The sequence below is a fragment of the Wolbachia endosymbiont of Ostrinia scapulalis genome (genome assembly GCF_023559145.1).
Taxonomy (GTDB): Bacteria; Pseudomonadota; Alphaproteobacteria; order Rickettsiales; family Anaplasmataceae; genus Wolbachia.
The window spans coordinates 1211103-1320340 of record NZ_CP096926.1 but is presented as its reverse complement, the minus strand read 5'-3'; the positions used below and the strand labels follow the sequence as shown (position 1 = coordinate 1320340).

Genomic DNA, 109238 nt, shown 5'->3' with positions numbered 1-109238 from the left:
TTGAATAAGAAAAGAACTTTAGTAGAAAAAATAGCATACAGAATTTTTCTCTTTCTCTTCAACAAAACTTCTGTGTTAAAAAAATGTGCGACTGAGGCATTGATGGGTGATCTGTCAGGTCTTGACATACTTAATAGTCTATTAAAATTCCGTGATTGTAGTATCATGGATATAATGACTCCATGTAAGGAGATATGTGCAGTAGACATTGAATCGAGTAAGGATGAGGTAATAAAGAAGGTGAAAAACACTTACCATGCTAAGATACCAACTTATAAGAATAACTTTGACAACGTAATAGGCTTTTTTTACGTAAAAGATATCATTTTCAATAAGAATAAAGATTTTAATCTGAGAAATATTATACAAAATGTAATATTTGTCCCAGCCTCAATGAAAGCAACAAATCTTTTTGTTAGAATGAAATCTTCCAAGTCATATTTAGCTATTGTACTGGATGAATATGGTGGAACTGATGGTTTAATTTCGATAAATGATCTTATAGAAGAATTGATACCAAATATTGATAACGAGAATGAGGTAAATTCAGAACACACCATTACTAAATTATCTCAAAATAAGTTTGAAATATCGGCAAGGGCCCTTATAAAGGATATAGAGGAAAATCTAAAAATAGAGTTGTGTGACTCTGAAGAGCATTATGCCACACTTAGTGGTTTGGTTCTTTCAATTGCTGGTAAGGTACCTTCTGTAGATGAAGTTATAAGATATAAAAATGGTATAAAATTTATCATCAAGGATGCAAATGAACGATACATTAACAAAATAATACTAGACTTAAGTGATTACAAAAATTAAATTCAATATTTTTTAGTGAAAGGTACTTTATCTTGGAAGTAGGGGACATAGTAGCCAGATATGCAATTTAAACAATTTCTTAATATACAAAAGTTTGTAGTTCTATACGTTACTGTTTGATAATTAAGGTGGGAATAGTTTTATTGGTACAAAGTTATAAAAATTAGTTGTTTAAATATTTTTAGCGATCTGTAACTTTCAAAAAGGGAGTGTTCTATAAACCATACGCGTCAAGTTAAGGGAAAATGAGCAAATTTAGTGCACTCAAAGTTGATATTCTTGTTTTTCTATATTTGTCTTTTAAGGAGAATTTTGACCAGGTTGAGACGAGTTTTTTGAGGAAAATTTGTACCTTACTGACTACACAATTTAATGTTAAGAATAGCTCTCTAACTCGCCTTTTAAGCTCAATAAATGCCTTTGTTAGACTAAGTTCTGTACCCTTTTTTAGTTCTGTACAACCAACTATTCCATGAAATATAAGAATTGCGCACAATTTAGCGTATAGTTCACATAATACTCTGTATGGTTTTCCTTTAAGTTCGTCAAGCCTGATGTGATTCTTATACAATTTAAATAATAATTCAATCTGCCATCTTACTCAGTAAATTATTAATACCTGCTCAGCACTAATTTTATTTTCTGGAACGTTAGTTATGAATATCGACCAATCCAGCAATTTTTGATTCTTTTGAGAAGATGTATATCCATGTGATTTTGCTAACCTATTAGCCCTTCTTCTTCTAATTATAGACTGTTCTTCAGTTAATTTTTGACATATAATTCTCACTTTAATTTTTGTTTCTTTTCCTAACAGCACCCATTTTCTAGAAACAATTTATCCTCTAAACATTCTAATAACTCTATTTTTTGATTTGTTTCTATACCATATATGTTGGTATCAGATTTATAACGACTTATAAAATAAGCTCCGGCTTCATTGATTTGTTTAAAAGAACTTGGCACAAAATAACCCAAATCAGATATTAGTAAATCATTGCTCGATATATTGCTTAAATGTCTTCTATACCCCTGATCTGACCTTATTCCCTCAGTTATATTAAGCTGCTCTAATGTCTGGGTTAGGTAGTCAAAAACTAATTGTAACTTTATTTCAGACTTAGTATTGCTTTCATAACCACTGTAGCTAGTACCATAACCTTCATATATATTTTCCATACCATTAGGTAGGCTGATATAGCTACTATCCAATAGCTTAACACTTCTAAATTGCTTCAAAATTCTGCAATCAACCTTTAAGCTATTTTTAAATAAAACTAAAGACTCATTATACATTCTTTTCATAAATTCTACTGCTTCCTTGGTAAATCTAAAGTCCAGACCTTGTTTTGTTATATTTATCGAGTCTTCATTCAATAATTGACAAATTGTCTCTATACTACAATTATCAACCCCTATATTACCCAAGACTATGGCTTTTACAAACGATGAGCCTTTTAGCTTCCTCTTTCTTTTTATGAATCCTGTTGTAGCTGAGATTTTATCTGCTTTTCCATTAAAAAATTCTTTGAGCTTTTTTGAGATGCAAACTATTCTTTTCATTGTATAAGTTCTCCATTTTGTTTGTTAAATTTAGGAGAACTTATATCTTCTTTTTCTTTTCTTTACACCAACTTTACCTCACTTCTTCTTAACTTGACGCGTATGGTTAAATAAACTGTGTCAAACCGCATTTTTAATTCAACTCAATTTTTAACCTACAAGAAAAAAAGATATCAAGTTGAGACATAGTCAAAGCCCAATCATGTATAGGCATAGCCCATTTTTCTCCTACCTTTTTTATAGCACAATATACCTGTTCATACAAGGCATTTGTGCTAGTAAATGAGCCCTTAGTTTTAGTAAATTTTCTGATCTGTCTATGTAACCCTTAAATAGGATTTGTGGTATAAATTAATTTTCTTACAGGGCCGGAATATTTAAAATAACTAGACAGATTTTCTCAATTATTCTCCCAAAACTAAAGTATATTTTTCTCCCCATTTTTCCTCTAGCTTAAGCAAATAATTTTCGGTAATTTCTCTACTTGCAGCACGGTATATTTTTTTCAAATCATTCATGAAAATTTTCACATCTTTGCTCGATGCATATTTTAGTGAATTTCTTATCTGATGTACAATACATAGTTGTATTTCTGCTTTAGGAAATACACTGTTTATTGTTTTAGGAAAGCTTTTTAGCCCATCTACACATACAATCAGGATATCTTCTTGTATCTTGTCAAAAGCATCTGATGTTTTAAGCTTAAGCATTAGGTGGAGAAGGGAAGAACTTTGAATATCTCCTTAGATATAAAATCTGTGTGGTAGACAAGAGTTCCCTTCTCAAAAGTATAGGCTGAACGGTATCGTAGAAAGACCTAAATGGTTATAATTCTGTATCCACAAGGTTAGCCTTACTTTTCATTTTAATAGTAACGTATGGAGTTATATATGATCAACAACTTTTTGGGTATAGACATATCAAAAGATCGCTTTGATGTTTCTCTTTCATTCATAAGCAACAAAGGAAAACGTGAAACCAGGAAAAGGAGTTTCAAGAATAATGATCATGGGTTTCAAGGTTTACTGAGCTTTCTACAAAAGCATAATGTAGAACAAGTAAAAGCCTGCATGGAAGCTACTGGTTGTTATAGTGAAGCCTTAGCTGAATTTCTACACAATACTGGACATTTTGTGAGTGTTGTTAATCCAGCTTGTATAAGATTTTATGCAAAAAGTAAGCTTATACGACAAAAGAATGATCAGACTGATGCAGAGATAATTGCCGATTATTGCCAAAGACAGGAACCTATTCGTTGGGCACCACCTTCTCCTGAGTTAAAGAAATTAAAGCATCTTTATCGTTGCTCGGCTGCGTTAAAAGATGAATTGACATTAGTAAATAACCACTTAGAAAAAAAAGAGAGACTGCCTAAAGAAGTTGCAAATGCTTGGGAAGACCTTGCAATGAACATAAAACAAAAAATAGAAAGAATAAAAAACTCCTTACGTGAACTATTAAATAAACACAAAGAATTGTTGGAAAATTTTCAACTTCTATTGACCATTCCAGGAATAGGAGAAGAATCAGCAGTAGCTATTTTGGCTGAAGTTCCTAACATAAAAGCTTTCAAGGATGCCAGGCAATTGGCAGCATATGCTGGAGCTATACCACGAAATATAACGTCAGGTACGTCTGTACATGCCAAGCCCAGATTAAGTAAATCCGGTTCACGAACATTATGTAAGGCAATGTACTTTCCTGCCATAGTAGCTAAGAATCATAATCCTACTATTATGACTTTTTGCAAAAGGTTAAAAGAGAAAGGCAAGCATAACATGGCCATTGTGGGAGCTGCAATGCGTAAGTTACTCCATATTGTTTTTGGTGTTTTAAGGTCAAAGAAGGCTTTTGATCCAGATCATATCAAAAACTACAGAGCTAGGAGTTTGGCTGAAAGTTTAGTGCTTTAAAATCAAAAAACGCTCCAATTATGTAAAATAGTATCTTACACAAATTTTGTAACTGGTTAGTGAATATGTTGATAAGTAAATTAATTTTATACGTACAAAAAAGCGGAAATTTACTTATCAACATATTCACTAACTATAATCTGTGTACCGTTACACAAAATGTGAATTGGAAGTATTTTTTAATTTTATGATACAGCTTGAACAATTTTTGTAATTTTTTTGTTGACTTGCAAGACGGTATCTACTCCTTTCTCTTTTAAGTCATTTAACATCCCTAGCCAAAAGTTAGCTCCCTCACTTTCTGCTATATAAAAGCCTAAAACTTCTTTCCTTTCATTCTGCTAATATATTCTACATATATTTACTTACGCAATGCCCGTCTTCTTTGACCTTAAAAAACCATAAACACTATTGGATACACTGATTGCAGTGGACGACTAAGCCACTCATTGATTACAGGCAATAATTTATCAGTAATACTTGACATCTCTGCTACAGATATTTTATATCTCTTCTACATGCGACGCTATATCTCTATATACCATGCCACTGGCATATGTACTTAAAACCTTTGCTTCAAGTTCGGTTGTTTGCCTTTTTCTGACTACTTGTGGCTCAAAGCTTCCTTCCCTATCTCTTGGTGTCAATAACTCAAATGAACCTACACTTGTCCGTAAAGTATTTGAATTTCTTCAATTTCTTCGGTTATTTTCTTCGCTTTTAAGCCGACAAGTGATTTTTTATTTCACCTTCCAGAATCGCTTCCAGTAGCCTTTTTACAAACGGTGTTAATGCACCATCTCTTTCCGTCAATAGTCTTCCTTCTCGTATAGACGATAAGATATTTGTTTCTAATTCTTTATAGTCTACCAAACCGGTAGTTCTGTTTGCTTGACTCATTGTCAAACCTCCATTTTTTGTTTCTATTTTATTGTTGCTTCTCGGTTTGATACAGTTTATTTAACACTTCCCTAAGTACGTAAAAAAAAACACTCCTATACTGAAAGTACAAGCATTTATTGAGATTATTAGGAATGTAAAACCTAGCAGAAATCTTGATAATTCAAACGCTGAACAACTTCAAGCTATTGATAGAAAAATCCCTTAATTGTACATAGGCCAAGTTGGCTTATGTGTTCTTATTCTCACTTTGTAAACATGCCAATAATTTTATCCACTATTCCACCCATATTTGCTCCAGCTTGAGTATGTGCTATTTTACCACCGTGTGAAATTAATTTAGGATCTGCACCAGGTGATATATTAACAAATTTACTACCAACAACCCCACTGCTAGCGATTAGAGCTGAGCTATCAATTGGCAACTTTATGTCTCTGCTTATGCACATATCGATTCGTGCTATGTAGGTAGCTTTGTCGAGCGATACACCAGTTATGCTTCCGATTTCTACACCAGAGATCTTGACACTATCACCAACCCCTACACCGTTAGCATCAGTAAAAAGGCCATGTATTTTATAGCAATCCTTATAGTTTCTCTTTATGTAAGATAGCTTATTAATAGCGAAGAAGACAAGAAAAATAGTGAAAATTAATACAAATGATCCAGCAATTATTTCAAGTATATTTGACCTTCGCATCTTTAATTATTAGGATTCCAGCTTTCATAGTAGTTTTTCACCTTTTGATTTGGGTAGTATGCATCTTTTGTACCCGTTAAATTAGGAGTTTTTCTTGTATTATTATTAATTGGTACTGCATTATCAGTATAATGCAGCCATATATGCCATGCTGGAGGAATTGTTGTAGGCTCAGAAACATTACCATATATTACCCATCTTTTCCCTTTACTTGACTCATAGTAAGAATTTCCGTTTTCATCCCTACCTATAAGTTTACCTTTTCTCCTTAATAAGTTTGTTACTGAATTATAAATTTTAGATAACATAAAGGTATTAAAACAAAAAGTATTATATATACTAATACTTTAACGATGTATTAACAACAGTTTAATGCAATTACCAATTCTACAAGTTATTATACCAATAATTGCATCAATGTTCTGCTTTCTTACCAGGAAACATAGGGTGTCCTGGTTTATCTCTTTTTTTACAACGGCAGCTACTTTCTTTATTTCATTAATGTTGCTAGTGAAAACATACAATGGTGAAATTATAACTTATTATCTTGGAGATTGGGCTCCTCCATACGGAATAGAGTTGAGAATCGACATATTGAACTCCTTGATTCTAACTTTGGTGAATTTTATAGCGCTTATTAGCGTGCTTTATAGCTTTTATATTAACGAAAAAGAAATTAGCAAAAACAAGATCACTGGTTTTTATTCTCTATTTCTACTGTGCTTAAGCGGACTACTCGGGATTCTAGTAACAAACGACATATTCAATCTTTATGTTTTTTTGGAAATTTCATCTCTTTCTTCTTATGTTTTAGTTTCAATGGGAAGGGATAAGAAAGCTTTAGTTGCAGCATTTGAATACCTCATTAGTGGTACTGTAGGAGCAACATTTTACTTGTTTGGCATCGGCCTTTTATACTCTATGACTGGAACGCTCAACATGTCTGACATGGCTGAAAGAATAGTACCATTATACGATAATAACATCATAAGACTTGGTACATTATTCATTTTTGTTGGTCTCTCAATCAAAATGGCACTGTTTCCACTCAGTAAATGGCTAGTTAATGCGTATAGTGAAGCACCAAGCTTCATTAGCGTATTCTTTTCAGGTACAGTAACCAAAGTGATGATATATGTTTTTATCAGAATCTTTTACAATGTTTTTCAGCAAAATTTTTTCTTACCACTGCATAATGTGATAATTATCCTCGCACTTTGCGCTATTGTATTTGGATCAATATCTGCAATAATCGAAAAAGATATAAAAAGACTGTTTGCTCACTCCAGTATCAGTCAGATTGGCTATATACTTTTAATGCTGGGTTTAAATTCAAAATCAGGTTTGTTTTCAGCAGTTCTTCACATAGTAAATCATAGCATGATAAAAACGTCTTTATTCATGGTTGCAGGGTGTATTTCTTATAAATTTGGTATGACAAAGATAGAAAATTTGTCAGGACTAAAAAAGTCAATGCTCTATACAACACTCGCATTTACTCTACTTAGTTTAGCATTAATCGGTGTACCCTTGACAAATGGCTTTGTAAGTAAGTGGTATATGATGCAAGCAATTCTTGAATCTCATGCATGGATTTCCCTTGCAGTTTTTGCTGCTGGCTCTTTTCTTGCACTAATATATATGTGGAGGGTGGTAGAGAAAATGTATTTTGAAAATAGCGCAGCATCAAACACTGAAATGACACTTAATGAGGTACCATTACTTATGCTCTTTTGTCTATTATTTATGGCAATTTTAACGATAATAACTGGGATATATAGTAGTCCAATTCGTTTGGTAATTAATAAATTTGCTTTTTGATTTTCTTATGTTTTATTGTATCTAAAAGTCTGTAAAGTTTTCGCTGTGGATAAGCTGAAGAAGATTCACTTATTATTAGTCATGAACGTAATAGCTCTGTTTTGCGTTGGCATTGTTGTTCAATATTCTTCTGCTGGAGGAAAGTGGGCTCCATTTGCAATTCACCAATTGGTCATATTCTCTTTCTTCCTTTTGCTTGCTATAGCTATATCATTTATAGAGCTAGATTTTTATTTGAAGCACGCTTATTTTTTTTACATAGCAGCAGTAATTGCGCTGTTAGCAGTAAATTTTTTTGGCTCGCATATAATGGGTGCAACGAGATGGATAAGAATTGGGTCAATTAGTTTACAACCATCAGAATTTGTAAAAGTGGGCTTAATACTTGCACTTGCTCGTTATTTTAATAAACAAAGTGTGTATAAAATGATGAAATTTCAAAGTTTATTTAAGCCACTTATAATTATTTTCTTACCTGTATTCCTTGTATTGAAGCAACCTAATTTAGGAACAGCTGTAATAATATTGTTTATAGGAGCATCAATTATATTCACAGCAATAATGGAAAGACCTCATTTAATAATTTTTGGAACGCTTGGCATTTTTGCAATACCAGCTATTTGGCCTTTTTTGCGCCCTTATCACAAGCAAAGGATATTATCATTTTTGGATTCATCAGTAGATCCACTTGGAATAGGTTATAATGCGCAGCAATCTCAAATAGCTATTGGTTCAGGAGGTTTGTTTGGTAAGGGGTTTGTTAATGGGAGTCAAACTCAACTTGGATTTTTGCCAGAGAAACGCACAGATTTTGCTTTTGCGGTACTTAGTGAGGAATGGGGGTTCTTAGGCAGCATGGCTTTGATTTTACTCTATACCACATTGCTTGCTATAATATTCTCCATTGCTTACAGGTCAAAAAATTACTTTTCTAAGTTAATATCTATCGGGGTTTTCGCCTTTTTTGGTGCTCATTTCTTTATAAACATTGGAATGACAACAGGCCTATTACCTATAATAGGTGACCCACTTCCATTTCTATCCTATGGTGGAAGCACAACTGCTGCGAGCTTAATATGTATAGGATTGCTACTTAGTTCCGTGACATCTACAAAGGACTTAAAGCTAAGTTTCCGATTTCACCCATAGAAAGAGCTTAGACAACCATCACTCTGCTAATGGTTAACGTCTTATTCTTCAATGAGAGTCCCATTTTACGGTGCTTAAATCTATTCCCTCTTGTACCATTTCCAAAAGTGGGCTCATCTCTCTTAGCCGTCCAACATTTTTAGTAACAAGATCTGCTGCGTATAGAACTTCATCTTTAGTTGTAAATCGGCCAAGGCCAAATCTAATTGATGAATGCTCAAGATCGTGGCCATTGTTTAGTGATCTTATGACATAAGAAGGTTCAAGAGATGCGGATGTGCATGCAGAACCAGAGCTTACTGCTAAATCCTTGATTGCCATGATAAGAGACTCACCCTCAACATAAGGAAAACTTAAGTTAAGGTTACCTGGAATCCTATTTTCGTAGTCACCATTTAAAACAACATCAGGAAATGCCTCTTTTATTTTGTTGTACAAAATATCTCTCAACTCTTCTAATTTGCTTGCTTCTATTTCCATTTCTTCTTTAGCGATACGTGCCGCTTCACCAAAACCAACTGCAAGGGGAGTAGGAACTGTTCCAGAGCGCATGCCTCTCTCCTGTCCACCACCACTAATTAGTGGCGTCAACCTAACACGAGGATTTTTTCTACGGACATATAATGCACCTATTCCCATAGGTCCATAAATTTTATGGCTAGAAAGGCTCATAAGATCAATGTTCATTTCATTTACGTCTATTGGAACTTTTCCAAAGCTTTGGGCAGCGTCTGTATGAAAAAATATATTATGCTTTCTACACATTGCACCAATTTCTTTGACAGGTTGCATTACTCCGATTTCATTATTTGCCATCATCACTGAAATCAGAATTGTTTTATCAGTGATTGCCTCCTCAAGTTTCAATAAATCTATAATTCCGTTTTGCTTAACGGACAAATATGTAACTTTAAAGCCTTCATTTTCCAGATGTCGACAAGAATCTAAAACGCACTTATGCTCTGTGCAGACAGTTATTATATGATTTCCCTTATTCTTATAAAAATGAGCAACACCTTTGATAGCCATGTTATTTGATTCGGTTGCACCCGAGGTAAAGACGATTTCTTTGCTGTCTGCATTCACTAAATCAGCAATGTACTTCCTTGCTTTTTCTACTGCTTCCTCAGCTGTCCAACCAAATGAATGGCTACGAGAGTGTGCATTACTAAACTCACCAAAATAAGGTATCATCACCTCCAAAACACGAGGATCTACTTTAGTAGTAGATTGATAATCGAGAAATATTGGTAATTTTATTTTAGTATCATGTATTTTCTTACTTTCAACATTCATAAAGCTACCAAAGAGACAAAATTTACAACTATTTAATAGCACTAAAGCTTAATTTTTTCAAGATATAATCTTGCCTAAACGAAAGTTGTCAGCGCTCTCTCCTACGTTATTCCAGTGTCCCTGTAATGTCATTTTCTATGATCAGTGTTTATGCAGCTAGGTCGAATACGCGCTAGGTAACCCTACTAACCCCAGTTATGGATTAGAAAACAGATAAAAGTAGAATTAATAAAGAGGGAAATAGGGTAAACTCAAGTATTTTAGCAATAATTTAAGAGGTTACCCATGAAGAAAGATATTACAGAACTTTACTGCTGCGTCGAGGATTTTTGTCGTGTAGTAGATGAAAATTTTGCAAATAAGTTCTTATCAAATGGCAAAAAACCAACCAGAGTACCAGAAATAGCGCACTCAGAAATGCTAACCATAATCCTGTTATACCACCAATCGCCATGTAAAAACTTCAAGGCTTTTTATCTTTGTTACCTTAAGTTACTCTATAGATCAGAATTTTCAAAGATGCCTTCATATCACAGATTTATTGCCTTAAAGCCGAGAGTTTTACGGTATTTAGCATTACTTCTTCAATGGTTCTGCGAACAAGCGAAAATGACAGGTACTTCCTACATTGACACTTCTACGATTGCCATTTGCCACAAGAAAAGGATCTCTAGGAACAAAGTTTTTGATGGTTTAGCAGAAATTGGTAAGAGCACGTATGGTTGGTTTTTTGGCTTTAAATTGCACTTGGTGATTAACGAAATTGGAGAAATTCAATCACTTACTCTAACCAAAGGTAACGTTGATGACAGAAAACCTGTGCCAACTATAACTAAAAGACTGACAGGACTTTTGTTCGGAGATAAAGGCTATATCAAGAAGGAGCTCTTTGAGGAACTCTTCGATAGAGGTTTAAAGCTTGTCACTAAAGTGAAAAAAGGCATGAAAAACGCACTAATCTCACTAAAAGAGAAGGCTTTATTGAGAAAAAGGTCGATTATTGAGACAGTCTTTGGTTGTTTAAAAAATAAATTTGAGCTTGAAAATACACGGCACAGATCGCCAATAAATTTTCTGGTACATATTTTTCTACATTAATTTCATATTCCATGCAGTCAAAAAAGCCTTCTATTTCTAAGCCTTACTGTGTTGGTTAATCCATAACTGGGGTTAGTAGTGCTAGCAGCTTCTTGACGCCCATCCATTAAGACTGCTACTCCATCAACTTTAGTACTGGGCTTTAACATCATATATGTAGCACCACCAACTGCTAGTCCTGTTGCTATAACTGCAACCACTGCTATTGGTGTAGAGGGTTTTGACTCACTGTAACTATTCCAGTTGCAGAAAGTGCTTTCGCTATTAAAACACCTGATAATGCAGTTGTACTACCGGCAAAAAAACCTTTCGCAATTGCTGATGTAAGTTGTTTTTCCTCTTTAGCTAAATTCCTAGAAGCAGTTCTAGCATGATTTTTCACATTAACATAGGAGCCTTCACGTTTTTTTGGCGGAGTAAATACATAATCTCTTCGAATAGCCAAAGATAAAGGTGTCACTCCATAGTCATCTTTTATATTAATATTCGCACCGTTTCTTACGAGAGATTCTACCACGTCTGCATGGCCATTCATAAGAGCTAAATGTAAATGTGTCCATCCCTCCTTATCTTCTTGTTCATTAATCCTGATTTCATCTTTTTCCAACAGAGCATCTACTACCTCTTTATAACCATTTTCAGCAGCTAAATGTAAAGGTGTCTTTTTATTTTTATCTTTTATATTAACATCTATCCCTTTTGTTACTATTAAAGCCTTTGTCAAGCTCGTATAGCCTAACTTAGCAGTTAAATGTAATAATGTGAATTCATTATCTCCAACTTCAAATTTATAATTTACATAAAAATTACTCTCTTCCCACTGTTTAAATACCTCTTCATTGCTTGCCTTTAGCTCTTCTTTTACTTTTTCAATTACGTTCCTTTTATCTAATTTATTATCACTATTAACCGTACTTAATATTTCCCGCCACTGCTGATAATTTATTGTCATAATTTTTACCCTAATCTTAAATAATTTATTTTAATTTTTAAATAATTAAAATAAGAAATCAATATTTATTTTAAATGAGCTTATAATCGAAATTGTGGGTAGCAAATTATTACCTCTTGGATCACAATGTTCGTATAGCTGCAACCCTGAAGCTACTATCTCTCATCCACTGAAGGTATTGCACAGCGCTATCTACTTGATCGTCGTGGCGGATTTCTGGAAACATTAAAATCTCATACTCAAAATCGCTGAGCCATCTGCTTGGTGTGGCAGAAAAACCTTGCCAGATTCTATTATCGGAACAATCTGGTGGAATCGAGCAAGTTTGCCACCGTGTGGCACTGTCCCGATAATAGGTATTGCCTTGAGCTCTTGAATCAATTGCTGACCGCTTGTTTTTGCTTCGATTAAAATTGCGTGTGGCTTCCATCTTGCAGCTAGTGATAGAACTTGTTCTTTAAGTTTTGGATACTCAAGCTTTGCACGGTACACATCGAGTAAATAAAACTTATTATTCACCTTTGTCCAAGTGGTGCAGACACTAAAGCCGCTAGAATCGTTTGTTGAAACAGCAGTGTCCCAGCTCTGAGTTATATGTGAGAGATTGTCAGGAAAATTTCTATAGCGTTTCAACCATTCTTGCTTAATTATACCACTTGAAAGTGGCAGAGGATTTTGTTGATATTGAGCAGCAAAAGCGTAACTCCCAAGTTCAGCCTTTATCATTTCAATTTCTCCTACATCTAGGGGATATAGCAGCTGAACTTCCTTTTTTAAGTATAAAATCCTTGAAGATGTAGCGCCTGTTGAGCTTTTGCACTCATTTGTAGTTACTTGAATAATAGGAACAGGAGAAGGGAGAATTGATCTTTTGATTGAATAGATAATTTCCTTATTTTCAGAAATCATTGGCAAACAAACATGATGCCATATATTTTTCGGCTTGGAGAGAAGATGACCAGTTAAATCTTCCTGATGTAGTCTGTGCATTACAACAACGATAACTCCTTTTTTCCTGTCATTGAGCCTAGTTACTAAAGTCTGATCAAACCAATTTGTAGCACGTTTTCTAAACGTTTCACTCAAGGCTTGAGAGGAGCTCAGTGGATCATCTACGACGATAAAATCTCCACCTTCACCAGTCAGTGTTCCACCAACAGATGTTGCAATCCTACATCCTCTCTGCACTGTTTGAAATTTATATTTAGTGTTCTGGTCTTGACATAGTTCTATCTCTGGAAATAGCGCTCTATACCAACTAGACTGCATTACGCACCTGGTGTCAAGCGAATGCTTTTCGCTAAGCCGCTGAGAATAGCTTGCAACTATTATTCTTGCGGTTGGCTGATTTTCTAGTATCCATGCGGGCCACGCAACACTCACGCACATAGATTTCATTGAGCGCGGAGGCATATTGAATATTATTCGCTTCACTGTGCCAGTACCTGCTGCTTCAAGCCTATCTGCTATAACTTTTATATACTGATAATTGTTATACTCACACCCCGGCATTACCGTTTGAAAGCATAGTTCGATAAATTTTAAAAAATTCATGTTAGTCTCCTATAGTGTTAGTGGAATTTACTTTATGGTGGTGTCAGCCTCTTTGGTGTCATATCAGCGTCCTTTTTCTTGTCATCCAAGTAGCCCTTTCCTTGTCATTCCAGTGCTTGACACTGGAATCTAGTTTCACCTTATGATGGTTTTATTCAAGTAGCCTCTATCCAAGTGCCCCTTTGGTGTCATCCGAGTAGCTGACACTGGTTTCTTACCAACAAAAACCTAGCATAACTTTTGTGCTCAAAAGATTTCTGGATTCCAGCATCAAGTGCTGGCCTGAAGCTTTAGTTACAAGTATTAAGAAATTTACCAAATAAAAAAAAGGCAAAAGAATCCCCGTGTAACGAGTTTTAATAATGTAAATTGATAATGTGCTAACAAGCGTGTTTTGGCTGAAGTAGAAAAAATTTAAAAAACATGCAGCCGCTATAATTTTATGTAATTTGCCAATAAATATCTGAGTTTTTTACTGAATTTTGTCGTTGAGCCCAAAAACAAGGATGAATACTCTTGTTGTCATGATAAGGGAGTTGGGGAAATTTGTAAAGTAATCTTTTTCGTTTGTATTCCCTTATGCTTGAGATAACTCCATGTAGGTTCATGGATCTCCTGACTCTTTAATTTCCATGAATTCCCTTTGAAGTTGAATATTGAAAATTAACTGGAGAATTGTGAATTACTTTGTATATGTGATAACAAGCCATGGCGCTCTCAGCAAAGCCATTTAGTATCAATTTTAGTTTGCCTGGATAAGTAGCTATATCTCCGATTGCATATATTCTATCTCTACTGGTTCTAAGTGTAGCTGGGTCGACAGTTATGCGGCTATGTTCTAACTCTATACCCCAACTGTTTATTGGCCCAAGATTCATTGACAATCCAAAAAATGGCAGCAAAAAATCAGCGGATATTTCTTTTTCTTCCTTAGAGGCAATGTTTTTTACTATCACTGCGCTCAATTGCCCATTACCTCCTGCTAGTTCGTGTAATTGATATGGCACTACCAGTTCTATCTTTCCATTATTTTCAAGTGATTCTAATTTATTTCTAGTTTCAGGAGTGCAGCGAAATTCCTTTCTCCTATGTATCACATAAATTTTCTTTGCAACTTTAGAAAGTTCTACAGTCCAATCAGCCGCAGAATCCCCCCCCCCTGCAATGACTATAGTTTTGTCCTGAAAATCAGAAATTTTATTTACATTATAAAATACAGATTTATTTTCATATTCTAATATACCACTTAAGGGTGGACGGTTAGGTTCAAACATTCCGTTACCTGCAGCAATGATAACGGCTTTGCATTTTACCTCTGTACCTATGTTCGTTATGATAGTAAAGTTTTCACCTTCGTTATTTGAAATCTTTTCCACTTTTTGACTTAAATGGTAAACAGGCTCAAACGGTGAAGCTTGCTCCATTAGTCGCTCAATTAATTTTTGGGCAGTAATTACAGGATAACCAGGTATATCATATATTGGCTTTTCTGAGTAAAGAGCTATGCATTGTCCTCCTGCTTGATCCAAAACATCTATTACATGACATCTCATATCAAGCATTCCCGCTTGAAAAGCAGTGAATATTCCAACAGGCCCTGCACCTATTATTACGATATCGGTTTCCATATTCAGATGGTGATCTATTTATAGATATTAGCTTTCTTTGCTAACAAGGTCAATTTACAAAGGGATGTATTTTTAAAAGATGTGGCTAGATTAGATAAGATTTCCAGCGTTATGAACCACATAGTCCAAATAAGCTCTAAAAATCAGCTATCATAGCGAGATGGTGCAACCTGAAAGTCTTCGGTCATATTGTTTAAAAGGAGAGGAATTCATTCAGAAAGAAACTGAAAGGATTCTAAAACTTATTAAACCAGATGTTTTGCCATCTGAGTCTACGCATCAGTGCGAATCGGGCAACCGGTTGGTGCCAAGCGATGCGGACAATGAACCTCCTTCTTGAAAAAGAAGATGCTCAATCGTGAGAGGGGCATAAACTGCAAGCATCATGTGGTTGGAGGGCTAGGCTTAGTGGTATGGTGAACGTAAGTGAAGCTTTATAAGTACCGATACGATGAAAGAGCTAAAGATGCTGATAAGCTCTGACCAAAAGGTAATGTGGATAAGTTACATTTTTCATTTCTAGATGTACGCAAATAATAACTCCACCGGTATAGAGAAGCAACCTAACCCACTGTTGTATGATAGAAGGAACAGGGTAAGCCTGTATTTTCGCCTACATGGCAAGCAAACCGCAAGGAATGCTGATGGAAGTGCAGGTAAAGGAGAATGGAGAAAGCGAATGCCATTTTGTAACGAAATGGATAGAATTTGTAACATTAATTCGCGTGAAAACGAGAAGACTTCCATTTGGTCCCTCGTGACAAGAAACTTTGTTAACCACTTAAGGGAGGAAAGCAGATGATTACAGATAAAACTGTAAGTGCACCTACCGACAACTCCGAAGCATGGAAGCAATTGCCATGGAAGAAATGCCAGAAAGTTATTGTGAGGCTACAAAGACGTATTGTTAAGGCTGTCCAAGAAGGAAGATGGGGTAAGGTAAAAGCTTTACAACATCTTCTCACACGCTCTTTTAGCGGAAAAGCTTTGGCTGTTAAGAGAGTAACTGAAAACCAAGGAAAAAACACAGCGGGTGTAGATCGTCAACTATGGTCAACTTGCAATGCTAAATTTCAAGGAATAAAGCAGTTAAAGCAAAGAGGATATAAACCTTCTCCGCTAAAACGGATTTATATCAGTAAATCTAATGGCAAAAGAAGACCTCTTGGAATACCAACGATAAAAGATAGAGCCATGCAAGCATTATATCTGTTTGCCCTGGAGCCAGTATCTGAAACCATACGCGTCAAGTTAAGAGATTGTGAGCAAATTTAGAGAGGTTAAAGTGGATACTCTAGTCCTTCTACGTTTGTCTTTTAATGAAAATAGCGACCAAGTTATAGTGAGTTTTTTAAGAAATGCTTTTAAACTATTAATTTTGGTTAATACTAAAAATAACTCTCTAACCCGCCTTTTTAGCTCAATAAATGCCTTTGTTAAGCTAAGTTCTGTATTCTTTTTCACTTCTGTGCAACCAACTATGCCGTGAAATATAAGAATTGCGCACAATTTAGCATATAGTTCACATAATACTCTGCATGGCTTTCCTTTTAGCTTATCAAGCCTGATATGGCTTTTATACAATTTAAATAATAACTCAATTTGCCACCTTACTCTGTAAATCGTTAATACTTGCTCAGCACTAATTTTATTTTCTGGAACATTAGTTATAAATATTGACCAGTTCAACAATTTTTGATTTCTTTTAGAGGATGTATATCCCTGCGATCTTGCTAATCTATTAGCTTTCCTTCTTCTGGCCATAGACTGTTCTTCAGTTAGTTTCTGACATATAATTCTTACTCTAATTTTTGCTTCTTTTCCTAACAATACCTCGTTTTCTAAAAATAACTTATCCTCTAAACATTCTAATAACTCCATTTTTTGATTTGTTTCTACATCATATATGTTGGTATCAGATTTATAACGACTTATGAAATAAGCTCCTATTTCATTGATTTGTTTAAAAGAACTTGGCACAAAATAACCGAGATCAGATATTAGCAAATCATTGCTTAATATATTACTTAAATGTTTCCTATATCCCTGGTCTGATCTTACCCCCTCCGTTAAATTAAGTTGGTCTATTATCTGATTCATGTAGTCGAAAACTAATTGTAACTTTATTCCAGACTTAGTATTGCTTTCATAGCCACTGTAGCTAGTACCATAACCTTTATACATCTCTTCCATACTGTTAGGTAGAGTAATATAGCTACTGTCCAATAATTTAACACTATTAAATTGCTGTAAGATTTTGCAATCAACTTGCAAGATATTTTTAAAGAGAATCACAGATTCATTATACATCCTTTTCATAAATTCCACTGCTTCTTCAGTAAATCTAAAATCCAAACCTTGTTTTGTTATATCTATCGAGTCCTCGTTTAGTAATTGACACATTGTTTCTACGCTACAATTATCAACTCCTATATTACCCAAGACCATGGCTTTTACGAATGATGAACCTTTTAGCTTTCTCTTTCTTTTTATAAACCTTGTTGTAATTGAGATTTTCTCTGCTTTTTCATTAAAAAATTCTTTGAGCTTTTTTGATAAGCAAGTTATTTTATTCATTGGTTCTCTCACTAAAAGTATATCTGGGAGAACTTATACCTTATTATTCTATCTCTTTCATACCTTTATTTCCTTAACTTGACGCGTATGGTATCTGAAACGATCAGCGACCATCACTCCTATGGCTTTAGACCTAAAAGATCCTGCGCAGACGCTACTGTGGCTTGCCACTTATTACTGGCAAGTCGTAATCAACTACAATGGATACTCGAAGGTGATATCAAAGGTTGTTTTGATAACATTAACCATGAATGGCTCATGAAGCATATTCCTATGGAGAAGAAAATTCTTCATAGATGGTTAAAAGCTGGTTTCCTAGAATCGAAAACTCTGTATCCCACAACTGCTGGCACTCCGCAAGGAAGTATAATTTCTCCAATACTAGCTAACTTTACCTTAGATGGTCTTGAACAGTTATTAGAAAGTCGCTTTGGTAAATTAGGTAGCAAAAGAAGAGGAAAAATCAGAAGTGGAGTGAATGTAATCAGGTACGCAGACGACTTTATTATTTCAGGTTTCACACATGAAGTACTGGAAAATGAAGTTAAGCCTTTAGTATCATCTTTCCTTCATGAGAGAGGTTTAATTCTTTCAGAAGAGAAGACAAAGATTACATCTATCACAACAGGGTTTGACTTTCTTGGTTGTAATGTACGTAGATATAATAAGAAGTTAATTATTAAACCTTCGAAAGAAAGTATTAAAAAACTTCTTAATCAAGCACGTACATTGATAAAAGCAAATATAGCGAACACTCAGGCTATAGTAATTAAGTCACTCAACTCTCTACTGAGAGGATGGGGAAATTACTATCACCATGTGTGTGCTAAAAAAGCGTTTAGAAAGATCGACAATGAAATTTGGCATAGTTTATGGAAATGGGCAAAGAAAAGACATCCTCGTAAAGGATTACGTTGGATAAAGAATCGTTACTTCAAAGTAATGGGTCAACGCCAATGGGTTTTTGCTGCACCCATATGCAAGAACAAACCAAAAGAGATACGGTATTTAAGACTGCTTAAGCTGATTGATATACCTATCAGACGACATGTTACAATCAGAGCGGATGCAAATCCCCTTGACTTAAAATGGAAAAAGTATTTTGATGAGAGAGTAAAACGAACAAGAATGTTGGCAAGCTCCTTTTCAAGAGAAGGTTCTCTACTATTAGTGTCACCACTAAAGTTGATGTATTCTGAGGATTTATGAAAGACAAGCCGGTTCGACAAAAGAAGAACTTAGATAAGGGGCTCAAGCGTAGTGTGGGGAAACCTGCATGCTGCGTTTCTAAGGGAGGGAGTAGTAGTAATACTGCTTCCTTACCTGACCTGTGCGGACGGAATGGGATTCGAACCCATGGTACGCTCATCACGTACGTCAGTTTTCAAGACTGGTGCCTTAAACCGCTCGGCCATCCGTCCATTTCTTTTCTATCACAATATTTGATTTTAAGCAATCTATAAAAGCTTTACTTGCCCACGCAAAAGTTGCTAAATATACTGTCCAATATTTCCTCAACATTAATAATTCCAATCACTGCACCAAGTTCAAATGTAGCAAGCCTCAAGTCTTCAGATATCAACTCAATTGGATTATAGATATTAAAACGCTGTAAATGTTCCAGTGCTTTCTGCATGTGATTCCTATGTCTTTGCCGAGTAATCACAGGAGTGTCTCTATCATGCCCAAATTTTTCCTTTGCCTTCTCTTTTATGAGAGAGATCAATTTGTTTGTACCTATTCCCTTTAGAATAGAAATGGGTAAAAGATCTATGCCATTAATTTTTATATTGTAATTATTGATAACATCGTCAGCTTTGCTCAATACATAAATAGTATCGCTATTTACAACGTTGCAATTGATATTATGACGCTGTTCAAAAGGAAATAGTTCTATTCTTAAATCAGCTTCAAAAGACCTTTTTTTCGCTCGACTAATACCTTCTGATTCTATTGGATCTGAACTCTCACGAATTCCAGCAGTATCAGAGAGAATGATTGGGTATCCACCAATGTCAATATGAGCTTCAAGTATATCTCTTGTTGTGCCTGCATATTCAGAAACAATAGCAATATCACGCTTGGCTAAGAAATTAAACAGAGTTGATTTACCGACATTTGGTTCACCAGTTATTACAATATGTAAACCCTCACGCAACCTTTCGCCCCGTCTATTATCATTTAAATGCTCTTGTATCAACTGCACGAGAGATTGCACTTCATTATTAATTTTTTCCAATTCACTTTTTTCTGCCCAAATATCCTCTGGAAAGTCTATATATGCTTCGATTTTGGATTGTATCGTTATTAATCTTTGCCTCCAATTGCTGTATAGTCTCTCCAATTCTCCTGATATCTGCTTAATCGCTTGTTTAGCTTGCATTTTCGTCTCAGCATCAATTAAGTCTGCAATCCCTTCTATTTGCGTTAAGTCAAATTTACCATTTAGAAAAGCCCTAAGTGAGAATTCTCCAGGCCTGGACATAACGAAAATTTTTGATAATTCCTCCAAGATGATTTTTATGACGGCCTTGCTTCCATGCACTTGTAACTCTATAACATCCTCGCCAGTGAAACTGTTTGGAGCAGGGAAATAGATGATTATTCCATTATCTATCAATTGACTGGAATCATCATATAGATCAACTAAAGTAGCAAATCTTGGTTTAATTTCTTTCTTAATATGAAAATGATTTAAAGCTTTAAGCGCGTAGTTGCCTGAAATTCTGATTACTGCAACTCCTGACTTACCAAATACGGTCGATAAAGCGAAAATAGTTTCATTTGTGTTTGTCATTATTGATATGAACTACTTAGCAATATTATACTTAAGAAACCAAAATACCTAAAAAGTCACCCAGGTGAAAATATTTATTTTGAAAACTGATAATATGATTTATAATGACTGACACAAGTTTTAAATATTTTATGCTCAAGAAATTAGCTTGGTACTGGTCTTTTGTAGAGTTAATTAAAGGGTTTGTTATTACATTAAAATATATGTTTAAACCAAAGGTTACTTTGAGGTATCCTATAGAGAAGGGCCCTTTAAGTCCAAGGTTTCGTGGTGAGCATGCGTTGCGTAGGTATCCAAATGGTGAAGAACGATGCATAGCTTGTAAGTTATGCGAAGTTATCTGCCCTGCTCAAGCAATAGTTATTGAAGCAGAGGAAAGAGAAGACGGTAGTCGCCGCACCACACGCTATGATATTGACATGACAAAATGCATATATTGCGGACTTTGCCAAGAAGCATGTCCAGTTGATGCAATTGTGGAGGGTCCTAACTTTGAATTTGCTACTGAAACAAGAGAGGAGCTAATGTACAATAAAGAAAAGCTATTGCGTAATGGTGAAGTTTGGGAAGAAGCAATTGCACTCAGGTTAGAAAAGAACAGGCCGTATTATTAACTAGGTATGTCAACAATTAAAATTTCTTACAGCAAGTATGTAATAGATCTCTTGTACAACTGTTATTTAACTGAAAGATCAGTAGCTCACCTTTTGGTGTCATTCCAGCGCGTGACGCTGGAATCTAGAAAAGAAAGAAACATGGATCCCAGTGTCAAGCACTGGGATGACAAAAGGTCTAATGAATGATAAAAGTTACCTTTTTAGCCGAACAAAAAGTAAAAGAATACAGTGGTAGAGTCACTGGCTTTGATATATTACAACCGGATGCTTTGAGAGAAGCAATTGCCTTTAAGGTAAATGGTGAGTTGTATGATCTCTCACGTGAAATTGAATCTGATACAGAGATAGAGGTAATACAACTGAGTGACGAAGCGGGTTTAGATATAGTAAGGCATGATGCTGCTCATATAATGGCACAGGCAGTAAAAGAGCTCTTTCCTAATACTCAGATTACTATCGGGCCAACAATTCAAGATGGTTTCTACTATGATTTTGCTACAGATCGTGCCTTTACCACGGACGATCTTACTGCAATAGAAAAAAAAATGAAGGAAATTATAAAAAGTAACCACAGATTCGTCCGAGAAGTTTGGACTCGTAAGCAGGCAATTGATTTCTTTAGTGATATAGGTGAAAGATACAAGGTTGATATTGTCTCATCAATACCAGAAAACGAAAACCTAACTGTTTATAAACAAGGCAACTTTGTAGACCTATGTCGTGGTCCGCACTCACCATCAACTGGCAGAGTTAAAGCGTTTAAACTTATGAAAGTAGCAGGTGCATACTGGCGTGGCGATTCTAAGGGCCCAATGTTGCAAAGAATATATGGCACCGCGTGGAGAAATAAGGATGAATTAAATACTTATCTTAAACGTTTGGAGGAAGCAGAAAAACGCGACCACCGCAAAATTGCTAAGGATATGGACTTATTTCACATTCAAGAGGAAGCTGTTGGGCAGATTTTTTGGCATGAACAGGGATATACTTTATATAATGTTCTTGAGTCTTACATCAGAAAAAAGTTAATGAACAATGGCTACTTTGAGGTAAAAACCCCTATTTTAGTAAGCAAAGAGCTGTGGGAAAAATCGGGACATTGGGATAAGTTTCGTGAAAATATGTTCATTATTGATGAATCTGAAAGTAAAAAACTAGCAATAAAACCCATGAATTGCCCTTGTCATGTGCAGATTTTTAATTCTCACACCAGAAGCTATCGTGATTTACCGATACGTATGGCAGAGTTTGGCACATGCCATAGAAATGAAAGCTCAGGCTCATTGCATGGACTGATGCGAGTGCGTGGTTTTACGCAAGACGATGCACATATTTTTTGTATGGAAAAACAAGTGAATTCTGAAACTGTAAAGTTTTGTGACCTTTTAAAAGAAGTATATTCAGAACTTGGGTTCAATGAAATTTCTGTGAAATTTTCAGACCGTCCAGATACTAGATCAGGTAATGATGAAGTGTGGGATAGAGCTGAAAGAGCACTGCTTGAAGCAGTTAAAGAAGCAGGGCTTAGTTATGAACTTAATCCTGGTGAAGGTGCATTTTATGGTCCAAAGTTAGAGTTTGTTTTGAAAGATGCAATAGGTAGAAATTGGCAATGTGGAACGTTGCAAGTTGATTTTATTTTACCGGAGCGGCTTGGAGCTTTTTATATAGGAGCAGACGGGCACAAGCATCACCCTGTCATGTTACATAGGGCAATTCTTGGAACTTTTGAGCGTTTTATTGGAATTTTAATAGAAAATTATGCAGGAAAATTTCCAGTTTGGCTTGCTCCAACACAGCTTGCTATTCTGACCATTACAAATGAGGCTGACGGTTATGCTACAGAAATCAGCAACGTTTTAAAAGAACAAGGTGTGAGAATCAAAACTGATTTGACCAATGAAAAAATTAGCTATAAGATACGTTTGCATAGTTCAAGTAAGGTACCTATATTATGGATCATGGGCAAAAATGAAGTTACAAATAAAACTGTGTCAGTGAGAAATTTAGGATCGGAAAAACAGGAGTCTTTTTCTTTGGAGAATGCTACTGAATTGCTGTTAAAAATTATTAATTTGAATTAATGGAGCTAAAATTTGCAAGTCAAAAAGAACAATAAAAACAGAATTAATGAACTCATCACAGCTAAGGAGGTACGCTTAGTTGATCATAGTGGTGAAATGGTCGGAATTGTTCCAATAGAACAAGCTTTGGAAGTTGCACAAAGTGTTAATTTAGACTTGGTAGAAATCGCACCTGATTCAACTCCTCCAGTATGTAAGATTCTGGACTATAGCAAACAAAAGTATGATATAAAAAAGAAGGCAAGTGAAGCAAAAAAGAAACAAAAAACATTAACTATAAAAGAAATTAAACTGGGTCCTAATATTGGTGATCACGACTACGAAACAAAATTGCGTCAAGCAAGGGATTTTCTTGTGCATGGACATAGAATTAAAGTCACAATGAGATTTAGAGGGAGAGAGCTTATAAACACTGAAGTTGGGCTGGAAAAATTAGAACGGCTAATTAGAGACGCTGAAGATATTGCAAAAGTAGAATTAGCACCTAAAAGGGAAGGAAATCAATATTCTTTAACTTTAGCTGCTAAGTAGTAAAATCATTTAAAAGTATAAGTTAAGTTACTATCCTCTCTTCAATTATATGACGAAAATGTCTGATTAATCCTTGAACTGGCCAAGCTGCAGCATCGCCAAGTGCACAAATTGTATGCCCTTCTATTTGAGTTGTAAGGTCAAGTAGCTTATCTACTTCACCAGGTTTAATATTTCCTGCTACCATTCTTCTCATAATTCTCCACATCCATCCAGTGCCTTCACGGCATGGTGTACATTGTCCGCAGGACTCATGCATATAGAAATGTGATAATCTTTCTATTGCAGCTATTATGTCAGTTGATTTATCCATCACTATTACAGCAGCAGTACCAAGCCCTGATTGTGCAGCCCTTAATGAATCAAAATCCATTTCAATAGTATCACATATAGATTTTGGAATTAATGGGACTGAAGACCCACCAGGTATTACAGCAAGTAAATTATCCCAACCTCCTCTCACTCCACCTGCGTATTTTTCAATTAATTCACGCAGTGAAATTCCGAGCTCTTCTTCAACATTACATGGATTATTTACATGCCCTGAAATGCAAAAGACCTTAGTGCCAGTATTATTTGGTTTACCCAGAGATGCAAACCACTCTCCTCCGCGATTTAGAATATCTGGAACCATGGCTATAGTTTCAACGTTGTTTATTGTGGTTGGGTAGCCAAAAAGTCCAACACCCGCAGGGAATGGAGGTTTCATGCGAGGAAAGCCTTTTTTTCCTTCAATTGATTCAAGTTGACCTGTTTCTTCTCCACATATATAAGCTCCTGCACCTCTGTGAATGAATACATCAAGATCATAACCTGATTTGCAGGCATTTTTTCCAATTAAATTTTCTTTATAGGCTTCCTCAAGTGCCTTTTTTAGAACTAAATATTCATTATAAAATTCACCCCTGATATAAATATATGCAACTGATGCGCTGATCGCTCTGCCAGCTAGAAGAATTCCCTCAAGTAACTTATGTGGCTCATATCGTAATATATCTCTATCTTTACACGTACCAGGTTCTGACTCATCTGCATTGACTACTAAATACGCTTTTGAAGTATTTTTAGGCATAAAGCTCCACTTAAGGCCAGTAGAAAATCCTGCACCCCCTCGACCTCTCAAGCCAGATTTCTTTACTTCCTCAATGATTTTTTCTGATCCTAAATCCAGTAATTCCTTTGTTTTTTGCCAACTACCACGTTTTTTTGCACCCTCAAGTAGTGGTGTTTCTTTACCATTTAAGTTTGTGAATATTTTGTCCTGTTCTTTTAGCATGCTTTTAAGATTCTAAGTGATCCCGACGCGATTCGAACGCGTGACCCACTGATTAAAAGTCAGTTGCTCTACCGGCTGAGCTACGGGATCATTTTATTTTTCAGATATACTAAACAGTAATATAGTTTTTATCTGTTTTAATCAAACTAAAATTTTCATGCGTGGTTAAATAAATTATATAATATACTGCGTTAGTGATAATTTAATTGAAAATTTTTGAAGGAAAATTTCTTGTTAATTAACAGATTTATTTGGCAAAGCTGAGATACAACTCTAAAAAGATGGAGAATTTTACATAACTGCAGAGTTTGCGCACTATTGAGTAATAGCATAACAGATAAATATTTCTTGCATTTCAGCGTGAGTGATTTATGCTTTAAGCAAGAATTGGGGGCATAGCTCAGCTGGTAGAGCATCTGTTTTGCACGCAGAAGGTCAGCGGTTCGATCCCGCTTGCCTCCACCAATCTATATTATCCCTAGGATACTATAAATCCTATCAAAACAGCTTATTTTAATCTATTTTCCCAAAAATCCCTACTTCTTCTTATAACTTTTCCTAACACAAGTGATGTTTGTTATTATAATTCTAATGCATGCCAACTTAGTAATAAATTAATCAATAAATGTTAGAATAGCTATAATTAAATTGGTTTGGTAATACCTATGAGTGGAAAAAACATGTTTTTAAAATGGTGCCTGGGAGTGAATTTGACAAGATTGAAACTTATAGTATAGAGTTAAAAAATATTACTAGAAGGACTGAAAAGATTTCTAGAGTTGAACTTCAACCATTAGATAGTGAAGATACTATAAAACCAATATTGAAGGTAACAACGTGTACAATATCGCATACAATGTCACTTATATGCCTGATTGATAACGGAAAAGATCTTGTTCAAATAAGTGATAATTCATTGGACAATTGCTACTCTTTTGTATATTATGATGGTAAATTAATGCAAGCAAACTTCGTTCTTCATAATGATCCTGAATACTCAGTCCCGATCCTTTTTTTGAGACCAGTAGAATATCAATATCTAACATGGGAAGAGTTGGATGATCACAGCCACAAATGTTATTTTCAGATGAGCAGGGAAATGCTATTGATTCACAGCATTCTGAAACACTAGAACGGGCAATATTATCTCAGAAACAAATGGAAATAAATTATATTATATCATCTCACAAGGAGATAATACTATCAGATGAGTTTGCTAGAACTTTCATCAAAGATCTTACAGAAAATCAATTAAAGACTTTTGCCAATTCTCTTAGTAACAAGCAACTGCAGGTTCTTGCACAGAATTTAACAGATGGGCAACTACAAAAAATCGTTCCTAAGTTGAGCTCAAACCAGTTGCAGGCTTTAGCAGAGAACTTAACAGACAACCAATTCCTAGCTTTAGTGGATCATCTAACCAATCATCAATTACAAGCCCTTACTCACACATTGGATTCAAAAAAGTTAGGAATAATAGTCCCCTTATTAAATAAGGATCAGGTTGCAAACTTAGTAAAAGACTTTAACCTAGATCAAGTAAAAGAAATTTTCCCTCACTTGAAAATGGATCAGTTTCAGGAAGTTATTAATACAATGAGCAATGATCAGTTTGTAGAATTAATAAAAGATGCAGATGAGAAAGCTTTCAACACTCTTCTACATGAAGCATTAAAAGATCGACTTTCAACTCTAGTAAAAATGTTAGAAGGAGATAAATTACATAATTTAATTAATAAGCTAGACCATGAGAAACTTGCAATAGTAGCTCGAGAGTTAACTGATGATTCTGATAAGATTCAGATGGTTGTTAAGTCTTTAGCTAACAACCCAGAAAAAAACTTAAAGCTTTTGCTCATAGTATGTCTCATGAGCAGTTTAAAGAACTTTTGGATAACGTAGATGTAAAAGATCTTAAAGATATTATTCACAAACTGCCTCATGAGAAAGTCATATCTGTGATTGGTGATCTTGGCAGTAAAGATCAGTCTAGTGCTATTATTGATGCATTGAAGGAGAAATTTAATGAGCAAAATGAAAAAATGAAAGACCTTATGAGTAAGGTTGAACGAATGCTTCCTGAGGAGAGTGAAGCAAATTGGAATGATGCACATCCATCAACTTACGTTCTTCAAGATGTTAATGCTGAGTTTGCAGTAACAGATCATTTATTGTGAACTTGGATATTGATAAATCAACAGTGTGCATGTGAAACTAAAAAATAATTTAAACTTTAATAATTTATGGAGGTAATTTATATGAGTGAGAACTCGCAAAACCTTTTACAAAGTGCTAATAATGAAGAACAACTTATAAGCGCTCTTGGTCTTATTAAACTTAAGACAGGTAGTGGTAAGGATATACAGGACTTTAAGAAAGCGGTTAGTGGTGATACTGTTAAAAAAGTATTTGATGAATTAGCTAATAATATTAATGAACAACTTATTAATAGGTTGAATAGTATGTTAAAAGAAGAGCAAGATAAAGTTGCAAGTTTGCAAGATATTATAGGCAACAAAAGTAAAGGATTACAAAAAGATCTAGCAGATTTAACAGCTCAAGTAAATAATATGTTACCTGAGGAGGCACCACCCTATCATGACATGTTGTAAGGTGTAAAAAAGTAACAGCTTGCTAGCAGGCTGTACATACCATTTCAATATAACTGGGTTGATTTTAAAATTTTATGGAGCTAATATGAGTAACAACAGTAAACAAGAAAGCGAAAATAACTTTGAAGCAATAAACCAAATGAGCGATTTCAACTTTGAAGAAATAGACAATATAGAAGTTAAAGTTAAGCCCACAAACTTTGAGGACATTGAAGATAAAATTGCAACAATTCATTACGTCTATCAAGTTATGGATAAGTTAATCTACGATTTAAATGAGAAGTTTGTTTCTAATTTGAATGTCTCACTTATGAAAAACATAGTACAACTTCGAAAAGAGTCTCTTGATACAAACCAACGCTTGGCCAAAGGTTTATCTCATTTGAATGAGTTAATTCAACAGGATGGATTTATTGATAATAATAAAAACTATAGAACATGGGCAGAAGAACTTGATCACCTAGGGGAGAAGTTGAAGGATTAAAAGCAGCAATAATTGACCATAATAACGTAGAATGGGAAGCACCAACTCACTCTGATATATTATAGTAGGGGGGGGTGTGTGATTCATAGAGGTTATTGCAACTAATTTGTCAGATCAAGTCTGAACTTGAAATACCTGTTAAGAGGTTTTGTATTTTTGAAGTGACTTTAACTCTTGGTCATGTTTGTAATTTTGCATGACAAACGTTTCTTTTGATGAAATATAATTTTTTTGTATTTCACTTAGACAAGGAATTGTTTTTTCCAGTTCTTTATATTTTTCCCAAGGAGTCTTTCCCTGAAGAGAGCTATGAGGACGTTGTTTATTATAATATTCTTCCCAATCCCTAAGCTTGACTTGCAGTTCATGATCCTTAATGTTAACGCTACTATAAAATTCATCTAAATCTGTACGCTGCGCTCTTTCTACTTTACCATTTAAATGTGGTGAAAACGGCTTAATTGGACGGAATTTTATTTTCCATTCTTTTAGACACTCTTGCACTTCGTAAGCAAAAAATTCTTGTCCTCTATCGGTTTGAATCCTTTGACAATGAAATGGAGCCCTTTCCCTTAATTGTTTTAAGAAATCCAGAGTATTTTTTGAAGTACGCCTTGAGTATAATGCGATAACTTTATAACGCGTACAATCATCTATAGCAGTATATTGATAAAGCCCCGAGGATATTTTGCAAACATCCATTTGTACACGCTCTCCTGGCACTTTGCAGTTATAACGCTTAATCTGCTTGCGATAGTGGCGTTTAATACGTAAAAGACTTACATCGTGTTTCTTCAAAACTTTGTGTATAGTAGCCAATGCAAAAGAGATATCATGTAAACGCTTCAATTGTTATCTAAGTGAGGAAAGTCACCTCTCCCCACTCGACTTCAAAACCGGACTTGATAGTTTCCCATCATCCGGCTTCTCTCTAATTTGGCGCTTTTCATGCATACTCCCATGTAATTCGTCGTGACAATGCCCATGCAACAAGGATAAATTTTTGCTCATATTATTACGTCTATTCCGGTCTTTATGGTGTATCTCTAGGATATCATCATTTTTGAACCAAAGTTGACATTGATCACATTTACCTTGTTGCAACTTCATTAATTTTATTACTCGTGGTGATTTTCCTGGAACTTTACTTAAGCGATTTGCCCAATATAACCAATCTCCGTCATATAAAGATCTAGATCCTTTCACTTTGATATGCCTTCTTATGGCATGATCTACGTGCCTAACAAGCAGTAAATTGTTATTCGTCATAAATCTCCAATTATCGTTATCTTTCTTTCGAAAGTATTTTCTCTTAATCCAATGCTTCCCTTTGTTACAGTGTCTAAAGACTGCCCATTTCCAAAGCTTTCCATGCATATCATGATCTAAAGAACTAAATACTTTATGTGACACTACCGAAGAGTAATACTGACTCCATCCTCTAATAACTGGATTAAGGTTTTTAATTACTGCTTCTTGAGGTGCTGCACGCATTTCTTTAAGTTTTTGCTTAATGATTTTAGCATGTTGTTTTATAGAGAGGCGACTTGGTTTAATTAATAATTTATAACCTTTCTTACTTTGTTTTGTTAAGTATTGTCGTATTGTGAACCCAAGAAAATCAAAACCTGGTATTTGTCCTCCATAAGTTTTTAACGTATGAGATATTTTTGTCTTTGATGGCTTTAACTCTAATCCAATGGTATTTAACCATCTTTCCGTTAGATTTTTTGCCTTAAAAACAATTTCCTCATTTTCATGGAGAATCACACAATCATCTGCATAAGTAATCACACTTAGTGATTGACCAGCATGTTTATGTGAAGCTTTACCATATTTTTTCTTTTGATAATCAAATAGTTCCTTTCTCAATGCCATTTTTAGGTAATATTCTAACCCATGTAGAGCTATACTTGCTAACAAAGGTGAAATAGTTCCGCCTTGTACTGTACCACTCTTTGTGGGTCTAAACGCTTTACCTTCCATAACTCCTGCTTTTAGCCACCTTTTTATAACTTTAGTTAATGTTGGTGTGGTGTTAAGCTTTTTTTGTAATGCATTATGGTTGATGTTATCAAAGCACCCTGAAATATCTGCATCCAGTAAAAATGCTGTTTTCTGTTTTAGTGCTATGAATATAGCTTCAATGGCATCATGACACGACCTACCAGACCTAAAACCATATGTGTTTGGCTCAAATTTTGCTTCCCACTCCGGTTCTATCACCATTTTTACAAGTGTTTGTTTTGCTCGATCTGATATTGTAGGAATACCAAGCGGGCGATACTCCGATGGCTTACCAGGTTTTGGAATCCAAACTCGTCTCGATGGTTTTGCTTTTTCTCTTATATCCAAAGAATATACTAATTGTAACCTTTCTTTTTGATTAAGATTCGCTTTTCCATCTATACCTGCAGTCTTTTTTCCTCTGTTATCCTGAGTTACCTTTCTAACAGCGAGCGTTCTTGCACTTGTTGATCTGAGTAACAATCTCTGAAGATTATGCATCTTTTTGATATCATTACATTGTGAAGCTCGGTAAATTCGTTTTTGTAGCTTAAATGAAGATTTCTCCAGCTTGCGCCAAGGAATTTCATTCCATTCATACCTAACATTTTGTTGGCTCATAACATATTCACTACTATTCACAACTTTACCTTCCAAACTACAGTGTCTACGTTTGCATATCCTAAACATTACCTTAGGCATTAGCTTCTTAGACAATCCCTCTACATAGGAGCATTCGGCTGGCTACCTTCTTAGTTATCCTTTTGAAAATAAAGAATAATAAGAGCTTCTATGTAGTTACTCCGTTCCATAAAATCGTTTCTCGTTAAACTTAGGCTCTTACTATCTGCCGGAAGATTGGAAGCATCTTAATCAGGAAAAGCCGATCCTAATTACCCGTTTCTTCATACCTTTTGGTATATGCGTATTCAACCTTATTTCGCATATTCGAATTAACGACAGTTCAAACATAAGTTTCTTTTCGTAGCCATATCTAACTCTTCTCGAGAGGATTTATCATAAGGTTTGATATTACTCCCTTTTGATCCATGCTTACACCATGAGAATTTGCCACTTTCTTAAGGTGTGGATCATGATTTTACCCAGATGCTATGGGAGATGGAATTTAACCATCACGACATTTATGACCTTCGGGCCGCACCAGCTTGAATACGTCTTGCTCCTAATTTTCTAGCTTTTCTCAGATGAAGAATGAGCTGCTCATTTGACTCGTTGATTTTTTGTAAGGGTAAAGTTTTAGGCCTGCTACTAAGGTTTGACAATCCCTGTGCACCTAGCTTTTCATAACGTTTGTACCATTTTCGTAAGGTAAAGCGTGAAATGTTATAGTGTTGACACACTTTGCCTGCATGACCTAATTTTTTGTATAATTCTATCCAATTCAAACGCAACTTAACTTTGGTATCCATTTACTGATTGCCTCTTGTTGATGAATTTATTCATATTATTGTAATAAGGTATTTAAACTATCACAAGTCAAAGTTTTTATTTTATCTTACATTTTTGCTGTAATAACCTCTATGAATCACACAACTTATATCACTTGGATAACTTTTTTGCATAGATATATACCTCTTTCTTAAATCTATGCCTATTTTAACTCATATTTCCAAGATTCTTAACAGGTTCTAAGGAAAGTTAACGCAGCCAAAACAAGTGTAACAGATATTTCCAAGTAAGACATTTTTAAACAACTTATATTGGTTGCAAATTTTACTTTAAGTGTTATAGTAAGGTATTTAACGAGGCAAAATGGAAGATAGACACATTCCTTTTCTTTCATCCTTAGCTATTTTGCTATGGTATGGTATTAATAAAGCAGATAGATATGGATATACTCCTTTACACTTAGCTGTTCAATCAGGTAATCTTGAGATAGTAAATGCTTTAGTAGGAAGAGGTGCTGATGTTGATAAAGCAGATAGATATGAACGTACTCCTTTACACTTAGCTGTTCAATCAGGTAATCTTGAGATAATAAATGCTTTAGTAGGAAGAGGTGCTGATGTTAATAAAGCAGATAAGTATGGATCTACTCCTTTAAATTTTGCTGCTCAAATAGGTAATGCTGAGATAATAAATGCTCTAGTAGCACATGAAGTGGGTGATGATATATGTACACCTTTACATTTAGCTGTTCTAAGGAACGATATGGAGTTAGTAAATAGTCTAATAAAACAAGGGGCTAATGTTTGTCAAGAGAGTAGGGGCAGATATATACCTTTACATTTAGCTGCTCGAGCAGGTAATGTTGAGATGATAAATGCTCTAATAGAACAAGGTGCCAAGATTAATCAAATGAATAATGATAGATTTACTCCTTTACATTTTGCTGTACAAGTAGGTGATGTTGATGTAGTAAATGCTTTATTAGCAAGAAGTGCTAATGTTAATGAAGTAGGTAAGTATGGATTTACTCCTTTGCATCTTGCTACTCAAGTAAGCAATGCAGAGGTGATAAGAGCTCTGATAGAAAGAGGGGCTGATGTTAATAAAGCAGATAAATATGGATATACTCCTTTACACTTAGCTGTTCAATCAGGTAATCTTGAGATAATAAATGCTTTAGTAGGAAGAGGTGCTGATATTAATAAAGCAGATAAATATGAACGTGCTCCTTTACACTTAGCTGTACAAGTAGGTGATGTTAATGTAGTAAATGCTTTATTAGCAAGAAGTGCTAATGTTAATAAAGTAGATAGATATGGACATACTCCTTTACACTTAGCTGTTCAATCAGGTAATCTTGAGATAATAAATGCTTTAGTAGGAAGAGGTGCTGATATTAATAAAGCAGATAAATATGAACGTGCTCCTTTACACTTAGCTGTACAAGTAGGTGATGTTAATGTAGTAAATGCTTTATTAGCAAGAAGTGCTAATGTTAATAAAGTAGATAGATATGGACATACTCCTTTACACTTAGCTGTTCAATCAGGTAATCTTGAGATAATAAATGCTTTAGTAGGAAGAGGTGCTGATATTAATAAAGCAGATAAATATGAACGTGCTCCTTTACACTTAGCTGTACAAGTAGGTGATGTTAATGTAGTAAATGCTTTATTAGCAAGAAGTGCTAATGTTAATAAAGTAGATAGATATGGACATACTCCTTTACACTTAGCTGTTCAATCAGGTAATCTTGAGATAATAAATGCTTTAGTAGGAAGAGGTGCTGATATTAATAAAGCAGATAAATATGAACGTGCTCCTTTACACTTAGCTGTACAAGTAGGTGATGTTAATGTAGTAAATGCTTTAGTAGGAAGAGGTGCTGATATTAATAAAGCAGATAAATATGAACGTGCTCCTTTACACTTAGCTGTACAAGTAGGTGATGTTAATGTAGTAAATGCTTTATTAGCAAGAAGTGCTAATGTTAATAAAGTAGATAGATATGGACATACTCCTTTACACTTAGCTGTTCAATCAGGTAATCTTGAGATAATAAATGCTTTAGTAGGAAGAGGTGCTGATGTTAATAAAGCAGATAAGTATGGATCTACTCCTTTAAATTTTGCTGCTCAAATAGGTAATGCTGAGATAATAAATGCTCTAGTAGCACATGAAGTGGGTGATGATATATGTACACCTTTACATTTAGCTGTTCTAAGGAACGATATGGAGTTAGTAAATAGTCTAATAAAACAAGGGGCTAATGTTTGTCAAGAGAGTAGGGGCAGATATATACCTTTACATTTAGCTGCTCGAGCAGGTAATGTTGAGATGATAAATGCTCTAATAGAACAAGGTGCCAAGATTAATCAAATGAATAATGATGGATTTACTCCTTTACATTTTGCTGTACAAGTAGGTGATGTTGATGTAGTAAATGCTTTATTAGCAAGAAGTGCTAATGTTAATGAAGTAGGTAAGTATGGATTTACTCCTTTGCATTTTGCTGCTCAAGTAAGCAATGCAGAGGTGATAAGAGCTCTGATAGAAAGAGGGGCTGGCGTTAATCAAATGAATAGTGACGAATCTGTTTTCGGAAGTAGTGACAGATATGCTTACGGAAGCACTCCTTTACATTTAGCTATTGAGAAAGGCAATTTCGAGGCAGTGAATTGTTTATTAGAAGAAGGTGCTGATATTAATCAAACGGATGGATATGGACGTACTCCTTTACATTTAGCTATTGAGGAAGGCAATTTCGAGGCAGTGAATGCTTTAGTAGGAAGAGGTGCTGATGTTAATAAAGCAGATAGATATGAACGTACTCCTTTATACTTAGCTGTTCAACTAGGTAATCTTGAGATGGTAAATGCTTTAGTAGGAAGAGGTGCTGATATTAATAAAGCAGATAAATATGAACGTACTCCTTTAAACTTAGCTGTTCAATTAGGTAATGCTGAGATAATAAATGCTCTAATAGCACATGAAGTGGGTGATGATATATGTACACCTTTACATTTAGCTGTTCTAAGAAACGATATGGAGTTAGTAAATAGTCTAATAGAACGAGGGGTTGATGTTAATAAAGCAAATGAGTATGGATTTACTCCTTTACATTTTGCTATTGAGAGAGGCAATTTCGATGCAGTGAATGCTCTAATATCACATCAAGTGGGTGATGATGATAGATACACACCTTTACATTTAGCTGTTCTAAGGAAGAACGATATAGGGTTAGTAAATAGTCTAATAGAACAAGGGGCTGATGTTGATGAAGTAAGCAGAGATAGATACACTCCTTTACATTTAGCTGTTAGAAGCAACAATATACAGATGGTAGATACTCTAATAAAACGAGGTGCTAATGTTAATCGGATAAATAGGGATGGGTATACTCCTTTGCACTTAGCTGTTCAAGTAGGTAATGTTGAGCTGATCAATGCTCTAATAAAAGGAAGTGCCAATATTAATAAGGTGGATAGACATGGGCATACTGTTTTGCATTTGGCTATTAAAAGCAACAATATACAGGTAGTAAATGCCCTAATAGAACGGGGGGTTGATGTTAATAAAGCAAATAGGTATGGATTTACTCCTTTACATTTTGCTGTTAGAAGCAACAATATACAGATGGTAGATACTCTAATAAAACGAGGTGCTAATGTTAATCGGATAAATAGGGATGGGTATACTCCTTTGCACTTAGCTGTTCAAGTAGGTAATGTTGAGCTGATCAATGCTCTAATAAAAGGAAGTGCCAATATTAATAAGGTGGATAGACATGGGCATACTGTTTTGCATTTGGCTATTAAAAGCAACAATATACAGGTAGTAAATGCCCTAACAGAACGGGGGGCTGATGTTAATAAAGCAGATAGGTATGGATTTACTCCTTTACATTTTGCTGTTGAAAGAGGCAATTTTGAGGTAGTAGATACTCTAATAAAACGAGGGGCTGATGTTAATAGGGTGGGTAGACGTGGACATACTGCTTTACATTGGGCTATCAGGGAGAACAATATACAGGTAGTAAATGCTCTAATAGAACGAGGGGCTGATGTTAATAGGGTGGGTAGACGTGGACATACTGCTTTACATTGGGCTATCAGGGAGAACAATATACAGGTAGTAAATGCTCTAATAGAACGAGGGGCTGATGTTAATAGGGTGAGTAGAAGTGGACATACTGTCTTACATTGGGCTGTTAAAAGTAATAATATACAGGCAGTAAATACCCTAATAGAACAAGGAGCTGAAATTAAGGATGTTGACTATCCTTTAGATTGGGCTGTAGGTTATGAGTTTCAAGATATAGCAAAGCTTTTAATGGAACATGAAGTTAAGTTAAAGGGTTGCAATGTAAGAAAGCCACGAGATATCGTGCAACATAATCCCGATCTTGAAATAGAAGCGTCAGAATATATTGATAGATGTGTGAATGAAATAGAAGGGATAAAAAAAGAAATAATTAATGGTAATGTTACATTTTACGATCTTTTGACAAGCAAAGGTGATAAATTAGCATCTTTGATGCTTAATAAAGATATAGTAACAGTATTGGAGAAAGGTGAATATAAAAGTAAATTTCCTACGTATTCCAAGATAATGGAAAGTCAATATGAAATAGGAAAGGAGAATTTACACCTATTCAATCGAGCTTTGGAAGCAATCTTCAATCTTTTTGTAGTGAAAAATTTACCTCTAGAAATAGGTGAAATGATAGTAAAATATCTACCAAGTAGTTTCGATAGAAAATCCTTAATTAAGTTGGTAGAGGTGAAAGGGCTACCTAATGAGAAAGTGATAGAGAGAAGGTCTTCATTAGAGCATAAAACTATACCTACTACTCAAACTGTGCAAGACATATTAACACAAATAAGAGGGATTCTTGATAACCAACAGATAGAAGTAAATGATCTGCTTACACTGGAATTTGCAACAAGTGCTGGCTATTATGATTACTGGCTTCAACAAATTGATATAGCCCGTGCTGCAAGATTGCTATATCAGTTTTGTACTAAAGGTAATCACACTTTTGAAGTAGCTAATTTGGAGGGGAATGACGGTAACGAGCCCATTGTTGGAGTATTAAATCAATTTAGGGAAAATGAAGAACAACAGCGTTTAACCTTAATCATTACTTTAAATAATGCTCATTGGGTTACACTAGTGATTGAACGTCAAAATGGGAACTATGTTGGATACTATGCTGATTCAACTGCTACTGCTGTTCCAGGTGATATTACTGATATCATTCAAAATAACTTAGGAAATAATATCAGGATTAATAATGTTTCTGTTAGTCAGCAAACAGATGGCTGGAATTGTGGTTTATGGGCATTAGAAAATGCTAATAGTATTAATCGAGTTCTAAACGAAAATCCTGTTGGGAAAGTGCAGAATATCATAAATATAATACGCGATTTTCTTGAAAGAGGTCACCCAAAAAGAGATAGAAATTACTTTCAGAACATAAGAGTGGGCATTTCACAATTATTCAGGAATGATCCGGGATTTCAAGATGTGCAATTGCAAGCATACATTCAAAATAGAGAACAAATTGATCCATTACTACGTACTTATCTAGAATTAGGATATCACAGAGTAGGAGGAGGGTATGGATTAGTAGAAGCACCTATATCGCTTGGTGTTAGTGATCCCAGTAATTTTGGTGACCTGCTACAGTCTAGTTTAGAAGGTCCTGAAGCTAGTCGTGTTTCTGACCTTAGCAAAGGTAAAGGCGGTAGGTAGAGCTAATCGGTAGATGAAAGGAGTGTAATAAAAACCTTATGCATCAAGTAGAGATGTGAGCAATTTTGAAGAAGTTAAGGTGGGTAACCTGTTTTTTTCTACTTGCAGCAATGTTTCAAAAAGTATATGTGTCGAGTTGGGTAAAGTTGAAGGAGGTTCTGAAATGAGCAGTTATTAATTTGGTAGTGTATAACATTAATAAATTTAAATGATGCAACCATTTCCAGCAACAAAAATCAGCTAGCGTGAGAAGATTTTTTCTTGGAATCGCGTGGTCTACCATATGTACCATACGAACTTTTTAATATAACAATTTAACTATACGCTAAAACTAGCTACATTAGCCCATTTCATCCATATCTACATACGAACTGTTTTGCCTAAGCTTATTGAAATAATTTAAATCTTCTATTTTTATAACCTTATTTTTACGCGGCTTGTTCTCACAAATATACGACCTTTTTTGCAATCTTAGGAAGAGTCAATAATTCAATTCTTTATAACACTAGCTAGCATGGTATCTTCACTAAAATATTTTTTAAAAAGTTAGTTGACTTATAAATAATTCTCTACTAATACTGGCATGTGTTTGTTTATTCTGCTGAAGTGGCTCCGCAGGTTACTGTATAAGCTTCAGCAGTTTTTGCACTCCTTTAAAGCATCATATTCCTATATATTAAATATCGCTAGTGCTTCTCAAATTTGTTGATCTATAGTAAAACTGGCTAAAACTTGGAGTCATAAACAACTTTTAACCTAGTAGTAGTACTCACCATAAAAACTTAACAAAAATATGAGCAGTAAAAATATTACGTTGAAATTAGCTTGACCAATATTATATATTATACATAATACATCCTATATTTAGAATTAGGGGGTAGCTATGGTTGAGACTAAAGAATTTGTAGAACATATTATAAAACTTACCAATCGGCAAAGTGATCAAACAAATGAGCAGGAACCGAAATGGAAACCAAGCACTGGGCAAAGATGGCCAAGCACAGATGACCAGGAATTAGAAATAACTCAATTACCAACAAGTAGTAAAGATGACTACTACGAACTCATTAAACAAAGTTTATTTTGGATTAATATGAACTTAATGGATAATACAAGTAATTGGAGCTTATTAGAAAAAGAATGGGTTATTAAAGCGCATAGATCAGAATTAACAAAGAATCAGGAGAAGTTAATTCAAAAGTTATTTCATATTATCAATAGTCGTGATACTTCAACACTCCAACAATTTTTACAGAAAACTAAGAGTAATCCAGATCTAAAAACTGTTCTCGATCTTAAAGTAGGGGCGTCAGAGTTAACATTGTTACATATACTTCCAACAATCCTAAATTCATTTGATAGTTGTACTTTAGTGGATTGTCTCTTAAAAGCAGGAGCTGAACCAAATATACAAGATTATAAGGGAAAAACACCTCTACATTACTATGCTGCTACTTATCCTGTTGAAAAGAAATATGTGGATTCTCTTGTAAGCTATGGAGCTGATTTGAATATAAAGGACAATAATGGAAAAACTCCTCTACAAATTGCAATTGATAAAGGTACTTTGGATGTTGCAGAGTGCTTCTTTAATTTAGAGCAAAAGAAATTGTATGAAGAATTAAACAAGCTAATTGAAGGTACATCTAAACTTGAGAATGGTTCTTCCAAATATAACGTTCAAGGTGTTGAGGACCTGAAAAAGTTCTTAGATAAAAATAAAAACAATGAAGATTTAAAGATGATTTTGAGTATTAGGGATGAAGAAAATAATTTAGAAATACTTAAAGATTATATGTATACTGAAGTGATAAATTTACTCTCGGCAACTCAATCACAATTAATGGTAACTGAGCAAGAGACAGAGGAAACTTATGTACCACATCAATGTTTATTGGACATTTGTTTAACAGATCAACTACGGCAACTAAATCAGTTTGTAAGTGAAATACCAAAAGCTGCAAACATAGCTGAATTACAGAAAGTTGTCGATAAGGCTATCATGTCTGGAGTGGGATTGAATCTTACTAAAGATGGAGGTCAGTGTTTCACAGATTACATACTAGAAAGAATTGACCAACTAGAAAAAAACCATGAAGTTGCTAGCAATATAGTATGTACATTAATATCAAAAGGAGCAAGGTTAAGTAACTGGAATAGTTTAAACGTTATTGATGAAATAGAACTGGAGTTTAAAGAGCACAAAGCTAATATGATAAAAGCTCATGAACAGTGTGTTGATCGTACTCATAAATTTCTGAAAATCGCAAAAAATGCGACCAACGGCAAGTTAAATTGTGCAAAAATGGATAACGCTACTTTTTACTTAGAATATTCAGAAGACAGTATAATAGATGTTGCGCAGATTACAGATGGAACAAGGGATTTAGGACTAACCCATGGAGATGTAAAGTGTGGAAGAAATATAGTAAAGATCGGCAATAGTGAAGTAGAAATTAAAACTGAAGATGGCAAAAGGAATTACACAGACCTTACAGAAGGCAGCGGTATAGTATTAACTTTTTATACTAGTTTAGGAGAATTAGAAGTTAGATTATATCCTGATGAGAACAATAAAAAATTGATAAGAGTAGAAGTGAGCGATGAAGATCTATTTGAAGAAATAGCAAGTCATGAAGAAATAGGGCAAAATTGCTTATTGGGAGGTTTATCGGTTATTGAAGCTATAGATCAAGGTGTTTTTGCTAGATCTGGTGGATTAATGCGTCCTGAAGTAATAAGCGAGTCTAACAACAAATGGACAGGACGTGAAGAGTTAAGAAGAACTTATGATTCTAGGGCTAGGTAGATTAATTTGCCATAAAGGTTAAAGATTATTATTTAAATATAAACTACTATAATTTATAGATTTTGGATCATTTTCTACCATTGTTGCATCCAGTATGCTAAAATCTTCATTATTTATATTGATATTTTTCGCATAATTGATTCTGTAACATTGACTTACTTTTCTATATCAATTTCAGCATCTTTTTGTGTGGCCCTTTGCAGTAGCTCCTTTTGTAATAACCTTTTTTAATTTTCTGGCACATACTTTTTTCGATGTTTTTTCATATTGTTACTTTTATAAACGTTACATTGCTAATCCATAAAATTTCTCCAATTGCTCACTCCACAGCATCGGTATTTCTCTCAAATCAACTAATTTCAAATCTCTTGGCTGTCTCCCATTTACTATGTCTTCTTTAATCTTTGGTGCTAAATAGTTCAACCTCAAAATTTGCTGTATACGTCTTGTACCTATATTAATTTTGGCACTCAGCTCTTTTATATTTGCGTATTTTCCTTCCTCTAGTTGCCGTTTCCACAGGTAGGCTCTTACCACTGCTTTGAGTAGCGCATTATTTGTTTTTCCTTCTGGTTCTACTACCGTGCATTTGTTTCCTTTCTTTTTTATTGGTATAAATTTTTCCTCTGATTCAGAGTGCACCTCTATTCCATCCCTTTTTACCATTACTCCCTTTATTAACTTTTTCACTACTTCTTTTTGCTTTCCAAAACTTAAATTTTTCCACTCTTCCGCTTTTTCTCCCCATTTTTCATATAGGTGTTCAGCTTTCTTCATCACTTCTTTTTCCACTTCTCCAGCAACTATTGTTCGGTTCACTGATCCACAATCCTTCCCCCTTAAATGGTTATTGCACACATAATATCGGTACCTTTTATTTTCTTTTTTTGAGTATGTCAGCGTCATATTTACATCACAGCTCTTGCACTTAATTATTCCCTTTAATAGCGCTTCCTCATATTTTGCTTTTCTATATGGCTGGTTCTTTATCAATTCTTGTGCTTTTTGCCACTTTTCCTCTTCTATTATTGCTTCATGCTTTCCCTCATACTCTTTCTCATAATGTCTGATTTTTCCCACATATATTGGATTTGTTATTATTCTTCTCACCGTTGCCTTTTTAAAGATATCTGATTTTGTTCTGTAACCTTGGCTATTTAACTCCCTTGCTAGTTCTGCCATTGACTTCAGCTCCAAATATCTTTCAAATATGTGCCCTACTATTTTCGCTTCTTTCTCATTTATTATTAATTCTTTATCTTTTATATCATACCCTAGCGGCAAAGTTCCACCCATCCATAGCCCTTGTTCTTTTGATGTTGCTATTTTATTTTTTACTCTCTCTACTATCATCTCTCTTTCTAATTGTGCTGCTCCTGATAACACTGTTTGTACGAACCATACGCGTCAAGTTAAGAGATTGTGAGCAAATTTAGAGAGGTTAAAGTGGATACTCTAGCCCTTCTACGTTTGTCTTTTAATGAAAATAGCGACCAAGTTATAGTGAGTTTTTTAAGAAATGCTTTTAAACTATTAATTTTGGTTAATACTAAAAATAACTCTCTAACCCGCCTTTTTAGCTCAATAAATGCCTTTGTTAAGCTAAGTTCTGTATTCTTTTTCACTTCTGTGCAACCAACTATGCCGTGAAATATAAGAATTGCGCACAATTTAGCATATAGTTCACATAATACTCTGCATGGCTTTCCTTTTAGCTTATCAAGCCTGATATGGCTTTTATACAATTTAAATAATAACTCAATTTGCCACCTTACTCTGTAAATCGTTAATACTTGCTCAGCACTAATTTTATTTTCTGGAACATTAGTTATAAATATTGACCAGTTCAACAATTTTTGATTTCTTTTAGAGGATGTATATCCCTGCGATCTTGCTAATCTATTAGCTTTCCTTCTTCTGGCCATAGACTGTTCTTCAGTTAGTTTCTGACATATAATTCTTACTCTAATTTTTGCTTCTTTTCCTAACAATACCTCGTTTTCTAAAAATAACTTATCCTCTAAACATTCTAATAACTCCATTTTTTGATTTGTTTCTACATCATATATGTTGGTATCAGATTTATAACGACTTATGAAATAAGCTCCTATTTCATTGATTTGTTTAAAAGAACTTGGCACAAAATAACCGAGATCAGATATTAGCAAATCATTGCTTAATATATTACTTAAATGTTTCCTATATCCCTGGTCTGATCTTACCCCCTCCGTTAAATTAAGTTGGTCTATTATCTGATTCATGTAGTCGAAAACTAATTGTAACTTTATTCCAGACTTAGTATTGCTTTCATAGCCACTGTAGCTAGTACCATAACCTTTATACATCTCTTCCATACTGTTAGGTAGAGTAATATAGCTACTGTCCAATAATTTAACACTATTAAATTGCTGTAAGATTTTGCAATCAACTTGCAAGATATTTTTAAAGAGAATCACAGATTCATTATACATCCTTTTCATAAATTCCACTGCTTCTTCAGTAAATCTAAAATCCAAACCTTGTTTTGTTATATCTATCGAGTCCTCGTTTAGTAATTGACACATTGTTTCTACGCTACAATTATCAACTCCTATATTACCCAAGACCATGGCTTTTACGAATGATGAACCTTTTAGCTTTCTCTTTCTTTTTATAAACCTTGTTGTAATTGAGATTTTCTCTGCTTTTTCATTAAAAAATTCTTTGAGCTTTTTTGATAAGCAAGTTATTTTATTCATTGGTTCTCTCACTAAAAGTATATCTGGGAGAACTTATACCTTATTATTCTATCTCTTTCATACCTTTATTTCCTTAACTTGACGCGTATGATTGGCAAAACAGGCTTGGCTCACTACTTTGAACACTTAATGTTTGAAACTACAGGAAAATTTAAAGACATATAATCCACTTTGGGCAGCATTGGGGCCCAATTTAATGCTTTTACCACTAAAGAATACACCTGCTACTACGAATTAGTTCTCAAAAAAGATTTACCACTAGCAATGGAAATTGAAGCAGATAGAATGGGCAATTTTGATGTTACTCAAGACAAAATAGATAGAGAAAAAAATATCGTATTAGAAGAAAGAAAGATGAGATTTGATAATAATCCTGAAGCTTTACTATGGGAGGAAATGAACAGTGCATTTTATCGTAATGGCTATGGTAGGTCTGTTATTGGTTGGGAGAGCGATATTAAAACTTACAATAAAGATGACATAACAAGGTTTCATGATAACTATTATCATCCAGGTAATGCTATACTGCTCGTTGTTGGTGATGTAGAATTTGAAGAAGTAGCAGGATTAGCAAAGGAAAAATATGGTGCAATTAAAGCTGAGCCTTTAGTTAAGCATTATCCGAACCAAGATTCAATACATAATGCAGATATATCGGTAATTTTAGAAAGCACTGAAGTAAAAGAGCCAGTTTTATACTTTCGCTATAGTGTTCCTTTATTTGAGCAAATAAGTGAAACTTTTCCTGTTGATTTGGCAGTTGATGTTTTGGGGCATGGCAAGTCTAGTAAGCTATATAAAGATTTAGTTCTAGATAAGAATGTAGCAGTAGAAGTGTTTGCTTATTATAATAGCTTAGCTTTTAGTAATGGTTACATTGAGATTCGGGTAACTCCAAAAAGCGGGGTGAATTTGGATGCTGTTGCAAGAGAGTTAGAAAATTCTATTAATCACTTTACCTCTGAAGAAATAACAAGTGAAGAGTTGCAAAGCACAAAGTCTAAATACAAAGCAGCACAGTTTGATAATCCATACGCGTCAAGTTAAGGAAATAAAGGTATGAAAGAGATAGAATAATAAGGTATAAGTTCTCCCAGATATACTTTTAGTGAGAGAACCAATGAATAAAATAACTTGCTTATCAAAAAAGCTCAAAGAATTTTTTAATGAAAAAGCAGAGAAAATCTCAATTACAACAAGGTTTATAAAAAGAAAGAGAAAGCTAAAAGGTTCATCATTCGTAAAAGCCATGGTCTTGGGTAATATAGGAGTTGATAATTGTAGCGTAGAAACAATGTGTCAATTACTAAACGAGGACTCGATAGATATAACAAAACAAGGTTTGGATTTTAGATTTACTGAAGAAGCAGTGGAATTTATGAAAAGGATGTATAATGAATCTGTGATTCTCTTTAAAAATATCTTGCAAGTTGATTGCAAAATCTTACAGCAATTTAATAGTGTTAAATTATTGGACAGTAGCTATATTACTCTACCTAACAGTATGGAAGAGATGTATAAAGGTTATGGTACTAGCTACAGTGGCTATGAAAGCAATACTAAGTCTGGAATAAAGTTACAATTAGTTTTCGACTACATGAATCAGATAATAGACCAACTTAATTTAACGGAGGGGGTAAGATCAGACCAGGGATATAGGAAACATTTAAGTAATATATTAAGCAATGATTTGCTAATATCTGATCTCGGTTATTTTGTGCCAAGTTCTTTTAAACAAATCAATGAAATAGGAGCTTATTTCATAAGTCGTTATAAATCTGATACCAACATATATGATGTAGAAACAAATCAAAAAATGGAGTTATTAGAATGTTTAGAGGATAAGTTATTTTTAGAAAACGAGGTATTGTTAGGAAAAGAAGCAAAAATTAGAGTAAGAATTATATGTCAGAAACTAACTGAAGAACAGTCTATGGCCAGAAGAAGGAAAGCTAATAGATTAGCAAGATCGCAGGGATATACATCCTCTAAAAGAAATCAAAAATTGTTGAACTGGTCAATATTTATAACTAATGTTCCAGAAAATAAAATTAGTGCTGAGCAAGTATTAACGATTTACAGAGTAAGGTGGCAAATTGAGTTATTATTTAAATTGTATAAAAGCCATATCAGGCTTGATAAGCTAAAAGGAAAGCCATGCAGAGTATTATGTGAACTATATGCTAAATTGTGCGCAATTCTTATATTTCACGGCATAGTTGGTTGCACAGAAGTGAAAAAGAATACAGAACTTAGCTTAACAAAGGCATTTATTGAGCTAAAAAGGCGGGTTAGAGAGTTATTTTTAGTATTAACCAAAATTAATAGTTTAAAAGCATTTCTTAAAAAACTCACTATAACTTGGTCGCTATTTTCATTAAAAGACAAACGTAGAAGGGCTAGAGTATCCACTTTAACCTCTCTAAATTTGCTCACAATCTCTTAACTTGACGCGTATGATCTAGTCCTCTCGGTTGGAAAGATTTAAGTTATAATAAATTTCTTGCTAATCACATACCACTTAGCATAGTTATTTTCTTAACACTTGGTTTATGCACTTACCTTGCAATTGACAAAATTAGACAAAACAAACAGAGAATCTGAGAGCCAACTCTGAACCTAATACATGTGTTTATACTGCTTCAATAAATGATGTTCTAGAAGAACAAAATCAATTATAGAGATATTGGTTCTAGGCTTGTTTTTTATCTTTCACTGACCTTTTCATTTAGGTGCTTGTGATTAGCAACCATCCAGTTTACACTGTACCTAAGTATAGTTTAAATTTATGCTAAACAAGCTCACAGTTAAATCTCTTTCAGTATTGCTAATTTCTTTGTTATCTTTATATATAATACTGCCAAACTTCTTTGATAATAAGTTTCTCACCTCAAAAAAGAGGATAAATCTAGGGCTCGACCTGAAAGGTGGATCATCTATACTCCTGAACGTAGACTTAGATTTTTACTTCAAAGAGAAACTAAGCATGCTAACCGATGAAATAAAAGAAGGTCTGTTAACACAAAAGATTGAATTTAGCGCAAAAAACGATAAACAAGTGGTTGTAACTTTAAATAATATTGATGATTACAAAAAAGTTTCAACGTTAATACATAAAATAAACCCAAATTTAGAATTGAGTAGAAAAAATACTGCAATTTTCATTTCATATAAACCGCATTATAAGAATTCATTAATCAATGAAGTAGTTTCAGAGTCAATAGTTAATGTTCAAAGACGCTTAGATAAGCTTGGTACTAAGGAAGTAAGTGTGCAAAAACAAGGACAAAATAAGATATTAGTCCAAGTTCCTGGAGTAGAAGACACTCAGCAGATAAAATCTCTGCTTGGCAAAACAGCCAAGCTGGCCTTCCATTTGGCAAACACCAATGTAGCTAAAATGCAAGATATCGATCATGACACTACGATTATGCTCAAGGATTCTTTGGGTAATTCCTACCCGATATTCCGCAAAACTGAAATAGGCGGTGATTCATTAGTTAACGCATCAGTTAGATTTGGCAATTTAGGTAAACCAACAGTACATTTCAAATTCGATAGCATAGCAAGCAAAAAATTTGCAAAAATTACTAAAGAAAATGTAGGAAAGCCTTTTGCAATTGTTTTAGATAACACAGTCTTAACTGTACCAACAATACGTGAACCTATTCTAAATGGAGAGGGAGAAATTAGCGGTAATTTCACTGAAAAACAAGCGAGTGAACTTGCAATACTTTTAAAATCAGGTGCACTACCTGCACCACTTAAAATAATTGAAGAAAAAAACATTGGTCCAAGCCTTGGAGAAGAGTCAATAAAAGCAGGAGAAATTGCAGCAATAATTTCTATCATAGCCGTTGGTTTATCTATAATCATTACTTACGGCAAATTAGGCTTGTTAGCGTCTGTTGCACTCGTTTTTAATGTAATCTCTATACTACTCATTCTTACCTTACTTGAAGCAACTCTTACTCTCCCTGGAATTGCTGGAATTGCACTAACTGTTGGCATGTCGGTGGATGCAAATGTTTTAATATTTGAACGCATCCGCGAAGAAATAAGAGCAGGAAAAAGAACAGCTCGTGCCATTGAAGAAGGGTTTAAAAATGCAATAAAAACAATTCTTGATTCAAATCTCACTACACTGATTGCTGCAGGAATAATGTTCATTATTGGTAGCGGAGCAATTAGAGGGTTTTCTGTCACTTTATCGATAGGAGCTTTATGCTCGATGTTTTCTGCAATTATAGTCACAAAACTTCTGATAGAATTGTGCATCAACCCACAAAAGCTAGTACTTTAGTATCTGTTCAGCAGAGTGACAAAATAAGATAGACGAGAAAAGACAACTAAATGGTTGTCATGCAAGTAGCTATCCAGTCTTTTCGTCGTCAAAAACTTTGTAACATGCTTACCAATTTAGTGAGCATAAAACCAATATATTTGTGGAGGAAAAGGAAAAAAGAAACAGAAACCATCTTCAGGCTATCACAAAGGATATGGCCATAAGATTAAAGATATGGATAGATTTATCAAATTTCTGAATGGAAATCAGGATATTAGAATTGAAAAGATAATTGAAGAATTTGGTAATATGTGTAGAAGCACAGTATATAACTACCTTAGCAAAGTAAACTATACATATAAAAAAAACTTTTCTTTATCGAGAAAGAGATAAAGAGAAACGCAAAGAGTTCATAAAAAAAGTAGAAGAAATAAATAAAGAAAACTTGATATACATAGATGAGTCTGGAATAGAGGACAATGAATTTTATGAATATGGGTGGTCTCAAAGAGGCAAGAGGTTATTTGCCTAGGGTTCAAAAGAAAGAAGGTAAGCATGATTGGAGCACTGAATGAAGGAAAAGTTAAAGCACCATGGATAATTGATGGCTACTGCAACAGCGAGATTTTTGATGCTTATGTAGAAAATGTACTTGTCCCTGTATTTAAACCTGGACAGACTATTGTTCTCGACAATGCGAGTTTTTATAAATCTGCAAGGACGAAAAATTTGATAGAAAATATTGAGTGTAAAATTTTGTTCTTGTCTCCATACTCGCCAGATTTAAATCCAATTGAGAAGTTCTGATCAAGCACTCCATAAGAAAGGCTCTACAAACCTTTTGGCCCAATATTAATTCGGCTATTGATTTTGTCTTTCAGTGCTCGAGCAGATCTTACTTCGGTTAGCTATATCACTAAAATCTCGTATTCTACATTTGACTTTAATAGCTCTTTATCTTCCTGAAATCTGAATGTTTTATCAATGCATCTTCTATTCAGCCGTTAGCAATACTTTCACTTATTCCATAGCTTTGCGCTATATGGAAATATGTACGGTATTTACGCAAATATTCTAGTGCTATTAACAAACATGCATTGTTTATTTGGTTTTCCTCCTCTTGCCTTTTTCTTGGCCTCTTCCTCTATTAAAATTTCTATTATTTTTCCAATGTTTTTCTTTTTACTCCTCTTAGTCTTCGAAGCTTCTCTTCATCAAGTTTACTTACCTGCTCAAAATTTATACCTTCCCTAATATTGCTTCTACTACTTGTTTCTTAAGTTATCCAAGAAGTCTAATGGCAAGAAAAGAAGCACTGACCACTTTTGCTTCAGATGCCCTTGAACAGATATTATTACTAAAAATTAAACATCAAACCAACTTCAATATTATGAGTGGATATATCATCTGCAATAGGTATTGGGATACTAAAGTAACGATAGCCGAAAAAGGTTTTAACTTCTGGGATTATTGAGTAGTCAACACCAAGCTTTATTTGATAAGCAAACCAAGGAACATTCAGTGGCATTGAATTTTCTAGTGATCCATTAATCTTTTTTAATCTAAAAACTGTTGGCCCTATACCAAGACCAATATACGGAGCAAATTGTGTATCTCGAATGCTGGAGTTATAATAGAAGTTTAATAAAAATGCAAACACCCTTGCTGATTTCTCAAATACCGGAGGAGAATTACTATCTTCAATATTGGCTGTAGAATACATAGCTTCAAAATCAACTCGGCCATTTTCCCCAGCATAGTAACCTAAAGATACGCTCCTAAGCCACTGGAAATCAATTTTGCCGTTAAATTTCTCTATACTCTGAATTTCATCCACTAATCCCGCTTTGATAAACAATGATACTACTTTTTCTTGCAAAGAAAGATTAGGATTAGCTGTATTGATTAAATTAATAAACCTTTCTCCTATTGCCTTTATACCCTTTACAAATGTTTCTGAATTATCATGGCATATCTTACCACCGTTAGCACTAACATAGAAATCAAGTTTTTTTGATTTTTCCTTTGTAGGCTCAGCTTGATCTGCAATACTTGGCCACATATTTTTCTGATTAGCTACTTGGAAAACAGAAGGTGAACTACTTTTAAGTTCTTGATATTTTATTGGTATTTCTTTTTCAGCAACCTCTTCAGAACGTATTACACTTTCATTATTATCTGTTTCTAATTTTAACGGTTGTACTTGCTCAATGTGTGTATTGTTACTGATATAAGTAATAAAAAAATAGACACACGGAATGAAGATAAAAAATAAAGCAATAGATACTCTAATTATCATAAATGAATTATCACTTATAGTATAACTACTATATCATATATTCCTTTAATGTACAAAAATTAAGAAATAATATTTCCAATTAAACAATTATTTTCTATTCCTTTAACATGAGCTTTCACAATACTTTTAGCTTGAACTCTTGATGTAAGTTTTGTTAATGCAAAATTTTCTGTTCTACCAATATTATTCTGCTCAACCAAAACGCTTTGCTCAGTGCCGAGCAAAGATTGATAAAAACTGCTCATCATTTCTTTATTTATTTCTCTTAGATGCTTTACTCGTTCTTTACGTACATTCTCTGGTATTTGTGGCATCCGTGCAGCAGGTGTGTTTTTCCGCTCTGAATATGGAAAAGCATGTAGATAAACTACATTTATTTTTTTCAGTAAATCAACTGTATCCTGAAACATTTCATCAGTTTCTGTTGGAAATCCAGCAATAATATCAGCGCCAAATGCTATATTAGGTCTTAAGCTCTTCATTTTATGACAAAATTCTATCACTTGTTCTCTGTTGTGACGACGTTTCATTCTCTTTAGTATTAAATTATTACCAGACTGTAGACTCAAGTGTAAGTGAGGCATAAGTCTTGACTCATTAGCTATTAAATCCATTAGTTCATCATCAACTTCAGCAACATCAATAGAGGAAAGTCTTAGTCTCTTTAACTGTGGTATATCCTTTAAAACTCTTCTAATCATTGAACTGAGTGATTGCTTACCAAACAAATCTGTACCAAAGTCAGTAATATCAACACCTGTAAACACCACTTCTTGATACCCATTTTCTATAAAAATCTTAATTTGCCCTATAATATTGTTTACTGGCACAGATCGATTATTTCCTCTTGCCTCAGTAATTGAGCAAAATGTACAACTATGATTACAACCATTTTGAATTTCAATAAATGCCCTTGATTTATCTTCAAATCCATTAATGAGAATAGGTTCTACTTGGTTATCACTGACTAAGATTTCATCATTATTTAGTAGATAATTTTCAGCTCTTAGCTTGTCTTGATTACCTAGCACTTTACTTACACCAGGAATATCACTATATGATTTAGGATCTAATTGAACAGCGCAGCCAACTACGATAATTTCTTTACTTGGGTCGTTTTTATAGATCTTACGTATTTTTTGCTTCACTTGGCGTTCTGCTTCGTTTGTCACTGCACAGCTATGCACTACAACAACATTTTCTCTCTTTGCTTTTTTTAATGCTTCTTTGATTAACTCGCTCTCGTAAAAGTTTAGACGACAACCAAACGTTATCACTTCATTCATGCTTTTGCTTTAATAGATCTAAATTATATCAAATATCCAAGCAAAATGACTATTTTTTGGTGGATAAATGTATAACTAGTGCAAAAATACCATCAATCTCACTTTCTTCTTTTTAAATATAAAGATCTTTACACCAAGAAACATCATTGTGGCCAACCCTTTGATTATCGATCTTTTCTCCCTGGGCGAGATACTCACCACCATTTTCAATAAAGTTAACATCATATGATTGAGCCATATCTCTTAATTCACGGATAAAAGCAAGCTGAGCAATGTTTTGCTCAAAAAAATACGACTTTTCAGGTTTAGAATAAAGTATTGCACACATTATATCTTTTTCAGGCTTAGCTTGGAGTATCTCTTCAATTCTCTCTTTTCCTAGCTTTTCTTCAAATTTTGTCTTTATTCTATCTTGGCTAAGTATATTTTGTTTATAGAGAGTGATATTAGTTTTTCTGTCAGATTAAGTTGCGTCTAGTACAACTGACTATGCAAATAAGCTAACAGAACTTGAGATATTTTAATTATTATCAAGGTGAAGTTTCACGTTTTTTATTAAGAGGATCCACATCTGGATCTTCTATATAGTTTTGAGGTTGTTCTTGAAACACAAGACGTGCTCCCTCAAAGTTATACTCCTAACCTTCATATAAAGAATCTTCTTCTTCAAAATTGTGTTCTATTTCTACTTCAAACTTGAATCCTAACTTCTCGCAGAATTTGTAGAAATATTCTTTAATGGTATCAAATAAACTTCTGCCATCAATTTTGTAGTCTCTCAATTTTCGGGGCACAGTAAGTGACAATTTGCCATCTTTATATATCACATCATCTTTCCCATCTTGAGATTCAAGTGCGAATTCTAGTGAGCTGTTCAATTTACATAATTCTTCATTTGGCTTTACAAGTATGGTGGCAGAGATTAGCTCTTTAACTGTGACTTCTACACGTTCTGAATTACTGCAATTAATATATGTTGTATGACTGGAGCTGAAAGTTAATTCATGTATTTTAGTTACATGAAAAAGAGGACTATCCTCATTATATAATGCACCTACATAAGCAGCTTGGTTACAGTTAGTAACTAGTTCCTTTAAGATAGAATCGCTTGGAACTTGAGCTTCAGCATATTTGAACATTGCCTTGAAAACTTCTTTTCCAAACGCACGATAACTTTTATTTTCATCTCCTTCTTTTGGTAATAGATGAGCGTACCCTTTACCTAGATTATAAAACTTTTCAAACTCCTCTTTAATATTGGTCGGTTTTTTTATTGCCAGGTATCCCTTGATTTTTATAATACCTATCCCAAACTTCATCAAAATTGTATTGCTTAGCTCCGTCTATCAATGCACCAATTAAACTTTCGTCTAGATTTTTGCTGTTAATAACAAATCTCATTCTTCGAAAATCTTCATACATCTGCTCACCAGTGTTTGCTGACTCATTGGTTTTATCAGCCCTTAACCTGCTAAAATCAAACTTTTCCGCTTGAGCCTTTAGCGTAACTACTGGATTTCCCTTTTTTTCCTGTATAGAGTTGTTCATTGTTAATACTTTGATATGAATTGCTGATAGTATAATAATACATAAAAATAGTTAATATGTCAATAATATACTTAACATAGACAGTCATAATAGGGTGACAGGATTTTAGTAAGGCTCTATTATGAATAAACGGTTTTATACAGTATGAATGTTGATGAGCAGTCAAGTGTGCTGACTTTTCTAAATAGTAAAATTGAGAATATACCAAGGTTTTATTCCGCAATATTGCCTAAACTTTGCGGTGGAGAAAGAGTAATGAACTTGCTGTTTTATAGGCCGCTCAGCTATGTGGATAGAAGTAAATCACTACCTGATGCTCAAGTGGGAGAATTTACAACTTTTGTGGCAAAAGTGTATGAGCACCAGCGCCCCACTGTTAGAGGTAGGCCATATAAAATAATCGTTGAAAGTGAAAGTCAGTATTTATTTATAGTTTTTTTTAATTACTCAGTTAAATATTTGTATAAATTATTTCCAGTTGGAACAGATATAGTAATTAGTGGTAAACTTGAAAAGTTTGCCGAACATTGGCAAATTACTCACCCAGATTACATGTTGTCTGATATCAATCTATTTAAAGAAATAGCCTGCATAGAGCCAGTTTACCAATTATGTCGCGGTATTACTAACAAGAGCATTAGAAACATAATAAGTTCTAATCTAAAAGATTTGCCTGATTTGCCAGAGTGGATAGATGAAACATTAATCAAGCAAAAGAAATGGCTGAATTGGAAAGAAAGCATCATAAGATTGCACAGACCGAGCTCACTCGCAGAAGCAGAAGTTTGCAGAGAAAGACTTGCTTATGATGAGCTATTTGCGTACCAGTTGGCACTAAAGCTTGCAAGGGAAAATCATGTAAAAAAAGAGGGAAAAGAATTTATAATATTGAGTAAATACAAAGAGCAGGTCTTAAATGAATTACCGTTCCAATTAACAAATGATCAAATTCGAGCGATAGATGAAATCTCAGAAAGACAAAAATCCAGATACCGCATGGTAAGTCTGCTGCAAGGTGACGTTGGGAGTGGCAAAACTGTAGTTGCACTCTTTGCGATGCTGAATGTGGTAGAAAATAACATGCAAGCAGCTCTAATGGCACCAACTACTATCTTGGCTGAGCAACATTATAATTGGATCGAAGAAGCTCTATCTTGTACTGATATAAAAGTTGCTCTGCTTACTGGTAAAACTGCGCGCAAGGAAAGAAAGACTATCATGAACGAACTTGCAAATGGTATTCTAAATATAGTAATTGGTACTCATGCATTATTTCAAGCCAACGTTACATTTAAAAATTTAGGACTCGCAGTCATAGACGAACAACAGCGATTTGGAGTGATACAGAGGAATCGGTTGGTAGGAAAAGGAGAAAATACCGATATACTTTTTGTTACTGCAACTCCCATTCCAAGAACCTTGCAGCAAGCTATGTATGGTGATGTTGAATGTTCTATTTTAAGAGAAAAACCAAAATCTAGATTGCCAATAAAAACCGTTATTATGAACGTTAAAAAAGTATCAGATATTATTCAAAGACTGAAAGATGCTATAAATAGAGGCGAAAAAGCATATTGGATTTGTCCATATATAGAAGAAAACGAAGAACTCAATATTGCCGCAGCAGAAATGCGCTTTCAGGAACTACAAAAGACATTTTTTGATAGAGTTGGAATAATACACGGAAAACTAACTCAAGAGCAGAAAGATCAAGTGATGTTTTCCTTCAAGAGGAATGAGTTTTCTCTGCTTGTTGCAACCACTGTGATAGAAGTTGGTATAGATGTACCAGATGCAACTATTATGATTATAGAGAATGCAGAGCAGTTCGGGTTATCGCAATTACATCAGTTAAGAGGTAGAGTAGGACGAGGAAATAAACCGTCTTTTTGTGTACTGTTATATGACAATCTCAGTAAAAGTTCGTATTCAAAGTTAAAGATTATGTGTGAGTCACAAGATGGATTTTATATTGCTGAAAAGGATATGATGCTGAGGGGTAGCGGAGATATTCTAGGCACAAAACAATCAGGGTGCATGGAGTTTAAATTTGCTGATTTATATGAGGACAGAGAATTGCTCAACCTTGCATATAATAGTGCAAAAGGTACAATAGCTAATTTTGAATTACTGCTTGATATATTTGAATATAGAAGTAGACTACATTTTTCAAAATTTCAGTAATCTTCCAAGCCATAACCTTCATGAGTAGAAATTCCTTGACAGACGGGAGTATTTAACAAACCATATGCGTCAAGTTAAGGAAAAATAAGAGTGAAGAAGAAGTTTTTACCATAAGAATAAATTGTGCAGAGTTAATAGCAGGCCCTGTAAACAAAATGTTAGCAGGTCAAATTAATCAAGGGCAGGAAGTATAAAAATGGAAAAAAAGCAGTAACTTAGCCTAATGACAATAAATATATATATAGAAGGTACCGTTTTAAAGAGCACAAAAGGAATACACAGTAAAAGCGAGAAGAAGTTGAGAATATGTATGGAAGCAGTGTGGAGAAGTGGCTGCCAATGATCAAAAATTTACCACAATTACAGAAGTATACACAAGAGGTTTAAAAGGTGATGCAAAAAGGGAATTTTGGCAAAATGACTTAAGTATGCACAACAAGATCCAGATTTGCATAATTGATGATCAGATGTCATTCATGCTGAGCCTATATATAGAAAAAATTCTCAAGCTCAAGAGGGCTTAGGGTGGAACTAAAATTCATGGACTTGTTGACGCACGTAATTAATTTCTTTTTTTTAAGTTAATTAATGTTAACAAGCCACGTCTGCCTGTAATCATGTTAATACCAAAATATAATGTAAGAGAAGAAATGGGCAGTGCTATGGTTAAATACAACAATTTTTGTTTCTTTCTAACCATGCTTCCATATGAAAAACATATGACATAAAAAGGAAAACAAAAAGCTAAGAACCTTGACGCGCTTTACATCTTGGCTTTACCTTATTTATAATATAAACCTTACCACCCCTTTTCACAACTTTACAATTTTTATCTCTGTTACGATGAGATTTTAGTGACCCTTTAACTTTCATATCTACAGTAAGAATAGAATTACCTTACATTATGATCACTGACAGAGAGTTAGTCAATTGATAAATTTTTCACATTTTATTAAAATACTGTATAATTGTTGCTGATACTTCTTCGATTGACCTTTGCGTGACATCAATAATTGGCCAGTTATTTTGCTTAAAGAACTCCTCTGCTTCTTTAATTTCCTTTTCTACTTTTCTAGGGTCAGCATATATATTATTACCTTCATTATTAATTGAAGTCAGTCTATTTTTGCGTATTTCTATTAGCCTTCTTACGTCTATTGTTACTCCTATAGTCAGTTTATTTTTTAATTTTGCTAAGTCGACGTAAAAGGGTATCTCGCTAACAAAAGGAACATTTGCAACTTTATAGCCTCGGTAAGCTAAATACATACTGGTGGGAGATTTTGATGTGCGTGAAACTCCAACCAAAATTATATCGGCTTTATCAATATCTTGAATATTTTGTCCATCATCATGATTAATGGTATAGTTTATTGCCTCAATGCGCTGAAAATATTCGTTATTTATCTCAGCATGTAAGTCAAGTTTTTCGTCTTTTTCAATTTCAAGATAGGATGAGATTTCCCTAATAATGTGTGATAATATCGCTCTGTAGGGAATTTTTAGCTTTATACAATTATTTTTTAGATATTTTCTTAGCTCATCATTAGTAATAGTGCATATAACAAAATTATGCTCATCACTTTTTCTATTAATTTCCTCTAAAATTTTGTCAATCTGCTCTTCTCCTTTTACGAAAGACCAAACATATTCGATCGTTTCTACAGAACGAAAGTGTTTCAGAGCTGATTTTGCAACTGATATAACAGTTTCACCACTTGAATCTGACACTAAGTGTAGGTTAAGCTTTTTAAGGATCATCAACGTTATACTAAAAATAATAGCAAGCAATCTGGTACTGAAATTGTGCTAATTTATTATACTACGTAAATATAGAAAAACTATCTTGTTGATAAAACTCAAACTAATTGATAAATTCTTAACACAATTATTCTCAAAACGAATGTTTTTATTAAAGCCTACAAATTTCACTTCTTTTACTAAAAAAGCTCTACCTTGGCTTGGGGTTATTTGTTTCGCATGTTTTTTAATTGGAATGTTCTTGGCATTATTCTTCTCCCCAGGAGATTATAAACAAGGAGAAATCGTACGAATTATGTATCTTCATGTGCCTTCTGCATGGCTTGCTCTTGGAATATACGGACTCATTGCATCACTCAGTTTCATTTCATTGGTGTGGAACAATAGCGTTGCTAGTGTTTTGGCACATGCTGCTGCTCCTGCAGGGACAGTCTTTTCGGCAATATGTTTAATCACAGGTAGCATCTGGGGAAAAGGAACATGGGGTACTTGGTGGGTATGGGATGCAAGGCTTACTTCAATGCTGATTTTGTTTTTTCTGTATGTTGGTTATCTTTCATTGTGGAGCGCTTTTGATAATCAAGCAAGAGCAGAGAAATCATCAGCAGTATTTGCCATTTTTAGTGCTATAAATATTCCCATAGTAAAATTTTCTGTGAATTTATGGTCTACTCTTCATCAGCCAGCAAGTATTTTTAGAAAAGGTGGAGTAGCAATAGAAGGTTCTTTACTGCTGCCACTCATTGCAATGTTTATATTTTGTGCAACATTCTTTTTAGTAGTGTGGATACTTAATGCCCTTCATTTAATTAATTTGCAGAAGATAAAGAGAGAAATCAGTATGCGATATTAGGTATGCAGTTCCAGAGTGTAATGTTGTGAACAGCGACAGAGATTAAAATGTAGAGCAATCATCCATTAGCAAGTTCCAGAACTAATTACGTACAAACCACACTTCAAGATTATAGTGATTAATCACATGAAAGTAGAAGAATCATGACTCTCTAAGGTGAACTGTATGCAAAATTAGCAAAGATACGTTAGAAATTGAAAGAAAATTTTTATTGATAGATATGCTATATTTATAATGCAAGTTATTAAATTTTTAATTACTTTAGCTTATAATAGCTCCTAAGTTACCATGAAGTTTCTTGAAATGTGGTTTCTTTTACTCACATTAAATTTGTAGTTTTTTTATTTTAATACAATTTCAATTTTGACTGTAGAGGAGGTACCGATGTCAAAAAACACCTATAGTAACCAAATTAATAATAGTTATTTATATAACAACAAACTTTTTTATGGTGAAGAGGATATAGATGAGATCACTGAGGGTGAAACTACGACTGAGAAGGAATTTACAAATAGTTCCGTAGTAAAAGAGGATTTTGAACTAGTAGAAAAGAAGCTTACGAAATGTGAAGAGGAGGTTAAGCGAGCAAAAGCAGAGACTGAGTGGTATAAAAAAATAGCTGAAGAATGTAAAAAAGGAAGTGGTACGGGCGAACCTGTTAACGATGAAGGAGAAAATGAAAATGGAGAAATTACATCTCGAAAAGTAACCTCAGATTGTTCCAAGTATGAAAATTGTGGGCCGTATTCTCATTTTTATAAAGTTGATAATAAGATAGGTTGTCAAGGTTTTAGTGCATCTGATTTACTAAAGGAATTATATCCTGAGATGTACAGTAATCCTAAGATTGCAAAATATATAGAAGAGGGAGCAAATGGTAATTATGGTGCAGTAAATTTTAAATTTGCCTTTACAGAGGATCTTAATTCAATATCCTGGCTTGGTAATATAGAATGTGAAAAATGTGTGGATGATCAAATAGAGTTAGCGTGTCGAGAAGAAGAGATTAAGAGTTTCTGTTACCCGAACGTTTACCGTAGTAATCCAGAATTCAACAAGAGCTTTTTTTCTAGAGGATCATGCCCTAATCTCTTTAGAGAGTCCAGTGAAACAAGTGTTGTAAAAGCAAAACAAGTTGCACCATTGATACTTGTTAATACCTTAGGACAAATGGTAGATAAAGAGGGTAATAACACTAAAGTATACTATGATGCATTGAAGCGTTATCTAAATGATGATGGTAAAATCAAGGATTGTGGAGATAATCAAAAGTGTAAGGATTATATTCCAATTATGGAGAAAGTTGCATGGAATAGTGATAAGGAAGTACTATTAAAAACTGCTGTTAATAATACGCAAGAGGCAAATCCTTACTATTATGGAAATGAGGATAATTCTACTTCCGTTGAATTTGGTTCTATATAACGCTGAATTTGTCTAATTTTTTCTACACTAGACACAATTTAGTCGTATCTGAACAAATACATAATCTATATAAAGAGGACGTAGGTACCATCTGTCCTTTTAAGGCATTTATGTCAATGATATGCGTAATCCATGATTTTAAACATGATGACCCTCCTAAGTAATACAAAAAAACTCAGAAAAATGTATATAGCTATGATAGAAGTTATCTATACATAAGTACAATATACTTTAACTAGAGATTATAAATTAATGAAGTTGAAAAGTCTGCAGACGAAGATAGATTTCGAGCTCTAGAATATCTTCACTATCAAAATAACAAAGCTGTCAAAATTTGTCAAGTAATTTTTATCGCAACTGTACAAACATTGCACAGGACAAATTTAAAATGCTGTAAAATGGTGTCTGTTCAGACGCATGTGAAACCAGTGCTTCTTTTCATCCCACTTCCATGCGGCTAAACCCTTTTCATAATCTCCTATCTATCATTTCTTAAACCACTCCCCTGAACGGATACAATTAAATACATTTTTAACATTTTTATAGAAAACTATTAGTATAGATTTGTATGCTGCCCTCATGGCTATTTTAAAATGTTTAATACTCCTTTTCATTATTTCTTGTACACATCTACCTAATAAGCAACATTCTGTTAATATAGACAATTATAAGCACGATTATTCGTTGCAACAATATAATACTCCTTTGAAGAATAACGAACCAGCAATACCAGAAATGATACCTTTACCGGTAGAGTTTCCCGATCTTACAACCAGTAATCAGTTTCTTTCGATTAATGTTGATGAAAAAGTACCAGTAAAGGATTTACTGATTGAGATAGGAAAACTTTCTGACATTAACTTAGACATAGACCCCAAAATATCAGGTAATATTACTTTAAAACTAAAAGATAAGAACGTAAACGAAGTAATTCAGAATATAGCCAACAGCGCCAAATTGCGTTACTCAATGAATAATGGTGTAATTAGAATTGAACAAGATTTGCCATATGCACAAAATTATTACGTAGACTTCATCAATATTCAACACTCTGCGCAAAGGAGTTTTATCATTGGTAACAATATTACCGACAGTGATGGTGATAGAAACTATATGAAATCTCAATATAGTAGTGATTTATGGAATTCATTAGAAAAAGGCTTAAATGCAATAATGGATGTTAACGGAGTAGATGATGGTGAGTTTCTTTCATCCAACAGAGAAGCTGGTGTCATTATTCTAAATGCTAGAAAAGATATTCACAAAGCTGTTGAAGAATATATTAATAAAGTTAAGAAATTGGCGTCTTCTCAAGTAATGATCGAGGCCAAAATAGTTGAAGTTTTATTAGACGATAAATACCTTTCTGGTATCAACTTAAATGATTTGCATAATGAAACCAAATCTATAACAAATCAAGGTAACTCTATTATTGACCTAGCAATTAACTCTAGTGTTAGTGATTTAGGAGATTTAGTAAAAAATTTAGGCAAATTTGGCACTTCAACCGTAATTTCAAGCCCTAGAGTACATGCTATAAATAATCAGCAAGCAATGATTTCATTTACTAAAAACCATATCTATTTTACTTCCGATATACAGAAAAATACCAAAAATTCTAATCATGCATTAATTACCAAGATGAATAGCACTCCAATAGGTGTGGTGTTAATAATCCACCCAAGCATTAACATTGATACTAATGAAATATTCATGGATATACACCCAACCTTATCAAGAATTAACGATTACACTAAAGACCCAAATATAGAATATGTCGCACAACAGAATAAAATGAAATTAAATAGTGACATTCCAATTATTGAAACCAGAGAAATGCACTCTACGTTAAAAATTAAGAGCGGCGAAGTTATGGTAATTGGTGGGCTTATAGAGCATAGAAAAGATAACCAAAACTTATTGCATCAAAAGTCAAAAAAACTGGCTAAGACAGTAGAAACCGTCATCTTCCTGAAAGCAACAATCGTACCAACACTTGGTTTATTAGATACAAAAGATAGGAATTTATATATATATTAAACGTATCCGTTCAGGCAATGGCATCAACTTAAGGAAAGATGTTGGGGTTGCTATTATGATAAGAAGAGAGTATCGGAATGATAATTAAGACAGCTTAATCATAAAGCTTTTGCAGTAAATTTAAGTTACTTTAGTCATTTATTAAAGTTTTTAAACAGGTCTTAGTTTACTTACTTTATTGTTTTCTTTATTATCAAATATTGCTTTAAATAATATGGAGGAGCACATTGTCAGCAATTGCCGTTATTGATTTTGGTTCACAGTTTACACAGCTTATTGCAAGACAAATCAGGGAAATGGGCGTTTACTGTGAAATATTTCCAAGCAATATCGATTTCAAAACAGTATCAAAATTCAATGGATTTATTTTTTCTGGAGGACCGCAATCTGTAAATGACAATTGCTCTGAAGTAAGTGAAGTAGCACATAAAATTATAAAACTTAACGAAACAATAAACACTCCTATACTTGGAATATGTTATGGACAGCAACTCATTTGTCATTATTTCGGGGCAAAGGTAAGAAAAGAATTCAATCAGGAATTTGGCAAAACTAAAATCAAGATACTAAAAGAATCCCCAATTATAAAGGATACTTGGGACGTTAATTCCGAAATCGATGTGCTAATGAACCATGCAGACAGTGTCGAAACTATACCGCAAGGATTTACTGCTATTGCCTCAGGTATAATAAATCAAACAATCGCAATAATTGCCAACGAACAGCGGAAGATTTACTGTACTCAGTTCCATCCTGAAGTTAAGCCTACGACAAATGGTAGTAAACTTCTCTCTAATTTCTTAGATATTGCAAATTGTGAGAGAGATTGGACAATGAAGTCATTCATTGAAAAACAGAAGGAAAAAATTCAAAACTTAGTAGGGGAGAAAAAAGTAATTGCTGCAGTAAGTGGGGGAGTTGATTCAAGTGTTGCAGCAGTTCTTACACACAAAGCTATAGGAAAACAATTAAACTGTATTTTTATCGATACTGGGTTATTGCGTAAGAGCCAGACCACTGCTATGTTAAAAGAAATTCCAATAAATTACGTTGATAAATCAAACTTGTTTTTAAGTAGGTTAAGGGGAATAACTGATCCGGAAGAAAAGCGAAAAATTATCGGCAATACTTTTATCGAAGTATTTGAAGAAGAGGCAAAAAAAATAGGTGATGTGGATTTTTTAATGCAAGGCACCATTTACTCTGATGTAGTTGAATCAGGGCACGCTTCAGGAAACACTAGTACAATTAAATCTCATCACAATGTTGGTGGGTTGCCAGAAAAAATGAATCTGAAACTAGTAGAACCTTTACGCTATCTCTTTAAAGATGAAGTAAGGCTGCTTGGCAAAGAAATTGGGCTTTCAGATGAGATAATATTGCAACATCCATTTCCTGGACCTGGACTTGCAGTGAGGATCATAGGTGAGGTTGATGAAGAAAAGGTACGAATATTGCAAGAAGTAGATGAAATATATATCAACACAATGAAAAATTATGATCTGTATGATAAAATATGGCAGGCTTTTGCTGTACTGTTACCAGTAAAAACTGTGGGAGTTATGGGAGATAATCGTACATACGGATATGTTTGCGCTTTAAGGGCTGTGACTTCATCTGATGGCATGACAGCTGATGCATTTCCATTTGAAAATAAAGATCAACATTCGTTAGTATTTTGGAGGTTTTTGCAAGACATCAGTAGTATAATTGTTAACAAAGTTTCTGGAGTAAATCGAGTTGTGTATGATTTAACTTCCAAGCCACCAGCAACTATTGAGTGGGAGTAGCAATAATTTCATTCCAGTTTCAGCTACTCGAATCACACCAAAGAGGCTGCTTGCATAGCTCAAATTTTAAGGAAAACTATTTAATGTCATTCCAGCGCGTGACGCTGGAATCCAGAAAAAAAGAATAATGGATCCCAGTGTCAGCTACTCGGATGACATCGAAATGTTCGTACAGATGTTCGTCACACACCGGAATAAAAATTAGACTTTTGCTTTGTGCAAAATAATTTCAAGGCCGCATTTTCTTTATTTTGCTTATAGCTTCCACAAGCATTGCAAACATAAATGAAGAATACAAATATGCTTTTGGTAGCTCTATGTGAAGTCCTTCAAGTATTAAATATATACCGATGAGTAACATAAATAGAATGGCAATTACTTTTAAGCTTGGGCTGGATTTTATTAACTTAGCGGTATAACTTGATGAAAATAGCATTGCTAATATGGAAAATGTAAATGCTATAGCAATGATTATCATATTATGAGTTAATGCTATAGCAGTTAATATTGAATCAACAGAAAAAACTAAATCTATTAATATAATTTGTAGCACAACTAAAAAAAATTGTGATTTAACGTTTGCCTTTGTTTTGTTCTCCTTATGTACAAAAATTTCGCTCCATAACTCCATAGAACTTTTAACAATAAGAAATAACCCTCCTGCAATCATAAGCAAATCTTTTACTGAAATATCTAGTGATACAGAGTAAAATATAGGCTTTTCCATTGATAATATATGTGATATAAAAAATAATATTACAAAACGCATCAATAGCGCCAAGCCAAAACCTATCAGGCGGGCTCTTTCTCTCAGCAGATTTGGCACCTTATCTATTGCTAGAGAAATAAAGATTAAATTGTCTATACCAAGTATAGTTTCAAGTAGCGTAAGTATCAATAAAGTCCAAGCATCAGCTAGCATTTTCATTCCAAAGTCAGCCTTTGTACTTTACAATAGATGTGTAAAAATTAAGTAACTTCGACTAGGTAATTAAAAAATCCATACGCGTCAAGTTAAAAGATTGTGAGCAAATTTAGAGAGGTTAAAGTGGATACTCTAGTCCTTCTACGTTTGTCTTTTAATGAAAATAGCGACCAAGTTATAGTGAGTTTTTTAAGAAATGCTTTTAAACTATTAATTTTGGTTAATACTAAAAATAACTCTCTAACCCGCCTTTTTAGCTCAATAAATGCCTTTGTTAAGCTAAGTTCTGTATTCTTTTTCACTTCTGTGCAACCAACTATGCCGTGAAATATAAGAATTGCGCACAATTTAGCATATAGTTCACATAATACTCTGCATGGCTTTCCTTTTAGCTTATCAAGCCTGATATAGCTTTTATACAATTTAAATAATAACTCAATTTGCCACCTTACTCTGTAAATCGTTAATACTTGCTCAGCACTAATTTTATTTTCTGGAACATTAGTTATAAATATTGACCAGTTCAACAATTTTTGATTTCTTTTAGAGGATGTATATCCCTGCGATCTTGCTAATCTATTAGCTTTCCTTCTTCTGGCCATAGACTGTTCTTCAGTTAGTTTCTGACATATAATTCTTACTCTAATTTTTGCTTCTTTTCCTAACAATACCTCGTTTTCTAAAAATAACTTATCCTCTAAACATTCTAATAACTCCATTTTTTGATTTGTTTCTACATCATATATGTTGGTATCAGATTTATAACGACTTATGAAATAAGCTCCTATTTCATTGATTTGTTTAAAAGAACTTGGCACAAAATAACCGAGATCAGATATTAGCAAATCATTGCTTAATATATTACTTAAATGTTTCCTATATCCCTGGTCTGATCTTACCCCCTCCGTTAAATTAAGTTGGTCTATTATCTGATTCATGTAGTCGAAAACTAATTGTAACTTTATTCCAGACTTAGTATTGCTTTCATAGCCACTGTAGCTAGTACCATAACCTTTATACATCTCTTCCATACTGTTAGGTAGAGTAATATAGCTACTGTCCAATAATTTAACACTATTAAATTGCTGTAAGATTTTGCAATCAACTTGCAAGATATTTTTAAAGAGAATCACAGATTCATTATACATCCTTTTCATAAATTCCACTGCTTCTTCAGTAAATCTAAAATCCAAACCTTGTTTTGTTATATCTATCGAGTCCTCGTTTAGTAATTGACACATTGTTTCTACGCTACAATTATCAACTCCTATATTACCCAAGACCATGGCTTTTACGAATGATGAACCTTTTAGCTTTCTCTTTCTTTTTATAAACCTTGTTGTAATTGAGATTTTCTCTGCTTTTTCATTAAAAAATTCTTTGAGCTTTTTTGATAAGCAAGTTATTTTATTCATTGGTTCTCTCACTAAAAGTATATCTGGGAGAACTTATACCTTATTATTCTATCTCTTTCATACCTTTATTTCCTTAACTTGACGCGTATGGATGGCACAACAGTGCCATCAACTTAGCGCTTACAGCACTTATATGCTCTGGAACCAAAGGAGAAGAAATTTTCCTGTCTTACACAAAATTTATAATTCTTTCTCTAATTTTATATCATTTTTACTAAGGTATAATAAATTGCAATGAGAAATTCAGATATTAATATATGTATTATTTAGTATAATAAAAATATAAAAATCTTAGTGAAAAGATGTGGACTTAAATAATTTATCTTTTATACATAAGGAAATATTGGTCAGCTTGGGGGTCATATATGTCAAGAAGATTTAAAAATACTGTAGGAAAAAAAAGATCAATCAATAAGGAAAAAAGGAATAGATGGATTAGTATTGAATCAGAATTGCGAGATGTAGAACAAAACAGAACAATATATTTTCTATTGGGAGGAGGTGATTTAAAACTTAAGTATGTATGTATGCTTGACGATACATCTTATCGTATTCTTGTTGCTGAAGGAGAAATAGTGCATGCAGAAAATCCAAAAGTGATGATTGATAATATTGTTTCTGATCTCAAGAGTGGAAAAATACGAAGTTATAAAAGATATAATGCCAAAGAGTTTTATGAAAAGTATCTCAAAGAGTTTTTGAGTAATGAGAATTTGCAAAAGCTGGAAGCTGTTGATATTGAAAGTACAACAACAGAACTACCAAACTTAAAACAAGTAATGGAAGAAATGAAAAAATCAAACGCTAGTAATGGAATTACAATTCAAAATATAGGAAATGTTAAAAATACGACAAATATTTTGGGTAATCCTATGATTCATGATAGGAACTTGAGAAGATTTAAATTATTGGAAACATCTCGATCAAATAAGGAAAATATGGGAGTGTTAACAGTAGATATGTTAGCAATGGGAGTAGTCTTGTTAGCAGCTATCGCAGCAGCTGTACCATTTAAATGTTGGTTTTATAATAGAAAAAATAAAAGCCATAGTAGTTCTAAGGAAGAAACTTCATCTAGTAATTTATTAAGTGCAATAACCTTAGAAAGTAGAGGTAATAGTATTATTTAGTCACAATATTGCAAAAATAGAATTTTTTTATTATTTTTTTACAGTTTCCTCATTTAATAATTTTTATGCTCTAATTATTATACTTAATTTATCATTACCTGTTGTGTAAACAGGATGAGAATTTTCAATAATCTACATCCTTTAGTAAGAAAAAATCAATACATTCACGATAAATTTACCTCATATCTGTGTTTTATATGTGGAATTTCGAATGGAAAATTATGCAGGCAAAGAAAGAAGAATAGTGAATATAGTTACTCAACATTGGAGTGATATAAAAGGATCAGATAGAGAATGGCCAGAAAGACATGAAATAGACACTGCAGAAATCATGGAGTCATGGCAGCATTGTTTTATCATTGAAGTTAAAGATCGAGGTTATATTTGTGAAAATGCAGGAGAAAAAGCTATTGAATTCTATGGTTTTGAAAAAAAGATGTACATCGATGATAAGTATGCAATTGATGCACCATTTTTGCGGTTATATAAAATAGATGCAGTTATTGATAAACTTGAGACTGTAATAGAGAGTAAATGCTCAATTAACGAAGAGGAAGAAAGTGAAAGTGTTAAAATAAGGCAAGTATTGCTACCAATTGGGAATGAAGAAGGTATAACACATATACTGGGTGTGATTACATTCAAGCTGCTTTAAAATACAATTTTAATTTGATTCTTTAATAAAATTATCTATACTCATACTTAATTACTAATAAAGAACTAAATAGTGGTGTTTGTAAATTTGTTTAGAATATGACGAAAATAAAATTAAAAACCAAATCTTCTGTCAAAAAGCGCTTTCACCTTACAGCTAAGGGTAAAGTCATCTCTACTCAGTCAGGTAAGAGACATGGCATGGTAAAGAGAAGTAAATCTAATATTCGTAATCAACGCGGTACAACGATTCTCAATAAATCTGACTCGCGTATAGTTAAACTTTATATGCCTTATGGTATTTAATAAAATGGAGGTAAGATAAAAATGGCTCGGATAAAGCGTGGAGTCGCTACTCATGCTCGTCATAAAAAGGTATTAAAATTAGCAAAGGGTTATAGAGGACGGGCAAAGAATTGTTATAGAATTGCATTACAAAGGGTTGAAAAAGCACTACAGTATGCTTATAGAGACAGAAGAAATCGCAAGCGTGATTTTCGTGGTTTGTGGATAATACGTATTAATGCAGCGGCAAGAGAACATGGACTTACTTATGGTAGGTTTATGTATGGTCTTAAACTTGTTGGAGTTGATTTGAATAGAAAAATTCTTGCTGAGATGGCTGTTAATCATAAGGATGATTTTGCTAAATTAATAGAAACTGTAAATATTAAGTTAGCAGAAAATTCCTAAAGCAAACACACCTGAAAACATGAGAATTATTTTCATGGGGTCACCGGGGTTTGCTGTTGGTGCGTTAAACTTACTATTGAAATTACAGAGTGAAATAGTAGCAGTATATACTAAAGCTCCAAAGCCTTCTGGACGTGGGCAGAGGTTAACAAAATCGCCAGTACACATCGTTGCTGAAAAAAGTGACATAGAGGTATGTACTCCTACCTCTTTAAAATCTTCGATAGAGCAAGAAAAGTTTGGAAATTTTAAGCCAGACGTTGCAGTTGTTGCTGCGTATGGATTGATACTTCCAAAAGAAATTTTAAATATTCCCAAATATGGTTGTATTAATATTCATCCATCATTGCTGCCTAGGTGGCGCGGTGCAGCTCCGATACAGCACACAATTTTAGCCGGAGATCAAGAAACCGGAGTTAGCATTATGCAGCTAGATGAAGGATTAGATTCTGGCCCTATTTTAAAACAGAAAAAATTTCTTATTGAAAAAAGCGATAATTATAAGACGTTGTATGATAAATTGTCTGAATTAGGTAGTGATTTACTGCTGAAAGTACTAAACGAAATTGAAAAGCAAGTTCCCTTAAAACAGAGCGATAACGATGCGTGCTATGCTGACAAAGTAAAAGACTATAAAATTTACGCAAGTGACGCCTGTGAAATTGCTTATAGAAAGGTTAAAGCATTTTATCCAAAAGCATTCATTAAGGTAGAGAATAAACGTATCAAGATACTTGATGCTGAATTTGAAGCCTTCACTTCAGGACAAGGTGAGATCATTAATGATAATATGCATATAAGTTTAAAAGGTGGTACTTTAATTCCTAAAGTTGTACAAATGGAAGGAAGAAATCCTTGCGATATTAAAGATTTTGTTCGTGGCTTAAAATCAAGTTTAACAAAAAAATTTATAGAATAGACTACTTTGAAGGGAGGGTGAGAAGAGCTAAAGCAACTTCTACAATTTGGTATTCCGCTGCTTGTTAGCGGAATCTACAACAAGATACCGCGTTTTGGTGTACGAACATTGCAATTTGCAGGTAATTTGAGTAGTAGATGGTGTCATTCCAGTGCTTGACAATGGAATCCAGTTTCTATTGTACAGCCACCTGGTGCGTTCATTTAAAGTGAAGTTTTCTGGATCCCAGTGTCTGGGCACTGGGATGACATCTTTTTTGGTCTCTTGTATCACAATGTTCGTACAGTTGTGGATAACGTGGCGGTATGACGTAGTAGCTATATATAGACAAATTTTCTTTTCTTAGATATAATCTTAAGAAACCTTCCATATGAAAATTAAAAGAGCTTTAATATCAGTATACGATAAGACAAATATAATTGAACTTGCATCGTTTTTGATGCAGCAACAAATAGAAATTCTCTCAACAGGGAATACTTATAAAGTGCTATCAGATGCGGGAATAAAAACGCAAGAAGTTTCAGATTACACACAATTTCCAGAAATACTAGATGGCAGAGTGAAAACTTTACATCCTAAAATTCATGGAGGAATACTCTGTGATCGAAAAAGGCACGAAAAGGAAATGCAGAATCTAGAAATTAAGCCGATAGATCTGCTTATAACTAACTTATATCCATTTTGGAAAACGGTTAATAGCAACTCAAGTGAGAAGCAAATCATAGAACAAATAGATATAGGTGGAGTAGCATTAATTAGAGCTACAGCAAAAAACTTTCATTTCACTTCAGTGATTTCTAGCATTCAAGATTACGAAACACTGAAAGCTGAGATGATCAAAAATAACAATCAGACAACATTAGAATATAGAAAACATCTAGCAACTAAAGCATTTGCTCTGACTGCACAGTATGATTCTAATATTTACAATTGGTTTTTATCACAGGGTAAAAGCAATGAGTTACCAGAGTTTTTTACTTTATATGGATGTAAAGCACAAGGACTCAGGTATGGTGAAAATCCTCATCAAAAAGCTGCATTTTATAGCAATCAATTTAGCAAGTATCCACTGGAGAAAATACATGGAAAAGAGTTGAGCTATAATAATATAGTCGACATAGAGTCTTCACTTAACATAATTTCTGAGTTTCAAGAACCTGCAGCAGTGATAATAAAGCACAATAATCCATGTGGCGCTGCTGTTAGTGATAGTGCTTTAAAAGCATATGAAAAAGCTCTATCATGTGATGAAATAAGCAGTTTTGGTGGAATAGTTGCTTTCAATCGGGAGATAGATTTAAAGCTAGCAGAGAAATTAAACGAGATATTTTTGGAAGTGGTGATAGCACCATCGGTAAACAATGAGGCACTAAAAATTTTACAAAAAAAGAAAAATTTAAGAGTGATTATTCATCAATCTCTTCAGCAAAATGCAAAATATCAAATCAAAAATGTTGTTGGCGGGTTCTTAGTGCAAGAAAATAATAACCATACAGTAAAAGTAGAAGAAATAAACCGAGTGACAGAATGCACTACAACAAAAAAAGAGAAGGAAGATCTTATTTTTGCTTGGAAAATATGTAAACATGTAAAATCCAATGCAATAGTGATAGCAAAAGACGGTTGTGCTATTGGCATCGGTGCAGGACAAACAAGCAGAATAGATAGTGTGAATATTGCAGTAAAAAAAGCAGGTGAAAAATGTAAAGGCGCAGCGCTTGCTTCAGATGCATTTTTTCCATTTCCAGATAGTATAGTAGAGAGTGCAAAGCATGGAATTACAGCTATAATTCAGCCAGGTGGCTCATTGAAAGATCAAGACGTGATAGCAGCTGCAAATGAGAATAAAATTGCCATGTTTTTCACTGATGTTCGTAACTTTCTCCATTAAGCTTTGTATCCTGTCAAAATTATACCCACACAGGGCTTTGTTGCATAGCAGCTTATAGGTTTGAAAATTGTAGTAAATTGATGTAGTTACTTTAAACTCAACTATACCTATCTGTAATTGTAAGCTGTACTCTTGAGCTCCTGATGCGATTATAGCAAATCCTAAAATGCCTTGCTGTTTTTCCTTATAGACATTCAGCTTACCTTGTATATTAGTCTATCTGGATGATATTTTACTTTTTCTAGAATATAATAATTCCCTAGAAATTACCCTACTCAATTCTATTGTACCTTGTTTAACATTGAAACATGAGTCTGGAATCTAGAAATTTTTTAAGAACAAAAGTTATTCTAAGTTTTTGTTGGTAAGAAAGACTGGATTCCAGTGGGCTTTGTTGCATAGCTCAGATAAAAAGAACTGGAAGTTACTGACGAAATTCACTATAAAACAGGCATTTAACCTACGAAAGAAAAATATGCCAACTAAAATGAAGGTCAGTAACTGCCATGGATATAACAGATTTCTACAAGAAAGAGGAAATATTTTTCATTTTATTAATGAGGCAATAGAAAGTTGGTACGAAAATAGCCCCAAAATGCGAGGTGGAAATTATATTTATAGTAATAAAGTTGTGATTTTAGTGCATATGTCGCTAGTCTCTTTAGAATTGGCTTAAGACAAACGGTAGGGTTTATAAAAGGATATTTGCAGCAAGTAGTTAGCAGTCATTAGCTATTCGCAGGCTTCAAGAAGGTTTCAATATTAAGATCAATGATTGCAGAGTTGATAAAAACAATATGGAAGATATTGAAATTGCCATAGACAGTACAAGTATCAGATAATACCCCTGGTCACAGTAAGGAAAATAGCGAAGTATCGCAGTTATAAACAGGTAAGAAAGCTACACGTAATATTGAGTATAAATAGTAAAAAAGCTATAGCTGCACAATATAGCAATGGTGCCTACTCCGACCATTATAGTGCTTGTGACTTGCTCAGCTTTCAGCATGCTATAAAAGCATTATATGCAGACAGAGCCTATCAAGCTTTATAAATTGTGCAAAAAATATGATATAAAGACAAAAATTTTACCGAAAAATCGTGCAGCGGAGCATACAAAATTGGATTATATGGCTGAAAGGAATGTTGCCATTAGATTATGTGGTAAAGACGGTGTGAAAGAGTGGAAGGAGGAAGCGGTTTATGGAAAAAGGTCATATATTGAAGGATTTTTTTCAAGATTAAAGCAAATATTTGGGTTTAGTTTTAGAAATAGATCTGAAGTAAATCGAGAAAAAGAGTTGCTAATAAAATGTTACTTACTCAATAAATTTACTGATATTGGCATGGCTAAATTTGAGGTAGTTTCATGAATTTTTTATGCTTTACCCACTATCCGATAAGCGATGCAACAAAGCTATCCCAGTGTCAGCTACCATACGCGTCAAGTTAAGAGATTGTGAGCAAATTTAGAGAGGTTAAAGTGGATACTCTAGCCCTTCTACGTTTGTCTTTTAATGAAAATAGCGACCAAGTTATAGTGAGTTTTTTAAGAAATGCTTTTAAACTATTAATTTTGGTTAATACTAAAAATAACTCTCTAACCCGCCTTTTTAGCTCAATAAATGCCTTTGTTAAGCTAAGTTCTGTATTCTTTTTCACTTCTGTGCAACCAACTATGCCGTGAAATATAAGAATTGCGCACAATTTAGCATATAGTTCACATAATACTCTGCATGGCTTTCCTTTTAGCTTATCAAGCCTGATATGGCTTTTATACAATTTAAATAATAACTCAATTTGCCACCTTACTCTGTAAATCGTTAATACTTGCTCAGCACTAATTTTATTTTCTGGAACATTAGTTATAAATATTGACCAGTTCAACAATTTTTGATTTCTTTTAGAGGATGTATATCCCTGCGATCTTGCTAATCTATTAGCTTTCCTTCTTCTGGCCATAGACTGTTCTTCAGTTAGTTTCTGACATATAATTCTTACTCTAATTTTTGCTTCTTTTCCTAACAATACCTCGTTTTCTAAAAATAACTTATCCTCTAAACATTCTAATAACTCCATTTTTTGATTTGTTTCTACATCATATATGTTGGTATCAGATTTATAACGACTTATGAAATAAGCTCCTATTTCATTGATTTGTTTAAAAGAACTTGGCACAAAATAACCGAGATCAGATATTAGCAAATCATTGCTTAATATATTACTTAAATGTTTCCTATATCCCTGGTCTGATCTTACCCCCTCCGTTAAATTAAGTTGGTCTATTATCTGATTCATGTAGTCGAAAACTAATTGTAACTTTATTCCAGACTTAGTATTGCTTTCATAGCCACTGTAGCTAGTACCATAACCTTTATACATCTCTTCCATACTGTTAGGTAGAGTAATATAGCTACTGTCCAATAATTTAACACTATTAAATTGCTGTAAGATTTTGCAATCAACTTGCAAGATATTTTTAAAGAGAATCACAGATTCATTATACATCCTTTTCATAAATTCCACTGCTTCTTCAGTAAATCTAAAATCCAAACCTTGTTTTGTTATATCTATCGAGTCCTCGTTTAGTAATTGACACATTGTTTCTACGCTACAATTATCAACTCCTATATTACCCAAGACCATGGCTTTTACGAATGATGAACCTTTTAGCTTTCTCTTTCTTTTTATAAACCTTGTTGTAATTGAGATTTTCTCTGCTTTTTCATTAAAAAATTCTTTGAGCTTTTTTGATAAGCAAGTTATTTTATTCATTGGTTCTCTCACTAAAAGTATATCTGGGAGAACTTATACCTTATTATTCTATCTCTTTCATACCTTTATTTCCTTAACTTGACGCGTATGCTTGGCACATCATTAACAGTACGGAAGTTATTCACTAAACCTTTAAGACCATCTTTATGACTGTTACTAATGCTATTTATTGCTGCAATATTGGCATTCTTTCTCGTATCAAGTAGCGATAAATTTGTTGTTCCTTTTTCATCAATTCTCTTTAATAACTGCTTCTCTGATTCAGAGATCACTGCTAAAGAACTAGCTTTTTTATTATCCAGATCAGTTAAGTGTTTTTTTGCACTATCAAGAAGTTCTTTTAGCTTACCATCTGTCATCTGTACAATTTCAGAAACTGCACTTTTGTCGATTATTGATTCCAATGCTTTAGCAAGATATGCTAATTGATCTGGTGTACTGTTTTCTGCTAAATCCTTAAGCCTCTTTTGTAGTGCATCAATTATTTCTTTTACTTTAGTCATTTGCGCAATATCAGAAATAGCTTTTTTATCTGCTATCAATTCCAGCGATTTTGCAAGATATGCCAGTTGATCAGGTGTGCTATTTGCTGCTAAATCCTTTATCCTTTGGTATATTGCTTCTTTCATTTCCAAAAATTTAAAAAAGTCTCAAAATTAAACCGCTCAAAATTACTCTTAAGTTGATTATGCTCATCTTCTCTTTCGTTAATATCTTCATCTATTTTCTTAATTGTGGTACGGATACGAACAACATCCTGCACAGCAATATTTTCTGGATGTGGTAGTGGATACCCTCTGCTTGTTTTATCATCTGACATTCTGCTAAGTGATAATGATTCGTAGATTTTTGACTTTAGGGCGATAAACAACCGTTCCATTCAAAGCTAATTTTACCCTTGTCTCATTACCATTAAAGTTTGTTAGCACATGAGTTCTCTCTACCCAGTTTTCCCCTATTGGTTTTCCTGATGTTAAATTTACTAATTGCCAATCCACGTTTTTTTGCACATACGCTTTAACATCTGCAGTGCCAGGTATCAGCGCATCATATGTTATGGTAATCTTAGTGTTAGCTCCTGCTGTAATGCTTCTAGTTACATAATCTGCACTCTTAGAAAGATTACCCATAACTAGCTGTAACCCAGGATATAGCACTGGACTTTTCTCTCGCCCTCCTTTTAGGCTTGCTTTTACCGTTAATTCCCCATTTATTCTTTCACGCAGTGCAAGCGGCAAATTATCAGACAAAAAGTTTTCTCTTCCCTCTTCATCTGTTAAGATAAATTCTACATTGGTATCAAATGCTACTTTTTCGACGTTTGTCAAAACAATTAAATCTGAAGTATTGGTTGCTGTAACTTTGCCAAGATCAATAACATGAGAATTTTCGCTAAATTTTGCAGCTAGTAGTCGAAACGTTAAATCTAAATTTTGATGTGGAGTCCAGGTACTTGCATTGCTAGATGAAAGTAATACTCCTACTTGATATGGCTGACTTGTTACCCAACGGCTATTTACTGCATCATATTTGCCAAGTTCTGCTATTTTGACTGCAGTACCCTGATCATCAGTAAGCAGTACTATTGCATACTCCTCTCCTGCATGGCAAAACACTGGTGGCCATTCTATACGTGTTGCTGTGCCATCTACTTTTATATCTTTCGGCTCAATATAACTTTCAGCAATGACAGTCTACGAGGGCATTCCCACTGCTGTTTCTCTAATCTGCACAACAACACGTTTTTTGCTGCTATTTACGAACCATAGCTCCACGCCTCCTATGTGTCTGCTCTCATTTAGCGTAAATGTTTGGGCTAAAGGATCAAATCGTCTTGCTGCGATCACTCTTCTTCTTTCCTCTATGGTAATTGTTTTTTTACCAGTATACGTTGCTTCTCCATAACTTCCTTTATCACCGAAGAACTGCACTAACTTAGTCCCAGCAGGAATGTTTCTTGGTACAGTAAATCTTCCTTTTATTTTTCCTCTGTTATCAGCAATAAATGTTGCGATCATGTTTTTCTTTCAAATATTTTCTATGCTTGAGGTTGAATGCTTATGCCATCAAATTTTACTTCCTTAAGCTTTTCACCAGTTGCAAAACCTTCAATCTCAAAATTTTGAGTTGCTTCTCGCATAAATTCAGTTTCGTATGAGGTACTTGACAGCAGCTCTGTTGTTTCTTTAACATTAAACACTCTGGTTACTGGACTTTTCCAATTCGTGGTAACCTCCGTCCAGTGATCTATATTTTTATTTAGAGTAATTTGTGCCGGGACTGGATCAAAAGCTTGATATGGATTGATCTTTTCTCCTTTAGTCTGTAAAAGCTGCTCCAGTACCGGTTCAAGTTCATATGGCAACAAATAAGTTTTTTCTCCTCCATCAATATCAGCAATCGTTACATCTATTGGTAAAATTAGTTCCTTATTTACTATTGCTGCAGACTGCAAAATTCCTTGATCGCGCATATCATCATCAAAGAATGAATCAACAAATACTCCTTTTTTGGTGGTAGGTTCTCTTGAATTTGCATCATTGCGTAGACGTTCCTCTGCAACCAGCGCATAAAGATCATTTATTCCTTTTTTCATTGCTTCAAGCTCATTCATCGGTACAGCATGAATAGCATTATTCACTATTTTTACCCCTTCGCCTTTTTTCCACGTCTGATGAATGTAGCAGAGCAAAAGTTGTCCACTAGGCGCTCTAGGCATTGATGGTCGCCAAGGGTGAGAAATTCCTTTTATTCTTCTTACCACTCCTTTGCTATCGATAGTAATTAAATCATAGCGGGGCATTTTCCAGGTGTAATCAATCAGAACCAAGCTGTTATCAACTGCTCCTTTTACTTTGCATCCCTGTTCACTTATATCTTCAGGGCTTACATGAGTACGACAGCGGTAGGTTATTTGATAACTACTTCCAGGAGCTGGTTCTTTACCTGGTAATGACCAATCAACATTTCCTGCATTTAACTTATAGTCTATACTATTTTCATAAATAACATTGCCTTGTTTAACTTGAATAATCTCAAGTACTGCAGAGTCAGGTATCGGATCAACAGCTCCTGAATATGAACCGTGAGTCACAGTAATGGTTTTTTGAATAGTGATATCTACTTTTTTAATTTCACTTATTGGAAAATCATTAACCTTCAGTTCCATTACTCTTTGGCTATTTGGCTGAAAAGTATGTGGTTCTGATTCAACTGATTTTATATCCGGATCTTCATCAAAAGAAACACGAATACTGTGAGGAAGTTCAATCTCATAGCCATCAACATGAGCTTTGCCCTCATTAATCACAAATATTTTTTTTCCTCCTTCTCCCTCTTCCTTTTGCAGGAACATTACTTCAAGACCATTTACGACGTAGGAACCATTTGCTTCTTTGTCATAACGAGCAAGAGCAGTAGTTACTATGTTTGCTTGTGGAGGTGGTGAATGTTCTATTAATACTCCATTTTCAATGTTATAGATTGGATAAAACTCTCCTTCAGAAAAACGTGGAGAAAGACCTTCTGCTTGATAACCCCAAATGGTGGAAACTTTAAGCCTTGCAGCTCCTACTTCCTGATAGTTTCTTGTACCAATAGCAGGATCACGAAGGTTTTCATCCTCAAGTTCTGTAATCGTAGATTCTACATAATAAACACCTATGCGAACTGTGGTACTCAGTGGAATAACAAATTCTTCTTTTTCAACTTTTCTAACTGCACCGCGCAGATAGATTTTTCCTCCCTCAAGTGTAGCTTTACCAGTTTTTGCATCTATAATACAATTGCTTCCCGTTATAACATCACCATCACGAAATATTGCATCACCTATGCCTTTAAGCTTAGAAAGAGCATACTCCTGAGTCTCATTTAATTCTGCAGACTGTAGACCTCTTCCTGCAAGGAACAAACTTTTTTCGTACTCTTTGTCAGGATTAAAGCGGTTATAATAGGCGTTTAAAGTCATTTTATTCTAAAAGGTTACAACAAATGAAAAAGTTTCCCGAGTTGCAGATGTTCTGATAAGTGGTACAGTGTGTTCTAAAACTAATAAGATCCCTGGGTCTTCTATATCTTGTGGTTCAAAATACCTCTGTCCTATAGGTAATTCTTCTTTTACTTTAGTACCAACCATAACCCCTAATTCCCGTATAACTTGATTTGCTGCGTTTGTGAAATCGAAAGTAAATTTGAGATAGAGATTATTAGTTGGTACATTTGAGGGCCTAAACCTTCCAGATGGAGTTACAACATTTTTTGAATTTATCAACAATCATAAAAGTAGGAGTGTTAGTATGACAACTATTGAGGAGAACTGTCGTAGAGAAATTTTAGAGATAATAAGATTATGTAATGTATCAAAGATGCCAGAAAAGATAGGAGAATTTATTGAGCAAAGCGTAAGTGTTGAGCAAGCAAGGGAGGTTTTGATGGAATTACTTGCAGAAAGAACGAAGAAGACAGAGATACTGAGTGCAGTACCACAGAATTCGCAGGAAGATTTGATGACACAGGTAGCAAGAAGTCGTAGGAGTTAAAGTATTTTTATAACCGCCGTATATGCTCTGCGGTAAATAAGTGTCCAAAATGCGCCATAATGGCTAATTATAAGGTAATAACCGCGGTGTATAGCAATTGTAAACGCGGCGGTAAAAAAATAAAAAAAGGAGAGAAAAAGACATGATAAGTATAACTGAAGGAAATAATTTAGGCGATCTTCTGAAATATGAAGTGTCCAACCTATATTCAAGAGATCAAATAACAGTAGCTAAAGGTCAAAATCTTAAGCTTGGTGCAGTAGTTGCCAAAAAGACGGAAGATGGTTTTATTAGAGTACTTAATCCTGTTGGAACAGATGGCACACAAACAGCAATAGGTGCAATAGTAAGTGATGTAAATGCGACAGAAAATGCCAAAGCAGTAATTATTACTCGTGGTGCAATACTAGCAGATCATGCAGTTGTGTGGCCAGCAAATATCACTGAAGAACAGAAAGCTGAAGCAATAAAGCAACTTGAAGCACGAGGGATCATTATCCGCAAGGGAGTTTAACTAAAATTAATAAGGAGAAAAAGAATGCAAAATCCATTTACAAATACAGCATTTAGCATGACAGCGCTAACAAATGCGATAAATATATTGCCGATAAATTATGGACGAGTTGAAAATCTAAATTTATTTCCAACTAGGTCAGTAAGATTTAGACATATTACCATAGAAGAACACAACGGAGTTTTAAGTTTATTACCAACACAAGTTCCAGGAGCACCAGCAACAGTGGGAAAACGAGGAAAACGGAAAATAAGAACATTTACGATTCCACATATTCCTCACGATGATGTAGTGTTACCAGAGGAAGTACAGGGAATAAGGGCATTTGGATCAGAGAGTGAACTTAAAGCGCTGGCAGACGTAATAACTGACCATTTACAGCTAATGAGAAACAAGCACGCAATAACATTAGAGCATTTGCGAATGGGAGCGCTGAAGGGAATAATTTTAGATGCTGATGGGTCAGAATTATTAAATCTGTACAACGAATTTGAAATCACACCAAAAGTAGTAAATTTTGCACTAGGAACTGCAACAACTGATGTAAAGCGTAAGTGTCTGGAAGTACTCCGGCATATAGAAGATAACTTAAGTGGTGAATATATGACAGGAGTACATGCCTTGGTAAGCCCTGAATTTTTTGATGCATTAACTTCGCATAGTAAAGTGAAAGAAGCATATGAAAGATGGCAAGAAGGAGCAGCGCTAAGGAATGATATGAGATCAGGATTTACGTTTTGTGGAATCACGTTTGAGGAATATAGAGGGCAAGCAACTGATCCTGAGGGAAATGTAAGAAGGTTTATAGAAAGAGAAAGTGGAAACTGTTTTCCACTAGGAACAGCAAGTACATTTACGACATATTTTGCACCAGCAGACTTTAATGAGACAGTAAATACACTAGGAAAACCACTCTATGCAAAACAAGAGCCAAGAAGATTTGATAGAGGGACCGATTTACATACACAGTCAAATCCTCTGCCAATGTGCCATAGGCCTGGCGTATTAGTAAAAGTCGCTATAGCATAACATACTGGTAGAGTAATTACAAGTTGGTGAGGCACAGAACGACTCTACCGGTATGCGCTTTCTTAGCATGTAAAGGTTAGTATATCAAAAAGAAATATGCAAGAGAATATTAAGCGATTATTGGAGGATTGTTTTAAGCATTTAGGAGTGGAAGCCACATATTGTAATAAAAATAAGGAGGGCATTCGTAGAATAAAAGTGCTAATTAAACGTCCTGAGACTACGTACTCTTTAGGTGCAGGTGGAGAATTAACTCAGCAAATTGCTTCTATAGAAATACGTGATCAGGACGTTACTTCCTTTAGCATAGGCGATTATATCAAGATTGAAAAAAGGTTCTACAAGATTTTTGAACCACCGTTAAAAGATTCTTCGAGTGAAATATGGAAAATTGAAGCAATAGAAAGTGTTTGATATTAAAATTAGTAACAATATTAATGAAATAGTCTACAATATTGACGAAAAAGAGCAGAAAGTAAAACTGGCAGCTATAAAAGCACTAAATAGAACAGCACTATGGCTAAAATTGAAGACAGCAAAAGAAATTAGTGAGGAAAAGAAGATAAAATTAAGTTTGATAAGAAAGAGATTAAGAATTTTTAAAGCAAAAACAAGCAGATTAGAAGTGTTAATTAGAGCAAATCTCTACGACATTAGAGCATCGACAATTGGCAAAATACAAAAAACAAGAAGAGGATCGAAAGTAGGAAAGCATGAGTTTATAGGAGGATTTGCAGCAGTTATGCCAAAAGGAAATAGCGGTATGTTTAAACGTGAAGGAAGAGCAGCATTGCCAATAAAGGAAGTTAAATTGTCACTCGAACCTGAGGCTTCAAGGATAATAGGGAATCTTGTTAATTATGAGGTTGAGGAAGTGTTTAAAAAGTTCTTTGAACGTGATATTACAAGAAATGTATGAATTTTAAAGATTTGCATAATGCAATCTGCACTACGCTGAAGAGAGAAATATCGTCTATACAGACATGTGAAATTTATCCAGCAATAAGGAAAGAATTAGTAGCGCCAGCGTTATTTGTAGAGCTTGTGAGTTTAGAATCGGGAAAAGATCCAGGGACAGAAGAATTAGCGCTGAGAGCAAGATTTGAGGCAAGGATTGTAGTTGATGGAACAGTCGAGGATTCCTCGTTAGTTGTAAGGTCATTAGCAGCAGAAGTAGCAAGAGTAGTGAACAAGAATACCTGGGAAAAGAATGTATCTCCGGCTGAATTTCTTTCTGCAGAGCCAGATGGATTGAGACCCGAATTAGATGCATATTTGGTGTGGATGGTTGATTGGAGTCATCAGCTTCATTTAGGTAAATCAGTATGGGAAGAGGGGAAAATTAAACCACATAAAATAGCAGTGGGAGAAATGCATGTTGGAAAATAATTTTGCCATTGCAGAGTTACAGAGAAAAGTAGCGAATATCATTCGTATAGGAGTTGTAAAAGAAATAGATTATGAAAAAGCAAAAGTAAGAGTGAAAATAGGAGAATTTATAACAGATTGGTTGCCGTGGATAACGAGTAAAGCAGGAAAAGATAGAGATTGGTCTCCACCAGATATCGATGAACAGGTTATGGTATTTTCTCCTCTTGGTGAACTATCATTAGGAGTGGTATTAGGAGGAATATATCAGGAAAAATACTCTGCACCAGAGAATAAAAAAGAAATAAATAGTATGAAGTTTCAAGATGGAACAAGATTGTTATATGATAAGGAAAAACATTATTTAGAGATTGAAGTAGTAGACAAAATAACACTGAAAGCTGGGGGATCAAGTATAGAAATGACAAAAAGTGGAATAAAACTGAAAGCAGAAAGGATCGACTTAAATTGAACAAAGGAATAGTGAGGTTAGGAGACTACTGTGGAGAAGCTATACCACATTTCTGCATTAGCGGAAGTAATAATGTTTTTGTAAACGGTAAGTCAATATGTAGACAAGGAGACAGTTTTAGTGAAGGAAGAGCATTAACTGAAGGATCAAAAACAGTGTTTGCAAATGGTCTTAGTGTAGGAAGAGTAGGAGATATAGTTTCATGTGGGTTTAAAGTAATAAAAGGCAGTGAAAGCGTCTTTGCAAAATAGAAATGAAGGTATGGATGCTAAAACAGGAAAAGCGTTAGAAGGAATAGAGCACTTAAAGCAGTCGATAATTGATATACTGACCACTCCTATTAACAGTAGAGTAATGAGAAGAGATTATGGTTCTCGATTATTTGAATTAGTAGATAAGCCAATAAATAGAGATTTAACTTTGGAAATCTATGCAGCAACAGCAGAAGCACTGGGGAAATTTGAGAAGAGATTTAAGTTAGAAAAAGTAAAAGTTGAAGGAGTAAAAGAAGGGAGGGTAACATTGAATTTAGAAGGTGTCTATCTTTCAGAAGGTAAGTTCATAAATATTAATGGAGTAGTTGTTTAAAAATGCAGCAGCCAAATATTATCGAACCACTGAACTTTGAAGAGATTTTTTCTCGGATGAAGGAAGAGTTAGTAAATAGAGATGAAACCTTTTCAGCATTAGTAGAAAGTGATCCAGCGATAAAGATTCTGGAGGTAGCAGCATGGAGGGAATTGTTACTAAGACAAAGAATAAATGAAGCAGTAAAGAGCAATTTACTAAAATTTGCAACGGGAGAAGATCTTGATAATTTAGCTGAGTTTTATGGAGTGGAGAGGCAGAAAGAAGAAGAGGACGAACGATTTAGAAAAAGAATCAAAGCAAAAATAAAGGGGTGGTCAACAGGAGGAAGTAAGGAATATTATAGATATCATGCACTGTCAGCAGATAAAAGAGTAAAGGATGCGCTGGTTGAGTCAAAAGTGCCAGGAAGTGTAGAGATCTCAATTTTATCCACAGAGTTATCCACAGTGCCAGAAGACCTACTTGAAATTGTAAAAAAGCAGGTTACCAGAGATGATATAAGGGTTTTAACAGATACGATAACAGTAATTGGTTGCAATATTACGGAAATAGATATTCACAGCAGAATGAGTATAAGTCCTATAATATCAAAGGAGGAAATCAAGAAGCAGTTTATTAAGAAGTTTGAAGCAAATAGAAGGCTGGGATGGAATGTTACAAGATCTTGGATAATAGCAAATTTGTTTGTAGAGGTGTAGAAAACGTAGAATTAATCGAGCCAAGAGAGGATGTTGTGGTTCTGGGGAATGAGTGTGCAGTGCTTGGCTACGTCAAGTTAGATAGGATTTAAAACGTATTTTTTTTGTTTTGTGCCAGTGAGGGGATTGCGTGCAATAAGTGGTTTACTGGATCCAATGTTAGGGAGAGGAAAGTATTGATTTTCTTCCAGAAGTTGTAATTTGTTTTTTAAAGTATGGATAATATGGTCAAATATTAAGGAAAGTGTTTTTGATATTAAGAACATCTTTATTTTTCTGGAATGACCTCTTGCTTACTCATAAGCTACCTAAATAAAGGGAATTAAAGCAACTTGAAAGAAAAGACAAATGAAAAGTTTATTACCGCCAAACGCAACAAAGCAAGAGCAAGCACTGGTTGATGCAACAGATTATAAGGTTGATCCGAGCTGTATCAGAGGATTTAAGTTTAGTCTTAAAGAAGAAACATTGCCTTGGATAATAGAAGAATATGGTTTAGAAGAAATACTGCGCTGGGTAAAAGATAGAAGAAAAGCCGTAATAGAAGGAGTAAAATTTCAAAGACTGAGAGGAACTCCAGCATCACTAAAAATAGCACTAAAATGGGCAAATATAGAAGATATTACAATCATCGAAGAACCACCTGGTAAACACTTCTTTGAATTATAAATAGGAATAAAAGATGTTCCAAATGACTTTTTTGTAGATGCAGTAGTAGAACTTGCAAAACTATCATTACCAGCAAGATCAAGGCTAATGAGGATTTTTAATGACTACTATAACGTTGATAGGTTTATATTAGATGAAAGTATATTCGGCAGCTTATTATCAGACTATTCAGGTAGAAAAGTTGAAAAAAATGGGCCAGTGTTATCGTTTGGAAGAATAAATTTTTTCAGTTCTAGAGGTCCGTTAGTAGAGATTGTAGACAACTATTTAAGAGAGCATTATGAACAAGCATTTAGTAATGACATATATCGATTAGATGTAGCAGTACTTGGAGAAACAGAGGCTCATACAAAGGATTACAAAGGCATCTATGAAAGAGATCATTTGTGGTACAACTTAAAAGCGCTATATCCGCTACCACAGAGCTTATTACCGGCAATTAAGTTTGCGAAAGCGCAAGTTATATTATCGGACAGTTGGAACTTAGGAGAAACAAATGCGTGCTTTCCGGTTGGTAGCATAGAAGAAGAAGGAAATAAATTTGTATTGGGAAACGATAAACTTTCAGGGCAACGTTGGAATTTAAAACACAAGCCAATTTTAGAAAGGTTTAGCGTTACTCACCACTACAAAATAGAAAACTATACAGATCAGAAGATTACAAAATATGGTTTAGCAGAACACAACGTTTACTATAAAAATGATTTGGATTCAGAGCAAAAAGACTCAATACACGAATTAGAAAAGCACATTTTAGTATTTTATCCAGGAGTACTGAAGTGGCACGAACATCGACATTTGCACAGAAGTTGGAAAAATAGTCAAGCAATGTGTATAATAAGTTAAATACTTATATTTAGATCCTCATATATTATATTAATAATAGGTAAAAGTGTATGAAATAAAAAGAAAAAGACTTGCTTTCTCATGCTAAAAAGGACATGACTTGAATAGCAGCAGGTAAATATAAGAAATTTGTCTGGCGCTAGAAAAGCTAATTTTGTGAGGTATGAAATGAGTTTTAGCAAGAGTAAGTTTTTTAAAGAAGTATCAAGTAAAGATATTAATAGAAAAAATGAAGAAGGAGAGACGATATTGCACCAAGCAGCGGAAATCTCCGATTACAAAACAGTGAGATTATTAATAAAAAAGGGGGCAGAGGTAAATGCAAGAGATAAAAAGGGTTATACACCACTACACTGTGCAGTATTTGCGAAAAGCTTAGAAAATGTAAAAGTGCTGCTAAGGTCGGGAGCAGAAGTAAATGCCACTCAATATGTCAGTGGATGTACGCCACTCCACTCTGCGTGCAAAGGAGCAGGAGTTGAAATAATAAAAGAGCTAGTAAAGGCCGGAGCTGAGGTTAATCAACTGAATAAATATGGTGCAACACCAATGTATTACATTTGGGAAAGTGAAAAGTATTGTTCATGGAATAGAGAAGAGAATGAAAAGGCGAGTAAATTTCTGAGAGAACAAGGAGGAATAACAAGAAGTAGAGAACTGACATGCTATGGAATAGAGAGGCTAGTGGGAGAAATAGCAGACATGTTGAATGGGAGCTACATGCCGGAGCTAAAAATAATAGAGATAGGAGAAATAAGGAAGAGAGACAAATCGCTAATAAAGGAAGAATGTAAAAATTTAGCAAGCAAGATAATGAGCCAAGTGAACGAAATGATAGATGAGGTAGCGAAAAGGAAGGTTTAAAAGAGGGATTTAAATTTAAAGAAAAGGTGAGGTGGATTATGTTAAAGCTTGGCAAATTTAATAAATCAGCAAAAGAATTATTAGAGAACTCATATAAAAATATTTATGCAAGAGACGAGAATGGAAGAACAGCTCTGCATTATGCAATAAACGCAAAAACAGTGAGGGTATTAGTTGAAAAAGGAGTGAATGTATATGCAGCAGATGTAGGAGGATATACAGCACTGCACCTAGCGGTAACGGAGAAACGTCTAGAAATCGTGAGAGAATTGATAAAATCAGGAGCAGAAGTAAATGCTGAGGAATATGGAAATAAATGCATACCTCTACACCTTGCGTGCATGGTAGGTGAAAAAGAAATAGTGGAGGAGCTAGTAAAAGCAGGAGCAGAAATAGAGCAAGCAGATAAATTTGGAATGACAGGGATGGATTATGCGAAAAACAGCAAAGAGATAACTGAAATATTGAAGAAAGAAACAGACAGAATTGAAAAGTTATTTGAGAAATTATAAAAGGCTAAAAATATGGAGGAAGAAATAGCAAGAAAGGTAAAAGGTTTGGAGAAAAAAACATTGGAAGAGCTGAGGAAAATATGGAAGAAGGTATATGGAGAAGAAGCGCCTAGATACTCAAAGAAATATCTGATACCAAGATTAGCTTATAGAATGCAGGAAAAAGTATATGGAGAAATGTCAAGAAAAGGATTAAAAAGACTAGAGTATCTGGCAGATCGGCTAGAGAAGGGAAAAAGAATAAGTAGCGATAAATTACCAGTAGAAGGGACAGAATTAATACTAGAGAGAGGTGAAGAGACGCATGCGGTAATGGTAACAGATAAGGGTTTAATCTACAGAGAAGAGTTTTATACATCATTGTCAGCAGTAGCTGGAAAAATAATGGGAATGAGTTACAATGGGCCGCTCCTATTTGGTTTGCGTGATCAAAAGGGAAGTTGAAAATGCTGAAAGAGGTGAGATGCGCAATATATACAAGAAAATCAAATGAGGATGGACTAGAACAAAAGTTTAACAGTTTAGATGCGCAACGAGTAGCATGTGAGAAGTACATAAAGAGCAGAGAAGGCTGGGTAGCATCGGCCAAAAGGTATGATGATGGCGGATATTCAGGAAAGAATTTAGAAAGACCAGCGATAAAGGAATTATTTGAAGATGTTAAAGGAGGAGAAGTAGATTGTGTAGTAGTATATACTCTGGATAGGCTATCAAGGGAAACAAAAGACAGCATTGAAGTAACATCATTTTTTAGAAGACATCGAGTAAATTTTATAGCAGTAACGCAGATATTTGATAATAATACGCCAATGGGAAAGTTCGTACAAACCATACGCGTCAAGTTAAGGAAATAAAGGTATGAAAGAGATAGAATAATAAGGTATAAGTTCTCCCAGATATACTTTTAGTGAGAGAACCAATGAATAAAATAACTTGCTTATCAAAAAAGCTCAAAGAATTTTTTAATGAAAAAGCAGAGAAAATCTCAATTACAACAAGGTTTATAAAAAGAAAGAGAAAGCTAAAAGGTTCATCATTCGTAAAAGCCATGGTCTTGGGTAATATAGGAGTTGATAATTGTAGCGTAGAAACAATGTGTCAATTACTAAACGAGGACTCGATAGATATAACAAAACAAGGTTTGGATTTTAGATTTACTGAAGAAGCAGTGGAATTTATGAAAAGGATGTATAATGAATCTGTGATTCTCTTTAAAAATATCTTGCAAGTTGATTGCAAAATCTTACAGCAATTTAATAGTGTTAAATTATTGGACAGTAGCTATATTACTCTACCTAACAGTATGGAAGAGATGTATAAAGGTTATGGTACTAGCTACAGTGGCTATGAAAGCAATACTAAGTCTGGAATAAAGTTACAATTAGTTTTCGACTACATGAATCAGATAATAGACCAACTGTGCGACCCGAAGTTGCGATTTTGTGATGGTTAGATTCCATCTTCCCTAGACATCAGGGATAATGTATGTCTCACATTTTAAAGAATGGCAACCTTTAGGATGCAAGCATGAGATAAAAGCAGGTAATGCTAAACCTTATAGCAAACTCCTGCAAACAGAGTTAGATATGGTTACGAGAGAAACTTATGATTGAATTGTCGTTATATTGAATATGCGAAATTAAGGTTGTTTTACGCATAGACCAAAATGGTATGAAGCATACGAGGAATTAAAGTTAGATGTCTTTGATTATAGATGTTCTCAGCTTCCGGTAAAAAGTAAGAACCTAAGTCTAACACGAAACAAAATCGTGAAACGGGATAACCATATAGGTGCTCTTATATTCATTTGAATGTAAGTAGGCAGCCAGCCATAAGCACTTACATTGGAGGGATTGTCCAAGAAGCTAATGCCCAAAGTAATATTTGGGATATGCAGACGTGGACACTATAATTTGGAGGGTAAAGTTGTGAATAGTAGTAAATATGTTATAGACCAACAATTTGTTAGGTATGAATGGAATACAATTCCTTGGCGTAAAGTTGAGAAATTTGTATTTAAGCTACAAAAGCGAATTTACCAAGCTGCAATATGTAATGATAAGAAGAAGGTACATAAACTTCAAAGATTATTACTCAATTCAATAAGTGCAAAACTACTTGCTGTCAGAAAAGTAACTCAAGATAACAGAGGGAAGAAAACTGCAGGTATTGATGGAAAAGCAAATCTTAATCATAAAGAAAGATTGCAATTAGCATATTCTTTAAATGTTAGAGAAAAAGCGAAACCATCAAAACGTGTTTGGATTCCAAAACCTGGAAAACCAATAGAATATCGCCCTCTTGGTATACTTACTATCTCAGATAGGGCAAAAGAAACACTTATGAAAATGGCACTAGAGCCAGAGTGGGAGGTAGGATTTGAACCGAACATGTATGGTTTTAGACCTGGTAGGTCATGTCATGATGCTATTGAAGCCATATTTAATTCACTGAATTGGAAAACAGCGTACTGTTTAGATGCTGATATTTCTGGATGTTTTGATAATATTAATCAAAATGCTCTGTTGGAAAAACTTAACACTACACCAACCTTTAGAAGAATTATAAAAGGATGGTTAAGAGCTGGAGTAATGGAAAACAGAAAATTTGAATCCACAAAACGTGGTACAATTCAAGGAGGGACGATCTCACCGTTACTTGCTTGTGTTGCATTAAATGGATTAGAACAATATATCAAAGAAACGTTATGGAGTGAACTTCTTCAATATAGGAAGATGAAATGTGGTGTTGCAAGCAGTAGAGAAGCAAAAAGCTCATTAAGTGTAATTTTCTACGCAGATGACTTTATCATCATACATGAGAGTAAGGAAATCATTCTGAAGGCAAAAATGATAGTTGAAGAATGGCTCAAAACCATTGGACTAGAATTGAAACCTTCAAAAACAAAGATTTCTCATACTCAAAATGGAGAAAAGCCAGGATTTAATTTTCTTGGTTTCTCAATAAGGCATTACTCTACGAAAAATAATAAGAGGGGTTATAAATTATTAGTCAAACCAAGTCGTGAATCCAGAAAACAGCATACACTCACTATAAAACATAAGATTAGAGGATTAAGAGGATCAACACAAGAAACAGTAATAAGACAGCTTAACCCAATTACTAGAGGGTGGAGCAAATATTATTCTTCGGTTGTGTCAAACAAGACCTTTAGGTTTATTGACAGTGTAATGTTTAGAAACATCTGGAAGTGGGCAGTCTACAGGCACCCAACCAAAGGAAAATACTGGATTAAAAATAAATACTTTAAAAAGTATAAAAACGATAATTGGCGATTTATGACAAATAACAAAGTTCTTCTTATTAAGCACGGAGATCATGCTATTAAAAGGCATGTCAAAGTGAAAGGAACCAAGTCTCCATATGATGGCGATTGGGTTTATTGGGGTAATCGTTTAAGGAAGATACCAGATAAACTACCAAGAGTAATAAAATTGTTGAAGTTACAACAAGGTAAATGTGGTCATTGTCAACTTTGGTTTAAAAATGATGATATCTTAGAAACACATCATATTGACCGAAACAGACGTAATAATATGAAAAAGAATTTATCCTTGTTACATGGACATTGTCACGATGAATTACATAGAAAGTGTGCATGACAAGCACCAAATTATAGAGGAGCCGTATGAGGCGAAAGTCTCACGTACGGTTCTGAAGTCGAGTGGGGAGAGGCGACTTTTCCCACTTAGATAACTATATAGAATTTTCTGGGAATAGTAAGGTAGAGGTAGCCAAAATACTGGAAGCAAACAGAAAGTTAGGAAGTAATATCTTAAAAATTGGTAATGATGCAGTTGAAGTTAAAAGTGAGAAGGGAGGTATAAGAAACTATACCGATATTTCAGATGGCAGCTCTATCATGTTAGAATTTCCTACAAGCATTGGTGAGCTAAATATTATATTGTACCAGGACGTAAAAAATTGCAATCAAGTACAAATAAAAGTAGCGGATAAGGAACTATGGGCTGAATTACAACAAAGAGGGGAAGAAATTGGAAAAAATTGTCTTTTTGCTGGAGTAAAACTTAAAGAAGCAGTAGAAAAGGGAAGTTTTATAAGATGTGGAATATGGAATAGCAAGCAGCTTATGAAGGAGGTTGATAGCCCAAGTGAAAAATTGTCTTTATGGGTAGATAAAGTACGTGAAAATAGTAAAGAAACTTTTAGGGGGCTTTAATTCATTTATTTTAAGGTTCCAGAGTTTACCATTATATCTGGAGCCTTTGAGCTATAGTAGAAAATATTATATGTATGGTTCTTTGTATGAAAAAAAGTCTAGATTGTGAGGTAGGGCAAAAAGTAAAAAATTGGAGGTTAGAGCGAGGGTATACTCAGAAGGATTTAGCAGAGAAAATTGGTGTAAAGTACTGGGTAATACTGCAATATGAGAAAGGGAGTCGTAAAATTCCAATTAAGAAGTTATATGACATAGCAGAAGCACTATCAGTGAATGTGAAAGGTCTAGTTTGTAGAGAAACACTACCAGATGAAAAAAGATATTTTGAAGATGAAGAAATATTAAATTTAGTAAAGGGTTATAAAGATAAAGAATTAAGCGAGGTATTTTATTTATTAACCAAATTTATTCGTTTGAGTGAGGAAAAAAGCAGAAAAGCGGTAAAAATAGAAGTAGCAAGGGGTTTGATGAAAGTAGGAGTTTCTGCTCATGTTATCTCTCGAACAACTAACTTATCTATTGGTGAGTATGAGGAGAACAAAATTCCGTTCCATACAAAGTAGGGCAAAGGATAAAAGAGTGGAGATTGATACGAGGATATACACAAAAAGATTTAGCGAATAAAGTTGGCATAACAAATCAAGGAATATACGAGTATGAACAAGGGCGAGCTGCTGTCTCACTTGAAATGTTAGATGAAATAGCAAAGGTATTATCAATCAGTATCATAGATCTACTTCCCGAATCAGATGAGGATAGTGAAGCGGAAGAAAAGCTATCAAACTTGATAGAAGAATACAAAAAGATTGAGAGTCGGGAATTACGCGATATGCTAATCAAGTCTTTATTTAAAGGTATACATGTTTGTAGAGAAAAGGTCAGAGAGGAAAAGAAGATTGAAGTTGCAAGGAATTTAGTGAAAGAAGGAATTTCTGTTGATATTATCTTGCAAACGACAGGCTTATCAAATTATATGATTGAGAAATTTTTGTGATTTCATAAAAACTTAGCCAATAGTGGATTTTTTTGTGATAGAATATATGTTTGCTTCTGTAGGAAAAACAGCTTTTAGAGGACTTATCTATGATAATTCAGAGCATATTGAGCTACGAGCTAGGGAAAAAAATAGAAGGTTGTAGGATAGTACAAGGGTATACTCAGGCAAAATTAGCAAGCAAAATTGGTTTAACACATAAGGAAATACATAACTTTGAACTAGGGTGCAAGGCTATTACAATCAAAGAATCGTATATAATAGCAAGAGCATTGTCAGTCAATGTTGTAGATCTACTTCCAGGACCAACAGTACTAAGAGAAAACGGTTGGTACGAAGATGAGGATAAAGAAATAGTCTATCTAACAAAAATACATAGAGAAATTAAGGATCAGGAATTACGCAAGAAGCTGTATCCATTAGTAAGGTTTGTATATATTAGCGAGAAAATTAGCCAAGAAGAAGCGAAAATAGAAGTAGCAAAGAATCTAGTGAAAGAAGGAGTTTCAGTTGATATTATTTCCCAAGTGACTCGCTTATCTACTTATGAATATGATGATATAGAGAAAGAAATTTGTACTGATTCTATACTCTACAAAGTGGGGAAAAGGATAAAAGAGCAGAGATTAATACGGGAATACACTCAGGAGGACTTGGCAAATAAAATCGGTTCAACACCTAAAGAAATACACGACTATGAACGAGGATATACAGATATTCCAATTGAAATATTATATAAGATAGCAAAGACATTATCAGTTAACATTAAAGCTCTTGGACTAACAGAATATGAAAATGAGCCAGTTTTTAGGTTTGTAGGTAAATGCGAAAAAATTGAGGATCAAGAATTACTGGATACGGTAGCCAGATCTTTATCTGAAGGAATGCAAACTGGTAAAGAAAAGGTTAAAAAAGCAGAGAAAATCAAGATTGCAAAAGATCTAGTTAAGGAAGGTGTTGCTATTGATATTATTGTGCGAGCAAGTGGCCTAACTGCTGATGAGTGTGAAAATTGAATTGTGTTAAACAATATATTAAGATGTAAGTAAAGATAGTTATATATTTAATATTTCTATCACTTTCTGATTGTCCTCTATCATTGCCTTTGCCTCCTGTTGAAGAAATTTGATATTTTTTGATGTAATGTTATCCATGTCAGCCTACGCTAGCTTCAATTGCGATTGTATTCTTACGTATCTATTGCCTATTACTTGATTCATCTGATAATTTACGCAGTCCAATCCAGAGGCAAACATCACATTTAACAAAGGTTTTATCCAGCCTATTTTTCCAAATCTCTTTGAATTGGCTATGCTTCTGTCTGTTCTTCCAGTACCTATCGATAACAGTAGAATATCATCATTTGGAAATAACCTCTTACCACTTGCATATGCACAAGCCGCTGGATTATTGGCAAATACCCCGCCATCCACTAATACCATTTCCTTTTGGTTGATTTTTAGATGTTTTGGTATGAAATAAGTAGGGGCAGCCGTTGCAGCTCTGAGTGCATCTTTTAGCCTGATAAAATTTCTGTCTTCTCTCCAGCTCTTAAAAAAGAAAGGATAGTTGTTGTTAATATCATAACTTGTTATCAGTACCTTACTTAATGTATTTTTTAGAATATCCTCTCCAAAATATTTATCCAGTACAAATTCAATATTTTTATGTGGGTATTGTGCGCAATTAAGCCAAGAAAATATTGATCTTCTCAAAAATGAAGATTTAAAAATATATGACCCGTATTCTTGGTAAAGCTCGACTAAATCACTAGCTGAATATTGGGGATTTCCTTGTTTATCTTTTTTACATAATCCTGCTATAACAATTCCACCGGTTGAGGTTCCTGCCACTAAATCAAAGATTTCAGCTATCGGTTTCCTTGCCCTCTTTTCTATTTCTGCTAGTATAATGGCTGGTATGATGCCTCTTATGCCTCCGCCGTCAACTGAAAGGATGTATTTTGCCATGGTTAGGTATTTATTGATTTTATTAACTTGCTCGCTTTTATCGGGATGTGTTTCCTGCCCAAAAGCCACAGTCTGCTTCACGCCTGGAGAAAATTGCACCAACCTAATAATTGATTCCGTAGACTATGCTAAAAAATCTGTGTTGGTTCAGGCATACCAATTTACCTCAAAGCCTATTGCTGAATCCTTGGTTCAAGCTAAAAAGCGTGGAGTTGATATTAAGGTTATTCTAGATGAATCACAAACTAGTTCAAAACATAGTGTAATTAACGAATTATTTGAGCACAAAATCCCGATATGGATTGACTTTAAACCCGCTATTGCTCATAGCAAGGTAATTATTATTGATGAGCAAAAAATCATAACCGGATCATTTAACTTTTCAGATGCCGCTCAGCAAAGAAATGCTGAAAACCTACTGATCATAACAGGAGATTCTCCACTAGTTGAACAATACGTCAAAAATTGGAAAAATCGCCAATCGCAGTCTAAGCATTATACACCAGACTTTAAGTTGTTATCTAAGTGAGGAAAGTCACCTCTCCCCACTCGACTTCAAAACCGGACTTGATAGTTTCCCATCATCCGGCTTCTCTCTAATTTGGCGCTTTTCATGCATACTCCCATGTAATTCGTCGTGACAATGCCCATGCAACAAGGATAAATTTTTGCTCATATTATTACGTCTATTCCGGTCTTTATGGTGTATCTCTAGGATATCATCATTTTTGAACCAAAGTTGACATTGATCACATTTACCTTGTTGCAACTTCATTAATTTTATTACTCGTGGTGATTTTCCTGGAACTTTACTTAAGCGATTTGCCCAATATAACCAATCTCCGTCATATAAAGATCTAGATCCTTTCACTTTGATATGCCTTCTTATGGCATGATCTACGTGCCTAACAAGCAGTAAATTGTTATTCGTCATAAATCTCCAATTATCGTTATCTTTCTTTCGAAAGTATTTTCTCTTAATCCAATGCTTCCCTTTGTTACAGTGTCTAAAGACCATACGCGTCAAGTTAAGGAAATAAAGGTATGAAAGAGATAGAATAATAAGGTATAAGTTCTCCCAGATATACTTTTAGTGAGAGAACCAATGAATAAAATAACTTGCTTATCAAAAAAGCTCAAAGAATTTTTTAATGAAAAAGCAGAGAAAATCTCAATTACAACAAGGTTTATAAAAAGAAAGAGAAAGCTAAAAGGTTCATCATTCGTAAAAGCCATGGTCTTGGGTAATATAGGAGTTGATAATTGTAGCGTAGAAACAATGTGTCAATTACTAAACGAGGACTCGATAGATATAACAAAACAAGGTTTGGATTTTAGATTTACTGAAGAAGCAGTGGAATTTATGAAAAGGATGTATAATGAATCTGTGATTCTCTTTAAAAATATCTTGCAAGTTGATTGCAAAATCTTACAGCAATTTAATAGTGTTAAATTATTGGACAGTAGCTATATTACTCTACCTAACAGTATGGAAGAGATGTATAAAGGTTATGGTACTAGCTACAGTGGCTATGAAAGCAATACTAAGTCTGGAATAAAGTTACAATTAGTTTTCGACTACATGAATCAGATAATAGACCAACTTAATTTAACGGAGGGGGTAAGATCAGACCAGGGATATAGGAAACATTTAAGTAATATATTAAGCAATGATTTGCTAATATCTGATCTCGGTTATTTTGTGCCAAGTTCTTTTAAACAAATCAATGAAATAGGAGCTTATTTCATAAGTCGTTATAAATCTGATACCAACATATATGATGTAGAAACAAATCAAAAAATGGAGTTATTAGAATGTTTAGAGGATAAGTTATTTTTAGAAAACGAGGTATTGTTAGGAAAAGAAGCAAAAATTAGAGTAAGAATTATATGTCAGAAACTAACTGAAGAACAGTCTATGGCCAGAAGAAGGAAAGCTAATAGATTAGCAAGATCGCAGGGATATACATCCTCTAAAAGAAATCAAAAATTGTTGAACTGGTCAATATTTATAACTAATGTTCCAGAAAATAAAATTAGTGCTGAGCAAGTATTAACGATTTACAGAGTAAGGTGGCAAATTGAGTTATTATTTAAATTGTATAAAAGCTATATCAGGCTTGATAAGCTAAAAGGAAAGCCATGCAGAGTATTATGTGAACTATATGCTAAATTGTGCGCAATTCTTATATTTCACGGCATAGTTGGTTGCACAGAAGTGAAAAAGAATACAGAACTTAGCTTAACAAAGGCATTTATTGAGCTAAAAAGGCGGGTTAGAGAGTTATTTTTAGTATTAACCAAAATTAATAGTTTAAAAGCATTTCTTAAAAAACTCACTATAACTTGGTCGCTATTTTCATTAAAAGACAAACGTAGAAGGGCTAGAGTATCCACTTTAACCTCTCTAAATTTGCTCACAATCTCTTAACTTGACGCGTATGGTACTGTCTACTTGATCGTCGTGACGGATTTCTGGAAACATTAAAATCTCATACTCAAAGTCGCTAAGCCATACTGCTTGGTTAGGGAGAAAAACCCGCTCAGATTCTATAATTGGGACAATTCGGTGAAATCGAGTTAATTTGTCATCATGTGGTACTATTTGAATAATAGGTAAATCACTGTTTTTCCTGAGCTCCTGAACCAATTGCTGACCGCTTGCTTTTGCTTCGATTAAAATTGCGTGTGGCTTCCACCTTGCAGCCAGCGACAGAACTTTCTCTTTAAGTTTTGGATATTCAAGTTTTGCGCGATATACATCGAGTAAATAGAATGTATTATCTACTTTTGTCCAGGTAGTGCAGACACTAAAGTCACTTGTATTGTTTGTTGAAATTGCAGTATCCCAACTTTGTGTTACATGCAAGAGGCTATCAGGAAAATTTTTATAGCGCTTCAACCACTCTCGTTTAATTATAGCACTTGAAAGTGGTAGAGGGTTTTGTTGGTATTGAGCAGCAAAACCATAACTCCCAAGTTCAGCTTTTATCATCTCAATTTCTTCTTTTCCTTCAGTTAGGGAATACAACAATTGACCTTCTTTTCTTGAGTATATTTCCTGTTCATGCTCTGGAATATGATTATTAACTGAATAAATAATCTCCTTATCTTCAGCTATTATTGGTAAACAGACATGATGCCATATGTTTCTTGGTTTACAGAGGAGGTGACCAGTTAAATCTTCTAAATGGAGTCTGTGCATCACAAGAACGATAACTCCTTTTTTTCTGTCGTTGAGCCTGGTTACTAAAGCCTGATCAAACCAGTTTGCAGCACGCTTTCTAAATGTTTCGCTCAAAGCTTGTGCGGGACTTAGTGGATCATCCACGATAATGAAATCTCCACCTTCACCGGTTAATGTTCCCTCAACTGATGTTGCAATCCTACATCCTCTTTGCACTGTTTGAAATTTATATTTAGTGTTTTGATCTTTGCATAATTCTACTTTCGGAAATAGCTCTCTATACCAATCAGATTGCATTATGCACCTTGTATCGAGTGAGTGCTTTTCGCTAAGCAACCGAGAATAACTTGCAACTATTATTCTTGCAGTTGGCTGATTTCCAAGTATCCATGCGGGCCATGCAACACTTACACAAATGGACTTCATTGAACGCGGCGGCATATTGAATATTATTCTTCTTGCTTCACCAGCGCTTGCTGCTTCAAGCCTGTCTGCTATGATTTTTATATATTGATAATCATTATACTCACACCCCGGCACTACCGTTTGAAAGCATAATTCAATGAATTTGAGAAGGTTTATATTGTTCATAAAATTAAGGTTTGTTGATTTTTTTAAGATTTTGTTGTATAATTAAACCAGCATAGTGAGAGTTAAAATATGAAAGAAATAAGAGAGCAAACTGAGAGAGAATTTATAAAAACTCAAAACGGGATGAAAATAGAGACAATTACGCTTCTTGGTAAAAATCAAAACAATAATCAAGGTGAAAAACATCTGATATACTTTATTGGTGGAAATAGAGCGTTAAGCCCTGGTAAAGATTATTCCCCAAATTGGAATTGGGCCACAGAGCAAGGGATAACTGTACATCTTTTTAATTATCCTGGACTTGGTTTAAGTAAAAATAACTCATTGATACGTAGCAATAGAGTTAAATCTGGTGTAGCAGTTGTAACTAACTTATTGGAAAAAGGTATAAAGCCAGATGATATCATATTGTTTGGAGACTGCCTAGGTGGACATGTGGCTGCAGAGGTTCATAAAAATTTTAAGGGTAAGGATATACATTTAAGATGTATCGTTAGCAATGCCGCTAGTTCACTTAAACAAGCGTCTCTTTATTACTTTGGTTTTATGGCAAAATTAAAAATTTTTCTTGCTCCGATAATCAAATTGGTACTAAAGATTTTTGGCTGCCACTGGAAGACATATAAAATCGTAAATTCAATTACTCCTTATACAATGTACTTTAATCGAGAGGGAGATAAAACGATAAAACAGCCAGCGCAACTTGCAACAGAAATAGAAAAAATAGATCAAAGCGGTAGAAGAAAAGATTACCAAAAAAAAGAAGTATTTGAAGGATTTGAGGAATATGAAGAATTTTTCAAGCAGCATATAATATTAAGAAAAAATGATGAGTGTATTGATTCGAAAAAAGCTGATAAAGATATACATAAATTGCCAATTACGTGTTTAAAGTCTTCCAACAAAACTGATTACACTTTTCTTGAGTTGATTAGTTTATATATTTATATTACAGATGAATATTTTTCTAAATATGGCTCATTAAATAATGAAGAGAAGATTAAAGCATTTAAAGAAAGTAAATTTTATAAAGATTTTTCAAGCTGCAAAAATCCAAAGGACTTTTTGCATAATTACATGAAGAAGCAAGAGCATCCTTCGATGTCATTTCAGCATGTGACAATAGAATCTGAGGAAAAAAAGACCTTTCTTAACAAGTCAAAGAAGGCTAGTTGCTCTTAACTTGACGCGTATGCTTTCTTCAATATTTTAGCCATCTGTATCTGTTCAGATGCATGCAAATATTGAAACCAGTGTTTCTTTTCTTATCATCCGAGTACTGGGATCCAGAAGAATTAATTGTGAACAAATAGCTATACGATATTTTCAATAAAATTACAAAAAAGCTGGATTCCACACTGGAATGACACCGTCATAAACTGCTAGAGGTCTTCATAATGTCATTCCAGTCCTCATAGTGTTTATCCCGGCCTTCATAATTTCATCCCAGTGTCCTCTTTCTCTTGTCATCCCAGTACTTGATACTGGGATCCAGATGCATGGCTAATGCTGAAACCAATACTCCCTTTTCTTGTCATACGAGTACTGGGACCCAGAAGACTCAGGTAATAAGAACTAGATTCCAGCGCGTAGCGCTGGAATGACACCGTCATAAACTGCTAGGTCTTCATAATGTCATCCCAGTACTGGGATCCAACTAAATTGGTGAACACTTTACAGCATTTTTGATGGAAAGAACTAGATGCCAGTGTCAAGCACTGACCCATTTTTTCCTTAAGTTTTTGCAGCTTGTGTTCTATTACAAAACCACTGTGGTACTAACGAGTGGCAAAATGATAGCAAGTTTTAAATTTTATTTTCAATAACGAAATTTGGCACATCTTGCTACACTTCCAGTTTTTATTGTACAAAAGGGGCTTCTGTCGTCTGTGTCTGACATGAAGCTAATGTTATTCTCCCTCTTCCTTGTACTGGATTTAGCTTGTGAAACGCGTGGTTGAAATCTTCCTTACTCACTACCTTGGACTTTCTTTCAAGAGCAGCGTATATTTTTGCTTCATTAACTAATTGTTCTAACTCAGCTCCAGAATAGCCTTCTGTTTTTTTTGCAATATCTTGAATATTTAGCCTTCCATCAGTTTTTGTATTTTTGGTATAAAGCTCCAATATCTTTTGTCTCGTTTCCACATTTGGATTAGGTATATGAACCCTTTGACCTAAGCGTCCAGGCCTAATAAGTGCTGGATCTATCTCATTGACCAGGTTAGTTGCACCAATTACTATTATATCTTTTCTGCTCTTAAATCCATCTATTTCAGTTAGTAACTGTGTTAAGCTCTCTCGACAGTTGTAAGCTGAGTTATTAGCGGTACTTCTTTTTTGGGCAACTGCATCTATTTCATCTATGAATACTATACAAGGAGAATATTTTCTCGCTACTTTAAAAAGCTCGCGTACAGCATGTGCACCATGACCAATATATACTCCAATAAGTTCTGGACCTGAGATACTTATAAAATTCATATTGGATTCACCTGCAATTGCGCGGGCGATAAGTGTTTTACCATTTCCAGGAGGGCCGTGCAGTATATAACCTTTTAGTGAGTTAATACTTTCACTTCCAAACATCTCACGCATTTCTTCTGTCATTTGGTTACAGCAAATAATCTGCAATCGTTGTTTTAAGGAATCGTCAATTATAACATTAGCAAATGTTGTTTTATTATCTGAATTAGCTAATTCTATTTCTATAGGCAGCTCTACTTCCTTCATTTTACTAAATATTTGATCATATATAAACCAAGCGATAAAAAAGAAAACAGTGAGTAACACAAAAGGCATAGCTTCGCTAATATAATGTGCAGCCAGCTCATATCCTTTACTGAGAAACATTGTATGCATATAGGCAAACAAAAGAGCAATAGAGACCATAATTGCTATGCATAGTAAACAGATAGCAATTCTTTTGAGTAATTCTGAGATTTCAATTTTTTTCATCTTACTGTCTTATATCGATTTTAAACTGAGAACAATTTTATTTAGATTAAATACTAAAAAAATATACCCTTACACTTCTTTGAATTCTACTAAATTCACTTTTAAAAAGCAATTATAATATACTTTGTGCGTGGTTAAGATAGCTCTGGAATAGTATAAAGAACTATGTCATCATTGAAGAGAAACTCATCTGTTGCTGTGTACTCTTTATTAATTTTATAAGAATCATAAACATCGTAATCTGCTTTTGTATGGTAATCACAATATTGAAACTTACCCTCTTTATTGAAAGAGCCAAATTGATCAATTAATGTAGCCATTTTCTTACCTTTTCCACTTTTTGTTAATTCAAATATATCAGCTGGGCAGTGGCCTGAAGAATCTTGATTAGTAGTTCCTTTCACAATAAAAAACGATGGTTTATCGTTAAGTAACTTGCAGAAATCTGGCTTATATTCCTTTTTCATACAGTTTAAACTTATATATTGATATTTATTTGGAACATTTGAGTATTGAGAATCGTACTTTTTATGTTCAAAAAACTTATTACCTAAGAAATTACAAAACGTTAATTTATAATCATCATTATTACTAGACTTAACGACTTTAAGGTAATGAAAGTCTCTAGGAATTTTTATCTCTTCTTCTGTAACGTGATTATGTATGACCAATTGGTCATCAAGCATGCAGTAACCTATTTTCGGTAAAGTAGCTACGAGCTTACCGTTTAACATGATATCTGCTTGATAGATATTATCCGATAACTTCTCTCCTTGCTGCAAAGTAAAATTCTGCTCTGCCTTAGCTGGTGCACTGCATTGCTCAGTTTTAGTTAAGTTTTTTATTATTGTTGATATCTCACTAATTTCTAATATATCATGTTCATTTTTTGTGTATTGATACTTATAGCAACTACCATCTTCACATACTGGAAGACATTTTCCTTCTTCATCTGATATATAGATATAATCACCTTCTATTGTAAAATAAAGTCCACCTTTTTCTTCTTGAATTTTTTGTAGTACTGGGTCATTTTCATCGTTAAAATTGATAAAATTGAGTACTCCAGTTATATCTCTACCAGACAATTTGAGGCCAAAGTTAGGACTATCTTTTATGTTGTAAAGCGAAATCAAGATAGGTTTTGATTCAAGCTTTTCTATAATATTGTTTCTATTTGTACTTATTATAGCTTCTTGTTCTACAATAAGATCCTCTTTAATAGAGTTTCCACTTTCATCAGATCTTTCTGCCTGCAGGGGTAAGTTTCCTTCATATAAAGATATTTTATCTCCCTGCTTCTTTAACTTTAAACCATTAATATCCTCTACTTTAATTGTACCAATATGTGAATGGATAACCTTACTATTTTTGTTTAATATATAATATTCAGCAGGAAGTTTAATCAATTTTTTATAGAGCGGGTTTTTATCCTCTATTTTAAATATATGTTTTTCCATGATATTACCTTAAATAACCGACAACTTGCTGATTAATAGCACTGAGGCTACTAGGAGGAGAGACATAACTCATAAAACTCCTTGGCTGCTCATTATTTGCCACTATTTTTTCAGTATTAACGAAAGCTCTTTGCTGCTCATTGTCTTTTAATCTTTTTTCCATATGATCTTTAAAAGTAAACAAACATTTACTAGTTTGTTTGTAATTAGGGAGTGATTTTTTTGCAGTTATACACAAGAACTTCAACAACTCATTATGATTTTCATCATTAAGTAATGACTTATTGATAATGGTTGACTGCAGTTCCACTGGATCAAAATTTAGACTTTTCTTTGAAATGCCACATTTCACAGCTGTTGCTCCCAATACTTCTTCAAATTTTGTTACAACATCTGCTGCATCTATTATTTTTGCCACTTCCTGTATTTCATTTTTGTTATCTAAGTGAGGAAAGTCACCTCTCCCCACTCGACTTCAAAACCGGACTTGATAGTTTCCCATCATCCGGCTTCTCTCTAATTTGGCGCTTTTCATGCATACTCCCATGTAATTCGTCGTGACAATGCCCATGCAACAAGGATAAATTTTTGCTCATATTATTACGTCTATTCCGGTCTTTATGGTGTATCTCTAGGATATCATCATTTTTGAACCAAAGTTGACATTGATCACATTTACCTTGTTGCAACTTCATTAATTTTATTACTCGTGGTGATTTTCCTGGAACTTTACTTAAGCGATTTGCCCAATATAACCAATCTCCGTCATATAAAGATCTAGATCCTTTCACTTTGATATGCCTTCTTATGGCATGATCTACGTGCCTAACAAGCAGTAAATTGTTATTCGTCATAAATCTCCAATTATCGTTATCTTTCTTTCGAAAGTATTTTCTCTTAATCCAATGCTTCCCTTTGTTACAGTGTCTAAAGACTGCCCATTTCCAAAGCTTTCCATGCATATCATGATCTAAAGAACTAAATACTTTATGTGACACTACCGAAGAGTAATACTGACTCCATCCTCTAATAACTGGATTAAGGTTTTTAATTACTGCTTCTTGAGGTGCTGCACGCATTTCTTTAAGTTTTTGCTTAATGATTTTAGCATGTTGTTTTATAGAGAGGCGACTTGGTTTAATTAATAATTTATAACCTTTCTTACTTTGTTTTGTTAAGTATTGTCGTATTGTGAACCCAAGAAAATCAAAACCTGGTATTTGTCCTCCATAAGTTTTTAACGTATGAGATATTTTTGTCTTTGATGGCTTTAACTCTAATCCAATGGTATTTAACCATCTTTCCGTTAGATTTTTTGCCTTAAAAACAATTTCCTCATTTTCATGGAGAATCACACAATCATCTGCATAAGTAATCACACTTAGTGATTGACCAGCATGTTTATGTGAAGCTTTACCATATTTTTTCTTTTGATAATCAAATAGTTCCTTTCTCAATGCCATTTTTAGGTAATATTCTAACCCATGTAGAGCTATACTTGCTAACAAAGGTGAAATAGTTCCGCCTTGTACTGTACCACTCTTTGTGGGTCTAAACGCTTTACCTTCCATAACTCCTGCTTTTAGCCACCTTTTTATAACTTTAGTTAATGTTGGTGTGGTGTTAAGCTTTTTTTGTAATGCATTATGGTTGATGTTATCAAAGCACCCTGAAATATCTGCATCCAGTAAAAATGCTGTTTTCTGTTTTAGTGCTATGAATATAGCTTCAATGGCATCATGACACGACCTACCAGACCTAAAACCATATGTGTTTGGCTCAAATTTTGCTTCCCACTCCGGTTCTATCACCATTTTTACAAGTGTTTGTTTTGCTCGATCTGATATTGTAGGAATACCAAGCGGGCGATACTCCGATGGCTTACCAGGTTTTGGAATCCAAACTCGTCTCGATGGTTTTGCTTTTTCTCTTATATCCAAAGAATATACTAATTGTAACCTTTCTTTTTGATTAAGATTCGCTTTTCCATCTATACCTGCAGTCTTTTTTCCTCTGTTATCCTGAGTTACCTTTCTAACAGCGAGCGTTCTTGCACTTGTTGATCTGAGTAACAATCTCTGAAGATTATGCATCTTTTTGATATCATTACATTGTGAAGCTCGGTAAATTCGTTTTTGTAGCTTAAATGAAGATTTCTCCAGCTTGCGCCAAGGAATTTCATTCCATTCATACCTAACATTTTGTTGGCTCATAACATATTCACTACTATTCACAACTTTACCTTCCAAACTACAGTGTCTACGTTTGCATATCCTAAACATTACCTTAGGCATTAGCTTCTTAGACAATCCCTCTACATAGGAGCATTCGGCTGGCTACCTTCTTAGTTATCCTTTTGAAAATAAAGAATAATAAGAGCTTCTATGTAGTTACTCCGTTCCATAAAATCGTTTCTCGTTAAACTTAGGCTCTTACTATCTGCCGGAAGATTGGAAGCATCTTAATCAGGAAAAGCCGATCCTAATTACCCGTTTCTTCATACCTTTTGGTATATGCGTATTCAACCTTATTTCGCATATTCGAATTAACGACAGTTCAAACATAAGTTTCTTTTCGTAGCCATATCTAACTCTTCTCGAGAGGATTTATCATAAGGTTTGATATTACTCCCTTTTGATCCATGCTTACACCATGAGAATTTGCCACTTTCTTAAGGTGTGGATCATGATTTTACCCAGATGCTATGGGAGATGGAATTTAACCATCACGACATTTATGACCTTCGGGCCGCACAGCTTTTAATTCCTCAGGAATGATAAGTGTTACTTTACCATTTTCATACTCTACTTCACCGTTATGAAATTTAAGTGTGAACTCTAAAATAGCATCAACCCTGCATATTTCCCTATTTGTATCAAGTTCCCTGACAGGCATACTTGGACAATACTGAATATTGAGAGAACCTTGGCTATTATATACAATACTTATCTTTCTATCGTTGGCATGAGGCAAGCTTAGTTTATGCTTAGAGAATATAGGAGAGAGCTGCATTAACAAAGAGCCATCATACCCAGCCTGATTGCAACTAGTAATTAACTCTTCCAGTATATAGTCATTTGGAACTTCTGCTTTAGCATATTTAAAAATTTCCGTAAAAACATACTTTGCAAACAGACGTTTATCATCTCCCTCATTATATTTATCATATAACCCTTTAATGAAACTATTATCTATAGTGCGATCATTGATTACAAAAAAATCCGTTCTATATAGGTCTTGATAAGCTGTGTTACCAGACTTTACATCTTCATCATTCTCATTTGCCTTTACTTGACCCAGCAGAGATTGTGTTAGCTGAAATTCTAACGTAGTTACTGCACTAGATTTAGTATCAGAATTATTAACGCCAGATTCCTCTTGACTTTCATTACCTGAATCCTCAGAACGACGGCGCTCTTTTTCCTCTCGTTCTAAAATTTCAAACCCTTCTTCAGTTCCCGAATCCCTAGAATCTGATTTCTTTAAAATTTTGTTTGATTCCTGTGATACAAAATCTGAACCTAACATGTTTTTCCTCCTAATTAGTAGCTAAGCTAAGTGTAGCATTAAATGGCAATTTTGTCAACTTAGCAAGCATCTCTTCGTAGTCCACCAAGTTTTTATCTATTAACAATCAATATAATTATAATAAATTATTAAATGATAGACTACTATATTTATTACTTAGACTGACATTCTTCTGTCTGCATAACCTTTTTGACCTGATTATCCTCAATTAAGCTTTTAGGTCTACAGCAGTATGTAACTGTAGCTGCAATAAGACAACAAGCTGCAACTGCTATTCCTACCGCTAACATTTCCAAGTAAACTGCAACAGCCACCCCTGAAACAATACCGGCTATTGCAAGCGCAGAAGCAGCTACAACATACTTCTTTGTATTTTGTGGATTTTTTTTGAGGCCACTTTTGCTGCTTTGCTCATTAATTCTTGGCAATTCTGTTTTTGGCTGTCCATTTCCGTTAGCAACTTGTTCTACATGCTTAGTAGGTTGATTAACGTTAATATTATTATTAACATCTTCAATTTCAATCGAAAGAAGTTCATCTTCATCATCACTTGTTAATTCTACTCTTAAAGTACAAAGAACAGAATTACTAGAAACAGTACCATTAGCTGTTGCTTCAGCTTCCACTGTGTCAATTACAGATATTCTTGTTTCATGACCTTCTTCACTAATTTTTTCAAATGGAGAATTACTATTAGAGTCTGAGGAAGTTCCGGCAGAGCAATCACTTTTATTACCTTCAAGTTTAGAAAAATCATCATCTTCAGAACTCAGTGATGGTGAATCTGATTCACGTTCTTTAACCTTTTCCACAGGAATTTGTTGACCACTTGCATTAGCTTCTACATCATTGCCTACTGATGATGCATCAATGTGCTCGAGCTCGTTTTTAAGCAATGCTATTATTTGTGCAAGATCCTCTTTCTGCTTACCCTCTCCCAAGCTTGTCATCTTGTCATTTGCTTGACTCAAGAGCTTCTGTAAAGTGGATTTATATACACTATCATCTAATTTCTTTAATAAATCTATCATAGTATCACGATTGATTCTATCGACAGCATCAGACAATTTTTCCCCTATAATTTTTTCATTTCCAGGCATTTTACCCTCCTCACAATTATTACCTATAGCTTCTTCTATTGAAGCCTCTTCATTATTCATAATATTCTCTACTTTATCAACAATGTTTCTTTGCGGCTGTTGATTATCAATATTTTTGGATTCTGGATCTTTTTTAATATTTAAATGCAAAGGTGTTTTATCATCTAAACCTTCAAGAAATTTTGTGATTTTTGATTCACTAGAAGATTTTTCCCTGTTTTCTTCCCTTACCAAATATAAACTTTTCGTTCCTACCAGATCTAAAGCTGTTTTGCCATCTCTATCTTTAATGTTGCAATCAGCTCCCTTGTTTACAAGTAATTTTACTATTTCGAATTTATCATGGTAAGCAGCCCAATGTAAAGCTGTTCTGCCATGCCTCTCATCTTGAACATCAACATTAGCACCATTTTTAATAAGCAAGCCGATTAATTCTAAATTATTACGTGCCACAGCCCAATGCAAAGGTGCATGCCCTGAATTGTCTATACTATTAATATCAGCAATTTTATGATTAATAATAGTCTTTGCTACATCTATAAAATCTTGTTGTATAGCATAGTGCAAAAATTTTTCTGACATATCAGAAACTCTAGACCTGGCTTCAGTATCTTTAAATTTATCTAATACCGCTTTCACGCATTCTTGATTACGAATAGACAACGCCCTTCGAAGTTTTTCACATATGCTATGCCAAGGTAGAATAGTACTTCGATTTTTTTCCAAATCTTCTAATAAAAGCTTAGTATAGCGCTGTCCACCAACACCAATAAGTAGCCTATCGAGCCCTTCATCTTGCGTAAATAATATACTTTTATGCGTTTCTGCATACCTTTCCACAAGTGTGTCATCAGCTGCAATGGCTAGTAGTGAAAGCTCTTTTACTGAATAATTATAATAACCATTTGTTTCATCATAGCTATTATTCAACAGCACATTGTGCATATGATCAGTCAAATTAAGCTGTTGAGAGCAAAAATCCTTCAAATTACCACAATTCAAATCAGTAATAAATCTATCGCTTTCCTCTATATTATTTATAGTTTTATCTAAATCTGCGTAATCACCATAATTTTTTGCTTTATTTATAACGTCTATTAATCCATCAAAGGTTAAATTTTCAGGGATAATGGTAAATTCTTCTTCATTATGCCTTGGTTCTATATTAATCTGATCTTGAGGCCAAAATAACTCTGTTGCTACAACTGCTGTAACTTCTGCAACACCTACCAATACATTCGCAACATTACCTAAAATGCCTGGATCAGTAACTACTTTGTTTGCTACTTCACTACTATCAGATGAACTCTCAGTAATAGACAAGTCTTCAGCAGCAAATGACTTAGGTCCTTCATTCATATTTTTCTCAAGAGTCTCTGTAATTCTATTATCCTCATCTTCGAAATGCCTATTTATTTCATCTAACAAACTTTTGCCATCAGCTTTGTAATTCTCTAATTGTTCAGGAATGGCAAATATTACTTTGCCGTTTTCATACTCTACCTTACTATCTCGAAACTTAAGGGTGAACTCTAAAATAGCATCAACCCTGCATATTTCTTTACCCAGTTGCTTAACCATACGCGTCAAGTTAAGAGATTGTGAGCAAATTTAGAGAGGTTAAAGTGGATACTCTAGCCCTTCTACGTTTGTCTTTTAATGAAAATAGCGACCAAGTTATAGTGAGTTTTTTAAGAAATGCTTTTAAACTATTAATTTTGGTTAATACTAAAAATAACTCTCTAACCCGCCTTTTTAGCTCAATAAATGCCTTTGTTAAGCTAAGTTCTGTATTCTTTTTCACTTCTGTGCAACCAACTATGCCGTGAAATATAAGAATTGCGCACAATTTAGCATATAGTTCACATAATACTCTGCATGGCTTTCCTTTTAGCTTATCAAGCCTGATATAGCTTTTATACAATTTAAATAATAACTCAATTTGCCACCTTACTCTGTAAATCGTTAATACTTGCTCAGCACTAATTTTATTTTCTGGAACATTAGTTATAAATATTGACCAGTTCAACAATTTTTGATTTCTTTTAGAGGATGTATATCCCTGCGATCTTGCTAATCTATTAGCTTTCCTTCTTCTGGCCATAGACTGTTCTTCAGTTAGTTTCTGACATATAATTCTTACTCTAATTTTTGCTTCTTTTCCTAACAATACCTCGTTTTCTAAAAATAACTTATCCTCTAAACATTCTAATAACTCCATTTTTTGATTTGTTTCTACATCATATATGTTGGTATCAGATTTATAACGACTTATGAAATAAGCTCCTATTTCATTGATTTGTTTAAAAGAACTTGGCACAAAATAACCGAGATCAGATATTAGCAAATCATTGCTTAATATATTACTTAAATGTTTCCTATATCCCTGGTCTGATCTTACCCCCTCCGTTAAATTAAGTTGGTCTATTATCTGATTCATGTAGTCGAAAACTAATTGTAACTTTATTCCAGACTTAGTATTGCTTTCATAGCCACTGTAGCTAGTACCATAACCTTTATACATCTCTTCCATACTGTTAGGTAGAGTAATATAGCTACTGTCCAATAATTTAACACTATTAAATTGCTGTAAGATTTTGCAATCAACTTGCAAGATATTTTTAAAGAGAATCACAGATTCATTATACATCCTTTTCATAAATTCCACTGCTTCTTCAGTAAATCTAAAATCCAAACCTTGTTTTGTTATATCTATCGAGTCCTCGTTTAGTAATTGACACATTGTTTCTACGCTACAATTATCAACTCCTATATTACCCAAGACCATGGCTTTTACGAATGATGAACCTTTTAGCTTTCTCTTTCTTTTTATAAACCTTGTTGTAATTGAGATTTTCTCTGCTTTTTCATTAAAAAATTCTTTGAGCTTTTTTGATAAGCAAGTTATTTTATTCATTGGTTCTCTCACTAAAAGTATATCTGGGAGAACTTATACCTTATTATTCTATCTCTTTCATACCTTTATTTCCTTAACTTGACGCGTATGGTAGTTTCTACAGGATCTAGATCACTATGTGTAGTGAATATATGATTGATATTAAATCCACTATCTTTCCACCTCCGTAAATCAATTCTTTCTAATTTTATTTTTATTCGTTCAACTATGTTGTTCTTGCTTAAACCTGAAGTATCATTTATTTCTTCAAGCATTTTTAGAAAATCATCAAGCGTCATAATCTCCACTACTTATTAAAATAACTTGGTTATTATGTTCTTTGACACAAAAATCAAGAACTTTTTATTTTCCTAAAAAATCATTTAAGTTATACTCCAAATCATGAAAGTCAGGCAAAATATTAAGTTTTTTTCTCTATCATTTGTGATTTTGTCTTCTCTATGGATTACATTGTCTGGTTATTTTGAGCCTTTTTTTATTCTCTGTGGAGTATTTTCTTCTGTGTTCACATTGATTATCTTTAAAAGGTTAATTGATGCTGAAAGTGCCCTTAGTCAAATTCTAAATGATAGTGGTAGGCTGTCACTTTATCAGCTTATAAGTTATATACCTTGGCTAATTTACCAAATTATTTTTTCAAGTATTTATGTAACAAAAAAGGTGCTACGATTCAAATCTACAGTTGAGCCAATTGTTATTGTAAGAGAATGCATAGGACATAATGATAAGACCATTGCATTATTTGCTAACTCGGTTACGATTACTCCTGGAACTTTAACTATCAATGTTGAAAAGAAGCAGAAAACATATTTATCTACCATATGTTTGATAGATAAAGATCTTGAAAGTGGCATTTCTGAAATAGAAGGTAAAGTCTTAAAAATGCTACACCTAGTTAAGTAATTGCTTTAAATAAGTTAACAGCGTCTCTGTATTCTCTTCTTAAGCTCTCAAGCATTTCTTTTGGAAGGCTATCAATAACAGTAGAACATAAATAATTGTACAAATCTTCTAGCCTTGATATGTTATTTTTCTTCTTGCTGTTGAATTTGTACGGAAAAATGCCCTCCATAATTTCAATATCAACAACCTTATTTAAAAATGCATTTTCACTTGTTATGCTTATTCTTGTAAGTATAGTATTAATTTCAGGTTCATTACTCGTATAAATATCTGATAATTCTGCCATTTTAATGACGTATAAAGTTACTACTTTTGATAAACAATTATCAGAATATTCACAATTTTTTATTACCTCCCACTGA

82 protein-coding genes, 3 tRNA genes and 22 pseudogenes (1 of these 107 only partly in view) are annotated in these 109238 nt (G+C 34.1%); 59 read left to right on the top strand and 48 right to left on the bottom strand.

The window, feature by feature from the left end; translation table 11 throughout:
• Positions 1 to 819: a transporter associated domain-containing protein gene (locus M1L26_RS06415; protein WP_250120176.1), complete on the top strand. Its 819-nt coding sequence runs from the start codon at positions 1 to 3 to the stop codon at positions 817 to 819.
• A 235-nt stretch (positions 820 to 1054) separates the two neighbouring features.
• Here M1L26_RS06415 and M1L26_RS06410 read toward each other — a convergent pair.
• A pseudogene (locus tag M1L26_RS06410) lies at positions 1055 to 2382 on the bottom strand (IS4 family transposase).
• 133 nt (positions 2383 to 2515) lie between these two features.
• Positions 2516 to 3053, bottom strand: a pseudogene (locus tag M1L26_RS06405) (IS256 family transposase); the annotation flags it as partial.
• A gap of 219 nt (positions 3054 to 3272) precedes the next feature.
• Here M1L26_RS06405 and M1L26_RS06400 point away from each other — a divergent pair.
• A complete protein-coding gene (locus tag M1L26_RS06400) occupies positions 3273 to 4295 on the top strand; it encodes an IS110 family RNA-guided transposase (protein WP_070357039.1) in 1023 nt (340 codons plus the stop codon).
• Positions 4296 to 4525: 230 nt separating this feature from the next.
• Here the strand turns inward: M1L26_RS06400 and M1L26_RS06395 are convergent.
• The 3 genes and pseudogenes from M1L26_RS06395 to M1L26_RS06385 form a co-directional block, all read right to left on the bottom strand.
• Positions 4526 to 5195, bottom strand: a pseudogene (locus M1L26_RS06395) (transposase); the annotation flags it as partial.
• 245 nt (positions 5196 to 5440) lie between these two features.
• Positions 5441 to 5896, bottom strand: a complete 456-nt coding sequence (gene mlaD, locus M1L26_RS06390; protein ID WP_211907576.1) for an outer membrane lipid asymmetry maintenance protein MlaD — start codon at positions 5894 to 5896, stop codon at positions 5441 to 5443.
• A gap of 2 nt (positions 5897 to 5898) precedes the next feature.
• Positions 5899 to 6204, bottom strand: a complete 306-nt coding sequence (locus tag M1L26_RS06385) for an NADH-ubiquinone oxidoreductase subunit NDUFA12 family protein (protein ID WP_211907577.1) — start codon at positions 6202 to 6204, stop codon at positions 5899 to 5901.
• Positions 6205 to 6268: 64 nt separating this feature from the next.
• On the opposite strand from M1L26_RS06385, the gene M1L26_RS06380 reads away from it, so the two are divergent.
• A complete protein-coding gene (locus M1L26_RS06380) occupies positions 6269 to 7717 on the top strand; it encodes a proton-conducting transporter transmembrane domain-containing protein (protein WP_211907578.1) in 1449 nt (482 codons plus the stop codon).
• A gap of 45 nt (positions 7718 to 7762) precedes the next feature.
• Positions 7763 to 8866 carry a rod shape-determining protein RodA gene (rodA, locus tag M1L26_RS06375; RefSeq protein WP_250126904.1) on the top strand — a complete coding sequence of 368 codons (1104 nt, stop codon included), beginning with the start codon at positions 7763 to 7765 and terminating at the stop codon, positions 8864 to 8866.
• A 48-nt stretch (positions 8867 to 8914) separates the two neighbouring features.
• On the opposite strand, the gene M1L26_RS06370 is transcribed toward rodA, so the two are convergent.
• Positions 8915 to 10162, bottom strand: coding sequence for an IscS subfamily cysteine desulfurase (locus M1L26_RS06370; protein WP_211907580.1), 1248 nt, complete (start codon positions 10160 to 10162; stop codon positions 8915 to 8917).
• Positions 10163 to 10447: 285 nt separating this feature from the next.
• Here M1L26_RS06370 and M1L26_RS06365 point away from each other — a divergent pair.
• Positions 10448 to 11319, top strand: a pseudogene (locus M1L26_RS06365) (IS982 family transposase).
• Here the strand turns inward: M1L26_RS06365 and M1L26_RS06360 are convergent.
• The 4 genes and pseudogenes from M1L26_RS06360 to M1L26_RS06345 all read right to left on the bottom strand — a co-directional run bounded on the left by M1L26_RS06360 (position 11278) and on the right by M1L26_RS06345 (position 15394).
• A complete protein-coding gene (locus M1L26_RS06360) occupies positions 11278 to 11460 on the bottom strand; it encodes a hypothetical protein (protein ID WP_250120174.1) in 183 nt (60 codons plus the stop codon). The pseudogene M1L26_RS06365 and the gene M1L26_RS06360 sit on opposite strands and share 42 nt — an antisense overlap.
• 2 nt (positions 11461 to 11462) lie before the next feature.
• The gene (locus M1L26_RS06355) at positions 11463 to 12212 is read right to left on the bottom strand and encodes an ankyrin repeat domain-containing protein (RefSeq protein ID WP_250120173.1); all 750 of its coding nucleotides are present in this window, start codon (positions 12210 to 12212) and stop codon (positions 11463 to 11465) included.
• Between the two features lie 121 nt (positions 12213 to 12333).
• Positions 12334 to 13766: pseudogene (gene terL / locus M1L26_RS06350) on the bottom strand (phage terminase large subunit).
• A gap of 623 nt (positions 13767 to 14389) precedes the next feature.
• Entirely contained in the window at positions 14390 to 15394 is a 1005-nt protein-coding gene (locus M1L26_RS06345) for an NAD(P)/FAD-dependent oxidoreductase (RefSeq protein ID WP_211907583.1), read from the bottom strand.
• Between the two features lie 798 nt (positions 15395 to 16192).
• Between M1L26_RS06345 and M1L26_RS06340 the strand changes: the two genes are divergently transcribed.
• Positions 16193 to 16669: a reverse transcriptase N-terminal domain-containing protein gene (locus tag M1L26_RS06340; RefSeq protein ID WP_250120172.1), complete on the top strand. Its 477-nt coding sequence runs from the start codon at positions 16193 to 16195 to the stop codon at positions 16667 to 16669.
• On the opposite strand, the gene M1L26_RS06335 is transcribed toward M1L26_RS06340, so the two are convergent.
• Positions 16646 to 17971, bottom strand: coding sequence for an IS4 family transposase (locus tag M1L26_RS06335; RefSeq protein WP_250120059.1), 1326 nt, complete (start codon positions 17969 to 17971; stop codon positions 16646 to 16648). The two genes, M1L26_RS06340 and M1L26_RS06335, sit on opposite strands and share 24 nt — an antisense overlap.
• A gap of 87 nt (positions 17972 to 18058) precedes the next feature.
• Here M1L26_RS06335 and M1L26_RS06330 point away from each other — a divergent pair, with 87 nt between their 5' ends.
• The gene (locus M1L26_RS06330) at positions 18059 to 19180 is read left to right on the top strand and encodes a reverse transcriptase domain-containing protein (protein ID WP_250120171.1); all 1122 of its coding nucleotides are present in this window, start codon (positions 18059 to 18061) and stop codon (positions 19178 to 19180) included.
• Positions 19181 to 19304: 124 nt separating this feature from the next.
• Here M1L26_RS06330 and M1L26_RS06325 read toward each other — a convergent pair.
• A tRNA-Ser gene (locus M1L26_RS06325) sits at positions 19305 to 19392 on the bottom strand.
• Positions 19393 to 19439: 47 nt separating this feature from the next.
• A complete protein-coding gene (gene mnmE / locus M1L26_RS06320) occupies positions 19440 to 20768 on the bottom strand; it encodes a tRNA uridine-5-carboxymethylaminomethyl(34) synthesis GTPase MnmE (protein ID WP_250120170.1) in 1329 nt (442 codons plus the stop codon).
• A gap of 131 nt (positions 20769 to 20899) precedes the next feature.
• Here mnmE and nuoI point away from each other — a divergent pair, with 131 nt between their 5' ends.
• The 3 genes from nuoI (at position 20900) to infC (ending at position 24000) form a co-directional block, all read left to right on the top strand.
• Positions 20900 to 21382 (top strand): NADH-quinone oxidoreductase subunit NuoI, encoded by a 483-nt coding sequence (nuoI, locus tag M1L26_RS06315; RefSeq protein WP_250120441.1) that lies wholly within the window; start codon positions 20900 to 20902, stop codon positions 21380 to 21382.
• A 185-nt stretch (positions 21383 to 21567) separates the two neighbouring features.
• A complete protein-coding gene (gene thrS / locus M1L26_RS06310; RefSeq protein WP_211907606.1) occupies positions 21568 to 23469 on the top strand; it encodes a threonine--tRNA ligase in 1902 nt (633 codons plus the stop codon).
• A 12-nt stretch (positions 23470 to 23481) separates the two neighbouring features.
• A complete protein-coding gene (gene infC / locus M1L26_RS06305) occupies positions 23482 to 24000 on the top strand; it encodes a translation initiation factor IF-3 (RefSeq protein WP_108784434.1) in 519 nt (172 codons plus the stop codon).
• Positions 24001 to 24022: 22 nt separating this feature from the next.
• On the opposite strand, the gene nuoF is transcribed toward infC, so the two are convergent.
• Together nuoF and M1L26_RS06295 are read right to left on the bottom strand one after the other, a co-directional pair.
• Positions 24023 to 25276: an NADH-quinone oxidoreductase subunit NuoF gene (nuoF, locus tag M1L26_RS06300; protein WP_211907605.1), complete on the bottom strand. Its 1254-nt coding sequence runs from the start codon at positions 25274 to 25276 to the stop codon at positions 24023 to 24025.
• A 17-nt stretch (positions 25277 to 25293) separates the two neighbouring features.
• A tRNA-Lys gene (locus M1L26_RS06295) sits at positions 25294 to 25366 on the bottom strand.
• A 299-nt stretch (positions 25367 to 25665) separates the two neighbouring features.
• Between M1L26_RS06295 and M1L26_RS06290 the strand changes: the two genes are divergently transcribed.
• The 6 genes from M1L26_RS06290 to M1L26_RS06265 all read left to right on the top strand — a co-directional run bounded on the left by M1L26_RS06290 (position 25666) and on the right by M1L26_RS06265 (position 28372).
• A tRNA-Ala gene (locus M1L26_RS06290) sits at positions 25666 to 25741 on the top strand.
• A 226-nt stretch (positions 25742 to 25967) separates the two neighbouring features.
• On the top strand, positions 25968 to 26408 hold the full coding sequence (locus tag M1L26_RS06285; RefSeq protein WP_250120169.1) for a hypothetical protein: 441 nt from the start codon (positions 25968 to 25970) through the stop codon (positions 26406 to 26408).
• Positions 26351 to 27178 carry a magnesium transporter MgtE N-terminal domain-containing protein gene (locus M1L26_RS06280; RefSeq protein ID WP_246433114.1) on the top strand — a complete coding sequence of 276 codons (828 nt, stop codon included), beginning with the start codon at positions 26351 to 26353 and terminating at the stop codon, positions 27176 to 27178. The genes M1L26_RS06285 and M1L26_RS06280 overlap by 58 nt, the downstream gene beginning before the upstream one ends.
• Positions 27166 to 27453 carry a hypothetical protein gene (locus M1L26_RS06275; RefSeq protein ID WP_250120168.1) on the top strand — a complete coding sequence of 96 codons (288 nt, stop codon included), beginning with the start codon at positions 27166 to 27168 and terminating at the stop codon, positions 27451 to 27453. Before M1L26_RS06280 ends, M1L26_RS06275 begins: the two co-directional genes overlap by 13 nt.
• 81 nt (positions 27454 to 27534) lie before the next feature.
• Positions 27535 to 27888 (top strand): hypothetical protein, encoded by a 354-nt coding sequence (locus M1L26_RS06270; RefSeq protein ID WP_250120167.1) that lies wholly within the window; start codon positions 27535 to 27537, stop codon positions 27886 to 27888.
• Positions 27889 to 27973: 85 nt separating this feature from the next.
• Positions 27974 to 28372, top strand: coding sequence for a hypothetical protein (locus M1L26_RS06265; protein WP_250120166.1), 399 nt, complete (start codon positions 27974 to 27976; stop codon positions 28370 to 28372).
• 138 nt (positions 28373 to 28510) lie between these two features.
• On the opposite strand, the gene M1L26_RS06260 is transcribed toward M1L26_RS06265, so the two are convergent.
• The 3 genes from M1L26_RS06260 to M1L26_RS06250 form a co-directional block, all read right to left on the bottom strand.
• Positions 28511 to 29170, bottom strand: a complete 660-nt coding sequence (locus tag M1L26_RS06260; protein ID WP_250120165.1) for an integrase core domain-containing protein — start codon at positions 29168 to 29170, stop codon at positions 28511 to 28513.
• 72 nt (positions 29171 to 29242) lie between these two features.
• Positions 29243 to 31081, bottom strand: coding sequence for a group II intron reverse transcriptase/maturase (ltrA, locus tag M1L26_RS06255; RefSeq protein WP_250120129.1), 1839 nt, complete (start codon positions 31079 to 31081; stop codon positions 29243 to 29245).
• Between the two features lie 440 nt (positions 31082 to 31521).
• Positions 31522 to 31809 carry a helix-turn-helix domain-containing protein gene (locus tag M1L26_RS06250; protein ID WP_250120164.1) on the bottom strand — a complete coding sequence of 96 codons (288 nt, stop codon included), beginning with the start codon at positions 31807 to 31809 and terminating at the stop codon, positions 31522 to 31524.
• A gap of 343 nt (positions 31810 to 32152) precedes the next feature.
• Between M1L26_RS06250 and M1L26_RS06245 the strand changes: the two genes are divergently transcribed.
• Together M1L26_RS06245 and M1L26_RS06240 are read left to right on the top strand one after the other, a co-directional pair.
• Positions 32153 to 37546, top strand: a complete 5394-nt coding sequence (locus M1L26_RS06245) for an ankyrin repeat domain-containing protein (protein ID WP_250120163.1) — start codon at positions 32153 to 32155, stop codon at positions 37544 to 37546.
• Between the two features lie 883 nt (positions 37547 to 38429).
• Positions 38430 to 40355 (top strand): ankyrin repeat domain-containing protein, encoded by a 1926-nt coding sequence (locus M1L26_RS06240; protein ID WP_250120162.1) that lies wholly within the window; start codon positions 38430 to 38432, stop codon positions 40353 to 40355.
• 285 nt (positions 40356 to 40640) lie between these two features.
• On the opposite strand, the pseudogene M1L26_RS06235 reads toward M1L26_RS06240, so the two are convergent.
• Positions 40641 to 41753: pseudogene (locus M1L26_RS06235) on the bottom strand (recombinase family protein); the annotation flags it as partial.
• A gap of 14 nt (positions 41754 to 41767) precedes the next feature.
• Positions 41768 to 43093, bottom strand: coding sequence for an IS4 family transposase (locus M1L26_RS06230; protein WP_250119932.1), 1326 nt, complete (start codon positions 43091 to 43093; stop codon positions 41768 to 41770).
• A 90-nt stretch (positions 43094 to 43183) separates the two neighbouring features.
• Between M1L26_RS06230 and M1L26_RS06225 the strand changes: the two are divergent.
• From M1L26_RS06225 to M1L26_RS06210, 4 genes and pseudogenes are all read left to right on the top strand, one after another.
• Positions 43184 to 44122 (top strand): annotated as a pseudogene (locus M1L26_RS06225) (M16 family metallopeptidase); the annotation flags it as partial.
• A 91-nt stretch (positions 44123 to 44213) separates the two neighbouring features.
• The gene (locus M1L26_RS06220) at positions 44214 to 45539 is read left to right on the top strand and encodes an IS4 family transposase (protein ID WP_250119932.1); all 1326 of its coding nucleotides are present in this window, start codon (positions 44214 to 44216) and stop codon (positions 45537 to 45539) included.
• A 342-nt stretch (positions 45540 to 45881) separates the two neighbouring features.
• Positions 45882 to 47396 carry a protein translocase subunit SecD gene (secD, locus tag M1L26_RS06215; RefSeq protein ID WP_250120161.1) on the top strand — a complete coding sequence of 505 codons (1515 nt, stop codon included), beginning with the start codon at positions 45882 to 45884 and terminating at the stop codon, positions 47394 to 47396.
• A gap of 537 nt (positions 47397 to 47933) precedes the next feature.
• A complete protein-coding gene (locus M1L26_RS06210; protein ID WP_211908401.1) occupies positions 47934 to 48185 on the top strand; it encodes a transposase in 252 nt (83 codons plus the stop codon).
• Between the two features lie 199 nt (positions 48186 to 48384).
• On the opposite strand, the pseudogene M1L26_RS06205 reads toward M1L26_RS06210, so the two are convergent.
• The 5 genes and pseudogenes from M1L26_RS06205 to M1L26_RS06185 form a co-directional block, all read right to left on the bottom strand.
• Positions 48385 to 48621: pseudogene (locus M1L26_RS06205) on the bottom strand (transposase family protein); the annotation flags it as partial.
• 114 nt (positions 48622 to 48735) lie between these two features.
• Complete coding sequence (locus M1L26_RS06200) at positions 48736 to 49677, bottom strand: outer membrane protein (RefSeq protein ID WP_211908405.1); 942 nt, start codon at positions 49675 to 49677, stop codon at positions 48736 to 48738.
• 59 nt (positions 49678 to 49736) lie between these two features.
• Positions 49737 to 50963: a tRNA (N(6)-L-threonylcarbamoyladenosine(37)-C(2))-methylthiotransferase MtaB gene (mtaB, locus tag M1L26_RS06195; RefSeq protein WP_211908406.1), complete on the bottom strand. Its 1227-nt coding sequence runs from the start codon at positions 50961 to 50963 to the stop codon at positions 49737 to 49739.
• Positions 50964 to 51075: 112 nt separating this feature from the next.
• Positions 51076 to 51291, bottom strand: a complete 216-nt coding sequence (locus tag M1L26_RS06190; protein ID WP_211908407.1) for a hypothetical protein — start codon at positions 51289 to 51291, stop codon at positions 51076 to 51078.
• A gap of 310 nt (positions 51292 to 51601) precedes the next feature.
• Positions 51602 to 52511 (bottom strand): annotated as a pseudogene (locus M1L26_RS06185) (hypothetical protein).
• Between the two features lie 144 nt (positions 52512 to 52655).
• Between M1L26_RS06185 and recG the strand changes: the two are divergent.
• Both recG and M1L26_RS06170 read left to right on the top strand, forming a co-directional pair.
• A complete protein-coding gene (gene recG, locus M1L26_RS06175) occupies positions 52656 to 54695 on the top strand; it encodes an ATP-dependent DNA helicase RecG (RefSeq protein WP_211908408.1) in 2040 nt (679 codons plus the stop codon).
• A 329-nt stretch (positions 54696 to 55024) separates the two neighbouring features.
• Complete coding sequence (locus M1L26_RS06170; protein WP_010402151.1) at positions 55025 to 55219, top strand: hypothetical protein; 195 nt, start codon at positions 55025 to 55027, stop codon at positions 55217 to 55219.
• A 220-nt stretch (positions 55220 to 55439) separates the two neighbouring features.
• Here the strand turns inward: M1L26_RS06170 and ykgO are convergent, their stop codons facing one another.
• Positions 55440 to 55568 carry a type B 50S ribosomal protein L36 gene (gene ykgO, locus M1L26_RS06165; RefSeq protein WP_006015378.1) on the bottom strand — a complete coding sequence of 43 codons (129 nt, stop codon included), beginning with the start codon at positions 55566 to 55568 and terminating at the stop codon, positions 55440 to 55442.
• Positions 55569 to 55637: 69 nt separating this feature from the next.
• A complete protein-coding gene (locus M1L26_RS06160; protein ID WP_010402159.1) occupies positions 55638 to 56456 on the bottom strand; it encodes a pyruvate, water dikinase regulatory protein in 819 nt (272 codons plus the stop codon).
• A 142-nt stretch (positions 56457 to 56598) separates the two neighbouring features.
• Between M1L26_RS06160 and ccmC the strand changes: the two genes are divergently transcribed.
• The 4 genes from ccmC to guaA all read left to right on the top strand — a co-directional run bounded on the left by ccmC (position 56599) and on the right by guaA (position 62564).
• Positions 56599 to 57309: a heme ABC transporter permease CcmC gene (gene ccmC / locus M1L26_RS06155; RefSeq protein ID WP_211908410.1), complete on the top strand. Its 711-nt coding sequence runs from the start codon at positions 56599 to 56601 to the stop codon at positions 57307 to 57309.
• A gap of 384 nt (positions 57310 to 57693) precedes the next feature.
• Positions 57694 to 58734 (top strand): hypothetical protein, encoded by a 1041-nt coding sequence (locus M1L26_RS06150; protein WP_211908412.1) that lies wholly within the window; start codon positions 57694 to 57696, stop codon positions 58732 to 58734.
• 579 nt (positions 58735 to 59313) lie between these two features.
• A complete protein-coding gene (locus tag M1L26_RS06145; RefSeq protein WP_250120159.1) occupies positions 59314 to 60774 on the top strand; it encodes a type II secretion system protein GspD in 1461 nt (486 codons plus the stop codon).
• Between the two features lie 227 nt (positions 60775 to 61001).
• Positions 61002 to 62564, top strand: coding sequence for a glutamine-hydrolyzing GMP synthase (gene guaA / locus M1L26_RS06140; RefSeq protein ID WP_211908416.1), 1563 nt, complete (start codon positions 61002 to 61004; stop codon positions 62562 to 62564).
• A 229-nt stretch (positions 62565 to 62793) separates the two neighbouring features.
• Here guaA and M1L26_RS06135 read toward each other — a convergent pair whose 3' ends face one another.
• Positions 62794 to 63486, bottom strand: coding sequence for a TerC family protein (locus tag M1L26_RS06135; RefSeq protein WP_211908418.1), 693 nt, complete (start codon positions 63484 to 63486; stop codon positions 62794 to 62796).
• 92 nt (positions 63487 to 63578) lie between these two features.
• Positions 63579 to 64904 carry an IS4 family transposase gene (locus tag M1L26_RS06130; protein WP_250120158.1) on the bottom strand — a complete coding sequence of 442 codons (1326 nt, stop codon included), beginning with the start codon at positions 64902 to 64904 and terminating at the stop codon, positions 63579 to 63581.
• A 365-nt stretch (positions 64905 to 65269) separates the two neighbouring features.
• Here M1L26_RS06130 and M1L26_RS06125 point away from each other — a divergent pair, with 365 nt between their 5' ends.
• The 5 genes from M1L26_RS06125 to fmt all read left to right on the top strand — a co-directional run bounded on the left by M1L26_RS06125 (position 65270) and on the right by fmt (position 68300).
• Entirely contained in the window at positions 65270 to 66034 is a 765-nt protein-coding gene (locus M1L26_RS06125; RefSeq protein ID WP_250120157.1) for a hypothetical protein, read from the top strand.
• A gap of 211 nt (positions 66035 to 66245) precedes the next feature.
• Entirely contained in the window at positions 66246 to 66689 is a 444-nt protein-coding gene (locus tag M1L26_RS06120; RefSeq protein ID WP_019236701.1) for a PAS domain-containing protein, read from the top strand.
• Between the two features lie 98 nt (positions 66690 to 66787).
• On the top strand, positions 66788 to 66994 hold the full coding sequence (gene rpmI / locus M1L26_RS06115) for a 50S ribosomal protein L35 (protein ID WP_006013548.1): 207 nt from the start codon (positions 66788 to 66790) through the stop codon (positions 66992 to 66994).
• A gap of 21 nt (positions 66995 to 67015) precedes the next feature.
• On the top strand, positions 67016 to 67381 hold the full coding sequence (gene rplT, locus M1L26_RS06110; protein WP_211908450.1) for a 50S ribosomal protein L20: 366 nt from the start codon (positions 67016 to 67018) through the stop codon (positions 67379 to 67381).
• Between the two features lie 19 nt (positions 67382 to 67400).
• Positions 67401 to 68300, top strand: a complete 900-nt coding sequence (fmt, locus tag M1L26_RS06105) for a methionyl-tRNA formyltransferase (protein ID WP_211908448.1) — start codon at positions 67401 to 67403, stop codon at positions 68298 to 68300.
• An 87-nt stretch (positions 68301 to 68387) separates the two neighbouring features.
• On the opposite strand, the pseudogene M1L26_RS06505 reads toward fmt, so the two are convergent.
• A pseudogene (locus M1L26_RS06505) lies at positions 68388 to 68543 on the bottom strand (WPE palindromic element domain-containing protein); the annotation flags it as partial.
• 127 nt (positions 68544 to 68670) lie between these two features.
• On the opposite strand from M1L26_RS06505, the gene purH reads away from it, so the two are divergent.
• Together purH and M1L26_RS06610 are read left to right on the top strand one after the other, a co-directional pair.
• Positions 68671 to 70191, top strand: coding sequence for a bifunctional phosphoribosylaminoimidazolecarboxamide formyltransferase/IMP cyclohydrolase (purH, locus tag M1L26_RS06095; protein ID WP_211908446.1), 1521 nt, complete (start codon positions 68671 to 68673; stop codon positions 70189 to 70191).
• A 475-nt stretch (positions 70192 to 70666) separates the two neighbouring features.
• Positions 70667 to 71564 (top strand): annotated as a pseudogene (locus M1L26_RS06610) (IS5 family transposase).
• A gap of 76 nt (positions 71565 to 71640) precedes the next feature.
• On the opposite strand, the gene M1L26_RS06080 reads toward M1L26_RS06610, so the two are convergent.
• From M1L26_RS06080 to M1L26_RS06500, 6 genes and pseudogenes are all read right to left on the bottom strand, one after another.
• Positions 71641 to 72966: an IS4 family transposase gene (locus M1L26_RS06080; protein ID WP_250119932.1), complete on the bottom strand. Its 1326-nt coding sequence runs from the start codon at positions 72964 to 72966 to the stop codon at positions 71641 to 71643.
• A gap of 89 nt (positions 72967 to 73055) precedes the next feature.
• Positions 73056 to 73595 (bottom strand): annotated as a pseudogene (locus tag M1L26_RS06075) (hypothetical protein); the annotation flags it as partial.
• A complete protein-coding gene (locus tag M1L26_RS06070; protein WP_250120154.1) occupies positions 73592 to 73786 on the bottom strand; it encodes a hypothetical protein in 195 nt (64 codons plus the stop codon). The pseudogene M1L26_RS06075 and the gene M1L26_RS06070, both read right to left, overlap by 4 nt.
• Before the next feature lie 4 nt (positions 73787 to 73790).
• Positions 73791 to 74984, bottom strand: a pseudogene (locus M1L26_RS06065) (hypothetical protein).
• A 20-nt stretch (positions 74985 to 75004) separates the two neighbouring features.
• Complete coding sequence (locus tag M1L26_RS06060) at positions 75005 to 76933, bottom strand: DUF4815 domain-containing protein (RefSeq protein ID WP_250120153.1); 1929 nt, start codon at positions 76931 to 76933, stop codon at positions 75005 to 75007.
• Between the two features lie 6 nt (positions 76934 to 76939).
• Positions 76940 to 77218, bottom strand: a pseudogene (locus tag M1L26_RS06500) (hypothetical protein); the annotation flags it as partial.
• 67 nt (positions 77219 to 77285) lie between these two features.
• Here M1L26_RS06500 and M1L26_RS06050 point away from each other — a divergent pair.
• The 20 genes and pseudogenes from M1L26_RS06050 to wmk (M1L26_RS05955) form a co-directional block, all read left to right on the top strand.
• Positions 77286 to 77504: pseudogene (locus M1L26_RS06050) on the top strand (S49 family peptidase); the annotation flags it as partial.
• Positions 77505 to 77646: 142 nt separating this feature from the next.
• Positions 77647 to 78018: a head decoration protein gene (locus M1L26_RS06045; RefSeq protein ID WP_250120151.1), complete on the top strand. Its 372-nt coding sequence runs from the start codon at positions 77647 to 77649 to the stop codon at positions 78016 to 78018.
• Between the two features lie 24 nt (positions 78019 to 78042).
• Positions 78043 to 79047 carry a major capsid protein gene (locus tag M1L26_RS06040; RefSeq protein ID WP_250120150.1) on the top strand — a complete coding sequence of 335 codons (1005 nt, stop codon included), beginning with the start codon at positions 78043 to 78045 and terminating at the stop codon, positions 79045 to 79047.
• Between the two features lie 96 nt (positions 79048 to 79143).
• A complete protein-coding gene (locus tag M1L26_RS06035) occupies positions 79144 to 79461 on the top strand; it encodes a head-tail joining protein (RefSeq protein WP_250120149.1) in 318 nt (105 codons plus the stop codon).
• A 19-nt stretch (positions 79462 to 79480) separates the two neighbouring features.
• Positions 79481 to 79966: a phage tail protein gene (locus M1L26_RS06030; RefSeq protein WP_370107316.1), complete on the top strand. Its 486-nt coding sequence runs from the start codon at positions 79481 to 79483 to the stop codon at positions 79964 to 79966.
• Positions 79963 to 80436, top strand: a complete 474-nt coding sequence (locus M1L26_RS06025) for a hypothetical protein (RefSeq protein WP_250120148.1) — start codon at positions 79963 to 79965, stop codon at positions 80434 to 80436. The genes M1L26_RS06030 and M1L26_RS06025 overlap by 4 nt, the downstream gene beginning before the upstream one ends.
• Positions 80423 to 80887, top strand: coding sequence for a phage baseplate assembly protein V (locus M1L26_RS06020; protein ID WP_250120147.1), 465 nt, complete (start codon positions 80423 to 80425; stop codon positions 80885 to 80887). The genes M1L26_RS06025 and M1L26_RS06020 overlap by 14 nt, the downstream gene beginning before the upstream one ends.
• Positions 80884 to 81138, top strand: coding sequence for a PAAR domain-containing protein (locus tag M1L26_RS06015; RefSeq protein WP_047759655.1), 255 nt, complete (start codon positions 80884 to 80886; stop codon positions 81136 to 81138). The genes M1L26_RS06020 and M1L26_RS06015 overlap by 4 nt, the downstream gene beginning before the upstream one ends.
• Before the next feature lie 10 nt (positions 81139 to 81148).
• Complete coding sequence (locus tag M1L26_RS06010; RefSeq protein WP_250120439.1) at positions 81149 to 81475, top strand: GPW/gp25 family protein; 327 nt, start codon at positions 81149 to 81151, stop codon at positions 81473 to 81475.
• 2 nt (positions 81476 to 81477) lie between these two features.
• Positions 81478 to 82268: pseudogene (locus tag M1L26_RS06005) on the top strand (baseplate assembly protein).
• A 256-nt stretch (positions 82269 to 82524) separates the two neighbouring features.
• Positions 82525 to 83691: pseudogene (locus M1L26_RS06000) on the top strand (phage tail protein).
• A gap of 168 nt (positions 83692 to 83859) precedes the next feature.
• Positions 83860 to 84555 carry an ankyrin repeat domain-containing protein gene (locus tag M1L26_RS05995; RefSeq protein ID WP_250120146.1) on the top strand — a complete coding sequence of 232 codons (696 nt, stop codon included), beginning with the start codon at positions 83860 to 83862 and terminating at the stop codon, positions 84553 to 84555.
• A gap of 38 nt (positions 84556 to 84593) precedes the next feature.
• Complete coding sequence (locus M1L26_RS05990; protein ID WP_250120145.1) at positions 84594 to 85067, top strand: ankyrin repeat domain-containing protein; 474 nt, start codon at positions 84594 to 84596, stop codon at positions 85065 to 85067.
• A 12-nt stretch (positions 85068 to 85079) separates the two neighbouring features.
• Positions 85080 to 85511 (top strand): DUF2924 domain-containing protein, encoded by a 432-nt coding sequence (locus tag M1L26_RS05985; RefSeq protein ID WP_250120144.1) that lies wholly within the window; start codon positions 85080 to 85082, stop codon positions 85509 to 85511.
• 2 nt (positions 85512 to 85513) lie between these two features.
• Positions 85514 to 85900 (top strand): annotated as a pseudogene (locus tag M1L26_RS05980) (recombinase family protein); the annotation flags it as partial.
• 86 nt (positions 85901 to 85986) lie between these two features.
• Positions 85987 to 86487, top strand: a pseudogene (locus M1L26_RS05975) (transposase); the annotation flags it as partial.
• A 448-nt stretch (positions 86488 to 86935) separates the two neighbouring features.
• Positions 86936 to 88690, top strand: a complete 1755-nt coding sequence (locus tag M1L26_RS05970) for a reverse transcriptase domain-containing protein (protein WP_214303292.1) — start codon at positions 86936 to 86938, stop codon at positions 88688 to 88690.
• A gap of 92 nt (positions 88691 to 88782) precedes the next feature.
• A pseudogene (locus M1L26_RS05965) lies at positions 88783 to 89268 on the top strand (hypothetical protein); the annotation flags it as partial.
• A gap of 86 nt (positions 89269 to 89354) precedes the next feature.
• Positions 89355 to 90262 (top strand): annotated as a pseudogene (gene wmk, locus M1L26_RS05960) (WO male-killing family protein Wmk).
• Positions 90263 to 90351: 89 nt separating this feature from the next.
• Positions 90352 to 91278 (top strand): WO male-killing family protein Wmk, encoded by a 927-nt coding sequence (gene wmk / locus M1L26_RS05955; RefSeq protein ID WP_250120143.1) that lies wholly within the window; start codon positions 90352 to 90354, stop codon positions 91276 to 91278.
• Positions 91279 to 91317: 39 nt separating this feature from the next.
• Here wmk (M1L26_RS05955) and M1L26_RS05950 read toward each other — a convergent pair.
• Positions 91318 to 92232 (bottom strand): annotated as a pseudogene (locus M1L26_RS05950) (patatin-like phospholipase family protein).
• Here M1L26_RS05950 and M1L26_RS05945 point away from each other — a divergent pair.
• Entirely contained in the window at positions 92231 to 92761 is a 531-nt protein-coding gene (locus tag M1L26_RS05945) for a phospholipase D family nuclease (protein WP_370107315.1), read from the top strand. The pseudogene M1L26_RS05950 and the gene M1L26_RS05945 sit on opposite strands and share 2 nt — an antisense overlap.
• Positions 92762 to 92767: 6 nt before the next feature.
• Here the strand turns inward: M1L26_RS05945 and M1L26_RS05940 are convergent, their stop codons facing one another.
• A complete protein-coding gene (locus M1L26_RS05940) occupies positions 92768 to 93166 on the bottom strand; it encodes an HNH endonuclease signature motif containing protein (protein WP_250120141.1) in 399 nt (132 codons plus the stop codon).
• A gap of 171 nt (positions 93167 to 93337) precedes the next feature.
• Between M1L26_RS05940 and M1L26_RS05935 the strand changes: the two genes are divergently transcribed.
• Positions 93338 to 94663 (top strand): IS4 family transposase, encoded by a 1326-nt coding sequence (locus tag M1L26_RS05935; protein ID WP_250120086.1) that lies wholly within the window; start codon positions 93338 to 93340, stop codon positions 94661 to 94663.
• Here M1L26_RS05935 and terL (M1L26_RS05930) read toward each other — a convergent pair.
• On the bottom strand, positions 94640 to 96010 hold the full coding sequence (gene terL, locus M1L26_RS05930) for a phage terminase large subunit (protein ID WP_250120140.1): 1371 nt from the start codon (positions 96008 to 96010) through the stop codon (positions 94640 to 94642). The two genes, M1L26_RS05935 and terL (M1L26_RS05930), sit on opposite strands and share 24 nt — an antisense overlap.
• Positions 96011 to 96079: 69 nt before the next feature.
• Between terL (M1L26_RS05930) and M1L26_RS05925 the strand changes: the two genes are divergently transcribed.
• Positions 96080 to 97192 carry an alpha/beta hydrolase family protein gene (locus M1L26_RS05925; RefSeq protein WP_250120139.1) on the top strand — a complete coding sequence of 371 codons (1113 nt, stop codon included), beginning with the start codon at positions 96080 to 96082 and terminating at the stop codon, positions 97190 to 97192.
• 678 nt (positions 97193 to 97870) lie between these two features.
• On the opposite strand, the gene M1L26_RS05920 is transcribed toward M1L26_RS05925, so the two are convergent.
• The 8 genes from M1L26_RS05920 to M1L26_RS05885 form a co-directional block, all read right to left on the bottom strand.
• A complete protein-coding gene (locus M1L26_RS05920) occupies positions 97871 to 98968 on the bottom strand; it encodes an AAA family ATPase (protein ID WP_250120138.1) in 1098 nt (365 codons plus the stop codon).
• Between the two features lie 134 nt (positions 98969 to 99102).
• Positions 99103 to 100428: a hypothetical protein gene (locus M1L26_RS05915; protein ID WP_250120137.1), complete on the bottom strand. Its 1326-nt coding sequence runs from the start codon at positions 100426 to 100428 to the stop codon at positions 99103 to 99105.
• Between the two features lie 4 nt (positions 100429 to 100432).
• Positions 100433 to 100897 carry a hypothetical protein gene (locus M1L26_RS05910; protein ID WP_250120136.1) on the bottom strand — a complete coding sequence of 155 codons (465 nt, stop codon included), beginning with the start codon at positions 100895 to 100897 and terminating at the stop codon, positions 100433 to 100435.
• Positions 100884 to 102722 (bottom strand): group II intron reverse transcriptase/maturase, encoded by a 1839-nt coding sequence (ltrA, locus tag M1L26_RS05905; protein WP_250120129.1) that lies wholly within the window; start codon positions 102720 to 102722, stop codon positions 100884 to 100886. The genes M1L26_RS05910 and ltrA (M1L26_RS05905) overlap by 14 nt, the downstream gene beginning before the upstream one ends.
• A 424-nt stretch (positions 102723 to 103146) precedes the next feature.
• Positions 103147 to 103956: a hypothetical protein gene (locus M1L26_RS05900; RefSeq protein WP_250120135.1), complete on the bottom strand. Its 810-nt coding sequence runs from the start codon at positions 103954 to 103956 to the stop codon at positions 103147 to 103149.
• Between the two features lie 152 nt (positions 103957 to 104108).
• Positions 104109 to 106637, bottom strand: a complete 2529-nt coding sequence (locus tag M1L26_RS05895) for an ankyrin repeat domain-containing protein (protein WP_250120134.1) — start codon at positions 106635 to 106637, stop codon at positions 104109 to 104111.
• 10 nt (positions 106638 to 106647) lie between these two features.
• Entirely contained in the window at positions 106648 to 107973 is a 1326-nt protein-coding gene (locus tag M1L26_RS05890) for an IS4 family transposase (protein WP_250120086.1), read from the bottom strand.
• 65 nt (positions 107974 to 108038) lie between these two features.
• Positions 108039 to 108251 (bottom strand): hypothetical protein, encoded by a 213-nt coding sequence (locus M1L26_RS05885; RefSeq protein WP_250120133.1) that lies wholly within the window; start codon positions 108249 to 108251, stop codon positions 108039 to 108041.
• Between the two features lie 103 nt (positions 108252 to 108354).
• On the opposite strand from M1L26_RS05885, the gene M1L26_RS05880 reads away from it, so the two are divergent.
• Positions 108355 to 108876, top strand: a complete 522-nt coding sequence (locus M1L26_RS05880; RefSeq protein ID WP_006015458.1) for a Na+/H+ antiporter subunit E — start codon at positions 108355 to 108357, stop codon at positions 108874 to 108876.
• Here the strand turns inward: M1L26_RS05880 and M1L26_RS05875 are convergent.
• Positions 108869 to 109238, bottom strand: the 3' portion of a protein-coding gene (locus tag M1L26_RS05875) for a hypothetical protein (protein WP_007301944.1). The gene runs 47 nt beyond the window's last position; 370 of the gene's 417 nt are visible here — the last part of the coding sequence; its start codon lies beyond the right edge, outside the window — the gene reads right to left on this strand; the stop codon is at positions 108869 to 108871. The genes M1L26_RS05880 and M1L26_RS05875 overlap by 8 nt on opposite strands.

Bases quoted from the DNA above. Each gene is read 5' to 3' on its own strand.
- M1L26_RS06120 (WP_019236701.1), top strand. From the start codon at position 66,246: ATGGAAAATTATGCAGGCAAAGAAAGAAGAATAGTGAATATAGTTACT.
- M1L26_RS05970 (WP_214303292.1), top strand. From the start codon at position 86,936: ATGCCCAAAGTAATATTTGGGATATGCAGACGTGGACACTATAATTTG.
- M1L26_RS06130 (WP_250120158.1), bottom strand. From the start codon at position 64,904: ATGAATAAAATAACTTGCTTATCAAAAAAGCTCAAAGAATTTTTTAAT.
- M1L26_RS05880 (WP_006015458.1), top strand. From the start codon at position 108,355: ATGAAAGTCAGGCAAAATATTAAGTTTTTTTCTCTATCATTTGTGATT.
- terL (WP_250120140.1), bottom strand. From the start codon at position 96,010: ATGAACAATATAAACCTTCTCAAATTCATTGAATTATGCTTTCAAACG.
- ccmC (WP_211908410.1), top strand. From the start codon at position 56,599: ATGTTTTTATTAAAGCCTACAAATTTCACTTCTTTTACTAAAAAAGCT.
- secD (WP_250120161.1), top strand. From the start codon at position 45,882: ATGCTAAACAAGCTCACAGTTAAATCTCTTTCAGTATTGCTAATTTCT.
- M1L26_RS05990 (WP_250120145.1), top strand. From the start codon at position 84,594: ATGTTAAAGCTTGGCAAATTTAATAAATCAGCAAAAGAATTATTAGAG.
- M1L26_RS06040 (WP_250120150.1), top strand. From the start codon at position 78,043: ATGCAAAATCCATTTACAAATACAGCATTTAGCATGACAGCGCTAACA.
- ykgO (WP_006015378.1), bottom strand. From the start codon at position 55,568: ATGAAAGTTAAAGGGTCACTAAAATCTCATCGTAACAGAGATAAAAAT.
- M1L26_RS06010 (WP_250120439.1), top strand. From the start codon at position 81,149: ATGGATGCTAAAACAGGAAAAGCGTTAGAAGGAATAGAGCACTTAAAG.
- M1L26_RS05885 (WP_250120133.1), bottom strand. From the start codon at position 108,251: ATGACGCTTGATGATTTTCTAAAAATGCTTGAAGAAATAAATGATACT.
- M1L26_RS05920 (WP_250120138.1), bottom strand. From the start codon at position 98,968: ATGAAAAAAATTGAAATCTCAGAATTACTCAAAAGAATTGCTATCTGT.
- M1L26_RS05900 (WP_250120135.1), bottom strand. From the start codon at position 103,956: ATGTTAGGTTCAGATTTTGTATCACAGGAATCAAACAAAATTTTAAAG.
- ltrA (WP_250120129.1), bottom strand. From the start codon at position 102,722: ATGCCTAAGGTAATGTTTAGGATATGCAAACGTAGACACTGTAGTTTG.
- ltrA (WP_250120129.1), bottom strand. From the start codon at position 31,081: ATGCCTAAGGTAATGTTTAGGATATGCAAACGTAGACACTGTAGTTTG.
- M1L26_RS05890 (WP_250120086.1), bottom strand. From the start codon at position 107,973: ATGAATAAAATAACTTGCTTATCAAAAAAGCTCAAAGAATTTTTTAAT.
- recG (WP_211908408.1), top strand. From the start codon at position 52,656: ATGAATGTTGATGAGCAGTCAAGTGTGCTGACTTTTCTAAATAGTAAA.
- M1L26_RS05895 (WP_250120134.1), bottom strand. From the start codon at position 106,637: ATGGTTAAGCAACTGGGTAAAGAAATATGCAGGGTTGATGCTATTTTA.
- M1L26_RS06240 (WP_250120162.1), top strand. From the start codon at position 38,430: ATGGTTGAGACTAAAGAATTTGTAGAACATATTATAAAACTTACCAAT.
- M1L26_RS05940 (WP_250120141.1), bottom strand. From the start codon at position 93,166: ATGACGAATAACAATTTACTGCTTGTTAGGCACGTAGATCATGCCATA.
- M1L26_RS06160 (WP_010402159.1), bottom strand. From the start codon at position 56,456: ATGATCCTTAAAAAGCTTAACCTACACTTAGTGTCAGATTCAAGTGGT.
- mlaD (WP_211907576.1), bottom strand. From the start codon at position 5,896: ATGCGAAGGTCAAATATACTTGAAATAATTGCTGGATCATTTGTATTA.
- M1L26_RS05985 (WP_250120144.1), top strand. From the start codon at position 85,080: ATGGAGGAAGAAATAGCAAGAAAGGTAAAAGGTTTGGAGAAAAAAACA.
- mnmE (WP_250120170.1), bottom strand. From the start codon at position 20,768: ATGACAAACACAAATGAAACTATTTTCGCTTTATCGACCGTATTTGGT.
- M1L26_RS06145 (WP_250120159.1), top strand. From the start codon at position 59,314: ATGGCTATTTTAAAATGTTTAATACTCCTTTTCATTATTTCTTGTACA.
- M1L26_RS06330 (WP_250120171.1), top strand. From the start codon at position 18,059: ATGGTATCTGAAACGATCAGCGACCATCACTCCTATGGCTTTAGACCT.
- M1L26_RS06045 (WP_250120151.1), top strand. From the start codon at position 77,647: ATGATAAGTATAACTGAAGGAAATAATTTAGGCGATCTTCTGAAATAT.
- M1L26_RS06150 (WP_211908412.1), top strand. From the start codon at position 57,694: ATGTCAAAAAACACCTATAGTAACCAAATTAATAATAGTTATTTATAT.
- wmk (WP_250120143.1), top strand. From the start codon at position 90,352: ATGATAATTCAGAGCATATTGAGCTACGAGCTAGGGAAAAAAATAGAA.
- M1L26_RS06380 (WP_211907578.1), top strand. From the start codon at position 6,269: ATGCAATTACCAATTCTACAAGTTATTATACCAATAATTGCATCAATG.
- M1L26_RS06220 (WP_250119932.1), top strand. From the start codon at position 44,214: ATGAATAAAATAACTTGCTTATCAAAAAAGCTCAAAGAATTTTTTAAT.
- M1L26_RS06280 (WP_246433114.1), top strand. From the start codon at position 26,351: ATGTTATTTTCAGATGAGCAGGGAAATGCTATTGATTCACAGCATTCT.
- purH (WP_211908446.1), top strand. From the start codon at position 68,671: ATGAAAATTAAAAGAGCTTTAATATCAGTATACGATAAGACAAATATA.
- nuoF (WP_211907605.1), bottom strand. From the start codon at position 25,276: ATGCTAAAAGAACAGGACAAAATATTCACAAACTTAAATGGTAAAGAA.
- M1L26_RS06270 (WP_250120167.1), top strand. From the start codon at position 27,535: ATGAGTGAGAACTCGCAAAACCTTTTACAAAGTGCTAATAATGAAGAA.
- M1L26_RS06190 (WP_211908407.1), bottom strand. From the start codon at position 51,291: ATGTGTGCAATACTTTATTCTAAACCTGAAAAGTCGTATTTTTTTGAG.
- M1L26_RS06060 (WP_250120153.1), bottom strand. From the start codon at position 76,933: ATGACTTTAAACGCCTATTATAACCGCTTTAATCCTGACAAAGAGTAC.
- M1L26_RS06340 (WP_250120172.1), top strand. From the start codon at position 16,193: ATGATTACAGATAAAACTGTAAGTGCACCTACCGACAACTCCGAAGCA.
- M1L26_RS06335 (WP_250120059.1), bottom strand. From the start codon at position 17,971: ATGAATAAAATAACTTGCTTATCAAAAAAGCTCAAAGAATTTTTTAAT.
- M1L26_RS06245 (WP_250120163.1), top strand. From the start codon at position 32,153: ATGGAAGATAGACACATTCCTTTTCTTTCATCCTTAGCTATTTTGCTA.
- M1L26_RS06385 (WP_211907577.1), bottom strand. From the start codon at position 6,204: ATGTTATCTAAAATTTATAATTCAGTAACAAACTTATTAAGGAGAAAA.
- M1L26_RS06070 (WP_250120154.1), bottom strand. From the start codon at position 73,786: ATGTCAGATGATAAAACAAGCAGAGGGTATCCACTACCACATCCAGAA.
- M1L26_RS06230 (WP_250119932.1), bottom strand. From the start codon at position 43,093: ATGAATAAAATAACTTGCTTATCAAAAAAGCTCAAAGAATTTTTTAAT.
- M1L26_RS06080 (WP_250119932.1), bottom strand. From the start codon at position 72,966: ATGAATAAAATAACTTGCTTATCAAAAAAGCTCAAAGAATTTTTTAAT.
- M1L26_RS06265 (WP_250120166.1), top strand. From the start codon at position 27,974: ATGAGTAACAACAGTAAACAAGAAAGCGAAAATAACTTTGAAGCAATA.
- M1L26_RS06210 (WP_211908401.1), top strand. From the start codon at position 47,934: ATGATTGGAGCACTGAATGAAGGAAAAGTTAAAGCACCATGGATAATT.
- mtaB (WP_211908406.1), bottom strand. From the start codon at position 50,963: ATGAATGAAGTGATAACGTTTGGTTGTCGTCTAAACTTTTACGAGAGC.
- M1L26_RS06400 (WP_070357039.1), top strand. From the start codon at position 3,273: ATGATCAACAACTTTTTGGGTATAGACATATCAAAAGATCGCTTTGAT.
- M1L26_RS05925 (WP_250120139.1), top strand. From the start codon at position 96,080: ATGAAAGAAATAAGAGAGCAAACTGAGAGAGAATTTATAAAAACTCAA.
- M1L26_RS06345 (WP_211907583.1), bottom strand. From the start codon at position 15,394: ATGGAAACCGATATCGTAATAATAGGTGCAGGGCCTGTTGGAATATTC.
- M1L26_RS06200 (WP_211908405.1), bottom strand. From the start codon at position 49,677: ATGATAATTAGAGTATCTATTGCTTTATTTTTTATCTTCATTCCGTGT.
- M1L26_RS06025 (WP_250120148.1), top strand. From the start codon at position 79,963: ATGAATTTTAAAGATTTGCATAATGCAATCTGCACTACGCTGAAGAGA.
- M1L26_RS06285 (WP_250120169.1), top strand. From the start codon at position 25,968: ATGGTGCCTGGGAGTGAATTTGACAAGATTGAAACTTATAGTATAGAG.
- nuoI (WP_250120441.1), top strand. From the start codon at position 20,900: ATGCTCAAGAAATTAGCTTGGTACTGGTCTTTTGTAGAGTTAATTAAA.
- M1L26_RS05945 (WP_370107315.1), top strand. From the start codon at position 92,231: ATGGTTAGGTATTTATTGATTTTATTAACTTGCTCGCTTTTATCGGGA.
- M1L26_RS06135 (WP_211908418.1), bottom strand. From the start codon at position 63,486: ATGCTAGCTGATGCTTGGACTTTATTGATACTTACGCTACTTGAAACT.
- M1L26_RS06125 (WP_250120157.1), top strand. From the start codon at position 65,270: ATGTCAAGAAGATTTAAAAATACTGTAGGAAAAAAAAGATCAATCAAT.
- M1L26_RS05915 (WP_250120137.1), bottom strand. From the start codon at position 100,428: ATGGAAAAACATATATTTAAAATAGAGGATAAAAACCCGCTCTATAAA.
- M1L26_RS06035 (WP_250120149.1), top strand. From the start codon at position 79,144: ATGCAAGAGAATATTAAGCGATTATTGGAGGATTGTTTTAAGCATTTA.
- fmt (WP_211908448.1), top strand. From the start codon at position 67,401: ATGAGAATTATTTTCATGGGGTCACCGGGGTTTGCTGTTGGTGCGTTA.
- M1L26_RS06370 (WP_211907580.1), bottom strand. From the start codon at position 10,162: ATGAATGTTGAAAGTAAGAAAATACATGATACTAAAATAAAATTACCA.
- rpmI (WP_006013548.1), top strand. From the start codon at position 66,788: ATGACGAAAATAAAATTAAAAACCAAATCTTCTGTCAAAAAGCGCTTT.
- M1L26_RS06355 (WP_250120173.1), bottom strand. From the start codon at position 12,212: ATGACAATAAATTATCAGCAGTGGCGGGAAATATTAAGTACGGTTAAT.
- M1L26_RS05935 (WP_250120086.1), top strand. From the start codon at position 93,338: ATGAATAAAATAACTTGCTTATCAAAAAAGCTCAAAGAATTTTTTAAT.
- M1L26_RS06250 (WP_250120164.1), bottom strand. From the start codon at position 31,809: ATGGATACCAAAGTTAAGTTGCGTTTGAATTGGATAGAATTATACAAA.
- M1L26_RS05995 (WP_250120146.1), top strand. From the start codon at position 83,860: ATGAGTTTTAGCAAGAGTAAGTTTTTTAAAGAAGTATCAAGTAAAGAT.
- rplT (WP_211908450.1), top strand. From the start codon at position 67,016: ATGGCTCGGATAAAGCGTGGAGTCGCTACTCATGCTCGTCATAAAAAG.
- thrS (WP_211907606.1), top strand. From the start codon at position 21,568: ATGATAAAAGTTACCTTTTTAGCCGAACAAAAAGTAAAAGAATACAGT.
- M1L26_RS06020 (WP_250120147.1), top strand. From the start codon at position 80,423: ATGTTGGAAAATAATTTTGCCATTGCAGAGTTACAGAGAAAAGTAGCG.